The organism is Mesorhizobium sp. M1217, assembly GCF_040318275.1.
Taxonomy (GTDB): domain Bacteria; phylum Pseudomonadota; class Alphaproteobacteria; order Rhizobiales; family Rhizobiaceae; genus Mesorhizobium.
This window is the reverse complement of record NZ_JAMYMA010000003.1, coordinates 1-113258: the sequence shown is the minus strand read 5'-3', so window position 1 is coordinate 113258 and position 113258 is coordinate 1. Positions and strand designations below refer to the sequence as shown.

103 protein-coding genes, 2 tRNA genes and 1 pseudogene (1 of these 106 running past the window's edge) are annotated in these 113258 nt (G+C 62.9%); 54 read left to right on the top strand and 52 right to left on the bottom strand.

Translation table 11 applies throughout. The features are described from left to right. Positions 1–448, bottom strand: partial view of an SDR family oxidoreductase gene (locus NKH37_RS05740; protein ID WP_023720201.1) — the 5' portion only. Its footprint begins 308 nt before the window's first position; only the first 448 of its 756 coding nucleotides appear in the window; it begins with the start codon at positions 446–448; its stop codon lies off the left edge, out of view. A 224-nt stretch (positions 449–672) separates the two neighbouring features. Continuing rightward, on the bottom strand, positions 673–1419 hold the full coding sequence (locus NKH37_RS05735; RefSeq protein WP_353004742.1) for a tellurite resistance TerB family protein: 747 nt from the start codon (positions 1417–1419) through the stop codon (positions 673–675). A gap of 273 nt (positions 1420–1692) precedes the next feature. Between NKH37_RS05735 and NKH37_RS05730 the strand changes: the two genes are divergently transcribed. Continuing rightward, complete coding sequence (locus NKH37_RS05730) at positions 1693–2052, top strand: YybH family protein (protein ID WP_352590586.1); 360 nt, start codon at positions 1693–1695, stop codon at positions 2050–2052. 22 nt (positions 2053–2074) lie between these two features. Here NKH37_RS05730 and trhO read toward each other — a convergent pair whose 3' ends face one another. Beyond that, complete coding sequence (trhO, locus tag NKH37_RS05725) at positions 2075–2995, bottom strand: oxygen-dependent tRNA uridine(34) hydroxylase TrhO (RefSeq protein ID WP_352590583.1); 921 nt, start codon at positions 2993–2995, stop codon at positions 2075–2077. 169 nt (positions 2996–3164) lie between these two features. On the opposite strand from trhO, the gene NKH37_RS05720 reads away from it, so the two are divergent. Further along, on the top strand, positions 3165–3803 hold the full coding sequence (locus tag NKH37_RS05720) for a 2-dehydro-3-deoxy-phosphogluconate aldolase (protein WP_352481952.1): 639 nt from the start codon (positions 3165–3167) through the stop codon (positions 3801–3803). A gap of 42 nt (positions 3804–3845) precedes the next feature. On the opposite strand, the gene NKH37_RS05715 is transcribed toward NKH37_RS05720, so the two are convergent. The 3 genes from NKH37_RS05715 to NKH37_RS05705 all read right to left on the bottom strand — a co-directional run bounded on the left by NKH37_RS05715 (position 3846) and on the right by NKH37_RS05705 (position 7796). Beyond that, positions 3846–3919: transfer RNA gene (locus NKH37_RS05715), tRNA-Gln, on the bottom strand. Positions 3920–4023: 104 nt separating this feature from the next. Further along, entirely contained in the window at positions 4024–5874 is a 1851-nt protein-coding gene (locus NKH37_RS05710; protein ID WP_352494716.1) for a peptidoglycan L,D-endopeptidase MepK, read from the bottom strand. Positions 5875–6233: 359 nt separating this feature from the next. Continuing rightward, entirely contained in the window at positions 6234–7796 is a 1563-nt protein-coding gene (locus NKH37_RS05705; RefSeq protein WP_353004739.1) for a sigma-54-dependent transcriptional regulator, read from the bottom strand. A 152-nt stretch (positions 7797–7948) separates the two neighbouring features. Between NKH37_RS05705 and NKH37_RS05700 the strand changes: the two genes are divergently transcribed. The 6 genes from NKH37_RS05700 (at position 7949) to NKH37_RS05675 (ending at position 14104) form a co-directional block, all read left to right on the top strand. Beyond that, positions 7949–9784 carry a M3 family oligoendopeptidase gene (locus NKH37_RS05700; protein WP_353004737.1) on the top strand — a complete coding sequence of 612 codons (1836 nt, stop codon included), beginning with the start codon at positions 7949–7951 and terminating at the stop codon, positions 9782–9784. 391 nt (positions 9785–10175) lie between these two features. Further along, positions 10176–10943, top strand: a complete 768-nt coding sequence (locus NKH37_RS05695; RefSeq protein WP_353004735.1) for a helix-hairpin-helix domain-containing protein — start codon at positions 10176–10178, stop codon at positions 10941–10943. A 158-nt stretch (positions 10944–11101) separates the two neighbouring features. After that, a complete protein-coding gene (locus tag NKH37_RS05690; protein WP_353004733.1) occupies positions 11102–12253 on the top strand; it encodes an aminodeoxychorismate synthase component I in 1152 nt (383 codons plus the stop codon). Then, positions 12202–12864, top strand: a complete 663-nt coding sequence (locus NKH37_RS05685; RefSeq protein WP_353004731.1) for an aminotransferase class IV family protein — start codon at positions 12202–12204, stop codon at positions 12862–12864. Before NKH37_RS05690 ends, NKH37_RS05685 begins: the two co-directional genes overlap by 52 nt. A 17-nt stretch (positions 12865–12881) precedes the next feature. Continuing rightward, positions 12882–13169, top strand: coding sequence for a YciI family protein (locus NKH37_RS05680; RefSeq protein ID WP_023720190.1), 288 nt, complete (start codon positions 12882–12884; stop codon positions 13167–13169). Further along, the gene (locus tag NKH37_RS05675; RefSeq protein ID WP_352481946.1) at positions 13166–14104 is read left to right on the top strand and encodes a heme-dependent oxidative N-demethylase family protein; all 939 of its coding nucleotides are present in this window, start codon (positions 13166–13168) and stop codon (positions 14102–14104) included. Before NKH37_RS05680 ends, NKH37_RS05675 begins: the two co-directional genes overlap by 4 nt. A 98-nt stretch (positions 14105–14202) precedes the next feature. Here NKH37_RS05675 and NKH37_RS05670 read toward each other — a convergent pair whose 3' ends face one another. Together NKH37_RS05670 and NKH37_RS05665 are read right to left on the bottom strand one after the other, a co-directional pair. Then, entirely contained in the window at positions 14203–14646 is a 444-nt protein-coding gene (locus NKH37_RS05670) for a DUF6640 family protein (protein ID WP_031194347.1), read from the bottom strand. A gap of 15 nt (positions 14647–14661) precedes the next feature. Next, positions 14662–14988, bottom strand: a complete 327-nt coding sequence (locus NKH37_RS05665) for a MoaF-related domain-containing protein (RefSeq protein ID WP_156948115.1) — start codon at positions 14986–14988, stop codon at positions 14662–14664. Positions 14989–15183: 195 nt separating this feature from the next. Between NKH37_RS05665 and NKH37_RS05660 the strand changes: the two genes are divergently transcribed. The 8 genes from NKH37_RS05660 to NKH37_RS05625 all read left to right on the top strand — a co-directional run bounded on the left by NKH37_RS05660 (position 15184) and on the right by NKH37_RS05625 (position 24977). Beyond that, complete coding sequence (locus NKH37_RS05660) at positions 15184–16233, top strand: LacI family DNA-binding transcriptional regulator (protein ID WP_352494711.1); 1050 nt, start codon at positions 15184–15186, stop codon at positions 16231–16233. A gap of 158 nt (positions 16234–16391) precedes the next feature. Continuing rightward, positions 16392–17630: a hypothetical protein gene (locus NKH37_RS05655; RefSeq protein ID WP_352918319.1), complete on the top strand. Its 1239-nt coding sequence runs from the start codon at positions 16392–16394 to the stop codon at positions 17628–17630. A 122-nt stretch (positions 17631–17752) separates the two neighbouring features. Next, positions 17753–19198: a homospermidine synthase gene (locus NKH37_RS05650; protein ID WP_023720184.1), complete on the top strand. Its 1446-nt coding sequence runs from the start codon at positions 17753–17755 to the stop codon at positions 19196–19198. A 187-nt stretch (positions 19199–19385) separates the two neighbouring features. Next, positions 19386–19760 (top strand): outer membrane lipoprotein Omp10, encoded by a 375-nt coding sequence (omp10, locus tag NKH37_RS05645; protein ID WP_023720183.1) that lies wholly within the window; start codon positions 19386–19388, stop codon positions 19758–19760. A gap of 304 nt (positions 19761–20064) precedes the next feature. Further along, complete coding sequence (locus NKH37_RS05640) at positions 20065–22215, top strand: 5'-nucleotidase C-terminal domain-containing protein (RefSeq protein ID WP_353004729.1); 2151 nt, start codon at positions 20065–20067, stop codon at positions 22213–22215. A gap of 151 nt (positions 22216–22366) precedes the next feature. Continuing rightward, positions 22367–23431, top strand: a complete 1065-nt coding sequence (hemH, locus tag NKH37_RS05635) for a ferrochelatase (RefSeq protein ID WP_352845582.1) — start codon at positions 22367–22369, stop codon at positions 23429–23431. Between the two features lie 129 nt (positions 23432–23560). Further along, a complete protein-coding gene (locus NKH37_RS05630) occupies positions 23561–24508 on the top strand; it encodes an SPFH domain-containing protein (RefSeq protein WP_023719098.1) in 948 nt (315 codons plus the stop codon). Positions 24509–24512: 4 nt separating this feature from the next. Further along, a complete protein-coding gene (locus tag NKH37_RS05625; RefSeq protein WP_353004727.1) occupies positions 24513–24977 on the top strand; it encodes an NfeD family protein in 465 nt (154 codons plus the stop codon). A gap of 7 nt (positions 24978–24984) precedes the next feature. On the opposite strand, the gene NKH37_RS05620 is transcribed toward NKH37_RS05625, so the two are convergent. Further along, positions 24985–25986: a KpsF/GutQ family sugar-phosphate isomerase gene (locus tag NKH37_RS05620; RefSeq protein ID WP_023719096.1), complete on the bottom strand. Its 1002-nt coding sequence runs from the start codon at positions 25984–25986 to the stop codon at positions 24985–24987. A gap of 150 nt (positions 25987–26136) precedes the next feature. Here NKH37_RS05620 and NKH37_RS05615 point away from each other — a divergent pair, with 150 nt between their 5' ends. Then, positions 26137–27888: an outer membrane beta-barrel protein gene (locus tag NKH37_RS05615; protein ID WP_353004726.1), complete on the top strand. Its 1752-nt coding sequence runs from the start codon at positions 26137–26139 to the stop codon at positions 27886–27888. Between the two features lie 129 nt (positions 27889–28017). Here NKH37_RS05615 and galU read toward each other — a convergent pair whose 3' ends face one another. Then, positions 28018–28923 carry a UTP--glucose-1-phosphate uridylyltransferase GalU gene (galU, locus tag NKH37_RS05610; protein WP_023719094.1) on the bottom strand — a complete coding sequence of 302 codons (906 nt, stop codon included), beginning with the start codon at positions 28921–28923 and terminating at the stop codon, positions 28018–28020. Between the two features lie 207 nt (positions 28924–29130). Between galU and NKH37_RS05605 the strand changes: the two genes are divergently transcribed. Beyond that, positions 29131–30357, top strand: a complete 1227-nt coding sequence (locus NKH37_RS05605) for a lytic murein transglycosylase (protein WP_353040845.1) — start codon at positions 29131–29133, stop codon at positions 30355–30357. A 26-nt stretch (positions 30358–30383) separates the two neighbouring features. Beyond that, positions 30384–31634 (top strand): SGNH/GDSL hydrolase family protein, encoded by a 1251-nt coding sequence (locus NKH37_RS05600; protein ID WP_352590572.1) that lies wholly within the window; start codon positions 30384–30386, stop codon positions 31632–31634. Positions 31635–31670: 36 nt separating this feature from the next. On the opposite strand, the gene NKH37_RS05595 is transcribed toward NKH37_RS05600, so the two are convergent. Both NKH37_RS05595 and gltB read right to left on the bottom strand, forming a co-directional pair. Continuing rightward, a complete protein-coding gene (locus NKH37_RS05595) occupies positions 31671–33125 on the bottom strand; it encodes a glutamate synthase subunit beta (RefSeq protein WP_352465855.1) in 1455 nt (484 codons plus the stop codon). Positions 33126–33268: 143 nt separating this feature from the next. Next, positions 33269–37999 (bottom strand): glutamate synthase large subunit, encoded by a 4731-nt coding sequence (gltB, locus tag NKH37_RS05590; protein WP_353040843.1) that lies wholly within the window; start codon positions 37997–37999, stop codon positions 33269–33271. A 475-nt stretch (positions 38000–38474) separates the two neighbouring features. Between gltB and NKH37_RS05585 the strand changes: the two are divergent. After that, positions 38475–39526: pseudogene (locus tag NKH37_RS05585) on the top strand (threonine aldolase family protein). A gap of 93 nt (positions 39527–39619) precedes the next feature. On the opposite strand, the gene NKH37_RS05580 reads toward NKH37_RS05585, so the two are convergent. Next, the gene (locus NKH37_RS05580) at positions 39620–40084 is read right to left on the bottom strand and encodes an Hsp20 family protein (RefSeq protein WP_023675381.1); all 465 of its coding nucleotides are present in this window, start codon (positions 40082–40084) and stop codon (positions 39620–39622) included. Positions 40085–40560: 476 nt separating this feature from the next. Between NKH37_RS05580 and NKH37_RS05575 the strand changes: the two genes are divergently transcribed. Next, positions 40561–41535, top strand: coding sequence for an alpha/beta fold hydrolase (locus tag NKH37_RS05575; protein ID WP_352494701.1), 975 nt, complete (start codon positions 40561–40563; stop codon positions 41533–41535). Positions 41536–41679: 144 nt separating this feature from the next. After that, a complete protein-coding gene (locus NKH37_RS05570) occupies positions 41680–42138 on the top strand; it encodes a styrene oxide isomerase (RefSeq protein ID WP_353004723.1) in 459 nt (152 codons plus the stop codon). Positions 42139–42289: 151 nt separating this feature from the next. Here NKH37_RS05570 and hisN read toward each other — a convergent pair whose 3' ends face one another. Further along, the gene (gene hisN / locus NKH37_RS05565; protein WP_353004721.1) at positions 42290–43063 is read right to left on the bottom strand and encodes a histidinol-phosphatase; all 774 of its coding nucleotides are present in this window, start codon (positions 43061–43063) and stop codon (positions 42290–42292) included. 347 nt (positions 43064–43410) lie between these two features. Further along, complete coding sequence (locus NKH37_RS05560) at positions 43411–44352, bottom strand: N-formylglutamate amidohydrolase (RefSeq protein ID WP_352665531.1); 942 nt, start codon at positions 44350–44352, stop codon at positions 43411–43413. A 153-nt stretch (positions 44353–44505) separates the two neighbouring features. Between NKH37_RS05560 and cpdR the strand changes: the two genes are divergently transcribed. Together cpdR and NKH37_RS05550 are read left to right on the top strand one after the other, a co-directional pair. Next, positions 44506–44868: a cell cycle two-component system response regulator CpdR gene (cpdR, locus tag NKH37_RS05555; protein ID WP_006199474.1), complete on the top strand. Its 363-nt coding sequence runs from the start codon at positions 44506–44508 to the stop codon at positions 44866–44868. Positions 44869–44972: 104 nt separating this feature from the next. After that, a tRNA-Val gene (locus NKH37_RS05550) sits at positions 44973–45047 on the top strand. A gap of 90 nt (positions 45048–45137) precedes the next feature. Here NKH37_RS05550 and fcl read toward each other — a convergent pair. Both fcl and NKH37_RS05540 read right to left on the bottom strand, forming a co-directional pair. After that, positions 45138–46100 (bottom strand): GDP-L-fucose synthase, encoded by a 963-nt coding sequence (gene fcl, locus NKH37_RS05545; protein WP_023719065.1) that lies wholly within the window; start codon positions 46098–46100, stop codon positions 45138–45140. Between the two features lie 163 nt (positions 46101–46263). Further along, a complete protein-coding gene (locus NKH37_RS05540; RefSeq protein WP_353004718.1) occupies positions 46264–47418 on the bottom strand; it encodes a dihydrodipicolinate synthase family protein in 1155 nt (384 codons plus the stop codon). Positions 47419–47661: 243 nt separating this feature from the next. On the opposite strand from NKH37_RS05540, the gene NKH37_RS05535 reads away from it, so the two are divergent. From NKH37_RS05535 to NKH37_RS05475, 13 genes are all read left to right on the top strand, one after another. Next, the gene (locus NKH37_RS05535) at positions 47662–48717 is read left to right on the top strand and encodes a LacI family DNA-binding transcriptional regulator (RefSeq protein WP_353040841.1); all 1056 of its coding nucleotides are present in this window, start codon (positions 47662–47664) and stop codon (positions 48715–48717) included. Then, positions 48714–49730 (top strand): Gfo/Idh/MocA family protein, encoded by a 1017-nt coding sequence (locus NKH37_RS05530; RefSeq protein ID WP_023719062.1) that lies wholly within the window; start codon positions 48714–48716, stop codon positions 49728–49730. The genes NKH37_RS05535 and NKH37_RS05530 overlap by 4 nt, the downstream gene beginning before the upstream one ends. Next, on the top strand, positions 49727–51328 hold the full coding sequence (locus NKH37_RS05525; protein WP_023719061.1) for an acyl CoA:acetate/3-ketoacid CoA transferase: 1602 nt from the start codon (positions 49727–49729) through the stop codon (positions 51326–51328). The genes NKH37_RS05530 and NKH37_RS05525 overlap by 4 nt, the downstream gene beginning before the upstream one ends. After that, positions 51321–52097 carry an enoyl-CoA hydratase/isomerase family protein gene (locus NKH37_RS05520; RefSeq protein ID WP_023719060.1) on the top strand — a complete coding sequence of 259 codons (777 nt, stop codon included), beginning with the start codon at positions 51321–51323 and terminating at the stop codon, positions 52095–52097. The genes NKH37_RS05525 and NKH37_RS05520 overlap by 8 nt, the downstream gene beginning before the upstream one ends. A gap of 15 nt (positions 52098–52112) precedes the next feature. Continuing rightward, positions 52113–53624, top strand: a complete 1512-nt coding sequence (locus NKH37_RS05515; protein WP_353004716.1) for an aldehyde dehydrogenase family protein — start codon at positions 52113–52115, stop codon at positions 53622–53624. Positions 53625–53684: 60 nt separating this feature from the next. Continuing rightward, positions 53685–54938 (top strand): ABC transporter substrate-binding protein, encoded by a 1254-nt coding sequence (locus tag NKH37_RS05510; RefSeq protein WP_031194023.1) that lies wholly within the window; start codon positions 53685–53687, stop codon positions 54936–54938. 144 nt (positions 54939–55082) lie between these two features. Further along, positions 55083–56042 carry a carbohydrate ABC transporter permease gene (locus NKH37_RS05505; RefSeq protein WP_023719058.1) on the top strand — a complete coding sequence of 320 codons (960 nt, stop codon included), beginning with the start codon at positions 55083–55085 and terminating at the stop codon, positions 56040–56042. Then, the gene (locus tag NKH37_RS05500; RefSeq protein WP_023719057.1) at positions 56039–56983 is read left to right on the top strand and encodes a carbohydrate ABC transporter permease; all 945 of its coding nucleotides are present in this window, start codon (positions 56039–56041) and stop codon (positions 56981–56983) included. The genes NKH37_RS05505 and NKH37_RS05500 overlap by 4 nt, the downstream gene beginning before the upstream one ends. Before the next feature lie 4 nt (positions 56984–56987). Then, positions 56988–58103, top strand: a complete 1116-nt coding sequence (locus NKH37_RS05495) for an ABC transporter ATP-binding protein (RefSeq protein WP_353004714.1) — start codon at positions 56988–56990, stop codon at positions 58101–58103. Positions 58104–58108: 5 nt separating this feature from the next. Continuing rightward, complete coding sequence (locus NKH37_RS05490; RefSeq protein ID WP_353004712.1) at positions 58109–59623, top strand: GMC oxidoreductase; 1515 nt, start codon at positions 58109–58111, stop codon at positions 59621–59623. Then, positions 59620–60381, top strand: a complete 762-nt coding sequence (locus NKH37_RS05485) for a 3-ketoacyl-ACP reductase (RefSeq protein ID WP_353004710.1) — start codon at positions 59620–59622, stop codon at positions 60379–60381. Before NKH37_RS05490 ends, NKH37_RS05485 begins: the two co-directional genes overlap by 4 nt. Positions 60382–60410: 29 nt before the next feature. Continuing rightward, on the top strand, positions 60411–62039 hold the full coding sequence (locus NKH37_RS05480) for a GMC family oxidoreductase (RefSeq protein ID WP_352481919.1): 1629 nt from the start codon (positions 60411–60413) through the stop codon (positions 62037–62039). A 10-nt stretch (positions 62040–62049) separates the two neighbouring features. Next, entirely contained in the window at positions 62050–62361 is a 312-nt protein-coding gene (locus NKH37_RS05475; protein ID WP_353004708.1) for a Dabb family protein, read from the top strand. On the opposite strand, the gene NKH37_RS05470 is transcribed toward NKH37_RS05475, so the two are convergent. From NKH37_RS05470 to NKH37_RS05390, 17 genes are all read right to left on the bottom strand, one after another. Further along, a complete protein-coding gene (locus NKH37_RS05470; protein ID WP_352918344.1) occupies positions 62362–63207 on the bottom strand; it encodes an EamA family transporter in 846 nt (281 codons plus the stop codon). It lies immediately after the preceding gene. Positions 63208–63214: 7 nt separating this feature from the next. Continuing rightward, positions 63215–64129: an endonuclease/exonuclease/phosphatase family protein gene (locus tag NKH37_RS05465; RefSeq protein WP_352918346.1), complete on the bottom strand. Its 915-nt coding sequence runs from the start codon at positions 64127–64129 to the stop codon at positions 63215–63217. A gap of 89 nt (positions 64130–64218) precedes the next feature. After that, positions 64219–65769 carry a cation:proton antiporter gene (locus NKH37_RS05460; RefSeq protein WP_352845555.1) on the bottom strand — a complete coding sequence of 517 codons (1551 nt, stop codon included), beginning with the start codon at positions 65767–65769 and terminating at the stop codon, positions 64219–64221. Positions 65770–65837: 68 nt separating this feature from the next. Continuing rightward, entirely contained in the window at positions 65838–66422 is a 585-nt protein-coding gene (locus tag NKH37_RS05455; protein WP_353004706.1) for a glycosyltransferase, read from the bottom strand. A gap of 31 nt (positions 66423–66453) precedes the next feature. Then, positions 66454–67347: an NAD-dependent epimerase/dehydratase family protein gene (locus tag NKH37_RS05450; protein ID WP_353004704.1), complete on the bottom strand. Its 894-nt coding sequence runs from the start codon at positions 67345–67347 to the stop codon at positions 66454–66456. Between the two features lie 27 nt (positions 67348–67374). Further along, on the bottom strand, positions 67375–68211 hold the full coding sequence (locus NKH37_RS05445; RefSeq protein WP_198030481.1) for a class I SAM-dependent methyltransferase: 837 nt from the start codon (positions 68209–68211) through the stop codon (positions 67375–67377). After that, entirely contained in the window at positions 68147–68533 is a 387-nt protein-coding gene (locus tag NKH37_RS05440) for a class I SAM-dependent methyltransferase (RefSeq protein WP_023719046.1), read from the bottom strand. The genes NKH37_RS05445 and NKH37_RS05440 overlap by 65 nt, the downstream gene beginning before the upstream one ends. Before the next feature lie 341 nt (positions 68534–68874). Continuing rightward, complete coding sequence (locus tag NKH37_RS05435) at positions 68875–69939, bottom strand: ABC transporter ATP-binding protein (RefSeq protein WP_023719045.1); 1065 nt, start codon at positions 69937–69939, stop codon at positions 68875–68877. A 15-nt stretch (positions 69940–69954) separates the two neighbouring features. Beyond that, positions 69955–70749, bottom strand: coding sequence for an ABC transporter permease (locus tag NKH37_RS05430; RefSeq protein WP_352484656.1), 795 nt, complete (start codon positions 70747–70749; stop codon positions 69955–69957). Further along, positions 70746–71639 carry an ABC transporter permease gene (locus NKH37_RS05425; RefSeq protein WP_031194018.1) on the bottom strand — a complete coding sequence of 298 codons (894 nt, stop codon included), beginning with the start codon at positions 71637–71639 and terminating at the stop codon, positions 70746–70748. Before NKH37_RS05425 ends, NKH37_RS05430 begins: the two co-directional genes overlap by 4 nt. 72 nt (positions 71640–71711) lie before the next feature. Then, on the bottom strand, positions 71712–72818 hold the full coding sequence (locus NKH37_RS05420; protein WP_023719042.1) for an ABC transporter substrate-binding protein: 1107 nt from the start codon (positions 72816–72818) through the stop codon (positions 71712–71714). A 244-nt stretch (positions 72819–73062) separates the two neighbouring features. Further along, on the bottom strand, positions 73063–74235 hold the full coding sequence (locus NKH37_RS05415; protein WP_023719041.1) for an iron-containing alcohol dehydrogenase: 1173 nt from the start codon (positions 74233–74235) through the stop codon (positions 73063–73065). A gap of 37 nt (positions 74236–74272) precedes the next feature. Further along, a complete protein-coding gene (locus tag NKH37_RS05410; RefSeq protein WP_352590545.1) occupies positions 74273–74764 on the bottom strand; it encodes a DUF2569 domain-containing protein in 492 nt (163 codons plus the stop codon). 42 nt (positions 74765–74806) lie between these two features. Beyond that, positions 74807–76195 (bottom strand): aldehyde dehydrogenase family protein, encoded by a 1389-nt coding sequence (locus NKH37_RS05405; RefSeq protein WP_352642886.1) that lies wholly within the window; start codon positions 76193–76195, stop codon positions 74807–74809. 137 nt (positions 76196–76332) lie between these two features. After that, a complete protein-coding gene (locus NKH37_RS05400) occupies positions 76333–77703 on the bottom strand; it encodes a glutamine synthetase family protein (protein ID WP_352815552.1) in 1371 nt (456 codons plus the stop codon). Positions 77704–77787: 84 nt separating this feature from the next. Beyond that, a complete protein-coding gene (locus NKH37_RS05395) occupies positions 77788–79356 on the bottom strand; it encodes an amino acid permease (protein ID WP_353040839.1) in 1569 nt (522 codons plus the stop codon). Positions 79357–79378: 22 nt separating this feature from the next. After that, positions 79379–80203, bottom strand: a complete 825-nt coding sequence (locus NKH37_RS05390) for an N-formylglutamate amidohydrolase (protein ID WP_023719036.1) — start codon at positions 80201–80203, stop codon at positions 79379–79381. A 145-nt stretch (positions 80204–80348) separates the two neighbouring features. Here NKH37_RS05390 and NKH37_RS05385 point away from each other — a divergent pair, with 145 nt between their 5' ends. From NKH37_RS05385 to NKH37_RS05375, 3 genes are all read left to right on the top strand, one after another. Continuing rightward, positions 80349–81176: a MurR/RpiR family transcriptional regulator gene (locus NKH37_RS05385; RefSeq protein WP_023719035.1), complete on the top strand. Its 828-nt coding sequence runs from the start codon at positions 80349–80351 to the stop codon at positions 81174–81176. Positions 81177–81692: 516 nt separating this feature from the next. Then, complete coding sequence (locus NKH37_RS05380; protein WP_352494684.1) at positions 81693–82508, top strand: SDR family oxidoreductase; 816 nt, start codon at positions 81693–81695, stop codon at positions 82506–82508. Positions 82509–82547: 39 nt separating this feature from the next. Beyond that, on the top strand, positions 82548–83042 hold the full coding sequence (locus NKH37_RS05375) for a MaoC family dehydratase (protein WP_031194015.1): 495 nt from the start codon (positions 82548–82550) through the stop codon (positions 83040–83042). Positions 83043–83069: 27 nt separating this feature from the next. Here NKH37_RS05375 and NKH37_RS05370 read toward each other — a convergent pair whose 3' ends face one another. Further along, a complete protein-coding gene (locus tag NKH37_RS05370; protein ID WP_352791359.1) occupies positions 83070–83771 on the bottom strand; it encodes a hypothetical protein in 702 nt (233 codons plus the stop codon). Positions 83772–83964: 193 nt separating this feature from the next. Between NKH37_RS05370 and NKH37_RS05365 the strand changes: the two genes are divergently transcribed. Both NKH37_RS05365 and NKH37_RS05360 read left to right on the top strand, forming a co-directional pair. Then, entirely contained in the window at positions 83965–84606 is a 642-nt protein-coding gene (locus NKH37_RS05365; RefSeq protein ID WP_352590534.1) for a TetR/AcrR family transcriptional regulator, read from the top strand. A gap of 191 nt (positions 84607–84797) precedes the next feature. Beyond that, positions 84798–85037: a DUF680 domain-containing protein gene (locus NKH37_RS05360; protein WP_352791357.1), complete on the top strand. Its 240-nt coding sequence runs from the start codon at positions 84798–84800 to the stop codon at positions 85035–85037. 100 nt (positions 85038–85137) lie between these two features. Here NKH37_RS05360 and NKH37_RS05355 read toward each other — a convergent pair whose 3' ends face one another. The 6 genes from NKH37_RS05355 to NKH37_RS05330 are packed head-to-tail and all read right to left on the bottom strand — an operon-like array spanning position 85138 to position 90948. Next, on the bottom strand, positions 85138–85362 hold the full coding sequence (locus tag NKH37_RS05355) for a hypothetical protein (RefSeq protein ID WP_352791355.1): 225 nt from the start codon (positions 85360–85362) through the stop codon (positions 85138–85140). Positions 85363–85415: 53 nt separating this feature from the next. Continuing rightward, entirely contained in the window at positions 85416–85994 is a 579-nt protein-coding gene (locus tag NKH37_RS05350) for a sarcosine oxidase subunit gamma (RefSeq protein WP_023719027.1), read from the bottom strand. Continuing rightward, a complete protein-coding gene (locus tag NKH37_RS05345; protein ID WP_352791353.1) occupies positions 85987–88971 on the bottom strand; it encodes a sarcosine oxidase subunit alpha in 2985 nt (994 codons plus the stop codon). The genes NKH37_RS05350 and NKH37_RS05345 overlap by 8 nt, the downstream gene beginning before the upstream one ends. Next, complete coding sequence (locus NKH37_RS05340) at positions 88968–89264, bottom strand: sarcosine oxidase subunit delta (protein ID WP_023719025.1); 297 nt, start codon at positions 89262–89264, stop codon at positions 88968–88970. Before NKH37_RS05340 ends, NKH37_RS05345 begins: the two co-directional genes overlap by 4 nt. An 8-nt stretch (positions 89265–89272) precedes the next feature. Continuing rightward, positions 89273–89695 carry a hypothetical protein gene (locus NKH37_RS05335; protein WP_352484640.1) on the bottom strand — a complete coding sequence of 141 codons (423 nt, stop codon included), beginning with the start codon at positions 89693–89695 and terminating at the stop codon, positions 89273–89275. Continuing rightward, entirely contained in the window at positions 89695–90948 is a 1254-nt protein-coding gene (locus tag NKH37_RS05330) for a sarcosine oxidase subunit beta (RefSeq protein ID WP_352791351.1), read from the bottom strand. Before NKH37_RS05330 ends, NKH37_RS05335 begins: the two co-directional genes overlap by 1 nt. Positions 90949–91216: 268 nt before the next feature. Here NKH37_RS05330 and NKH37_RS05325 point away from each other — a divergent pair, with 268 nt between their 5' ends. From NKH37_RS05325 to NKH37_RS05300, 6 genes are all read left to right on the top strand, one after another. Beyond that, complete coding sequence (locus NKH37_RS05325) at positions 91217–91975, top strand: SDR family oxidoreductase (RefSeq protein ID WP_352484642.1); 759 nt, start codon at positions 91217–91219, stop codon at positions 91973–91975. 109 nt (positions 91976–92084) lie between these two features. Further along, entirely contained in the window at positions 92085–92483 is a 399-nt protein-coding gene (locus NKH37_RS05320) for an SET domain-containing protein (protein WP_352909119.1), read from the top strand. A 265-nt stretch (positions 92484–92748) separates the two neighbouring features. Continuing rightward, the gene (rpsU, locus tag NKH37_RS05315) at positions 92749–93021 is read left to right on the top strand and encodes a 30S ribosomal protein S21 (RefSeq protein ID WP_023675331.1); all 273 of its coding nucleotides are present in this window, start codon (positions 92749–92751) and stop codon (positions 93019–93021) included. A 161-nt stretch (positions 93022–93182) separates the two neighbouring features. Further along, the gene (locus NKH37_RS05310) at positions 93183–94028 is read left to right on the top strand and encodes a tetratricopeptide repeat protein (RefSeq protein ID WP_352791346.1); all 846 of its coding nucleotides are present in this window, start codon (positions 93183–93185) and stop codon (positions 94026–94028) included. A gap of 136 nt (positions 94029–94164) precedes the next feature. Continuing rightward, complete coding sequence (locus NKH37_RS05305) at positions 94165–94638, top strand: DUF992 domain-containing protein (RefSeq protein ID WP_023719019.1); 474 nt, start codon at positions 94165–94167, stop codon at positions 94636–94638. 693 nt (positions 94639–95331) lie between these two features. Continuing rightward, a complete protein-coding gene (locus NKH37_RS05300; RefSeq protein ID WP_353040837.1) occupies positions 95332–96264 on the top strand; it encodes a M23 family metallopeptidase in 933 nt (310 codons plus the stop codon). A 655-nt stretch (positions 96265–96919) separates the two neighbouring features. On the opposite strand, the gene NKH37_RS05295 is transcribed toward NKH37_RS05300, so the two are convergent. Beyond that, positions 96920–97132, bottom strand: coding sequence for a hypothetical protein (locus tag NKH37_RS05295; RefSeq protein ID WP_353004696.1), 213 nt, complete (start codon positions 97130–97132; stop codon positions 96920–96922). A 14-nt stretch (positions 97133–97146) separates the two neighbouring features. On the opposite strand from NKH37_RS05295, the gene NKH37_RS05290 reads away from it, so the two are divergent. Then, positions 97147–97374: a transposase gene (locus NKH37_RS05290; protein ID WP_353004926.1), complete on the top strand. Its 228-nt coding sequence runs from the start codon at positions 97147–97149 to the stop codon at positions 97372–97374. A 691-nt stretch (positions 97375–98065) separates the two neighbouring features. Further along, a complete protein-coding gene (locus tag NKH37_RS05285; protein ID WP_353004694.1) occupies positions 98066–98611 on the top strand; it encodes a hypothetical protein in 546 nt (181 codons plus the stop codon). 226 nt (positions 98612–98837) lie between these two features. On the opposite strand, the gene coaBC is transcribed toward NKH37_RS05285, so the two are convergent. The 3 genes from coaBC to ubiE form a co-directional block, all read right to left on the bottom strand. Continuing rightward, positions 98838–100301: a bifunctional phosphopantothenoylcysteine decarboxylase/phosphopantothenate--cysteine ligase CoaBC gene (coaBC, locus tag NKH37_RS05280; RefSeq protein WP_353004692.1), complete on the bottom strand. Its 1464-nt coding sequence runs from the start codon at positions 100299–100301 to the stop codon at positions 98838–98840. Positions 100302–100367: 66 nt separating this feature from the next. Next, positions 100368–101942 (bottom strand): 2-polyprenylphenol 6-hydroxylase, encoded by a 1575-nt coding sequence (gene ubiB / locus NKH37_RS05275; protein WP_023719014.1) that lies wholly within the window; start codon positions 101940–101942, stop codon positions 100368–100370. A 70-nt stretch (positions 101943–102012) separates the two neighbouring features. Beyond that, positions 102013–102789 carry a bifunctional demethylmenaquinone methyltransferase/2-methoxy-6-polyprenyl-1,4-benzoquinol methylase UbiE gene (gene ubiE / locus NKH37_RS05270; protein WP_352857410.1) on the bottom strand — a complete coding sequence of 259 codons (777 nt, stop codon included), beginning with the start codon at positions 102787–102789 and terminating at the stop codon, positions 102013–102015. Between the two features lie 167 nt (positions 102790–102956). On the opposite strand from ubiE, the gene NKH37_RS05265 reads away from it, so the two are divergent. The 3 genes from NKH37_RS05265 (at position 102957) to NKH37_RS05255 (ending at position 105358) form a co-directional block, all read left to right on the top strand. Continuing rightward, entirely contained in the window at positions 102957–103931 is a 975-nt protein-coding gene (locus NKH37_RS05265; RefSeq protein ID WP_353004688.1) for an adenosine deaminase, read from the top strand. 136 nt (positions 103932–104067) lie between these two features. Next, a complete protein-coding gene (upp, locus tag NKH37_RS05260) occupies positions 104068–104697 on the top strand; it encodes a uracil phosphoribosyltransferase (protein ID WP_023675320.1) in 630 nt (209 codons plus the stop codon). A 100-nt stretch (positions 104698–104797) separates the two neighbouring features. Next, the gene (locus tag NKH37_RS05255; RefSeq protein ID WP_353004686.1) at positions 104798–105358 is read left to right on the top strand and encodes a TIGR02281 family clan AA aspartic protease; all 561 of its coding nucleotides are present in this window, start codon (positions 104798–104800) and stop codon (positions 105356–105358) included. A 3-nt stretch (positions 105359–105361) separates the two neighbouring features. Here NKH37_RS05255 and deoA read toward each other — a convergent pair whose 3' ends face one another. The 6 genes from deoA to NKH37_RS05225 are packed head-to-tail and all read right to left on the bottom strand — an operon-like array spanning position 105362 to position 111533. Further along, positions 105362–106678 carry a thymidine phosphorylase gene (gene deoA / locus NKH37_RS05250; protein ID WP_353004683.1) on the bottom strand — a complete coding sequence of 439 codons (1317 nt, stop codon included), beginning with the start codon at positions 106676–106678 and terminating at the stop codon, positions 105362–105364. Continuing rightward, positions 106678–107496, bottom strand: coding sequence for a purine-nucleoside phosphorylase (locus NKH37_RS05245; RefSeq protein WP_353004681.1), 819 nt, complete (start codon positions 107494–107496; stop codon positions 106678–106680). Before NKH37_RS05245 ends, deoA begins: the two co-directional genes overlap by 1 nt. Next, positions 107493–107885: a cytidine deaminase gene (cdd, locus tag NKH37_RS05240; protein ID WP_023719008.1), complete on the bottom strand. Its 393-nt coding sequence runs from the start codon at positions 107883–107885 to the stop codon at positions 107493–107495. Before cdd ends, NKH37_RS05245 begins: the two co-directional genes overlap by 4 nt. Positions 107886–107891: 6 nt before the next feature. Next, positions 107892–108863, bottom strand: a complete 972-nt coding sequence (locus NKH37_RS05235; protein ID WP_023719007.1) for an ABC transporter permease — start codon at positions 108861–108863, stop codon at positions 107892–107894. A 1-nt stretch (position 108864) separates the two neighbouring features. After that, positions 108865–110004 carry an ABC transporter permease gene (locus NKH37_RS05230; RefSeq protein WP_352484653.1) on the bottom strand — a complete coding sequence of 380 codons (1140 nt, stop codon included), beginning with the start codon at positions 110002–110004 and terminating at the stop codon, positions 108865–108867. After that, the gene (locus NKH37_RS05225) at positions 110001–111533 is read right to left on the bottom strand and encodes an ABC transporter ATP-binding protein (RefSeq protein WP_353004679.1); all 1533 of its coding nucleotides are present in this window, start codon (positions 111531–111533) and stop codon (positions 110001–110003) included. The genes NKH37_RS05230 and NKH37_RS05225 overlap by 4 nt, the downstream gene beginning before the upstream one ends. Positions 111534–111714: 181 nt before the next feature. Here NKH37_RS05225 and NKH37_RS05220 point away from each other — a divergent pair, with 181 nt between their 5' ends. Continuing rightward, positions 111715–111924 carry a SlyX family protein gene (locus NKH37_RS05220; RefSeq protein WP_031194007.1) on the top strand — a complete coding sequence of 70 codons (210 nt, stop codon included), beginning with the start codon at positions 111715–111717 and terminating at the stop codon, positions 111922–111924. 67 nt (positions 111925–111991) lie between these two features. Here NKH37_RS05220 and NKH37_RS05215 read toward each other — a convergent pair whose 3' ends face one another. Further along, the gene (locus NKH37_RS05215) at positions 111992–112981 is read right to left on the bottom strand and encodes a BMP family lipoprotein (protein WP_353004677.1); all 990 of its coding nucleotides are present in this window, start codon (positions 112979–112981) and stop codon (positions 111992–111994) included. Between the last annotated feature and the right edge of the window lie 277 nt (positions 112982–113258).

Genomic DNA, 113258 nt, shown 5'->3' with positions numbered 1-113258 from the left:
GTGGCGCATAGGCCGATACCGAGCCGTTGTTGATGATGCGGCCGCCCATCGGCTGCTGCCTGCGCATGGCGCCGAACGCGCCGCGAGCACACAGGAACGAGCCGGTGAGATTGACTCCGACAACGTCGTTCCACACTTCGACCGGGATGCCGTCGATCAATGTCGATTTGTAACTCGTGCCGGCATTGTTGAAGAGCAGGTCGACGCGCCCGAAGGCCGCAGCCACCGTCTCGAACAGATCGTCGACCTGATCGGCCTTGCTGATGTCGCAGGCGACCGCCAATGCCTTGGCCTGTGTCGGCCCGGCCGCGGCGATCGCATCCTCCAGCACCGGCTTGCGGCGACCGCAGAAGACCGTATTCCAGCCGGCCTTGAGCAGCGCCGTGGCGACGCTTTTGCCGATGCCCGTACCGGCGCCGGTGACGATGGCGGTTTTATAGTCGGTCATGGCTGTACTCCCTGAAAGGGATGAGGCATCGCAAATGACGGGAACCATGGCAAGCCGGCCCAAAGCCTGTGCTCGCAAAAAGGGCGGCCATTGGCGACCGCCCCTGATTCGAACCGGGCTTGGGAGGAGGAAAGCCGATCCGACTGCCTGAAATCATGCGCTCACCGGATTAACGAGAAGCTAACGCCAACGGCGCACCGGGTCTCCGCCGCCCTACCTTCAACCTACCAGCGCGAACCGGTCACCGGCTTGGCCGTGCTGCCCGCTGCCGGCACCTTCGCCGCCGTCACTGTCGCCTCGACATGATCGACCAGCGCGTCCGGCAGGCCGAGACGGCCGGCAAGCAGGTCGAGATAGCCGCGTTCGGCCCGCGTGTCCGGATCGATGGCAAGACGCGAGGCGGTGTAGAGTTCCAGCTTTTGCGCATCGGTCTTGGCGCCGGCGATCAGCACATCCAGATCGAGCGGTGCCTCCAGTTCCGATATCAGGAATTTCTCCGCTTCGGCGCCGACGCCGGCGAGGCTGAGCTTGCCGGCGATCTTCTGCCGCTCTTCGTCATCGACGTGGCCGTCGGCCTTCGCCGCCGAGATCATCGCCCTGACCAGCGTCAGCGTGAATTCGTCTTCGCCCTGCGGCGCTTGCGACGGATGGAAGGCGGTATCGGCCGGCGGCGGCAGCAATTCCGGTTCGCCGGCAGCTTGAGTCTCGGCCGGCGCGTTGCCGTTCTTGTAGTTCTGGTAGGCCTTGTAGGCGAGGCCGCCGATCGCAGCCAACCCACCAAGCTTCACCGCCGCACCGGTGACCTGACGGCCTGGGCCGGTTCCGAGCAGCACCGCCGCCAGCGCGCCGGCAGCAAGCGGATTGTCCTTGGCCATCTGCACCGCCTGCCCCGCCTTGTCGCGGACGGTCGATCCGGTGCCGGGAACTTGCGAGCCGAGCAGATCGTCGAGGAGCTTCTTGGGATCGAACATCTATGCCTCCAGAATTGGCCCGGCCAAAGGCGCGCGGGCAGGTTTGCACGTCGAAGACCTAGGTCCCGCAGTTTGACATTACAATGACGCGGTGCATCCTTTGCCCGCTGCCACGCATGACCTCGCACCGACATCTGCTGGGATTTCACACGGAAATCAAAGTGCTGCAGCCTCCTTCCACCCAAAAACACTCGTCGCTCTGGACATTGGACGTGTCGAAACCGCCCTCGACTTCGAGTAATGTCGCAGCATGTCGCTTGCGAGGAGCCTGGCATGACCGATGAGACTGACCGCGAACCCGCACGCGATCCCCAGGAACTGGAGCGCCTGCTGATTTCACGGCAATGGCTCGGAGACATTGACGGCATGGCCGCGCTTTTTGAGCCGCATGCAATCATCGACAGCGGTGGCGGACAACTGACGTTCGGCCGCGAAGCCATCCAAACGCTGTTCGCGGAGATCACCGCAACCGGCCGCAAATTTCAGTCCGGAGATCAGCGTCCGGCTGTCATCAATGGCGACCTGGCGCTCACCTCGACCCGGCTTCCCGACGGCACGATCACCACCGAGGTCGCGCGTCGGCAGAACGACGGGACATGGCTGTGGGTCATCGATCGCTTCTCTGTTGCTTAACGTGAAGTTGCTTGACGTGCAGCTAACTTCCGATGTGACGATCGCCGCGCGCTTGCGCCAGCTCGACCTGGCGCTGGCGCTCAGCATAGCGGGCGCGATCCTCGTCCGAGCGGGCATCGAAGCAATGCGGGCATGAAACGCCGGTGGCGTATTCCGGCGATAGCCGGTCTTCTGCGGCCAGCGGATGCCGGCAGGCGCGGCAGAGTTCGGCCTCGCCTTCGACCAACCCGTGCGATACCGAAACGCGCTCGTCGAAAACGAAGCATTCGCCCTGCCAGAGGCTCTGTTCGGCGGGCACGTCTTCGAGATACTTCAGAATGCCGCCCTTGAGGTGGAAAACGTCCTCGAAGCCAAGCGACTTCACATAGGCCGTCGCCTTCTCGCAGCGTATGCCGCCGGTGCAGAACATGGCGACCTTGCGCCCCTCGAGCGCATGCCGATGCCGCTCGACCCAGGCTGGGAATTCGCGGAAGCTGGTGGTGGCGGGATCGACAGCGCCCTTGAAGGTGCCGAGCGACACCTCGTAGGCGTTGCGCGTATCGATGACGATGGTGCCTGCATCCGAGATCAATGCGTTCCAGTCGGCCGGCGCAACATAGCTGCCTGCACCTGCCGCCGGATCGATATTGTCCACGCCCATGGTGACGATCTCGCGCTTCAGCCGCACCTTCATGCGGTGGAACGGCATCGCTGCGGCGCTGCTGTATTTAATCTCGAGGCCGGCGAGACCTTCGATGGATTCGAGATGATGGATGAGCGCGGCGATTGCCGCTTCACTGCCGGCGACCGTGCCGTTGATGCCCTCACGCGCCAAAAGCAGCGTGCCTTTGATGCCGCATGCGCGGCAGAAGGCGGCGAGCGGCGCGCGCAGCGCCTCGAAGGTGTCGAGCCGGGCGAAGCGGTAAAGCGCGGCAACACGGAAGGCTTGGCTGGACAGTGTCATCTCCAAGCCACTAAACGCTCACGACAGCCGGATCAAGGCAGAGCCGGGAGCGGTCTGCCCGCGACGGGTTTCGAACACCACGCGTGACATCGCGACACGCCGCGTTTCGTGGACAGAAAAACCGCCTTCTGCTAACCGGTCGACTTGATCAACAGAGGAGAGACGACGAATGCCCAGCACGACCGAAAAGCTCCTGTCGCTCCTCAACGGCCAGCCGGTCATACCGGTGCTGAAGATCGCCAATCCCGCCGACGCGGTGCCGCTGGCCCGGGCGTTGGCCCGCGGCGGCCTGCCGGCGATCGAGATTACGCTGCGCACCGCCGACGCGCTGGAGGCGATCCGCCGGGTGGCGGGCGAGGTCGAAGACGCCGTCGTCGGCGCCGGCACCATCCTGGACGCCCGCCAGTTCGGCGAGGCGGCGGCCGCCGGTTCGAAGTTCATCGTCAGCCCCGGCATCACCCGCGAGCTTCTCGCGGCAGCCAAGGACAGCGAAGTGCCGTTGCTGCCCGGTGCCATCACGCCGGGAGAGGTCATGGCCGCGCGCGAAGCCGGCCTGCGCTTTCTGAAATTCTTCCCGGCCGAACAGTCGGGCGGCATCGCCTCGCTCAAGGCCTTCGCCTCGCCGCTCGCCGACGTGAAATTCTGCCCGACCGGCGGTATCACCGGCCAGAATGCCGCCGACTATCTCAGCCTGCCCAACGTCATCTGCGTCGGCGGTTCCTGGGTGGCGCCGGACGATCTGGTCAAGGCCGGCAAATGGGACGAGATCGAAGCCTTGGCGCGCGCCGCGAGCAAGCTCGGGCGCTAGCATCGCCGCCGATCTGGCCTGCTGCCGATCTGGTTCGCCGGCTGGTTCCCGCTCATGGGCTCGAACCACGATTCACGCCTTCAAAGGGCGCTGTCCTACCATTAGACGAAGCGGGAGAATGCTGACCTTGGTTAGCATCCCGGCACGAAGGAAGCCAGTGCCGGCGGTGGCGGCAGCCGCGCCGGTTGCCAGCGCGGCCTCTACGATATTTGCCCAGCTGTTATTCGGTCTGGAAGCGGGCCACCGACATGAACTTGACGGCCTTGCCGGTGAACCGGTTGGCGTCGGCCATCTCGTTGCCCGGCTGGAAGCCGACGGTATAGACCTCGCTCGGTGCCGTACGGACGAAGTCGTAAGCGTAGCGCGGCGCCGTTGTCGCGTCTGAAACGGTCGCGACATACTCGCCGCTGTGCAGCGCCCAACGGGCAGCCTGCGGCGCGGCAGCGACCACCACCGGCTTGGGGCCTGGTTTCAGGTCGCGGGCGGTGGCCCTGGGTTCCTTGCGTGTGGTCTTCACGCCCGCGCCGATGACGGCCGTCGGATCGGAGCCGGCCGGGCGGGCAACGATGGCCTTGCGCGGCGACGCCCCGTCGCTCGATGCGTCGTCGCTCGCCGGTTCCTCGAACACCGATGCTTGCTCGGAAAGCGAAGCGACCTTGTATTCGTCGGTCGCGCTGACCCGTTCCAGAACGGCCTTGACCTCGTCGGGCTGCGAACTGTCGGGCCGCGCCGACGGCAATACCGAGAATGCATCGGTGGCGGTGTTGCTCCGCTCGGCCGCACTCGCGAGCGCCAGCAACACTTGCTTGTCCTGCGGCGCAAGACCAGCCGACGAAAGATCGGCCGGCAGCGAATGATCGGGCCGCCAGCTCGGCACGGGAATGTTGTTTGCCGCGACCTGCACCGGGCCGGCCGTAGCCGACGCGTCTGCCATGCCGAACGGAACACTTGCCGACGCCACACTTGCCGGCGCTTGCGCGGTTGCCACCGCCTGTTCGGTGGATGCAGTCGCATCCGCCACGCCGAACGGAACGTTTTCAGGCGGCTGGGCACCGATGTCGGCCTTCGGGCGCGGAGCAAAATCGGGCAGCGGAATGCTGCGCGCCGGCAATGCCGCGATGATCGTCTCCGGCGTGTCGTTCTCCGGTTCCGGCGCAGGCGCCGGAGCATCGGCGACTTCCGGAATCTCGGCACGCTTGGCATCCCGAGGCGCCACGATGGCGATGCCAGGCAGATTGCTGCTCTTGGCCGACGGCGCCGGCTTCACGTTACGGGGCTTTGGCGCTGGCTCGGCCATCGCCACATCGGCGCTGTCGTCCGCCTCGTCGTCGCCGCCGCCGAAGAAGGCTGCCAGGAAGCCGCGGGATTTTTTGCCACCGCCGCTTGCGCTGGCCAGTTCGATGGCCGGCGCGCCGGCGCCCTTGCGGGCTTTGTAGGAGGCGAGCGCCTGTTGATAACCAGGCAGCGGCTTGCCGTCGCTCGGCACATGCAGCGTCTTGCCATTGGGGAACACGCGCGCCAATTCCTGGCGGCTGATGCCGGGCCAGTGGCGCACATTGCCGACGTCCATGTGCACGAAGGGCGAGCCGGAGCTGGGATAATACCCGACGCCGCCGCCCTGCATCCTGAGGCCGATGTCGCGCAGCTTCTTCAGCGGCACGCCGGGAATGTAGAAATCCATCGCCCTGCCGAGCATGTGCTGGCTCTTCTCGGCGACGCCCCTGCTGCGGCTGCGCAGCATCGAATTCGTCGACGGCGAACGATAACCACAGACGACCTGGATATAGTCGGTGGCGCCGCTCTCACGATAGGCTTCCCAGACCAGGTCCAGCAGGCGCGGATCCATCTTGGTCGGCTCGTTGCGACGCCAGTCGCGCAGGATGATGTTGATCTTTCGCAAGCCCGCTTGATCGTAGCGGCCGTTGCGCTTGTAGACGATCTCCGCCTTTTCATGCGTGTGGAGATGATAGAGCTTCAGCGAACGTGTCTCGGCGCCGGCGCCGGTTGCCGCCGCTGCAAGGAACCCGACGGCAACAATCACCGCTGCCAGCCATCTCGGCCAGACGCTCATGTGATAATGCCGCCCGTTTTTGTGTCGTTCGATTCTGTTCAAATCAAAAGGCCTTGCAGGCTGCCGTTTTGTCCCCGGATTTGACCAAACGGATGCGTTAGATGTGCATCCGAATATCGATCCTAATGGTTAATCATCGCTTATTGAAGCCGAAATGCGGTAACACCGTGGCGATATACCGCCAAAAATATTGCGCAGGAGATCTTGGTAAACCGCTGGTTTAGATCATGTTTTGGCGCCAGCTCGAAACACGATCTGTTACCGTCCGCCTTAATACGTGAACATTGCGGCGAACACGTCATTACGAGACTCAGTTGCCTGGAATGATGTCCGGATGAGAACCGGCTTGGCCCTGTGACTCAGGAAGCGAGCCTCTCGACACGGCCGGTCTCCGGGTCGATGCCGTATTCCTTGAGCTTGCGGTAGAGCGTCGACCGGCCGATGCCGAGGCGGCGGGCGACCTCGCTCATCTGGCCGTTGTAGTGGTCGATGGCGAGCTTGATCATTTCGAGCTCGACATCGGCCAGCGCACGCACATTGCCGCGCTCGTCGAGCGCCCGCAGCGTGCCGAAGCGGGGTCTGGCCGGCGCGTCGGGCTCGGCCGCGGCGGCGCCGACGGCGGCCGGGACGTTATCACGCGGCAGGCTGCCCGAAGCCAATCCGGAAGCTGGCCACCCTGAAGCTGGCCCCCCTGAAGCTGGCGAGGCGATATCCGCATCGAGATTGACCGTGCCCTCGACCTGCGCCCGGATCTGCGGGAACTCTTCTTCGGTCAGCATGTCGCCCTCGGCGAGCACCGAAGCCCGGAAGACGGCATTTTCGAGCTGCCTTATATTGCCCGGCCAGTCATAGGCCTGCAGCATGGCGAGCGCCGCAGCCGAGATGCCTCGCAGACGGTGGCGCGGATCGGCGGGCGCCACCTTCTCCATGAAGTGCTCGACCAGATGGGGAATGTCGTCGCGACGGTCGCGCAATGGCGGCACGAAGATCGGATAGACGTTCAGACGATAGAACAGATCCTCGCGGAACTTGCCGTCCTTGACCTGCTGCAGCAGGTTGCGATGGGTTGCCGAGATCAGCCTGATGTCGACCCTGACGGTCGAGCGCCCGCCAACCGGATCGACTTCGCCGTCCTGTACGGCGCGCAACAGCTTGACCTGCACGTCGAGCGGCAGGTCGCCGATTTCGTCGAGGAACAGCGTGCCCGAATGCGCTTCGACGAACTTGCCGGTGTGTTTTTCGGTGGCGCCGGTGAACGAGCCCTTTTCGTGACCGAACAGGATCGATTCGACCAGATTGTCGGGGATGGCGCCGCAATTGACGGTGACGAAGGGTTTCGAGCGGCGGTCGCCGCTGCCCTGGATGGCGCGCGCCACCAGTTCCTTGCCGACGCCAGATTCACCCTCGATCAGGATCGGGATGTTGGACGCCGCCGCCTTGCGGCCGAGCCGGATCACCCGATCCATCGCCGGACTGTGAGTGATCATGTCCTTGAACGTCAGATGGCCGCCGCGCTGCCGTGACGAGCGCTTCACTTCGCCTTCGAGCGCTTCGACCTTGAGGGCATTGCCGATCGACGCCTGCAGCCTGTCGGGAGAGGCCGGCTTGACGACGAAGTCGAAGGCGCCGTGACGCATTGCCGAAACGACGGTTTCGATACCGCCCTGGGCGGTCTGCACGATGACGGGAATGTGGATGCCGCGCTCGCGCATTGCCTTCAGCACGCCGATGCCATCGAGGCCCGGCATCATCAGGTCGAGGATGACCACCGAGACGTCGCGCGCATTAGGCCCGTCGACAACATCGAGACCGGCCTCGCCGCCATCGGCGACGATCGCGGTGTGGCCGAATTTCGTCACCGCCGCCTCGAGCAGCCTGCGCTGCACCAGATCGTCATCGACTATGAGTATGGAAGCTGCCATGACTGATCCGACCGTGCCCGCCCAAGAATGCGCCCTATGGATCATCTTGGCACAGGGTTCTAAATAAGCTTTCAAAAAACCCGGTGAATGAATTCCTTAGGATTTGACCGGCTTCTCGTTTCCTCGAATTTTCGTGTCTGGAAGGATCGGCAATGCGCATGGTTTTTGCTCGAAAGCTGGCGGCGGCGTCCGGTCAGGGCGTGGCGGAGCTTGGCGACCTGCCGGAATGGAATCTGGCCGATCTCTATTCGGGCATGGAAGCGCCCGAGTTGAAGCGCGACATCGCCAAGGCCGCCGCCGATGCCATCGCCTTCGAGAGCCGTTGGAAAGGCACGCTCGCCGCCGAGGCCGGGCGTGGCAGCGCCGGCAGGCTGGGCGAGGCGCTCCAGGCCTATGAAGCGCTGGAGGAGCTGATCGGCCGGATCGTCTCCTATGCCGGGCTTGTCTATGCCGGCAACACGTCGGATCCGCAGCGCGCCAAGCTCTATGGCGACATCCAGGAAAAGATGACCGATGCCAGCGCGCACCTGCTGTTTTTCGCGCTCGAGCTGAACCTCATCGACGATGGCGCGATCGAAAACGCACTCGCCGCCGATCCGGCCTTCGCCCACTACCGGCCCTGGGTGCTCGATCTGCGCAAGGACAAACCCTATCAGCTCGAAGACCGCATCGAGCAACTCTTCCACGAAAAGTCGATCACCGGGCGTGGGGCCTGGAACCGCCTGTTCGACGAGACGATGACCGATTTGCGCTTCGACGTCGACGGCGAGGAGTTGACGCTTGAGCCGGCGCTCAATCGCCTGCAGGACGCCGACGGCGAGGTGCGCCGCCGGGCGTCCGAAGCGCTGGCCGCAACTTTCCGCAAGAATTTGCGCGTCTTCACGCTGATTACCAATACGCTGGCCAAGGACAAGGAGATCTCCGACCGCTGGCGCGGCTTCGAGGACATTGCCGATTCCCGCCATCTCGCCAACCGCGTCGAACGCAGCGTGGTGGACGCACTCGCCGCGGCGGTTCGCGACGCCTATCCGCGCCTGTCGCATCGCTATTATGCGATGAAGGCGCGCTGGCTCGGCATGGACGTGATGAACCATTGGGACCGAAACGCGCCCCTGCCGGAGACCCCGCAGGCGGTCATCGGCTGGGACGAGGCCAAGAACACCGTGCTTTCCGCCTATCAGCGCTTTTCACCCGACATGGCGGAGATCGCCAGAACTTTCTTCGACCGCAACTGGATCGATGCACCGGTGAGACCCGGCAAGTCGCCTGGTGCCTTCGCCCATCCGACGGTGCCTTCGGCGCATCCTTATGTGTTGCTCAACTACATGGGCAAGCCGCGCGACGTGATGACGCTGGCGCACGAGCTCGGCCACGGCGTGCACCAGGTGCTGGCCGGCGGCCAGGGCGCCTTGATGGCGTCGACGCCGCTGACGCTGGCCGAAACCGCATCGGTGTTCGGCGAGATGCTGACCTTCCGCTCGCTGCTCGAGCAGACCACCGACAAGCGCGAACGCAAGGCCATGCTCGCCCAGAAGGTCGAGGACATGATCAACACGGTCGTGCGCCAGGTCGCCTTCTACGAGTTCGAGCGCAAGGTGCATGCCGAGCGCAAGAGCGGCGAATTGACCTCCGACAAGCTCGGCCAATTCTGGCTGGAAGTGCAGGCGGAAAGCCTCGGGCCGGCGATCAAGCTACGCGAGGGGTACGAGGTTTTCTGGACCTATATCCCGCACTTCATCCACTCGCCTTTCTACGTCTATGCCTATGCATTCGGCGATTGCCTGGTGAACTCGCTCTACGCGGTCTACCAGAACGCCGAGCGCGGCTTTCAGGAGAAATATTTTGCCATGCTGCGCGCCGGCGGCACCAAGCATCATTCCGAGCTTCTGGCGCCGTTCGGCCTTGACGCGACGGACCCTGCCTTCTGGCAGATCGGGCTTGGTGTGATCAGCGGACTGATCGACGAGCTGGAAGCACTGGACAAGTGATGCGCAACACTGGGTGATGCGCAACACCGGGTGACCGGGTTTTCCAGAACAGTTTAGCTGCAATGCATATTGACGATGGTTCTATTCTTGTCTTGGATATTTGTTCTTAAATAACTTTCCATGGAAGTTTTCCGTTAGATTCCCGTAAGCTGTATGATAGCGTCCGCCCTCAAGCTCAGCCGGGCACGAATGGATCCGGTCGGAAAGTCCCGACCGGTCATGGCGCGTCGGCGGATGCGACAACGGTTGTTGGCCAGGGGCAAACCGGTCGCCGACAGCTCGATCGAAGCCGGCTGTTCTGCAAATTGCGGAACCACCATCGAATGGTCCTTCGCCGAGGTCATGGCTCCACAGGCCAGGGCGGACGGATCGGACTGGAGAGAGAAAGACAATGGGCACTTTTTTCTACATGCTCCTGGCGTTCCTGGTAGGTGTGTTGGTTGGCTGGTTCATTTGGGGACGCCTGCGTGGCGAACTCGACAGTTTGCGCGGCGATCTCGACCGCACGCGCAGCGAACGTGACAGATTGCGGGCCGATAGCGACCGCCTGACCGGTGAGTTGGATGAATGCGGCCGCGCCCGCGCCGACCTCGAGCGGCGGCTGGGCGAGGCGCCGGCCGCCAAGGCGCCAACCGCGAAGGCGGCAACAGCCAAGGCGCCAGCCGCCAAGGCCGGCGCAACCAAGGCGGCGATGCAGGCACCGTCAACCCTGATGTCGACATCCGCGCCGGCCAAACCGGCGCCGAAGAAATCTGCAACGGCCAAGGCTGCGACCGCGCCACGCGCAAGTGCGGCGAAAACGGCGACGCCGAAGCCGGCTGCATCGAAAGCGAGCGCCGCACCCAAGACTGCGCCAGCGGCAAAGAAAGCCGCGACCGGCAACGCAACGACCGCAGCGGCGGGCAAAGCCAACGATCTGCGTCGCCTGATCGGCATCGGCCCGACCAACGAGCGGCTGCTCAAAGGGCTTGGGGTCACGACCTATGCCCAGATCGCCGCCTGGACGCCCGACGATGTCAGGCGGATCGAGGCGACGTTGAATTTCGACGGCCGCATCGAACGTGAACGCTGGATCGAGCAGGCGAAACTGCTTGCCGCCGGCGACGAAAAGGAATTTGCGCGCCGCTTCCCGACCGCGGGGGAAGCCAGCAACACCTGATCCATCGCAAGGCGGCATTTGGAACAAGGCGGCGCTCTCGGGCGCCGCTTTTGTTTTTGCCCCGCCGCGCCTTTGCGTCTTGAGACGCCGTTCCCTCGATTGCGCACGGTCGAGCCCCCATATAGATCGATCGCTGGTGACCGCAGCATCCGAGCCTTATGTCCCTGCCCCTGCCCTTTGCAATTTTCCGGAACGACGAGACCGCGCGTCAGCTCGTTTTCGACCGGCCGGCCGAGATCATCTCGGCGCATGGCGAGGCGGACTTCCTGCCGGCGCTTGAAGCCGCGCAGGCTGCACATGATGGCGGCAAATGGCTGGCCGGCTATTTCTCCTACGAGGCCGGCTACCTGCTCGAGCCCAAGCTCGTTCCGCTGCTGCCAGCCGGCCGCCTCGCCCCGCTTTTCTGCCTCGGCGTGTTCGACCCGCCGGTCGAAGAGACCGTCGCGCCAGGCGATCTGCCGGCTAGCAACGGCCCAATCTTCGACCCCAAGGCAGGCTGGTCCTCGGACGACTACGCCAAACGCTTTGCCAGGCTGCATGACCACATCCGCAAGGGCGACTGCTACCAGGGCAATCTGACCTTTCCGGTCCACGCGCAATGGTCGGGCGATCCGCTGGACGCCTTCAACGCGCTGACCGAACGCCAGCCGGTGAAGTATGGGGCGCTGGTCGCGCTTGGCGATCCGATCGTCTTGTCGCGTTCGCCGGAACTGTTCTTCGAGGTCGACGCGGAAGGCATGATCGAGACGCATCCGATGAAAGGCACTGCGCCGCGCGGCGCCACCAAGGCGGAGGACGATCGCCTGAAAGCGTTCTTGCGCAACGACGAGAAGAACCAGGCCGAGAACCGGATGATCGTCGATCTCCTGCGCAACGACATCTCACTGATCAGCGAGGTTGGCACGCTCGATGTGCCGGAGCTTTTCCGCATCGAGAGCTACCCGACGGTCCACCAGATGGTGAGCCGCGTGCGGGCGAAACTTTTGCCCGGCCTCGCCATCCGCCAGATTTTCGCCGCGCTGTTCCCCTGCGGTTCGATCACCGGCGCGCCGAAGATCCGTGCCATGGAGATCCTGCGCGAGCTGGAAGGTGGCCCGCGCGATGTCTATTGCGGCGCCATAGGCTGGATCGCCCCCGGCGGCCGGATGCGCTTTTCGGTGGCGATCCGCACCATCTCGCTCTTTGCCAATGGCGAGGCAGTCTACAATGTCGGCGGTGGCGTCGTCTTCGATTCGACAGCCGAAGAGGAGTACCAGGAGTGTCTGCTGAAAGCCCGTTTCGCGACGGGAACACTGCCGATTTCGAACTGATCGAAACAATGCGCTGGGAACCCGGCTCGGGTTTCCTCCGTTTCGACCGCCATCTCGCGCGGCTTTACGGCTCGGCAGACGAACTCGGCTTCGGCTGCGACCCGCAACGGGTCGGTGAAGCGCTGATGAATGCGGTCGGCCGCCAGCACATTGCGTTGCGCACTCGCCTCGTCCTGTCGCGCAAGGGCGATGTAGCGGTTTCGGTGCAGCCCTACGCGCCGCTCGCCGCAGACAAGGTCTGGACCGTGCAGCTGGCGCGCGTGCGGCTTGATTCGAGCGATATGCTGCTGCGCCACAAGACCAGCCGCCGACAACTCCATACGCGCGCCCGCGCCGAATATCTCGCCGGCCGGGCCGACGAGGTGCTGCTCGCCAATGAGCGCGGCGAAATCTGCGAGGGCACGATCACCAATGTCTTTGCCGAATTCGGCGATGGCGTGCTGGCCACGCCGCGGCTCGATTGCGGCCTGCTGCCTGGCGTCCTGCGTGGCGAACTGCTGGATCAAGGCCGCGCCCGCGAAGCAATCTACACATGGAGCGAACTGAAATCGGCCAAGGCGCTGTTCGTCGGCAACTCGCTGCGCGGATTGATCCCGGCGCGGCTGGGCTGAAGCATCGGGAGACAACAATGTTCGTGGTTTCGCTGAAGTATACGGTGCCGCTGACCGAGATCGACAGCCTGCAGCAAGCGCATGTCGAGTGGCTGAAGGCCTGTTATGCGGAAGGCATTTTTGTCGCCTCCGGGCCGAAGCGGCCGAGGACCGGCGGCATCATCATCGCGCGCGGTCCACGCGACGTGCTCGATGCCAGACTGGCGGACGATCCCTTCGCCAAGGCAGGCGCCGCCGATTACGAAATCACCGAATTCACGGCGAGAATGGCCGCCGCCGCACTGGAAGCCTACAAAGAAGCATGAGTTTCCGCCCACCGACCCACACACCCTATGACGGCTCGTCGAAACTGTTCACCATCGGGCTGAAGCCGCTCAATCTCGATAGATGGATCGAGATCGACGAATATCTGCTGCCCTATCTTGCCGAGAAACGCCGGCTTTATGCCGAAATTCCAGACAAGGTTTTTGTCGAGGAGCAAGCCACACGCGACGCCCAACGCGAAGTGCTCGATCTGCTCGGTGCGCATCTGGCGGCGAACTTTCCTGGGACCCACAGGCGTACCGACAACGGGATCGTGGTGATCGGCGGCACCGACAGTCTTGTAGGCTCAGGCACCGCAGCTTCTTTCAGCGATGCGCCGCTTGTCGCGGCCTCGTTGCTCGTCCAGGAGGATTTGATCCTGATGCGCCGCGACGAGAGCGGCTGGCGTCTGGCGGCCGGCTCGCTCTGCTTCCCCTCGTCATGGTCGCTGACCGAAAAATTCGGCAAGCCGCTGCAGCAGATCCACGCGCCGGTACCGGGTTTCGGTCCAGGCACACGCCCGGCCGATCTCATCAACCGCATGTTCGACGGCCTCCAGGGCCAAGCCGTCGAGCGCTACAACTGGTCGATCCAGGCGGGCGACGCGCTCTACCATCCGCTCTCCAATGTCGAACGCATCGACCGCGCCAGCAGTCGCCCGTCGAGATTCCCGGACGGTGACATCGACGCCCATGCCTTTATCCGCGTCGAGCGGCAGACGCTGAGAAAGCTCCCCGTTTCGGGCGACGTACTCTTCACCATCCGCATCCATCTCGACCCGCTCGCCGTGCTGGAGCGCCACCGCGACCGTGCGGCGCTCGCAGCGTCCTTGGCCGAACAACTTCTCGCGCTGGACGAGGCCCAGCTCGACTACAAGGGGATGACCGCCGATCGTGACCGGCTGGTCGCGTGGCTTAGGGCGCTGGCGCTGTCCTAGAGCAGTTCATCGTTTCACGGAAACGCCGAACCGCTCCACCTCTTTGTTCTTGCGCAATTCCGGACGGAAAACCGTCTCACACTTTTCCCGGAATTGCTCTAAATCGCAGCCAGGCCCAGCAGCAGGATCGCCGACATCGCGGTAAAGACGGTGACGTTGACATCCCACCGCCAGCCCGCCGGTCCAAACGGCGGCCGGAACGGCGGGTAGCCGTTCTCGTCATACAGCACGCCACCATAGATCGGCCGCGAGAGCATGGCCGCGAAGAATGCCCCATACATGGCCGCGGCCAATCCGCCGGCGAGATAGAGCCGCTCGGCTTCGAGTTGCCCCTTGATCCAGATGAGTCCGAGGGCAATCAGCGCCACCCCGGTATAGCTCAGCACCTGCCAGACGACGTGAAACCGGGCATGGGGAGTCCACAGTGGATTGGTGGCGTGGGTGGCGTTCAAGTCGGCTTTGATCGTCGCTACACCGTAACCCACGGTCGCGACGCTCAGCAGAATTCGAGCAAGCAGATGACTGTCATAAGCGAGTTCCATCGCATTTTCCTCCCCTCACGCCGGAACGGCTTGAATGGCGCCCTGAGCACAGAAGAGCTGCCCATCGGCCAGCCGCGCATAATTATGGACGATCCGGTTCTCGTGATCCTGCAACTGCACAATGAAGTTGCCGCTCTGCTCCGTCCAACTCGCGAGCACGAGATTCGGACGCACGCTGGTCAGGCCGACCTTGACCACCTCGTCGATTTCAGTGGTCCCGATCGACGCCTGGATATGCAATTCCTGCGGCGAAAGAAACGTCAGCCGCGGTACGAAGGGGCCGAAAACGCAGTCGAAAGTCTTGCCTACGAGCGAGGCTGGAAAAGCATCGGTTTCTGCCATCATCCTCTCCTTGGGCATTGGCCGCTGCGACCATGCCATGTGACGATTCTCGGTGTCTCAGTCGCAGAAACACCCTCAGTATATGCTCTTGGAGCGCTCCAAGGAGCACGATCCCCCTATTTTGGTTTTGAGTCAATAAAATTCTTGGAGCGCTCCAAAAAATGGTCTACCTCAGGGAAAACGAGTGGATCGCCAATGCCCACCCTAGCCGATGTCGGCAAGGCTGCCGGAGTTTCCCGGGGGACTGTCTCCAACGTCTTCAACCGGCCGGAGCTGGTCAGGCCCGAATTGCGCGAGCGCGTCGAAGCGGCCGCGCGAGCGCTCGGGTTTGGCGGCCCCGATCCGAAAGGACGATTGCTGCGGGACGGCAAGTTCAATGCCATCGGGTTCATGCCGCCTGGCGCCTACGCCATCTCCGAAGTGATGAGAAGCCCATACGGCCGCGAGCTGGTGCTCGGCGTTTCGCTCGCCTGCGACGAGGCTGGAACGACGCTCAGCCTTGTAAACGGCACCGACAACACGCGCTTCGCCAGCATCCGCGATGCCCTGGTTGACGGCTTTATCCTTGGTCACAGCGCCGACATTGGTCTCATAATTTCGGTCCAGAGACGCCGTCTGCCCTTCGTCATTCTCGAAAGCGACGCAGGTCCCGACATCAATTCGATAAAGATCGACGGCAGGAGTGGCGCGGTTGCTGCCGTCCGGCACTTGACCGGGCTGGGGCACCGGCATTTTGCCATCCTTTCGGTGCGCCGGTCTCCCGGCCCGCCGATTGTCCACATGCCCGGAAAGGCAACGCGCCCGCTTCTGGCCGGCTTCCCGCTCGACGATGAAAGGCTCGACGGTTTCAAACAGGGTTTGGCGGAGGCGAATTTGTCGATCGACGATGTCCCGATCATCGAGACGATCCCGGGCGAGCCATCTGCCGGAGCAGTGGTGTTCGACAGGGCGCCTGAAGCAACCGCGATCCTGACCATGTCGGACTGGCAGGCGATCACGATCCTGGACGAGGCGGTTCGCCGCGGCATAGACGTGCCGGGCCACGTGTCGGTCGTCGGCTTCGATGGCACCGCTGAATCCGCACGCACCACGCCTCCGATGACCACTGTCGCACAAGACGTGATCGGAAAAGGCCGGCTTGCCGCCCGAATGGTCCTTGACAATGAAGCCCCCCGCCAAGTCGTTCTGCCGGTAGAACTGGTGGTTCGAGCCTCCACAGCCGCGCCGAGGACAAAAACCCGCTGAAACGGGCGGATGCGCCATCCGCACCAGGGGTGGCGCTCGCCGCGTCTTTTCGCTGAGCAGCCTCAGGTGCGGGACGAGGCACAACTTGACTATAAGGGCCTGACAGCCGACCGTGACTGCTGGCGCAAGACAGCTGTAACTTGCGGCTTGGGGGAAAAATGATCCAGCATCTTAGCAGGCCGGTCACGTTTATGGCCGCGATCCTGGTACTGTCGACAGCAGCCGAGGCGGAGCCGGTGACTTATGCCGGCAAGCTTGGAAAGAGCGATATCGTCGTCGAATTCACCGGCGACCCCGCCGCGCCCGGCGGCCCGCTAGCCGGCCGCTATTTCTACCGCTCGAAGGGCGTCGACATCCCGCTGCAGGCCCGGTCTCAAAAGGGCAGCAAGTTCGAACTGGCCGAGGAGGAGGCATGCGGCGCCGACAATTGCGATGACGGAAAGGCTGCGCCGATTGCCGCCGTCTGGCGCCTGGCCTCATCCAGTAACGGCAAAACCCTTGAAGGCAGCTGGAACGGAAAGAGCGCGCTGCCGCTCAGATTGGAACGGGTCGCAAGTCGGCAGGTGACCGAGAACGAGCCCAGCAGCCCGCTCGATCTCTACGATTTCAGCTTCATGAAGTTCTTCGGCAATGACACGCCGCTCACCATGGAAACGTCCCCTTATGACTATCTGCGGGTGGACACTCAGCTCGATAACGGCAAGACGACTGGTTGGCCGGACGCAACTTACCGCTATGTCGTCGACCCCCGCACCAAATTTGCCACGCCGCGCATTGTCGAACTGTCCGGCGACGTTCCAATCGAGGCCGCGAACGCTCTGCTGCAAGACAGGCACTGGCGCGCCAACATCGGCGCACTGGGCTGCGTGGCGGCGCAATATGCCGGTTTCAACGAAGGCGGGCCGATTGACGGTGTGAACGGCGGCACACTCGGCGGCTATGAGGACAGCACATTCGAAGTGACCTCGCTGACTCCGCGGCTGATGAGCTGGCGGGAGTCCGGCAGCATCTTCTGCGGCGGAGCGCATCCGACCAACTATTCGGACGCCTACATCATGGATGTGCGGCGCGGCGTCCTGCTCGGCCTTCAGGACATTTTCTTGGATACGATAGATGGCAAGCCCGGTCCTTCCCTCGCCTCCTTCGTCAAGCAGCGGCGCAAGAAACCGAGCGATCAGACCGATATTGATCACGAAGCCGAATGCGGCATCGACGATCTGATCGACGAAAATTTGGCTGCCAGCCTCTGGCGCGAGGGCGACAAGCAGGTTCTGGTGTTCGGGCTCCAGACCCTGCCGCATGCCATCCAGGCCTGCGCCGACGATCTGCTGGAACTGCCGGTCTCCGAGGCACGTGCCCTCTTCAAGCCGGAGTTTGCAAGTCTGGTCGAGCCGTAGCCGGGATGGCGCGGCGTAACGCCGGCCGTCCGATTTTCGCTTTATTGTGACAATGATCTATGGTTTGTCGCGCCGCGGCCAAGCCGCTGTTCCGAAGCGTTTTTTGAGGGAGTAATCGATAAATGGTGAATGAAAACTGGCCCGTTTACGGTGAGATCACCGGCCCTGTGGTGATGATCGGCTTCGGCTCGATCGGACGGGGAACGCTGCCGCTGATCGAGCGCCATTTCAAATTCGACAAGTCGCGCATGACGGTCATCGACCCGCGCGACACCGACCGCAAATTGCTCGACGAGCGCGGCATCACCTTCATGCAGGACGCGGTGACCAAGAAGAACTACAAGAAGCTGCTGACACCGCTTTTGACCAATGGCGGCGGCCAGGGCTTTTGCGTCAACCTGTCGGTCGACACTTCCTCGCTCGAACTCATGAAGCTCTGCCGCAAGCTTGGCGTCCTCTATATCGACACGGTGGTCGAGCCCTGGCTCGGCTTTTATTTCGACGAAAAGGCCGACAATGCCTCACGCACCAACTATGCGCTGCGCGAGACGGTGCGTACTGAAATCGCGAAGAACCCAGGCGGCACCACGGCGATCTCGTGCTGCGGCGCCAATCCGGGCATGGTCTCGTGGTTCGTCAAGCAGGCGCTGGTCAACCTCGCCACAGATCTTGGCCTCGATTTCTCGGAGCCCGCGCAGCACGATCGCGAAGGCTGGGCCAGGCTGATGAAGAAAGCCGGCGTCAAGGGCATCCATATCGCCGAGCGCGACACCCAGCGCACCAAGAAACCCAAGCCGATGAACGTGTTCTGGAACACCTGGTCGGTCGAAGGCTTCATTTCGGAAGGCCTGCAGCCGGCCGAGCTCGGTTGGGGCACGCATGAGACGTGGATGCCGAAGAACGCCAAAAAACACAAGAACGGCTCGAAGGCCGCGATCTTTCTGGAGCAGCCCGGCGCCAACACGCGCGTGCGCACATGGTGCCCGACGCCCGGTCAGCAATACGGCTTCCTGGTGACGCATAACGAGGCGATTTCAATTGCCGATTTCTTCACCTTGCGCGGCAAGAAGGGCAAGGTGCAGTACCGGCCGACCTGCCATTACGCCTATCATCCCTGCAACGACGCCGTGCTGTCACTGCACGAGATGTTCGGTGCCGCCGGCGAGGCTCAGCCCGTGCATCACGTGCTCGACGAAAACGAACTGGTCGATGGCATCGACGAACTCGGCGTGCTGCTCTACGGTCACGCCAAGAACGCCTACTGGTACGGCTCGCAGTTGTCGCTGGCCGAGGCGCGCAAGCTGGCGCCCTACCAGAACGCCACCGGCATGCAGGTCACGTCGGCGGTGCTGGCCGGCATGGTTTGGGCGCTGGAAAATCCCGAGGCCGGCATCGTCGAAGCCGACGAGATGGATTACAAGCGCTGCCTCGACGTGCAGAACCCATATCTCGGGCCGGTCAGGAGCTATTATACCGACTGGACACCGCTCGACAATCGACCTGGTCTGTTTTCCGAGGACCTCGACACCAAAGACCCGTGGCAATTCCGCAACATCCTCGTTCGATAGCAGCGTTGCGTCGACACTCCGCCAGCTTGCAATCGCCCGGAAATCGGGCGATTGAAGAGGAGCGGCCTAGAGCGACGTGCGTCCATTTGGACGCACAAAGTACGCTCTAGCACTTTGAATGTGAGCATCGTGCTTTCCGAAAATCGGATCGATTTTCGGGCCGATGCGAGAGGAGAGGATTTTGAAGATGACGATCGCGCAAAGACTGCTTTCGGCTGGCATTGCCGCGGCCGCTACGGTCGCGTTGGCGGCCTGCACCACAACCGGCCCAGGCGAGCCGCCGGTGATCACGGCCAAAGGGGTTGAAGGCTCCTGGATCGACGCGCAGGGCACGGGCTTGTCCACCTTCAAGGGCGGCAGCTTCGCGACCGTCGCAACCGACACCGGCCAGAAGCTTGCCGATGGCAGCTACACCATGACCGGCGGCACCTCGGTCGAGATCCATGGCACTTCGCTGATCCGCCAGACGCCGATCAGCTTCAACTGCCTGATGGTCTCCACAAGCCAGCTCAATTGCACCAGCGCGAGCGGGCAGAATTTTGTGCTGACCAGGCGCACCTGAAATCCGATTCCGAATTGACTTTGCAAAAGGGCGGCGGCTTCAAGCCGCCGCTTTTTACGCCGGCAAAGCCTTTTTACGCCGGCAAAGCTGATGCCGATTTCCGCTTGCATCGACTGAAACGCGATGTGAACATGGCCCGAGAGGGCTGTTACATCCCAGTCAAACAAGAGCTTTAAACGCGTCTGCGCATGACCCCGAAAATCGGAGTCGATTTTCGGAAAGGATCATGCGCAAAATAAAATTGGTACTTTGCGCGTCCCAAATGACGCGCGGCGCTGTACCTCAAGTTATCCGGGAGACGAGAATGAAGAAGATCGCTGCCATCGCCGCGCTGTCGGCATCGGCGCTTGGCCTGTCGGCAGGCGTATCCTTTGCCGACTACACGCTGAACATCCTGCACATCAACGACTGGCACAGCCGCATCGAGAGCAACAACAAGTATGAATCGACCTGCTCGGCCGAGGAGGAGACCAAGGGCGAATGCGTCGGCGGCGCCGGCCGCCTGGTCACCGCGATCGCGCAGGAGCGCAAGAAGCTGCAAGGCCAGAACGTGCTGCTGCTCAGCGCCGGCGACAATTTCCAGGGCTCGCTCTTCTACACGACCTACAAGGGCAAGACCGAAGGCGAATTCCTCAACCAGATGAAATTCGATGCCGAGGTGGTCGGCAACCATGAGTTCGACGATGGCGAGTCGGCGCTGGCGCCGTTCCTCGACATGATCCAGTTTCCGGTGCTCGGCGCCAATGTGAAGGCCAATGCGCAATCCAAGCTCGGCGACCGCGTCAAGCCGTCGATCGTGGTCGAGGTCGGCGGCCAGAAGATCGGCATCGTCGGCGCGGTCACCAACGACACGCCGGAGCTTGCCACGCCTGGCCCGAACATCGCCATCGAGGACGACGTCAAGTCGATCACCGCCGAGGTCGAGAAACTGAAGCGAGAGGGCGTCAACAAGATCATCGCGGTCACCCATATCGGCTACAAGCGAGAACGCGACGTGATCGCCAAGATCCCGGGCGTCGACGTGGTGGTCGGCGGCCACAGCCACTCGCTGCTGTCCAACACCGACCCCAAGGCGGAAGGCCCTTATCCGACGATGGTCGACAATCCGGACGGCCACAAAGTGCCGGTCGTGCAGGCGGCGTCCTATTCGAAATATCTCGGCGAGTTCAAGGTCGTCTTCGACGACAATGGCGTCGTCAAAGAGGCAAGCGGCGATCCCATTCATCTCGACAAATCGATCACGCCCGACCCCGCCGTGCTTGCCCGCATCAAGGAACTCGGCGCCCCGATCGAGGCTTTGAAGAACAAGGAAGTCGCCGAGACCACCAAGGCGATCGACGGCAGCCGCGAAAACTGCCGCGCCCGCGAATGCGAGATGGGCAATCTGGTCTCCGACGCCGTCCTCGACCGGGTCAAGGGCCAAGGTGTCGAGATCGTCATCTCGAATGGCGGCGGCTTGCGCGCCTCGATCGACCAAGGCACCGTCACCATGGGCGAGGTTCTCACTGTGCTGCCGTTTCAGAACACGCTGGCGACCTTCCAGATCACCGGCAAGGATCTGGTTGCCGGCCTCGAAAGCGGCCTCAGCCAGGTCGAGGACGGCGCCGGGCGCTTCCCGCAGGTTGCCGGCCTGAAATATGCGTTCGACAAATCGGCGCCGCCTAATGGACGCGTCAAATCGGTCGAGGTCATGGAAGGCGGCGCCTGGACGCCGATCAAACCGGACAAGGACTATCTGGTCGCCACCAACAACTATGTCCGCCAGGGCGGTGACGGCTACAAGGTATTCGCCGAGAAGGCCAAGAACGCCTATGATTACGGCCCGGGGCTGGAACAGGTCGTCGCCGATTACCTCGGCGCGCACCGGCCCTATACGCCGAAGCTCGACGGCCGCATCACCGAGATCGCCGCGACCGGAGCCCCGGCCGCGGAACCAGCCAACCCGGCCGAACCGCCAAAACCTGCTGAGGCAGCGCCGATAAAGCCTGCTGAGCCGGCAATGCCCGAAATGCCGGCCGGCTCCGGCGACATTTCCAAAACACCACCGGCCGTCCCGGCTGAAACCGCGCCGGCGGCCCCCGCACCCGCCGAGCCGGCCCAGCCGGCGGCACCTGCGGCTCCGGCCACACCGGCTCCGGCCACCCCTGCTCCGGCTGTACCGGCCAAACCGGCCGAGACGGCGCCTGCCCCGAGTCAGCCGGCCCCGAGTCAGCCGGCCCCGAGTGAACCGGCCCCAAGTGAGCCGGCAAAACCTGCCGAGCCCGCCAAGCCGGCTGAGCCGGCACCGGCCGAAAGCAGCCATGTAATCGTCGCCGGCGATACCTATTGGGATCTCGCGGTGAAGGCCTATGGCGACGGCACCAAATGGAAAATGATCTTCGATGCCAACAAAGCCTACGAGCCACGCCGGCTGCCGGTCGGCGCAACCTTGACTATCCCGGCGGCCTCGAAGTAATCCGGCCGCAGGAACGCAATGCACCCGCCCGGCAAACCGGGCGGGTGCCGCATTTCTGGGATAAGGTGCGGCCAGACGCTGCATTTGAAAACCGGCGCGGCATCGCTACCTTCGCCGCGGCACCGCTGGTTTCGCGGTGTTGGAGAACCCCATGACGCTTGCCAACCCTGCTGAAAGCAAAGCCGAAACGACCGCCGGCGCGCTCCCGGCAGGACACCCTCCGGTCGGGACAGGCAAGGTCGGTGTCATGCTGATCAATCTCGGCACCCCGGACGGCACCGACTTCAAGCCGATGTGGCGCTATCTCAGGGAATTCCTGTCCGATCCGCGCGTCATCGAACTCAACAAGGCGGTCTGGTATCCGATCCTCTACGGCCTGGTCCTCACCACCCGGCCGAAGAAGTCGGGCGCCAACTATGCCAGGATATGGAACCGGGAGCGCAACGAGTCGCCGCTGCGCACCTATACCCGTGCCCAGTCCGAGAAACTCGGGCTTGCGCTCGGCGATTTATCCCATGTGATCGTCGATTGGGCGATGCGCTACGGCAACCCTTCGACCGAGAGCGTGGCCAACAGACTGGTCGAGCAAGGCTGCGACCGCATCCTGTCTTTCCCGCTCTATCCGCAATATTCGGCGACGACGACTGCGACCGCCAACGACCAGTTGTTTCGCGCGCTGATGAAGATGCGCCGCGCCCCGGCCATTCGCAGCGTGCCCCCCTATTACAACGAGCCGGCCTATATCGAGGGGCTCGCCCGTTCGATCGAAGGGCATCTGGCGAGCCTCGACTTCGATCCGGAAATCGTCATCGCCTCCTATCACGGTATTCCGAAATCCTACTCCGACAAGGGCGATCCCTACCAGGCGCATTGCCTGGAGACGACGCGGCTGCTGCGCGAAAAGCTCGGCTGGGATGAGAACAAGCTGATTACCACCTTCCAGTCGCGCTTCGGCGCGCAGGAATGGCTGCAGCCCTACACCGACAAGACGGTCGAAAGACTGGGACGCGAAGGCGTGAAATCGATCGCCATCGTCAATCCGGGCTTTTCCGTCGACTGCATCGAGACGCTGGACGAGATCGGCAGGGAAGCGGCCGAGACCTTCCACCATGCCGGCGGCGAAAAGTTCGCACACATCCCTTGCCTCAACGACAGTGCAGAGGGCATGGCGGTGATCGAGGCAATGGTGCGGCGCGAGCTGTCCGGCTGGGCCTGAATGGATCCCGCAGTCCATGCACCCGCAATCCGAGATCACCTGATTGTAACATTGCTGAAACACACTTAAGTGTTTGGTGGAATCGGCCGCGTGGCAATGTCCAACATGGCCTTTGAGGGGAGAGCCAAAATGGGTTTCAGTGGTTTCGATATCGCGCTTCTTGTTCTTGTCGCCCTTGTCGTGCTGGTGCTTTTCAAGGGCATCCGGACAATTCCGCAAGGCTATAATTATACCGTCGAACGCTTTGGCCGTTACACCAAGACATTGAGCCCGGGCCTCAACCTCATCGTGCCCTTCGTCGACCGTATCGGCGCCAAGATGAACATGATGGAGCAGGTGCTCGACGTTCCGACCCAGGAGATCATCACCCGCGACAACGCCACCGTGGCCGTCGACGGCGTTGCCTTCTATCAGGTGCTCAACGCGGCGCAGGCCGCCTACCAGGTCGCCGGCCTGCAGAACGCTATCCTCAATTTGACGATGACCAACATCCGCACCGTGATGGGCTCGATGGACCTCGACGAGCTGTTGTCGAACCGCGACGCCATCAACGAGCGCCTGCTGCGCGTCGTTGATGAGGCCGCGCACCCCTGGGGTATCAAGATCACCCGCGTCGAGATCAAGGACATCAACCCGCCGGCCAATCTCGTCGAATCGATGGGCCGCCAGATGATGGCCGAGCGCAACAAGCGCGCCCAGATCCTCGCTGCCGAAGGCCTCAAACAATCGCAGATCCTGGAGGCCGAGGGCCGCAAGGAAGCCGCCTTCCGCGATGCCGAGGCGCGCGAGCGCTCGGCCGAGGCTGAAGCACGCGCCACACAGGTAGTGTCGGAGGCGATTTCCAAGGGTGACGTGCAGGCGCTCAACTACTTTGTCGCGCTGAAATACACCGAAGCGCTGACCAGGATCGGTGCAGCGACAAACAGCAAACTCGTGCTGATGCCGATAGAGGCTTCCTCACTGATCGGCACGCTCGGCGGCATTGGTGAAATCGCCAGGGAAGTTTTCAAGGGCGAAGGCACCGCCAGTCCAGCACGACAGGCCCGCCCGCCCGTGGTTCGTCCCAGCGAGACCTGAGGCCATGTTCGATCGCATCATTTCCGAACTCGGTCCGTGGAGCTGGATGGTCCTCGGCTTCGCCCTGCTGGTGATGGAGGTCGTCGCGCCGGGCATTTTCATGCTGTGGATCGGCATTGCCGCGCTGTTGATCGGCGTCGTCTCGCTGCTCATCTGGGACGCCGGTTTCTGGAGCTGGCAGGTCCAGGTCCTCGCCTTCCTCGCGCTGTCGCTGGTCTCGGCCTATGTCGGCAAGCGGCTGGTGGGCGGGCGGCATGAGGAAACCGACCAGCCGCTGCTCAACCGGCGCGGCGCGCAGATGGTCGGCCGGACGGCGACCCTTGCCGAGCCGATCAAGGATGGGCGCGGCCGCATCAAGCTCGGCGACACGTTGTGGCGCGTCTCCGGCCCTGACCTGCCGGCCGGCACGCAGGTGCGCGTGACCGGTGCCGCCGACACCGACCTGGAACTGACGGTCGAGGCAGTCTAGAAGCCCGCTAGGCAGCACCGATGCGCAGCAGGTCGTGCAGATGGACGAGCCCGATCGGCCGTCTGCCTTCGACCACCATCAGGCTGGTAATGGCAGAATCGTTGATCGTCTGCAGCGCCGTCGCAACCAGTGTGTCGGGCGCCGCCATTTTTGGCTCTCTGGTCATCACCTGATCGACGCTCATGGCCAGAAGATCGCTGCCGATATGGCGCCTGATGTCGCCATCGGTGATGATGCCGATCAGCTTGCCGTCCGCCGAAGTGACCGCCACGCAGCCAAACCCCTTGCGCGACAATTCGAGGATCGCCTCGCGCATGCCGGTGCCGGACGACACCAGAGGCAGCCTGTCGCCGACATGCATGATCTCGCGGATCTGCGTCAGGTTGGCTCCGAGCTGGCCGCCGGGATGGAACGTGCGGAAATGGTCCGGGGTGAAGCCGCGCGCCTCGAGCAACGCGATGGCCAGCGCATCGCCCATCACCATTTGCAGCAGCGTCGAGGTCGTCGGCGCAAGGCCGTGCGGACAGGCTTCCGGGGCTCGCGGCAGCAGAAGCACCACGTCGGCCGCACGCGCCAGAGCCGATTTTTCGCCGGCGGTGACCGCGACCAGCGGGATCGAGAAGCGCCTGGAATAGGCGATGATGCCCTTGAGCTCGAGGCTTTCCCCCGACCACGACAGGGCGATGATGGCGTCGTTCCGAGCGATCATGCCGAGGTCGCCGTGATTGGCTTCGGCAGGGTGGACGAAGAAGGCCGGCGTGCCGGTCGAAGCGAGCGTTGCGGCGATCTTCGAGCCGATATGGCCGCTTTTGCCGACCCCGGTGACGATGACGCGGCCATCGATCTGCGACACCATGTCGACCGCCCGTGCGAACGGCTCGGCCAGCCCGTTTTCGAGCGCGTCTGCCAGTGCCGCGACGCCGGCCTGCTCTGTCGCCACCGTTCTCAGCGCCGAGGCAATCGCGGCCTGCTCGTCGAGCGGCTTCCTGTCTGGGGATTTCACGTCCATGGACGATGCGATTAGCGCTTCGGCGCGCGCCTGTCCAACGGAATTGCCGCCCAGAACACCTTGGCGGGCGATCCCTCAACGCTCCGTTAACCATCCCCATTTACGGTTTCGTAAGTATGGCGCGCGTGCGCCGCGCAAGCAGTGGTGCCGATGTCCGGGTTTCAGCCTCAAAACAAAATAGGACGAAAGGGCAACGCGGTTTGCGCTTTGCTGCTGGCAACCAGTGTCCTTGCGTTGTCGCGTCCGGCACTGCTTTGCGCCCAGGAAATCGAGCTGCGCGGTGAGGTTTCGGAATCGACAATCCTGGACGACCAGCAGTACAGGATCAGGCAGTTGGGCATGGCTGCTGCAACCGCCAACGACGATACGCCGCTGCCTACCTATCGTCCGGCCAGCCCGGGGGCCTTGCCTGACGACGGCACGGGCGAGGCGGCGGCCACAACCGGCGGCACTTTCGATCCACCAGCGGCCAGCGACGACCCGTTTGCCGACCCTGCTCCGCCGCCACGACGGCGGCCGAGCGCAACGCAACGCGCCGTCGAAGAAGGCAAGGCCAAAGATGAGGCCGTGGACAACAAGAAGCGCAAGAGAGGCGCCACTGCGACTGCAGCGACGCCGACGACCGACGACACCGACACCGCCGCCATAGACGAGCAGGATACGGCCAACCGCCGTGCGGTGACCATCGATTCCGCCGAAAGGCTCAAGCTCGACCCCGGCGCCGAGCGCACCGAAGCCATCGAAGGCCAGGACAAGAAGAACGAGGACGACCCGTTCGCCGCCACCGGCATCCAGCTCGGCTCCTTCGTGATCCGGCCGACGCTCGAGCAAGGCCTGACGTATTCAACAAACGCCGATTCGAGCAGCCTCGGCAAGCCGGCATTGCTGTCGGAAACGACGCTGCGCTTCAACGCCGTCTCCGACTGGCGGGAGAATTCGGCGACGATTGAGGGCTATGGCATCTTCCGCGAGACGTTGTCCGGCTATGACGTTCACGAGGCGCAAGGCCGCGTCGACGGCACGCTCAACATCGATCTCGACAATGATCTGCGCGCCATCGCCAAACTTGGCTACGAGGCCGTGCCCGAATCGGCCTCGGCGCCGGACGCCATCGTCGGCGCCGTTGGGCAGCCGGTGCGCCAGACCGTGAGCGGCAGCCTCGCCGTCGAGAAGGATGCGGGAAAGATGCGCTTCGCGCTGACCGGCGCGGTCGAGCACGACATCTTTGGTGACGCCAAGCTTTCGTCGGGGGGATCGCTGTCGCAGAAGGGCCGCGACTCGACGCTCTATACGGCCATTTTGCGCACCGGCTACGAGATCTCGCCTGCCATCACTCCGTTCACCGAAATCGAGGTCGGCCGGCGCGCTTATGATTTGCGCGTCGATCCAAACGGCTTCCAGCGCTCCTCGACGCGGCTTGGCGCACGGGCCGGCGTCGAGCTCGATCTCCGCGAGAAGCTTACCGGCGAGTTCTCGGTCGGCTGGTTGCGCGAAGCTATCGACGACAACGCCCTGCCGGCGATTTCGGGCGGGACGGTTAATGCCGATCTCAAATGGTCGCCGGAACGCGGCACCACGATCGGCCTCACCGCACAGACGACCGCCGAGAACACGACGAACGCGGGCGAAAGCGGCGACATGCTCTATTCCAGCAGCCTCACCGGCGAGCGGCAAATCCGCGCCAACCTGACCGGAAATGCCGCTCTCGGCGTTGAATGGCGCGACTATACCGGCTCCGACGATCATGATTTGACGCTGAGCGCCGAGGCTGGGCTGACATGGTGGCTGAACCGCTATGCCGGGCTCACCACCCGCGTCAGGACTGAAAAACTGACCAGCAACCTGGTTGGACGCGACTACACGGCCAACAGTATCTTCGTCGGCTTGAAGTTGCAGCGCTAATGCATGTCGCGCAAAAGTGTGCAGCGGTTTTGCGATAACGACATGCATAAAACAAGAACCTAAAGCGCATCGCATAAGGCTGGTCGAATGCGGCGCACTTTAGCCAGTCAGCGCGAACCGGTGTTGAAGCTAGAAGGCTACGCCGCGGCGTTCTGACGGCGCGAGTTCGTCGAGAAGCGTGCGAATGACACCGGCCATGCTTGCATTCATGTCGCTGCGCCACAGTGCGAAGGCAACGTTGGCCTCGACGAAGCCTTCGGGCGAGCCGCAGTCGAACGTCCGCCCGCGGTAGTGGTAGCCGTAGAAGGGCTGTTGCTTCTGCAGCTTCAGCATTGCATCGGTGAGCTGGATCTCGTTGCCGGCGCCTTTTTCCTGGCCTTCGAGTATCTTGAATATCTCCGGCTGCAGGATATAGCGCCCGTTGATGAAGAGGTTCGACGGCGCGGTGCCGGTCTTCGGCTTTTCCACCATGCCGGTGATGCTGAAACCGTGATGGGCGTCCTCGCCGCGGCCGACAATGCCGTATTTGTGCGCCTCGGCGGGATCGCATTCCTGCACGGCGACGATGTTGTTGCCGGTCTCGGCGTAAAGCTCGACCATGTCCTTCATGCAGCTTTTTTCCGACTGCATGATCATGTCGGGCAACAGCAGCGCAAAGGGCTCGTCGCCGACAAGCTCGCGCGCGCACCAGACGGCGTGGCCAAGGCCGAGCGGCACCTGCTGGCGGGTGAAGCTGGTCTGCCCCGGCGCCGGCTGCAGCCGCTGCAGGCGGGCGAGCTGATCATCCTTGCCACGCTGCGCAAGCGTGTCGTAGAGCTCGAACTGGACATCGAAGTGATCCTCGATGACCGCCTTGTTGCGGCCGGTCACGAAGATGAAATGCTCGATCCCGGCTTCGCGCGCCTCATCGACCACATACTGGATGACCGGCCTGTCGACGACCGTCAGCATTTCCTTGGGAATGGCCTTGGTGGCGGGGAGAAAGCGCGTGCCGAGACCGGCAACCGGGAATACTGCCTTGCGAACTCTCTTCATGTGCCAATTATCCATTTGCATGCCGGTTCGGCAATCCCGATTCGAGACATTTTCATGCCGAAATCGAGCATTACTGAACGACGGGACAGAAATCTCAGCTGGTAAAGCGTCGACGCATCTTTTCATCCCGGACGGCACCTATGGTAAACCAAATGCTAACCGGGTTCGGCGATGAATAGTCTTCCTGAGATAAAGAAGGAGGAAAAGATGTCCGTTCGCAACGTCGCAAGGCGCTTCACCAGCGTCCTGACGGCCGCCAGCCTCTCGCTTGCCTTGCTCATGCCCAGCGGGCCGGCTTTTGCCGATGCCGGCTTCCGCCAATGGGTCGCCAGCTTCCGTGCTACCGCCGTGGCGAGCGGCGTTTCCGGCTCCGTCTACGACCACGCATTCAAGGGCATCAGCGATGCTGATCCGATGGTGCTGGAAAAGGCCCGTACTCAACCCGAATTCACCGCACCCGCCTGGGATTATTTCGACAACCGCGTCCATGACCAGTCGGTCGCCGTCGGCCAGCAGATGGCAAGGAAATGGAAGCCGTGGCTGGACAGGATCGAGGCAAGATACGGCGTCGACCGCTACATCCTGCTGGCCATCTGGTCGATGGAGTCGAACTACGGCGAAACCCTCAAGCGCGATGACATCATGCGCAATGTCGTGCGCTCGCTGGCGACGCTTGGTTATGCCGACCCGAAGCGCGCGAAATTTGCCCGCACCCAGCTGATCGCGGCGCTGAAGATCCTGCAGACCGGCGACATCGACGAAAGCCATCTCAGCGGCTCTTGGGCCGGCGCGATGGGTCATACCCAGTTCATCCCCACCAGCTACCTGTCCTATGCGGTCGATATGGACGGCAACGGCAAGCGCGACATCTGGAATTCGATTCCCGACGCACTGGCGACAGCCGCCAATTTGCTGAGGAAGAACGGCTGGCAGGCAGGCAAGACCTGGGGTTATGAGGTCAGCCTTCCGGACGGCAAGAAGCTGCCCGGGGGCTCGAAGTCGCTGTCGCAATGGCAGGCGCTTGGCGTCACCCGTGCCAACGGCAAGCCATTCAAGAACGGTGGGGACAAGGCGACGTTGAAGCTGCCCGGTGGCCGGGGCGGGCCGGCTTTCCTGATGATCAAGAATTTCTCGGTCATCAAGCGCTACAACAATGCCGACAAATATGCGCTCGCCGTGGGCCTTCTTGCCGACGAAATCGCCGGCTATGGCGGGCTTGTGCAGGACTGGAAGCGACCGTTTACCAAGCTCTCCTTCGAGGAAAGGCAGGAGCTTCAGAAGCGACTTTCCGAGCACGGCTATTACGACGGCAAGTTCGATGGCAAGATCGGTGACGGATCGAAAACCGCCATCATGGCCTTCCAGGCAAAGGCCGGCTTGACCCAGGACGGGTATCCGAGCAAGGAAGTGCTCAAATGGCTCAGGCAAAACTAGAGCCGGTTACGGGATGGAGAGGGTGATTGGTTTCGGCTGCGCGCATCCGGTTGATCGTTCGTCGCGTGCCGATCCTCGTTCTGGCGATCGTCGTTCTGGCAGTCGGCGCGGCCAGCGCCTTTCATACCTCGGCCATGGCGCAGGAGCCGGAAAGTCGTGGCTGGTCGCTGCGCGACCTGTTGTTTCCGCGCAGAAGCGAGCGGTTTGAGCAGCCGCCGCCCGAATTCCCGAGAGAATTCCAGAGAACAAAGCCCAGACCCAAGCTGAGGAAGCCCCGGTCCGTTCGCCGGCCGGCGCCGGCCGAGCCGACAACCCCGGTGGCCGAGAAGGCGCCCGATGCGCGCGTCGTTCTGGTGGTCGGCGATTTCATGGCGTCTGGACTGGCTGAGGGGCTCGACGCCGCCTTTGCCGAAAACACCGGCGTCAGGATTGTCGTCCGCGCCAACGGCTCGTCCAGCTTCGTGCGCGACGATGTCTACAACTGGCCCGAACAGGTCAAGTCGCTGATCGCTGCCGAAAAACCGGCAGCCGTCGTCGTCATGCTCGGATCGAACGACCGTCAGCAGATGCGCGTCGGCGATGTGCGTGAGCAGCCGCGATCCGAAAACTGGACCAAGGAGTACGAGCGCCGGACCGAAGCGCTCGGCAAAGCCATCGCTTCAGCCAAGGTGCCGTATCTATGGGTTGGCATGCCGGCCTTCCGGGTCTCGAAAATGACCTCCGACATGCTGGCCTTCAACGACATCTACCGCTCGTCCGCCGAAAGCCACGGCGGCGAATTCGTCGATGTCTGGGACGGGTTCGTCGACGAGAACGGCGCCTTTATCACCAGCGGACCGGACATAAACGGCCAATCGGTGCGCCTGCGCTCCGACGACGGCATCAACATGTCGAAGGCCGGCAAGCGCAAGCTCGCCTTCTACACCGAAAAGCCGCTGATGAAGATCCTTGGGCTGGCCGCTCCGGGAAGCGTGGTCACAGCTTCTGCCCCGGCCGGCGCTCCCGTCGAGGCGCCGGCACCTGCTGCCGCACCGATAGCCGCCGATCGCACTGTGCCGATGCTGCTCAGCGATCCGGCGCTGGACGGCGGCTCGGAACTTCTCGGCGCCGCCCCGCCGGCAAAGGCGGACAAGAATTTGCCCGGCGAAAAGCTGATCGTCGAGGGCAAGGCGACCGACGCCTCGCCCGGCCGCGCCGACGATTTCTCGTGGCCGCCCAAGATACAACCTGCGACTGCGGCTGCTGCATCCGACACGACGACGGCGATCCGGCAGTAAAACCGGCGACTCTTTCTGTAGAGTTTCGGAACGGACTCAGCGCGGCAGCACGCTCGATCCCATCAGAGCCTCATCGATGGCGCGCGCCGCCTGGCGGCCCTCGCGGATTGCCCAGACGACCAGCGACTGGCCGCGCCGCACGTCGCCAGCCGCATAGAGCCTTTCGACGCTGGTTCTGTAATCGCGGTCATTGGCCTCGACGTTCTTCGAACGGCGGCTGTCGGTGACGATCGTCATCTGCCCGTCGAGTTCCGACACCGGCCCTCGAGCGGCCGGCCCGGCAAAGCCGATGGCGATGAACGCGAGATCGGCGCGGATGACGAATTCGGTGCCGGCGATCGGCTTGCGCTTTTCGTCGACCTCGCAGCATTTGACCCCGGTCAGCTGGCCGTCTTCGCCGATGAATTCAAGCGTCGCCACCTGGAATTCGCGCTCGGCGCCTTCGGCCTGCGAGGATGAGGTGCGCATCTTGGTCGCCCAGTAGGGCCAGACCGACAGCTTGTCTTCCTTTTCCGGCGGCTGCGGCCGGATGTCGAGCTGGGTGACGCGCACCGCGCCCTGGCGGAAGGCGGTACCGACGCAGTCGGAGGCAGTGTCGCCGCCGCCGACGACGACGACATGCTGGCCGCCGGCGACGATCGGGCGCGACGGCCATGCCACCGACTGGATCGGCTCGCCGCCGATGCGCTTGTTCTGCTGCACCAGATAGGGCATCGCGTCGTGCACGCCGTCGAGATCGTCGCCCGGGATGTTGGCCGGGCGCGGCGTTTCGGAACCGCCGCAATAGAGCACTGCGTCGTATTCGGCGAGCAGTTCGGCGACCGGCTTGTCGACGCCGACATTGACGCCGCAATGGAAGCTGACACCCTCGCCCTGCATCTGCTCGATGCGCCGGTCGATATAATGCTTCTCGATCTTGAAGTCGGGGATGCCGTAGCGCATCAGCCCGCCCGGCCGGCTCTCGCGCTCATAGACGTGAACGTCATGGCCGGCGCGGCCGAGTTGCTGGGCGGCCGCCATGCCGGCCGGCCCCGAGCCGATGATCGCGACGCGCTTGCCGGTCTTCCGTTCCGGCGGATAGGGCCGGATATGGCCGGTTTCATAGGCCTTGTCGGCAATCGCCTGCTCGATCGTCTTGATGGCGACCGGAATGTCCTCGAGGTTCAGCGTGCAGGCTTCCTCGCAAGGTGCCGGACAGATGCGGCCGGTGAATTCCGGAAAATTGTTGGTCGAATGCAGGTTGCGGATCGCGTTGTCCCAGTCGCCATTGTAGACGAGGTCGTTCCAGTCCGGGATCTGGTTGTGGATCGGGCAGCCGGTCGGTCCATGGCAATACGGAATGCCGCAATCCATGCAGCGCGCCGCCTGTTTCTCGACCTCCTTATCCGACATCGGCAGCGTGAACTCGCGGAAATGCCGGATGCGGTCGGAAGCCGGCTGGTACTTGTGCACCTGCCGATCGATCTCGAGAAACCCTGTTACCTTGCCCATAGTCCAGTCCCTGCTGTCCGGAAGGCACGCCTGGCGACGCACCCGTTAACCTCATAAGGCAGCCGTGGCAACCTTCAGTCCGAGGTCAGGATTGTTGATGAAGATGGTTGCCGGGACGCATGGCTTCCCGGCAATTTCCAAATCTATTCCGCCGCCACGTTCATGCGCATACGTTCCATCTCGATCAGCGCGCGGCGGTATTCGACCGGCATGATCTTCCGGAATTTCGGCCGGAAAATCGCCCAATCGTCGAGGATCTCGCGACCTCGTACCGAGCCCGTGTAATGGACGTGGTTGGAGATCAGCTGGTAGAGCCGCTCCTCGTCATGGCTGGTCATATCGCCGGATACGTCGACACGGCCCTTGTGGTCGAGATCGCCGCCATGGTGGAGCAGCTTTTCCATCAGGTCGTCCTCTTCCGGAACCGGCTCCAGCTCGACCATCGCCATGTTGCAGCGTTCGGCGAAATCGCCCGCCTCGTCGAGCACATAGGCGACGCCGCCCGACATGCCGGCGGCGAAGTTGCGACCGGTCTGGCCGATGACGACGACGATACCGCCGGTCATGTATTCGCAACCATGGTCGCCGACGCCTTCAACGACGGCGGCGACGCCCGAATTGCGCACGGCAAAACGCTCGCCGGCGACGCCGCAGAAATAGGCCTCGCCCTCGGTCGCGCCGTAGAGCACGGTATTGCCGACAATAATGGACTCGGCAGCAACGATCTTCGTATTCTCCGGCGGACGGATGACGATGCGGCCGCCCGACAGGCCCTTGCCGACATAGTCGTTGGCCGCGCCTACCAGTTCGAACGAGACGCCGCGCGCCAGGAAGGCGGCGAAGGACTGGCCGGCCGTGCCGGTGAGCTTGACCGAGATCGTGTCCTCCCGCAGGCCCTTGTGCTTGAAGCGCTTTGCCACTTCACCCGACAGCATGGCGCCGGTCGAACGGTCGACGTTGCGGATCGGCAGTTCGATGCTGACTGGCTGCCTGGCTTCGAGCGCCGGCTTTGCCAGTTCGATCAGCTTGCGGTCGAGCACGTCGTCGATCGGATGCTTCTGCCGCTCGGTCCAGTGCACCGCCTCGTGCGGCGCATCCGGCTTGTAGAACATCTTGCTGAAGTCGAGCCCGCGCGCCTTCCAGTGCTGGATCAGCTCGCGCTTTTCCAGAAGGTCGGTGTCGCCGATGATCTGGTCGAGATGGGTGTAGCCCATCTCGGCGAGCAGCGCCCGCACCTCTTCCGCCACATAGAAGAAGAAGTTGATGACGTGCTCGGGCGTGCCCTTGAAGCGCTTGCGCAGTACCGGGTCCTGCGTCGCGACGCCGACCGGGCAGGTGTTGAGATGGCACTTGCGCATCATGATGCAGCCGGCCGCGATCAACGGCGCGGTCGAGAAACCGAACTCGTCGGCGCCGAGCAGCGCGCCGATGACAACGTCCCGCCCGGTGCGCAGGCCGCCATCGACCTGCAGCGCGACGCGCGACCTGAGGCCGTTGAGCACCAGCGTCTGGTGCGTCTCGGCAAGGCCCATTTCCCACGGACTGCCGGCGTGCTTGAGCGAGGTCAGCGGTGAAGCGCCAGTGCCGCCGTCATAGCCTGATATGGTGATGTGATCGGCACGCGCCTTGGCGACGCCGGCCGCAACCGTGCCGACACCGACTTCCGAGACCAGCTTGACCGATACGTCCGCCGCCGGATTGACGTTCTTTAGGTCGTAGATGAGCTGCGCCAGATCCTCGATCGAATAGATATCGTGATGCGGCGGCGGCGAGATCAGGCCGACGCCCGGCGTCGAATGCCTGACTTTGGCGATGGTCGCGTCGACCTTGTGGCCCGGCAACTGGCCGCCCTCGCCGGGCTTTGCCCCTTGCGCGACCTTGATCTGCATCATGTCGGAATTGACAAGATACTCCGCCGTGACGCCAAAGCGTCCCGAGGCGACCTGCTTGATCGCCGAGCGTTCGGGGTTCTTGCCGCCGCCCGGCAGTGGCAGATAGCGGTCGGCCTCTTCGCCGCCCTCGCCGGTGTTCGACTTGCCGCCGATGGCGTTCATGGCGCGCGCCAGCGTCGTGTGCGCTTCCCTGGAGATCGAGCCGAAGGACATCGCCCCGGTCGAGAACCGCTTGACGATGTCGGCCGCCGGCATGACCTCGTCGAGCGAAACCTTCTTGCGCCCAGTTTCTTCCGCGAGCCTGATCTTGAACAGGCCGCGAATGGTCTGGGCACGGGCCGTCTCGCTGTCGATCTGGGCGGAATAGTCCTTGAACGTTTCCCACGAGCCCTGGCGCACGGCGTGCTGCAAGGTGGCCACCGCATCCGGCGACCAGATGTGTGCTTCACCGCGCATGCGGAACACGTATTCGCCGCCCACCTCGAGGCTGTTGCGCAGCACCGGGTCGTTGCCGAAACCATCGGTATGGCGGCTGAGCGTCTCGGCCGCGATCTCGTCCAGTCCGACGCCCTCGATCAGTGTCGCGGTGCCGGTGAAGTATTTTTGCACGAAATCGGTCTTCAGCCCGATGGCGTCGAAGATCTGCGCGCCGCAATAGGACTGGTAGGTCGAGATGCCCATCTTGGACATCACCTTGAGGATGCCCTTGCCGATCGACTTGATGTAGCGGGAGACCACTTCGTAGGCGTCCACCTCTTTCGGCAGTTCGCCACGCTTGTGCATATCGAGCAGCGTGTCGAAGGCAAGATAAGGGTTGATCGCCTCGGCGCCATAGCCGGCAAGGCAGCAGAAATGATGCACTTCGCGCGGCTCGCCGGATTCCACGACCAGCCCGACCGAAGTGCGCAATCCCTTGCGGATCAGGTGGTGGTGCACCGCGGCTGTCGCCAGAAGCGCCGGGATGGCGATCCGGTCCGGCCCGACCTGGCGGTCGGACAGGATGATGATGTTGTAGCCGCCGGCGACCGCCGCCTCCGCCCGCTCACACAAGCGGTCGATGGCACCCTGCATGCCCGCTGCGCCCTCGTTCGAGCCATAGGTAATGTCGATCGTCTTGGTGTCGAACCGGTCCTCGGTGTGGCCGATGGAGCGGATCTTTTCGAGATCGCCATTGGTCAGGATCGGCTGGCGCACCTCGAGCCGCTTGCGGCGCGAATTGCCAACCAGGTCGAAGATGTTGGGCCGCGGCCCGATGAAGGACACCAGGCTCATCACCAACTCCTCGCGGATTGGGTCGATCGGCGGGTTGGTGACCTGAGCAAAGTTCTGCTTGAAATAGGTGTAGAGCAGCTTCGACTTGTCCGACATCGCCGAGATCGGCGTGTCGGTGCCCATCGATCCCACGGCTTCCTGGCCGGTGGTCGCCATCGGCGACATCAACAGCTTGGTGTCTTCCTGGCTGTAGCCGAACGCCTGCTGGCGATCGAGCAGGCTGACATCCCTGCGCAATTCGCGCGGCTCGACCGGCTTCAGGTCTTCGAGGATGAGCTGCGTGTTGGCGAGCCAGCTCTTGTACGGATGCCTGGTCGCAATCTCCGACTTGAGCTCCTCGTCAGAGACGATGCGGCCCTTCTCGAGGTCGATCAGAAGCATACGGCCGGGCTGCAGCCGCCACTTCTTGACAATCCTCTCCTCCGGCACCGGCAGCACGCCGGCTTCCGAGGCCATGATGACGCGGTCATCGTCGGTGACGATGTAGCGTGCCGGGCGCAGACCGTTGCGGTCGAGCGTGGCGCCGATCTGGCGGCCATCGGTAAAGACCACCGCCGCCGGTCCGTCCCACGGCTCCATCAGCGCGGCATGGTATTCATAGAAAGCCTTGCGGTCGGCATCCATGAGCTTGTTGCCGGCCCAGGCTTCCGGGATCAGCATCATCATGGCGTGGCTGAGGCTGTACCCGCCCTGGAACAGGAACTCGAGCGCATTGTCGAAGCAGGCGGTGTCTGACTGGCCGTCGTAGGAGATTGGCCAAAGCTTCGAGATGTTGTTGCCGAACAGTTCGGAATCGACGGACGCCTGTCGCGCCGCCATCCAGTTGTTGTTGCCGCGCACGGTGTTGATCTCGCCATTGTGTGCGACCATGCGGTAGGGATGCGCCAGCTTCCACGACGGGAACGTGTTGGTCGAGAAGCGCTGGTGGACCAGGATCAGCGCGGTTTCGAAGCGCGGATCGGTGAGGTCCTTGTAATAGGCGCCGACCTGGTAGGCCAGGAACATGCCCTTGTAGACGATGGTGCGCGCCGACAGCGACACGCAGTAGGAACCGATGTCCTTGTTGTCGTTCTCGGCGTAGATGCGGCCCGATATCACCTTGCGCAACAGATAGAGCCTGGCCTCGTACTCCTCGTCGTCAAGAATGTCGGCTGTACGGCCGATGAATATCTGACGATGGAACGGCTCGGACGCCACGATATCAGGCGCCGTCGACAAGGACGAATTGTCGACGGGCACATCACGGAAACCGATGAGCGGAAGCCCCTCGGACTGCGCCGATTCGGCAATGATGTCCTCGATGTGAGCACGAAGTGCTGCATCCTGCGGCATGAACCAGTGTCCGACACCGTACTGACCGGCCGGCGGCAGTTCGATGCCCTGGGCTGCCATCTCTTCGCGGAAGAAACGGTCTGGAAGCTGCACCAGCACGCCGGCGCCATCGCCGGCCAGCGGATCGGCGCCGACGGCCCCGCGATGCGTCAGGTTTTCGAGCACGGCAAGACCGTCCTCGACGATCTGATGCGACTTCACGCCCTTCATGTTGACGATGAAGCCGACGCCGCAGGCATCATGCTCGTTGCGCGGATCGTAGAGGCCGTGCGCGGCATAGCCGGTGCTGGTTCGCCCAATATTGGTCAGGGACGGATTTTTGACGACTGCCGCTTTCGTCTGCGCGGCCTTCGTCGCAGATGGCGTCATGTCCGTCATCGTCCTGTCCTCCGTTCCGTCCCTTTCGGGCGCTGGTTTCCGTCGGGAAGCGCGTGGCTCCCCTTTCAATCTTGCGGCACGTCTGGCGAAATTCTTGCCGACCGTGCGGCTTTCCGCATGGTTCGCATATGATATTCGTACAGGCCAGAGCCAGGCTGTCTAGCTGTCGCTCGCGGCAATGGCCGTAGAGGCGCAATCATATGCCAATGCGGCCAGTTTTGTGCGACAAAATAAGACAGCACTACTGTCCTAAATTTTTATGACAGAAATCTTAAGCGCATACAAGACCGATTCACAAAATTATTGGAGCGTTGGCGACAGAAAATTGCGCGGAACGCGGCGACAGCGTAACCTTCAGTCGCTGCATCTACGGTCTGGCTTTCGCTGGCTTTAGCGGATTTTCGGCATCTGCCACTTGCGGCCGGCATGCGAAAGCGGCCAAGCTCGCACCAATTTTCCCAGCATAGGCAGACGCATGATTTTCGCTTCCGACAATTGGGCAGGCGCCCATCCCCGTATCGCTGCCGGCCTGTCGGCCCATACCGACGGCTTCTCCACCGCCTATGGCGACGGCGTCCTCGACAAGGCCGTTTACCAGCGCTTCAGTGAAATCTTCGAATGCGAGGTCGCGGTGTTTTTCGTGGCCACCGGCACCGCTGCCAATTCGCTGTCGCTGACTACCTACAACAAGCCAGGCGGCATTTCCTTCTGCCATCGCGAATCGCATGTCATCGAGGACGAATGCGGTGCACCGGAATATTTCACCGGCGGTTCGCGGCTTTATACAATCGACGGCGCACTCGGCAAGATCGATGCCGGCGATCTGGAACGGGCAGTGGACCGTTTCGCACCCGAAAACGTCCATTCCGGGCGGCCGATGGCCGTTTCGATCACCCAATCGACCGAGGTCGGCACCGTGTACACGCTGAACGAAATCGCCAGGATTTCGGCGATTGCAAAGCAGCACGGATTGCCGCTGCACATGGACGGGGCCCGCTTTGCCAATGCGCTCGTCGCGCTGGGAACGACGCCGGCGGAAATGACCTGGAAGCACGGCGTCGACATCCTTTCCTTCGGCGGCACCAAGAATGGCTGCTGGTGCGCCGAGGCGATCGTGCTGTTCGACCTCGAGCGAGCCAAGGAATTGGCGTTTTTGCGCAAGCGCGCCGCCCAACTGTTCTCGAAATCGCGCTTCATCGCCGCGCAATTCGATGCTTATTCAGGGGTGGGCTATGGCTCGACACGGCACGGCACGCCAATGCGATGGCGGCACGCCTAGCCGCGGCGATCGAAGATTCCCCTTCAGCCCGGCTGGCCTGGCTACCGCAGGCGAACGAGGTCTTCGCGGTCATGAAAAAGGCCGAGGCCGAAAGAGTGCAAGCAGCAGGCGCCGTGTTCCACGACTGGCATAGGCCGCTCGGCTACGACAACCATGTCGGCGAGGACGAAGCTCTCTATCGCTTCGTCACCAGCTTCGCGACCACGGCCGACGAGGTCGACCGTTTCGGCTACCTGCTCGCCGGATAGCAAGTCTTACCACCAGCAAAAAGGGGCGGCGCATTTGCTGCACCGCCACTTTTTCCCGGGGAGTTGGCGTCCCGGGGAGTTTAGCTGCCCGATTTAGGCGGCGGTCTTGGCCTCGATCTGCTTGGCCTTGGCCGGAGCCGAGGTGATCGCGATCTTGCGCGGCTTCAGCTCTTCGGGGATGTTGCGCTTGAGGTCGACAAAAAGCAGGCCGTTCTTCAGCGCGGCGCCGACAACCTCGACGTGATCGGCAAGCTGGAAGCGGCGCTCGAAGGCTCGGCTGGCGATACCGCGATAGAGCAGTTCGGAGCCTTCGCCATTGCCTTCCTCCTTGCGCTCACCCTTGACGGTCAGCACATTGCGGTGAGCTTCGATCGAAATCTCATCTTCCGAGAAGCCGGCCACAGCCATCGAGATGCGATAGGCGTCCTCGCCGGTGCGCTCGATGTTGTAAGGCGGATAGGTTTGGCCTTCCGGCTGCGCAAGCGAATCGAGCATGGTGAACAGCCGGTCAAAACCGACGGTCGAACGGTAGAGCGGGGAAAAATCAACGTGACGCATGGTGTGTTCTCCTGTTGAGCAACAAGGTTTGCGTATGGCCAGTGCGAAACCCGTGACGGCGTTCCGGATGGGCCAGCGGCCCCGACATTGGCGGCCGCATAACAAATTTGGGAAGCGGGCGACGGCATTTCAAGATTTGCCCGCGTCCGAACCGCATCGGCCCCTGATCACGTCCCGATGCCGATGAACGGCGGATGAACCGTGGCTTCGGCGAGCGTTCAGCCAGACGGCATTAAAACTGTTCTCGAGATCAGAAACAGGTCGCCTGAGAAGGCGACACGACGAGGCCGAACCGGGTGTAACGTCCCTTCCTCCCGGGTCGACAGAGGCCGGAAGCACGCCCTAGGTTGCTTCCGGCCTTACTTGTTCGCTGCCTGGGTCAACGTCCCCGGCGTCCCGAATTCCTTTGCTTTTGGCGCATGGGCGTTTATGCCTGACTTGCGCCCACGCCGTCACCGACGCCAAGCAAACACCGTATGACCGATCTGTTCCCCCAGCCCTCCCTGTTCTACGAAACTCCAGGCAATCCGCTGCCGGAAAACGCGGCCGGCGGCTTCTTCACCACGCGCGACGGCAAGAAGATCCGCTATGGGCTGTTTGCCGCGGTTGCCCGCCCGATGAAGGGCACCGTCGTCGTCCTGACCGGCCGCAACGAGTGCATCGAGAAGTATTTCGAGACCATTCGCAACCTTGCCGACCGGGGTTTTGGCGTGGCGACCCTCGACTGGCGCGGCCAAGGCGCTTCCGACCGGATGATCGGCGATCGCCAGCGCGGCTACGTCCGAAGCTTTTTCGACTATACCGGCGATCTCGAGCAGTTCTTCGAAGAGATCGTGCTGCCCGATTGCCGGGGACCCTACTACATACTGGCCCATTCGGCCGGGGCGGTGATTGCGCTGCTCGCCGCACCCTCAATGGCGAACCGCGTACGTCGCATGGTGCTGATCGCACCATTCTTCACCGTGCCTGACCTTCCGGTTTCGGTAAAAACCGTTCGCGGCATCTGTTCGCTGTTCTGCCTTCTCGGCCTTGGCCGGCTCTATGCCGCATGGGGGCCGCGGCCGAAGGAATCGGTGCCCTTCGCCATAAACAAGCTGACCAGCGACCCGGAACGCTATCGGCGCAACACGCTGATCTACGAAACCTATCCGCAGCTGGCGCTCGGCGGACCGACGATCTGCTGGCTGAAGGCGGCCACGGAGGCGTCCTTGATCGTCAGCGACCCGGATTTCATGGCCAAGATCCAGGTGCCCTTGCTGATGATCGCCGCCGGCGCCGACCAGGTCGTCTCGACCAGGGCAGTCGAAGCCTATGCAAGACGTCTGCGCGTCGGCTCGCTAGTGATGATCGACGGCGCTCGCCACGAGATCCTGCAGGAGGCCGACCTTTATCGCGAGCAACTGCTTGCGGCATTCGATGCTTTCATCCCAGGAACCGGCGACGCTGTTTAACCGCTTCGCCAGCGCCCGGCAACAAAGCCTGCGCGGGTTGCTTGCCCGGCGCAGCTTGCCCCTTATTCCCGTTCAGGCATCGAGCGCTAGGTAGCGGCCAAAGAGATTGGAGGCAATTCGGCAGAGACCGGGAGAAAAACGACCATGAACGCATCGAACACGCTGTCACGTCAGGGGCATCGGCTACTGCAGATTGGCGTCGCGCTGCTGCTGTCTTCGTCATTCGAAGGGTTTGCAATACCGTACCTCGCCGCACCGCGGCTTGGACTGTCCGCGCACACGCTCAGCGCCCTGGAGGGCGTTCTCTTGCTGGCGCTAGGCCTCACATGGTCTAGGCTCAATCTCGGCGCGGCGATGTCGCGGATTGCGTTCTGGCTCCTGATCTATTCGGCTTTGGCGATCCTGGCCGCCTACGTGATCGCCAGCGCCTGGGGGGCCGGCAACGAGACAATGCCGTTGGCGGCCGGAGCCTTCCACGGAAGTGCCTTTCAGGAAACCGTCATCAAAGGCGTGGCGTATTCGTCTGCGCCGACCGGCCTCATCTCTTTCGTGCTCATTTTGTGGGGCCTGCGTCTCTCGGACGCTTGGCCTGCCGATAGCTAATGCATGTCCCGCAAAAGTGCGCAGCGGTTTTGCGATAACGACATCCAAACGAGCGCGTCTCCCATGAGTCGATTCAAACCCGACGCGCTTTAGAACCGTACCACGGTTTCCGTCGGATTTGCGCAAAACAAACGCTTGGGTATACGGATCCTCAGCCGCGCAGCGCCGCCATCGCTGCTGCGTGCAGCTCCGGCGTCGCCGCCGCCAGGATGTCGCCGCCCTTTTCCGCCGGTCCGCCCTCGAAAGTGGTGACGACGCCGCCTGCCTTCTCGATGATCGGGATAAGCGCAACGATGTCGTAGGGCTTCAATCCCGGATCGGCAACGATATCGACGCTGCCCGCCGCCACCATGGCGAAGGCATAGCAGTCGGTGCCGTAGCGGGCGAGTTGGACCTGTTGCTCGAACAAGTCGTAGCGCAGGCGCGCGTCTCCCTTGAACAGCGCCGGCGTGGTGGTGAACAGCGTCGCGTCGGCGAGATTTGTGGTCTTGCGCGTCGTGAGTTTTCGCGGGCCACCAGGACCTTCATAATGCGAGCCGGAAGCGTTGGCGTAGAACAGCTCGCCGGTGAAGGGCTGCGACATCATGCCGGCGACGGCATCGCCGTCGACCGTCAGCCCGACCAGCGTGCCCCATACCGGCAGGCCGGAAATGAAGGCGCGCGTGCCGTCGATCGGATCGATCACCCAGACATGCCGGCTGGAGATGTTTTCGCTGCCATGCTCCTCGCCGAGGATGCCGTGATCGGGGTATTGCGCTGATATCAGCGCCCGGATGGCGCGCTCGGCCTCGCGGTCGGCCTCGGTGACCGGGTCGAAGCTGCCGTGCTCCTTGTTGGCGACCGCGCCCTGATTGCGGAAGCGCGGCAAGGTCTCGGCTGCGGCGGCACGCGCAATGCGCCGCATGAAATCGATGCTGATGTCCAACTGATTCTCCCGCTCCAGCATGTTTGAGATGCTCGTTTGCCTACGGTATTGTGCCGAAACAAGGGCTTTCGTGCCGAAACAAGGGCATTCGGAGCCTTTCGCACGACGCCAACTGTTGCTCGAATGCAACGCAGTCATCGTGGAAATACAATTTCCACTTCACAGTGAATTAAAAAAGCCGGAACGCGCCTTGACATTTGTGCAGCGCACAATACGTTTGTTCTCGGACAGGGGTTCCTGTCCATGCCCTCCTTGGGCGTTTCCTCCCTAGACTTCGACCGTGTCGTGCAAACGATGCGGTCTTTTTTTACGCTGCCGCATGAGCGGCGAGTACCGCGATTCCGGCGCTATTCGGCGGCTAGCGGCAGATCCATGAAATTGTGATCGGGCATCGCCATCAGTTCGGCCGAAAACCGCGCCAGATCGCCGGCCAGGGCGTCGAAACCAGCTGATCTCTGAAACGTCCGCTCATTCATGTAGAGCCCGCGATTGACCTCGATCTGCAGCGCATGCAGATGGCGCACCGGGCGGCCATAGTGCTCCGTGATGAAGCCTCCGGCATAGGGCTTGTTGTGGGCGACGCTGTAGCCCATGCCGGTGAGCAGGCCGATCGCCGTCTCGGTCAACGCCGCCGCGGCGGAGATGCCGAACCGGTCGCCGACGATGAAATCCGGCCGCAATCCGCTGTCGCCAACTCTTATGCTTGCCGGCATCGAGTGGCAGTCTATCAGCACGGCATAACCGAAGCGCGCATGGGTTCTGGTCAAAAGCCGTTTCAGCGTCTCGTGATAGGGCTTGTAGACCGCTTCGATGCGGGCAACGGCTTCCGCCAGTGGCAAGCGGCCGGAATAGATGTCGAGCCCCTCTCCCACCAGCTTGGGCACGGTGCCGAGCCCGCCGGCCACCCGCGCCGAGCGGATGTTGCAGAAGGATGGCACCGGTTCGGCGAACATGCGCGGGTCGAGTTCCCACGGCTCCCGGTTGACGTCGAGATAGGCGCGCGGGAAGTTTGCCGCCAGCATCGGCGCCCCGAGCGCGACGGCACCGCCGAATAATTCCTCGACATAGCAGTCCTCGGAGCGGCGGATGGCGTTGCGGTCCAGCTTGGCCATCGCCATGAACCGGTCCGGATAGTAGCGGCCGCTATGCGGCGAGTTGAAGAGGAAGGGAACGCGCTGTTCGGCGCCCGATCGGATTTCGAAGGGTGGAACGACCGAAAAATCCTCGGCTGCCGTTTTCAATTTGAACGAACCCGGAAATACCAATGCATCATGATAGGAAAGTGCCACCTCGCCGCCCGCATGTCCAGCCGCCGAAGCGCAAGCCAAAACAGGATTGTGCGCCCAACGTTCACTTGATGTTTACCGTCGCCTCCTCATATACAGCATGGTTAACGGGCTTGCCGAACGGCATTGTCGGTTGGGTGATTCGGACGGGACAAGATGGCACGCATTCTGCTGGCGGAAGACGACGACGACATGCGCCGGTTCCTCGTCAAGGCGCTGGAGCGCGCCGGTTATCAGGTCAGCGATTTCGACAATGGCGCCAGCGCCTATGAGCGGCTGCGCGAGGAACCCTTTTCGTTGCTTCTGACCGACATCGTCATGCCGGAGATGGATGGCATCGAGCTCGCCCGCCGCGCCACCGAGATCGATCCCGACCTCAAGGTGATGTTCATCACCGGCTTTGCCGCCGTTGCGCTGAACCCCGATTCCAAGGCGCCGAAAGACGCCAAGGTACTATCGAAGCCGTTCCATCTGCGCGACCTCGTCAACGAAGTCGAAAAGATGCTGCAGGCCGCCTGACGCGCTTTTGTCGCGTCTTTAACCGACGCGACAAGCCGGTCATTCTTTCCCTTTTCCCGCTATTGACGCGCTGAACCAAAAATGGTGTATGCGCGGCTTCGGATGGGCGTGTAGCTCAGCGGGAGAGCACTGCATTGACATTGCAGGGGTCACAGGTTCAATCCCTGTCACGCCCACCATCCAGATAATCCGTCAATTGGCCGTCAGTATTCTCATCGGCGGGCGTTTCCGGCTCATCAGTCCTGATGCCGAGCTCGCCAATACCGGCCTCAGGCCGCGCCGAGGCGGAGATCGCCGGTCTCGACGTGCTGGAGAAACCACGCATAGGTCTGTTCCAATCCGCTGCGCAGCGAGTAGCGCGGGCGCCAGCCGGTGGCGAACAGGCGCGATACGTCCATCAGCTTGCGCGGCGTGCCGTCCGGCTTTGTCGGATCGAATGTGATCGTGGCATCGGCGCCGGCGACCGACACGATGGTGCGGGCAAGGTCGGCAATGGTGATGTCTTCCCCAGAGCCGACATTGATGTGGCTGTCGCCGGCATAATTCTTCAACAGCCAGACCAGGGCGTCGGCGGCGTCGTCGACATGCAGGAATTCGCGCATCGGCGTGCCCGATCCCCACACCTCCAGGCTCTTGCGGCCGGCGCGCCTGGCCTCGTGCGCCTTGCGCATCAGAGCGGGCACGACATGGCTGGAATTGAGGTCGAAATTGTCGCCCGGGCCGTAGAGATTGGTCGGCATCGCCGAGATGTAGTCGACACCGTATTGGCGCCGGTAGGCCTGGCACAGTTTCAGTCCGGCGATCTTGGCGATCGCATACCATTCGTTGGTGGGTTCGAGCGGGCCGCTCAGCAAGGCGTCCTCGGAGATCGGCTGCGCCGCGAATTTGGGATAGATGCAGGATGAACCGAGAAACAGCAGCTTCTGCACCTCGTTACGGAAGGCGCTGTCGATGACATTGTTCTGCATGACGAGGTTGTCCTGCAGAAAATCGACCGGAAGCCTGTCGTTGGCCAGGATACCGCCGACCTTGGCCGCTGCCATCACCACTGCATCCGGCTTGCGGTCGGCCATCCAGCGCCGCACCCCGGCCTGGTCGAGAAGATCGAGCTCGGCGCGCGAGGCGGTCAGGACCTCGCAATCCTCGTCGGCCAATCTGCGCAGGATGGCCGAGCCGACCATGCCGCGATGCCCGGCGACAAAAACGCGCTTGCCCTGAAGGTCGAAGGTCATCAACTCACCCCAATGCAGAACGGCAGCTTTGCCAGTGGCCGGCGGAGCACCGGATCGGCTTCTCTGTTGCCGGACGCATACCGCATACAGATTTATCCAGACAAGCCAAATCGCAAAACCACCCAAACCAGGCGTTTGGATCAGACGCTGTAACGTCTAGCGATCAGACACCCGCTACTGCGCAGAGGCTTGTCATTCTGGCGATGGCGAGTTCCGGCTCGGCCAGCAACCCCGCCTGATCGGCAAGGCGAAAGACATCGGCATAGTGACGGATGCCGCGCGCCGATTGCATGCCGCCGATCATCGAAAAGTGCTCCTGATGGCCGTTAAGCCATGCCATGAAAACGATGCCGGCCTTGTAATATTCGGTCGGCGCCTCGAAGATCTTGCGCGACAGCGGCACTGTCGGGACCATCAGCGCGTCATAGCCGGCGCGGTCGCCGTCGGCCAGCTTTGCCAGCGCCGCATTGGCGACGGGCGCGATGGCATCGAAAATGCCGAGCAGCGCGTGCGAATGCCTGTCGCCGTCGCCGGCGATCAGCTCGGGGTAGTTGAAGTCGTCGCCAGTGAACATCACCACGCCCTCGGGCAGCCGGTCCCTGAGCGCGATCTCCTTGCCGGCATCGAGCAGCGATATCTTTATGCCTTCGACCTTGCCGGCATGGCGTTCGATGATCGCGACCACCGTGTCGAGCGCGGTTTCGAAATCCTTACTGCCCCAATAGCCTTTCAGCGCCGGATCGAACATGTCGCCCAGCCAGTGCAGGATGACCTTGCCGGACGCCTGGGACAGGATTCGGTCGTAGACGCCGATATAGTCGTCGGGGCCTTTGGCGATCGCCGCCAGCGCGCGGCTGGCCATCATGATCGCTTTGCCGCCAAGCCCTTCGATGAAGTCGAACTGCTCTTCATAGGCCGCGATGACATCGGCGAGCGTGCTCGCGGCGCCCGGCGCCAGATGGTCGGTGCCGGCGCCCGACGCGAGATCGGCGCCGTCGACGCTGCGCGCCTCGGCGATCGAGCGGCGGATTAATTCCCTGGCATTTGCCCAGTCGAAACCCATGCCGCGCTGCGAGGTGTCCATCGCTTCGGCGACGCGGAAGCCGAGCCGCCAAAGGTGACGGCGAAACGCCATCGTCTTGTCCCAGTCGACTGCCGGCCGGGACCACGGATCGGTCATCGCCACAGGATCGGCGACCACATGGGCGGCGGCATAGGCGATGCGCGAGAACCGCGCGCCGGCCGCAGGCTGCACCGGCTGGCCGACAAGCCGGTAGCGGATGCGGCCGCCGCCTTCCCCTGGCAAGGTGATGTCCATGGCTCTCTCCCTTCCCAGCGCCTATTAAATGGAACGTTCCAATAAATCAAGATGCTTTGCCGCTCCGCCGTGCGCCGGTCGAATTGCGGCAGCGCAACAGCAGAAAGCCATACACTCCTTCGCAATTGGGCGCCATGAGCCGCATTTTCACGGATTCGCAAAAACGCGATTGACTCAAATCCATAGGAGGGATTAGATCGTTCCAATAAATCGCATAAGAAACCATCGGGAGGATAGATCTGGATGGCCAGCCGGGCCAAGGCAACGATACTCGACATAGCCCGTGAGGCGGGCGTGTCCAAATCGACGGTTTCGCTGGTGCTGCAAGGCAGCGGGCTGATCCGGCCTGAAACTGCGCTCAAGGTGCGCAAGGCGATCGAGGATGTCGGCTATGTCTACAACCGCGGCGCCGCCAATCTGCGCAAGGCCCATTCCAACGTCATCGGCATGGTCATCAACGATCTTACCAATCCGTTTTTCGCCGAGATGGCGGTCGGCATGGAGCGCGTCTTCCAGTCGGCCGGCATCGTGCCTTTCATCGCCAACACGGCGGAGAGCCCGGTGCGCCAGGAAGAGGTGCTGAAATCGCTGATGGAGCAAGGGGTCGCCGGGCTCGTCGTGTCGCCGGCGCGCGGCACCGCGCCTGGCGCCTTCCGCCGGCTTGAGACCGCGGGCGTTCCGGTCGTCTTCGTCATGCGCCGGCTTCCTGAAAGCCGCATTCCGGTGATCGCGCCCGACAACCATCGCGGCGCCTATCTTGCCACCGCCCATCTGATCGGCAAGGGGCATCGCCGGCTGGCCTTCTTCGGCGGCTCGCCCGATCTTGCCGTCTATCACGAGCGGCTGGGCGGCTTTCGCGAGGCCTGTGAAGCGCTCGGCATCGCACCGGCCGACAGGCTGGTCTTCGAGGGCGAAACCAGCCGCAAGGGCGGCATTGCCTGCCTGGAAACCGCGCTCGCCATGGCCGCGCCGCCGACCGCGGCGCTTTGCTTCAACGATGCGGTCGCCTTCGGCGTCTTGCTGGCCCTGCGCAAGCGCGGCCTGGAACCCGGCGCGGATTTTGCCGTCGTCGGTTTCGACGACGTGGCCGAGGCCGAACACTACATGCCGGCGCTGACCAGCGTCTCGGTGAACACCGCCGGTCTCGGCGAGCGCGCCGCCCATGTCGTGCTGAAGATGATCCAATCGCGCACCACGCGCGCCGAGGATCATATCGGCGCCGTCAACCTCGTGGTCAGGGAAAGCTGCGGCCCCGATCGCAAGGGACATAGCTGCGCAGGAATGGGAGACGCGGCATGACCGTCAGTTGGGGGCTGATCGGCGCCAGCACGATCGCAAGACAGTTCATGATCGGCGCCATCCGCGCGCAGCCGGACGGCGAGATCGCCGCAGTGATGAGCTCCAGCCCGGGGCGCGCCGCCACCTATGCCAGCGAAAACCGCATTCCGGCGGCGGTCTCGGCGCTTGATGAATTGCTCAGCTCCGACATCGACGCCGTCTACATCTCGACCACCAACGAATTGCATCTCGAACAGACACTCGCCGCCATCGAGGCGGGAAAGCATGTGCTTTGCGAAAAACCACTGGCGCTGACCAGCGCCGACGCCCGCAAGATGGTCGCGGCGGCCAGGGCCGCCGGCGTCGTGCTCGGCACCAATCACCATCTGCGCAATGCGGGCTCGCATCGGGCGATGCGCGAAGCGATCGCTGCCGGCCGCATCGGCAGACCGATCGCCGCGCGCGTCTTCCACTCCGTCTATCTGCCGGAAAACCTGCAGGGCTGGCGCATCACCAGGCCGGACGCCGGCGGCGGCGTGGTGCTCGACATCACCGTCCACGATGCCGACACCCTGCGCTTCGTGCTCGGCGACGATCCCCTCGAGATCTCGGCGTTCACGCAATCGGCCGGCATGGCCGCCGGCGGGCTGGAAGACGGCGCCATGTGCCTCTGGCGCTTCGCATCGGGCGTCATCGCCCAGTCGCATGAGGGCTTCACCACCAAATTCGCCGGCACCGGCTTCGAGGTGCATGGCACCGAAGGCTCGCTGATCGCCAGGGATGTGATGACGCAGAAGCCAATCGGCTCGGTGTTGCTGCGCACGGCACAGGGCGAGGAGGAATTGAGCTTCGACCGCGAAGACCTCTATGCCCGTTCGCTGCGCCAATTCCACGCGGCGATCCGTGGCGAGAGCCAGCCTTCCGCCACCGGTGAGGACGGCGTCTGGTCGCTGACATCAGCCGAAGCGGCATTGCAGTCGGCCAGGTCCGGCAAGGCCGTTGCCATCGACCCGAAGCTCGGGAGTGCTGGATGAGCAAGCTCGTTTCCGCGGCTGAGGCTGCCGGCCTGATCAGGGATGGCGTGGTCGTTTCCGTTTCGTCGTCGAGCGGCCTCGGCTGCCCGGATGCGGTGCTTGCCGCGATCGGCGAGCGCTTCGACGCCGAAGGCCATCCCAAGGACATCACGACGCTGCACCCGATCGCCGCCGGCGATATGTACGGCATCAAGGGCATCGATCACTTAGCCAAGCCCGGCCTGTTGAAGCGCACTTTGTGCGGTTCCTATCCATCCGGGCCGTCATCTTGCGAACCGCCGCAGATCTGGAAGATGATCGGCGACAATTCGGTCGCTGCTTACAACGTGCCGTCCGGCATCCTGTTCGACATGCATCGCGAAGCCGCCGCCAAGCGTCCCGGCGTGCTGACCAAGGTCGGGCTCGACACCTTCGCCGACCCGCGCCACCAGGGCTGCGCCATGAATGCTGCCGCCAGCGAGCCGATCGTTTCGGTGCAGCAGTTCGATGGCGAGGAGTGGCTCTATTTCCGCTCGATCGTGCCGCAGGTGGCGCTCATCCGCGCCACCACCGCCGATGAGCGCGGCAACCTCACCTATGAGCATGAAGGTGCCTATCTCGGCGGCCTTGAACAGGCGCTGGCCGCCCGCAACAATGGCGGCATCGTCATCGCGCAGGTCAAGCGCGTCGTCGAGAACGGCACGCTGAAGCCACACAATGTGCGAGTGCCCGGCGTGCTGGTCGATCATATCGTCGTGGCGCCCGACCAGTTGCAGACGACGCTGACGCCCTACGATCCGGCCATCTCCGGCGAGATTTTCCGGCCGCTGTCGAGCTTCCGCAACGCCGAGATGAACGTCCAGAAGGTCATTGCCCGGCGCGTCGCAATGGAGCTTGCCGACGGCATGGCGGTCAATATCGGCTTCGGCATCTCGGCCAATGTGCCGCGTATCCTGATCGAGGAAGGCCAGCACGGCAAGGTCACCTGGGTCATCGAACAGGGTGCGGTCGGCGGCGTGCCGCTGCTCGACTTCAAGTTCGGCTGCTCGTCGAATGCCGACGCCTTCATGCCCTCTCCGCACCAGTTCATCTATTTCCAGGCCGGCGGCTTCGACGCCTCGCTGCTGTCCTTCCTGCAGATCGACCGCCACGGCTCTGTCAACGTCTCGAAGCTTTCGGCGCGGCCCCACGTCACCGCCGGCGCCGGCGGCTTCGTCGACATCACCGCGCGAGCGAAGAAGATCGTCTTTTCCGGTTTCTTCAACGCCGGCGCCAAGCTGTCGCTTGCCGGTGGCAGCATCCGCATCGACCAGGAGGGCAAGGTCAAAAAAGTCGTCGACGAGGTCGAGCATATCTCCTTCTCGGGCAAGCGTGCCGTCGCGCAGGGACAGGATATCACCTATGTCACCGAGCGTTGCGTGATGAAGCTGACGCCGGCGGGGCTGATGGTGACCGAGTTGGCGCCGGGCATCGACCTCGAGCGCGATGTGCTGGCGCAGGCCGAGATCCCGCTCGCCGTCGCCAACGACCTGAAAATCACACCGGATGCGCTCTACCGGGACCGGCCGATCGGCCTGTCGCTCAATGGCGGCGCGTCGCTTGGGGGCGCACATGGCTGAGCGTCTGGTAACCTTTGAAACCGACGGCGCCATAGGCATTGCCACGCTGCGCCGGCCGGAGAAATTCAACGCGCTCGATATTCCGATGCTGCGGGCGCTGGAAGCAGCGCTCGACGAAGCCGAGGCGGCGCAGACCGTCCGCATCGTGCTGATCTGCGGCGAAGGCAAGGGCTTTTGCGCCGGCGGCGATGTCGAGGCTTGGGCAGAAATGAGCGCCGCCGATTTCCAGGTGCAATGGGTGCGCTACGGCCACCGCGTCTTTGATCGGCTGGCGCGGCTGCGGCAGCCGACGATCGCCGTGCTTGCCGGCCATGCGCTGGGCGGCGGGCTGGAACTGGCGGCGGCTGCAGACTTCCGCGTGGCGGAAACACAGGTGAAGCTGGGGTTCCCCGAAACCTCGATCGGCGTCGTTCCCGGCTGGTCCGGCACCCAGCGCGCCGTGCGCCGCTTCGGTGCGCAGGCAGTGCGGCGGATGGCGCTCGGCGGCGAAGTGTTTCTGGCTACCGAGGCTCTTGTTCTGGGGATTGTCGACCGGGTGGTCGAGACCGGTAAGGCGTTCGCCGAAGCCAAGGCCTGGGCCGGCAAGATCGCCGAGCGCGGGCCGCTGGCGGCCGAGGCTGCCAAGCTGATGATTGCCATTGCCGAAGGCGAGGAGAGTGCCGCCGCGACCGAAGCGCTCGCCAGCGGCTTCATTGCGCTGACAAGCGATCTCAGGGCTGGCGTCGAGGCTTTCAAAGCCAAGCAGAAGCCGGCGTTCTCAAGATCTTAGGAACCTGAAACTCACATGAACGCGCCTCTTAACATCACTATGCCCACCGAGGCAGCCGCAGCGCCGAAAAGCTACCGGCTGCTGATCGACGGCAAGTTCGTCGATGCCCAGGACGGCCGCACGCTGGAGCGCAGCAGCCCCGGCCACGGCTTCACCGTTTCGCGCTATGCGCAAGCCGGCGCGGCGGACGTCGAGGCGGCGGTACAGGCCGCGCACAAGGCCTTCGAGACCGGCCCGTGGCCGCGCATGAAAGCCGCCGAGCGCGCCGCGATCCTGCTCAAGACGGCTGGCCTGATCGAGGCGCGACTGGACGAGATTGCCCGGCTCGACGCGCTGGAATCCGGCAAGCCGATTGCCCAGGCGCGCGGCGAGATCGGCGGCGCCATCGACATCTGGCGCTATGCTGCGGCACTCGCCCGCACGCTTCACGGCGAAAGCTACGCCAATCTCGGCGATGCCATGCTCGGTGTCGTGCTGCGCGAACCGATCGGCGTCGTCTCGATCATCACGCCGTGGAATTTCCCGTTCCTTATCGTCAGCCAGAAACTGCCCTTCGCGCTCGCCGCCGGCTGCACGGCGGTGGTCAAGCCGAGCGAGATGACCTCGGCCTCGACCTTCGTGCTCGGCGAGATCCTGATGCAGGCCGGCTTGCCCGATGGCGTCGTCAACATCCTTGCCGGGCTGGGCGCCGATGTCGGCGCACCGATGGTCAGCCATCCGCTGGTCGAAATGGTGTCGTTCACCGGCTCCACCCGCGTCGGCAAGATGACCATGGCGTCTGCCGCCAACTCGCTGAAGAAAGTCTCGATGGAGCTCGGCGGCAAGAACGGCCAGATCGTCTTTCCCGACGCCGACCTCGAGGCCGCCGCCGACGCGGCGGTATTCGGCGGCTTCTTCAATGCCGGCGAATGTTGCAATGCCGGCAGCCGGCTGATCGTCCATGAGGCGATCGCCGACGAGTTCCTCGGCGCCGTCAAAGCCCTCACCGCCAAGGTGGTTGTCGGCGACCCGCTCGACGACCGCACCAAGGTTGGCGCGATGATCTCCGCCGACCATGTGGCCAAGGTCACCGGCTACGTGACGGCAGCGGAAAACGACGGCAGCCGGATTTATACTGGCGGCAAGCAACTTGCTTCCAGCGCCGGCCAGTATCTCGACCCGACCATCATTCGCGACGTCACCGAAGACATGGCCATTGCGCGCGAGGAAGTGTTCGGTCCGGTGCTCTCGGTGCTGACTTTTGAATCGATTGAAAGGGCGTTGCACATCGCCAACAACACGCCCTATGGTCTGTCGGCGGGCGTGTGGAGCGCCAGCATCGATACCTGCATGTCGGTGGCGCGGAATGTGCGTTCGGGAACCGTTTGGGTGAACACGTTCATGGAGGGTTACCCCGAACTGCCTTTCGGCGGCTACAAGCAGTCCGGTTTGGGACGCGAACTCGGCAAGCGCGCCGTCGAGGATTATACCGAGGAAAAGACAATCCAGTTTCATCGCGGCCAGCGCACCGGATGGTGGGTCGGCTGAGTTGGGAAGAACCCGGTGGCCATCCGCCGGTCGTTGTAAGTTCAACAAGGGAGGAAGTACATGTTGCGCAAACTGCTTATCGGGACGGCACTCGCGTCGGGCGTTGCGTTCGCGGCCCATGCCGAGGACGTCAAGGAAGTCCAGATGCTGCATTGGTGGACGTCGGGCGGCGAAGCTGCCGCTCTGAACGTGCTCAAGCAGGATCTGGCCAAGGAAGGCTTTGCCTGGAAGGACGTGCCGGTGGCCGGCGGCGGCGGCGACGCCGCCATGACCGCGCTGAAGGCGATGGTGGCGGCCGGCAACTACCCGACCGCCTCGCAGATGCTTGGCTATACCGTGCTCGACTACGCCGCAGCCGGCGTCATGGGCGACCTGACCGAGACGGCGATAAAGGAAGGCTGGGACAAGTCCGTTCCCGCGGCCCTGCAGAAATTCTCGGTCTATGACGGCAAGTGGGTCGCGGCCCCGGTCAACGTCCACTCGGTCAACTGGCTGTGGATCAACAAGGCGGTGATGGACAAGATCGGCGGCACCGAGCCCAAGACCTTCGACGACTTCATCGCGCTGCTCGACAAAGCCAAGGCGGCGGGCGTCATCCCGCTCGCGCTGGGCGGCCAGAATTGGCAGGAAGCCACCATGTTCGACTCGGTCGTGCTGTCGACCGGCGGGCCCGAGTTCTACAAGAAGGCCTTCAACGACCTCGACGAGGAGTCGCTGAAGTCCGACACGATGAAGAAGTCGTTCGACAATCTCGCCAAGCTCGTCACCTATGTCGACCCGAACTTCTCAGGCCGGGACTGGAACCTCGCCACCGCCATGGTCATCAAGGGCGATGCGTTGGTGCAGGTGATGGGTGACTGGGCCAAGGGCGAATTCAACGCCGCCAAGAAGGTCCCCGGCACCGACTTCCTGTGCTACCGCTTCCCCGGCACCGATGGCAGCGTCGTCTACAACTCCGACATGTTCGGCATGTTCAACGTTCCGGAGGACCGCAAGGCCGCCCAGATCGCCTTGGCCACCGCCACTCTGTCGAAGAGCTTCCAGTCGGCCTTCAACGTCGTCAAGGGCTCTGTTCCGGCCCGCACCGACGTGCCGGACACCGATTTCGACGCTTGCGGCAAGAAGGGCATGGCCGATTTGAAGGCCGCCAATGAAGGCGGCACGCTGTTCGGTTCGCTGGCGCAAGGCTATGGCGCGCCTCCGGCGGTTGCCAACGCCTACAAGGATGTCGTCTCGAAGTTCGTGCACGGCCAGATCAAGACCTCGGACGAGGCCGTGACCCAACTGGTCAGCGCGATCGAAGACGCCAAGTAAGGCACCGCCGATGTGAATGATCTCCCCGGCGCAAGCCGGGGAGATTTCCCTGCGGCGAGGTTTTGGGGTTGCGCCGACCGGCACGCTTTCGTGCCGCAGAGCCCGCGACAGCCGAATTCCGGACCCGCCATACGGAATGGACAGATGAGTACAGTTGCTGAAACCAGTATCACGCTGACGCCGGAGCACGATGCCCGTCCGGGCGCCTCTGTGCGCTCGCGCCTTCAGGACGCGCTGCCGAAGCTCGTGCTAGCGCCAAGCTTTGCCGCCTCCGTCGTCTTCGTCTACGGCTTCATCCTGTGGACGATCTATCTGTCCTTCACCAACTCCAAGACCTTTCCCTCCTACGCCATCACCGGGCCACGCGCCTATCAGCGGCTATGGCGCTGGACCTTCGAAAGCGATCCGCCGTCCAGCTGGTACACGTCGATCACCAATATGGGGATTTTCGGCTTCCTCTATATTTCCATCTGCCTGGCACTCGGCCTGTTCCTGGCGATCCTGCTTGATCAGAAGATCCGCGGCGAAGGCATGTTGCGGCCGATCTATCTCTACCCCATGGCACTGTCCTTCATCGTCACCGGCGTTGCCTGGAAATGGTTTCTCGACCCCGGCCTCGGCCTCGAGCAGACGTTGCACCAGTGGGGCTGGACGAGCTTCCATTTCGACTGGATCAAGAACAAGGATTTCGTCATCTACACGGTGGTCATCGCCGGCGTCTGGCAGGCTTCGGGCTTTATCATGGCGATGTTCCTGGCCGGCCTGCGCGGGATCGACGGCGAGATCATGAAGGCGGCGCAGATCGACGGCGCCACCACCTTCCAGCTCTACCGCCGCATCGTCATTCCGCTGCTGCGGCCGATCTTCCTTTCGGCGTTGATCGTGCTCGCGCATCTCGCCATCAAGTCCTACGATCTGGTCGTCGCGCTGACCAGCGGCGGGCCGGGCGGCTCGGCCTGGCTGCCGTCGAACTTCATGTATGAGTACACCTTCAAGCGCAACGAAATGGCCGTCGGCTCGGCCAGCGCCGTGATCATGCTGATGACCATCACCGCGATCATCGTTCCCTATCTCTATTCCGAGCTCCGGGAGAAGCCGCGATGAGCGCCGTGGCCACTCCTGCTCGCCAGAACACTGGCGGTATCCGCGCCAGGACGGTCAACCGCATCGTCATCTACGGGCTGCTGGCGCTGTTCGCGCTGTTCTACCTGATGCCGCTATTCGTCATGCTGGTGACCTCGTTCAAGACCATGGACGAAATCCAGAACGGCAACATGCTGGCGCTGCCGCAAGCGCCGACTTTCGCACCCTGGATAAGGGCGTGGAGCGAGGTCTGCTCGGGTCTCACCTGCGTCGGCATGAAGGGTTATTTCTGGAACTCGATCAAGATGGTGGTTCCAGCGGTCGTCATCTCGACCCTGCTCGGCGCGCTCAACGGCTATGTGCTGACGAAGTGGCGCTTTCGCGGGGCGACGCTGGTGTTCGGGCTGATGCTGTTTGCCTGCTTCATCCCGTTCCAATCGGTTCTCTTGCCGATGGCAACGATCCTCGGCAGCTTCGGCCGGTTCGGCGTCAAGCTGCAGAACGCGACCGGCCTCACCTTCGGCTTCGGCAATCCGACGGTGAACCTGGTGTTCGTCCACGTCGTCTACGGCATCGGCTTCACCACCCTGTTCTTCCGCAATTACTACGAAGCGTTTCCGAATGAATTGGTGAAGGCGGCGCAGATCGACGGCGCCAGCTTCTTCCAGATCTTCCGGCGCATCATGCTGCCCAACTCGCTGCCGATCATCGTGGTGACGGTGATCTACCAGTTCACCAATATCTGGAACGACTTCCTCTTTGCCTCCGCCTATGCCGGCTCCGGCGACGTGATGCCGATGACCGTGGCGCTGAACAACGTCGTCAACACCTCGACCGGCGTCGTCGAATACAACGTCAACATGGCGGCGGCGATGATCGCCGCGCTGCCGACGCTCCTCGTCTATGTGCTCGCCGGCCGCTATTTCGTGCGCGGCCTGATGGCCGGCGCCGTCAAAGGATAATCGCATGGCTTTTCTGGAAATTGACGGGTTGAAGAAGCGTTTCGGAGCGGTCGAGATCCTGAAAGGCATCGATCTCGACCTCGAAAAGGGCGGCTTCCTCGTGCTGGTCGGGCCCTCCGGTTGCGGCAAGTCCACGCTGCTCAACACCATTGCCGGCCTGGAGACCATCACCGAAGGCGAAATCCGCGTCGACGGACGCACGATCAACGATCTCCACCCCTCCAAGCGCGACATCGCGATGGTCTTCCAGAGCTACGCGCTCTATCCGAACATGACGGTCGCCGGCAATATCGCCTTCGGCATGGAGATGCGCGGCGTGCCGGCCGACGAGCGCCAGAAGGCCATCGACAAGGTGGCGAAGGTCCTGCAGATCGGCCATTTGCTGAAGCGCAAGCCAAGCCAGCTTTCCGGCGGCCAGCGCCAGCGCGTCGCCATGGGCCGGGCACTGGTGCGCGATCCAAAGCTGTTCCTGTTCGACGAGCCTTTGTCCAACCTCGACGCCAAGCTGCGCGTCGACATGCGCATCGAGATCAAGCGCCTGCACGCCACCACCGGCACCACCATCGTCTACGTCACGCACGACCAGATCGAGGCGATGACGCTGGCCACCAAGATCGCGGTGATGCGCGACGGCGAGGTGCAGCAGTTCGGTACGCCGGCCGAAATCTATAACAATCCGGTCAACCTGTTTGTTGCTGACTTCATGGGCTCGCCGGCGATGAACCTGATCCCGGCGACGATCGGCAGCAACGGCAGCGGCTACTCCGTCGTCATGGAGCGCGAGGCGCGCCAGCCGATCTCGCTGCCGCTGGCCAATGCGCCGGCCGGCCTGTCGGCGTTCCAGGGAAAACCGATCATCTTCGGCGTCCGCCCGGAAGCACTGACCGATCCCGAAGGGGCCGAACGCAACGCCTCGAACATCGCCCGCGCCGACTGTCACATCGAGGTCATCGAGCCGGCCGGCTCGGATACGTTCGCGGTCACCAATCTCGGCGGCAAGGCGGTGGTGGCGCGGCTGCGCGCCGACGCCAACATCCAGCCCGGCACGGTCACGCCGCTCGCCTTCAACCTGACCAAGGCGGTGTTCTTCGATCCGGCGACCGAGAGACGCATCGTCTGACGGCCATGACAAATCCAGATATCGTCATCATCGGCTCCGGCATAGGCGGCGCCACGATCGCTTCCGGCCTTGCCGGCGGTGGCGCCTCGATCCTGATGCTGGAGCGCGGCGAACCGCTGCCGGCGACGCCGCATACACGCGACACCCGCGCCATCTTCGTCGATGGCCACTACCGGCCGAAGGAGATGTGGCTCGAGGCCGGGGGTGCCGCGTTCAACCCTGGCAATTACTACTATGTCGGCGGCAATTCGAAATTCTACGGCGCTGTGCTGATCCGCTACCGCAGGCAAGACTTTTCGGAGATGGAGCACTATGGCGGCATCTCGCCGGCCTGGCCGTTTTCCTATGAGGAATTCGAACCCTGGTATTCCAGGGCCGAGCAGCTTTTTCGCGTGCGTGGTGCGCTCGGCGAAGACCCGACCGAGCCGTTCCACTCGACGCCCTACCCTTTCGGCCCGGTACCCGACGAGCCGCCTATCGCGCGTGCGCGCGCCGAGTTGAAGAGCCTGGGCCTGCATCCGGCATCGCTGCCGCTCGGCGTCGACATCGAAGCCTGGCTGAAAGACGGCAGCACGCCGTGGGATGCGTTTCCCAACACCGGCGCCGGCAAGGTCGACGCGCAAACGGGGCCGCTGGCGTCGGCCCTTGCCGACCAGAACATCAAGCTCGAGACCGGCGCGCATGTCGAACATCTCGAAGCATCGCCGGACGCCAGGACGATCGCCGCCGTCCATTATCGACAGAACGGTACGCTGAAGAGCGTCGCGCCGAAGCTGGTCATCCTGTCGGCCGGCGCGGTCAATTCCGCCGCCATCCTGCTGCGTTCGCCTTCCCCCAACGGCAAAGGCGGCGGCAAAGGCCTGGCCAACCGCTCCGACCAGGTCGGCCGCAACTTCATGAACCACAATTCGAGCGCCATGCTGGCGATCGATCCACGCCGCCGGAACAAATCCGTCTACCAGAAAACGCTGATGCTGAACGACTATTATCTGTCCGACGGCAAGGGCGGCAAGCCGCTCGGCAATGTCCAGCTCCTCGGCAAGATCGACGGCAACATCCTCAAGGCCAATGTCAGGCGCGCGCCCAAATTCGCGCTCGATTTCATGGCCGGCCACGCCGTCGACTGGTATCTGATGTGCGAGGACCTGCCCGATCCCGAGAGCCGCATCATGGTCGACGGCAAGGACATCGTCATGCAATGGCGGCGCTCCAACATGCAGTCGCTCGACGGGCTGACCAAGGTGATGCGCGAGAATTTCCGCGCCTGCGGCTATCCGATCGTCCTGTCGCGGCCGTTCGACAAGCGCACGCCCTCGCACCAATGCGGCACGGTGAAGATGGGCAATGACCCGGCGACCTCGCCGCTCGACCCGTTCTGCCGCTCCTTCGACCACAGCAATTTGTTCGTCGTCGATGCCGGCTTCCTGCCGAATTCGGCCGCCGTCAATCCGGCGCTGTCGATCGCCGCACAGGCGCTGCGCGTCGCCGACCACATCCGCAAGACGGAGCTCGCAACATGAGGCGCCCGGCAGCGATCGTCACCGGCGGTGCGCGCGGCATCGGCCTTGCCTGCGCCGAGGCGCTGGCCAGCGCCGGCTTCGATATTCTGGTCGCCGACCTTGCCAACGAAGCCGCCGACGGGCTCGCCGCCGACATCACCGGGCGCGGCGCGAAGTTCGCCTATGTCAGCGGCGACATCGCCGACCTCGACGGCCATGCAGCGCTGATCGATGCCGCGACAAGCGCCTTCGGCCGCATCGACTGCCTGGTCAACAATGCTGGCATCGGCACCGTCCTGCGCGGCGACCTGCTTGAACTCAAGCCGGAAAATTTCGACCGGGTGCTCAGCATCAATCTGCGCGGCACCGTATTCCTCAGCCAGGCCGTTGCCAAAGCGATGCTCGACCTGCCGAGCGATGGTGCGAGGTCGATCATCACCATCACTTCGGTCAGTGCCGCCATGGCCTCGCCGGAACGCTCCGATTACTGCATTTCCAAGGCCGGGCTTTCGATGTGGGTGAAGAACCTGGCGCTGCGGCTTGCCGCCGAAAACATCGCCGTGTTCGAAGTGCGGCCGGGCATCATCCGCACCGACATGACCGCGGGTGTCACCGCCAAATATGACGGATTGATCGACGGAGGCCTGGTGCCGGCAATGCGCTGGGGCGAGAGCAAGGATATCGGTGCCGCCGTGGCGGCGCTCGCCGGGGGCAAGCTCGGCTTTTCGACCGGCTCGGTCATCAATGTCGACGGCGCGCTGTCCGTGCCGAGGCTATGAACAGGTGACGCCATGATCGACTACATCCCATGACTGACTACATAATTGTCGGCGCCGGCCCGGCCGGCTGCGTACTCGCCAATCGGCTGAGCGAAGATCCGTCGCATCAGGTGCTGCTGCTCGAAGCCGGCGGCAAGGACTGGCATCCCTTGATCCACATGCCGGCCGGTTTTGCCAAGATGACCAAGGGCATCGCCGCCTGGGGCTGGTCGACGGTGCCGCAAAAGTACATGAACGATCGCGTCTTCCGGTACACGCAGGCCAAGGTGATCGGCGGCGGCTCTTCGATCAACGCCCAGATCTACACGCGCGGCAACGCCCGCGACTACGATGCCTGGGAGAAGGAAGAAGGCCTTGCCGGTTGGGGCTATCGCGACGTGCTGCCCTATTTCAAGCGCGCCGAGAACAACCAGCGCTATGCCAACGATTTTCACGGCGACCAGGGCCCGCTCGGCGTATCGAACCCGATCGCGCCGCTGCCGATCTGCGAGGCCTATTTCCGTGCCGGACAAGAGATGGGCATTCCCTTTAATCCCGACTTCAACGGCGCCAGCCAGGAGGGCGTCGGCTACTACCAATTGACGCAGAAGGACGCAAAACGCTCCTCCGCCTCGGTCGCCTATCTCAGGCCGATCCGCGAGCGCAAGAATCTCACCATCAGGACCGGCGTTCTGGTGACACGCATCGTCGTCGACAAAGGCCGCGCTGTCGGCGTCGAGATCGTCGACAAGCCGGGCGGCCAGCCAACGATCCTGCACGCCGAACGCGAGGTGATCGTCTCGTCCGGCGCCATCGGCTCGCCGAAGCTTCTGATGCAGTCGGGCATCGGCCCGGCCGACCATCTGAAGGCGGTCGGCGTGACGCCGGTGCACGATTTGCCCGGCGTCGGCTCCAATCTGCAGGATCATCTCGACCTGTTCGTCATCGCCGAATGCACCGGCAACCACACCTATGACAACTACGCCAAGCTGCACTGGACGGCGTGGGCCGGCCTGCAGTATCTTCTCCTGAAGAAGGGCCCCGTGGCCTCCAGCCTGTTCGAGACCGGCGGCTTCTGGTACGCCGATCCGACCGCCGCCTCTCCCGATATCCAGCTGCATCTCGGCCTCGGCTCCGGCATCGAGGCCGGCGTCGAGAAGCTGAACAATCCGGGCGTGACACTGAACTCGGCCTTCCTGCGCCCGCGCTCGCGCGGCACGGTGCGGCTGAACAGTGCCGACCCGGCCGACCGCCCGCTGATCGATCCGAACTATTGGTCCGATCCCTATGACCGCGACATGTCGATCAAGGGGCTGAGGCTGGCGCGCGAGATCATGCGGCAGAAGGCGCTGCAGCCCTACGTGCTGCGCGAGGTACTACCGGGACCCGACCTGCAGACCGGCGACGAACTGTTCGACTACGCCTGCCGCAGTTCCAAGACCGACCACCACCCGGTCGGCACCTGCCGCATGGGCCACGATGCGATGAGCGTGGTAACGCCCGATCTCAAGCTGCGCGGCATCGAGGGCCTGCGCGTCTGCGACGCCTCGGTGATGCCGCGCATCCCCTCCTCCAACACCAACGCGCCGACGATCATGGTAGGCGAAAAGGGCGCCGATCTGATCCTTGGCCGGGAGCCGCTGCCGCCGGCGGTGTTTTCCACCAACCGAGCGGCATGAGGGACAAAGAATGATCAGGCACTGTGTTTTCGTCAGATTCCGCAACGATGTCGCCATCGCCGAGCGCGCGGCAATCCATGGCGATCTCGAAGCGTTGCGGCCGGTGATCGACGGCATGGGCAAGGTCGAGTTCAGCGCCAACACCAGCCCAGAACCCTTCGCCCGCGGCTTCACGCACGGCTTCACCATCGACTTTCGCGATGCGGCGGCACGCGATGCCTATCTGGAGCATGAAGCGCACCAGCGAGCCGGCGCGAGACTGGTCGCGGCGCTCGAAGGTGGCACGGACGGGCTGATGGTATTCGACCTGGAGATCGCGTGACTATCCCAGTCTCAGCGCAACGACGCCGGCGACGATGCTAAGCACCGCAGCACCTCGCCATGCCGTCATCTTCTCGCCGAGCGCGAACACCGAGATCATCATGGCGAACAGGATCGATGTTTCGCGCAGCGACGCCACCGAGGCGATCGGCGCCTTGGTCATCGCCCACATCACGATCCAGTAGGCGCCGCCGCTGAGCACGCCGGTATAGATTCCCGCCTTCCAGTCGCGCGCCAGCACCGGCAGCGCCCGTGGGCCGCGAAAGACGACGCACAGCACCAGCGCCCACAGCGCGTCGCAGACGAACAGCCAGGCCGCATAACTCGACGCGGTGGCGGCGAGCCGCGCGCCGCTGCCGTCCGACAGCGTATAGCTGGCGATGAAGATCGATGTGCCCAGCGCGAAGCCGACGGCGCGCAGGTTCAACTTCTCCAGATGCGCGCCGCCGCGAAACGACAGCACCAGCGTGCCCGCCGACAACAAGACGATGCCGACGATAGCGAGCGGCGCCGGCATCTCGGCCACAACCACAATGCCCCCCAAAGCAGCCAATAGCGGCGCGGCGCCGCGCGCCAGCGGATAGGTCTGGGCGAAATCGCCGGCCTTGTAGGCACCGATCAGGAACGTCCTGTAGCCCATGTGGAAGACAACCGAGGCGAGGATGTATGGCCACACTTCCGGCTTCGGCACCTCGACGAAAGGCAACGTCACCAGCGCGGCGGCACCCATGCCGGCCGTCATCAGCGTAATCGACAGGAAACGGTCGAGATGGACCTTGACCAGCGCATTCCAGATCGCATGCATGGCCGCAGCGGCAAGCACCGCGAAAAAGACAAACAGGCTCATCGGCGGCTCATCCGCCGCCGATCCCGGTGGCTACCGGCGTTTCCATGTCGATATCGACCCAGAGCGGAAAATGGTCGGAGGCGATTTGGCCGATATCGGCACTGACCGAACGCACGCGCCCGGCAAACATGCCGCCGACGAAGCAATGGTCGAGCCGGCGCTTTGCCACTCTGCCGTCGATGGTCTTCACATGGGTGTGGAAATCCGCCGTCGGTTCCATGGCGACGGCGGCAGCATCGACAAAACCGTCGAGATAGGCGGCACCGCGATGATAGGGCGCGCTGCCGGCGATGCGGCGGTACTCGGCGCTGCCCGGCTCCATGTTGAAGTCGCCCATCCAGATCGCCGCCAGCGGGTTTTCCGGCTCCTGTTCGCCATTGCTCCAGTTGCGCGCCGGCTCATCGTCGGCGCCGCTCCATGGTCCGCCCTCGGACGGCGCCCGGTCATGCTCGGCGAGCAGGTATTCGATCTGCTCCAGCCGCTCCTCGGCCGCGATATGCGCCAGATGCAGCGAGAAGAACCGCACCGGGCCGGTGGGGGTGCGGATCATGCACTCAAGTGCGGCATTCCGGGTGTTGAGCGGCCGCAGCGTGCGCCTGAGCGGCAGCGTGTGCAGCCGCGACCAGACGATCGGCAGCTTCGACAAAAGCATGGTGCCGAATTGCCGCCGGCGGTTGACGACGCGGCCTTCACGCCGTTGGCTGGCATCCATGTCGAAGGCCGGGCCATAGGCCCAATGATAGTCGGGCAGCAATTGCGAAAGAAGTTCCGGCTGGTCGTCCTCGTTGCTGCGCAACCAGTGCCGCTCCACTTCCTGCAAGGCGATGATGTCGGCGCCGGCAACGACCTTGGCGCAGCGCGCCAGATCGTAGCGGCCATCGCTGCCGAAGCCGTACTGGATGTTGTAGCTGACCAGCTTCATTGCTTATCCGGCTCAGTTTCCTGCTGGCAGTAGCCGTTCGCTGACAGCCTTGCAATGTGCAGCCGGGCGGAGGGAGCTTGGGCCAGATGCTAAGTGGTCAGCGGCTGGAACCGACCGGGCGGGGATGCTGCCAGTTCCGACCAGTCGATTTCTTCCTCGAGGCGGTGGTAGGCTTCGTCGCCGATCGTTCCGTCGATGCGCAAACGCTCCAGCGCATCGCGCTGGCTCTTGATGGCATAAAGACGCAATCTGTCATACTCGGTCGCGGCCTGGGCATCCTCCGGGTTTTCGGCGATGGCGCGCTGCGCCGCATATTGCTCGCGCACCGCCCCTGCCGCACTCGATGTCTTGCCGCTGAGCACGTCCAGCGCCGCCTGCATGATGGCGACGCGCGCCTGCGCGACCTCCCGGTCGACGGTCTGGTCGGGGTCGAAATTGAGCAGAAGCAGCAACGGCTTCAGGCTGACGCCTTGCAGCACCAGCGTGCCGAGCACGACAGTGAAAGCGGCGAGCACGATCGGGTCGCGGCCGGGAAAATCGGCCGGCAAGGCGAAGGCTGCCGCAAGCGTCACCAGGCCGCGCATGCCGCACCAGCCGATGAGCACGCCGCCGCGAAATGTCGGAGCGTCTCTCCGCCTGTCCTCATCGCCCAGACGTGCCAGCCTTCTGAGGATCGCGCCACAGCCCAGCACCCAGACCAGCCGCGAGACGATGACGACAGCCAGCACGGCTGCGGCGAAGATGAATGCTTCGACCTGCCCCTGCTCAGCAAGGCGGCCGACGATCAACCGTGCCTGAAGTCCCATCAGAACGAAGGCCAAGACATTGAGCACGAACACCGCCGTCTCCCAGACCGAGTAGGAACTGACACGATTCCTTGCCGGCATGCGGCGCGGCGACGTACGTGCGATCGTCATGGCATAGACGACGATCGTGATGATGGCGGAAAGCCCTATCCTGTCGGCCAGGATCCAGACGCCGAACGTTGAGGCGAATTGCACCACGGTGCCGCTCGCCGGGTCGTCGATGCGGCCGAGTATCGCGAGAGACAACCGGCCGAGCACATAGCCTGCGGCAAGGCTGCCGACCGTCGACAGCAGGATCATTGGTACGGCACTGCTCAACAGGATGGAGCCGGCGGCTGCGGAAACCGACATCCTGTAGATCAACAGCGCCGTGGCGTCGTTGAGCAGGCTCTCGCCTTCCAGGATGGCGGTGATGCGGTGCGGCACCTTGAACTGTCCGAGCACGGCCGCGGCTGCGACGGCATCGGGCGGCGCCACGATCGCCCCAAGTGCTATGGCCGCGGCAATGGGCAGGCCTGCCATCGTCCAACCGACAAATGCCACGGTCACGGTGGTAAAGATGACGGCGCCGAGCGCCAGCAGGATGAGCGAAACCTTGTAGCGGTTGAGATCGCGCAGCGACGTGTCATAGGCCGCGTCGAGCAGCACCGGCGCGATGAACAGAGCGAGCGCCAGCTCCGGGTCGATCTCGATGGTCGGTGCAAACGGCAGGAAGGCTATGCCGGCGCCGGCCAGCGCCAGCAACGAAGGATAGGGAATCTGCAGACGCCGTGACAACGCCGTCAGGGCGACCGCGGCCAGGAGAAGAACAAGGGTCAGTTCAAAAAGCGCCATGCCCAGTTATAACCGTGAAAAGCGACCGACGGCAGGGGCCTGGACGGTTCGATCATGACTGAGGGCGGTCAGCGAACTGCGGCGGCGCGCTGGAATGCTCCAAGAAGCGCGTCCGCATACATCTGGCGACGCGCCGCATGATCGGCACGCAGCTTTTCGGCCTTTTCATGCGTTCGCGCCGGTCCCTGAGACATGGTGACCATGGCGGACGCTAACGCCACGGCATCGTCGACCGGAAAGAACGTCGCGTTTGGCGCCTGCTCCCGATGAAGGCTGATATCCGAGAGGAGCATCCGTGTGCCGAGCGCCTTGGCTTCCTCGACCGTGGTTGACCAGCCCTCGAACAGCGAAGGATTGATGAGAGCATCGGAAGCAGCGTTGAGGCCGAACACATCCTCGTAAGGCACAAGGCCCAGATGACGGAAATGACCCGACACGCCGGCCTCCCTGGCGCTAGCCAGCAACTGGTCGAAATGTCGGGGATTGCGCGGGTCTTCGGTTCGCCCGGTCAAGATCACGGGGGCAACCTTATCAAGCCCGCCATTTGCCGATATGTGCGCCAATGCTTTGATCACAAGCCCATGGTTCTTGTGCGACCAGAACTGGTTCGGTAGGTAGAAATAACGCTGCGGCAGTTCATACCGTGCGATCACTTCCGCCTGCCTTGCTATATGCGGGGCCGGATCAAGATCTGGCGGACCAGCCAACTCGATTTCCGATCTTGTCCACCTTGGCCAGTTGCGTTGCGCGGTCGACCCTGCGTAAGCGCGCCTTGTCCTCGACGATCTCGATATCGACCTTCATCGCCGCTCCGATCAGGCGAACAAGCTCCTCCACCGATGCGTCCCTGCCGGAACCGATATTCATGACATCGAAACTCGCCTCACCAGTGTCGCCGGCCAAAGCCGCCACCCCGGCAGCGGTATCCTCCGCATGGATGTAGTCGCGCCGCGGTTTCAGATTGCCCAATGCGATCCTGGCCTGGCCCTTGGCATTGTAGAGCTGGTTGAGAATATCGGGAATGAGATGCGCATTGGGGTCGTCATGGCCGATAGTGTTGAAGATGCGCGCCACACGCCCCCTCCCGCCGGTCCTGTCGGCCCAGAAACGAAGCTGGCTTTCATTGGTCAGCTTGGACAGAGCATAGTTGTCGCAAGGCCAGGTCCTGGTCGCATCCTCGTCGAGCGGGGCATCGACCCAGTCGTACACCGCGCCGCTGGACGCCAGCACGACCGTTCCGACACCAGCCTTTTCAGCAGCATCGAGGACGATTTCGGTGCCGACCACGTTCACGTCCAACGCATAGGCGCGCTGTCGCTCGCATGTCGGAATGTGGTGAATAGCCGCCAGGTGGATAATGGTGTCGGGCTTGAAACCCTCAGCCAACTCTACCATCCCACTCTTGTCGCGGATGTCGATCTCCCGCGTCTCGCATCCGTCCATGTCAGGCATCGGCATGCCGACCGAAAGATTATCGGCGATCAACACCCGAGCGCCGTCCTTGGCGAGATTTCGCGCGCACCGCCAGCCTATGAAACCAGCTCCGCCCGTAACGAGGACGCGTTGGGGATTCGTCATCAGGATTTCTCTCCGGCTATCTGAAGTTCACAAGGGCATGGCAGCCGGGGCGGACGGATCATCGCGCGGCCGGCAGAGCACCATGAGGGAAAAGCCGCCCAGCAGCAGCGCGCTGGTAGCGGGGGCAACGCTGCCTATCAGTTTGCGCACTGGATTGAGCAATTTGGTGCGCAGAGGCCTCGTGGAAACGTTGGCTTCGCCCGCCACGTCGGTAAAGTGCCAATCGACCACCGTGTAACCCGTGTCCTCAAGCGTCGCAAGCGCGGTCTCGCGCGTGAAATAATGGAGATGCCCCACCTTCTGACGTGCGTGCATGTAAGCTCGCCGAACCAGTCCCTGGACGTGAAGGTCCAAAGGAATATGAAAAACGTGATAGCGGCCGTGCGGGCGCAGTGCCCGCAAAAAGCCCATATAGTCTTCGACATGTTCGAAGACGTCGATCAGCATGACAAGGTCATGCACTGACTTGGTCGCCAGAAAATCCTCGTGGTGGAAGATCGCGCCAGACGCCTTTTGCAGCGGCCAGAGTTTTGCTGCGTCTTCGGAAATATCGTATCCATGAATAGGTCTGCCCGGATATTGCGCGGCCAATTTGCCGACGATGCCGCCGCTGCCGCAGCCGACCTCGACGGCGTCGCGCCAGACAACATTGTTGCGCTCCAGGATGTTTGCGATCTCGCGCGCCTTCCAGGCTGTATCGGCCAGATGCCAGTCAGGATTGTTGGCAAGGTACTGACTGTCCGAGTAGATGTCAGCCGCGGTATCAGTGACTGTTATCGGCCGCGCTTCTTCGACCCCTTTAGCCGACATCACGATCTTCCTTTTCACAAATGAACGATACCAGGTGACCGGCTTCGACGACATCAATGCGCGTACCGGTGTTTCTGGCGGGCGCCCGAATCGCATCAGTTCCGGTCAACGCGCTAGGGTCCGGCTCAACCGCCGTGACCTGCCATCCATCGGCCGCCGACGCAAGAGACAGGGTTCCATTGCCCACCCCGAGATCAAAGGCTCGCCCAAGCTGCTTCGGCAAATTGCGGCGCAACTCGGCACTTCCATGATAGCGGCGCGCCGGCATCGATTTCAGTTGATGGAAATACGCTGCGCGCGCCAAGTCGGCCTGTTCCGGATGACCAGGCAACCTGCGCACAGCGTCTTCAGAGTCCAGGAAATTGCTGGAGCCCATCAGCCAAAATGTCCCAAACTGCAGGTCACAAAACCGGCTGCAGACAATTCCAATTCAAGGATCAATCTTCACTCCCCAGCGGGTTTCCCTTGGCGGTCTGCTTGTCTCTTTGACGCATGAGATTGACCGCGATTGCAACATTCCCTGACTAAATGTGGAGCACAGGAAATCACACCGTCGCGACCTCCGTATATTCGTCCGATCGACAATTGTCACGCTACCAAGCTTGGGTCTGAGCAGATCCGGTTCTTTTGCTCGCGCCGAGGCAAATCCGCCTGTCTATTGGCGGATCGCCTGAAGGCGATCCCAGGAAAATGTGGAACAGTTTTTCCAGAACTGCCTCAATGCAGCACAAGCATGTCGCCGGACGAGAACGAAATCTCGGCCTTTTCGCCGACGGCAGGCGGCGGCGTTGCCGGGCTGTTGAATGTGTCTAGCGAGACCGTGCTGCCGCCGATGCCGACGCGCACCCGGATCACCGAACCGAGGAAATGCACCTCGGCGATTTCGCCCGAAAGGCTGGAGTCGCGGCCGGGGTGGCGGCCGAGCGAGATCGCCTCGGGCCGCAACGCCAGTGACAGCGTGTCCCCGGACTTCGAGCCGTTGAGCTTGCCCTTGAGCGAGACCTCTTGCGAGTTGACGCGCACCTTGCCCGAAGCCGCGTCGGTGACCGTGCCTTCCAGCACGTTCAGCGTGCCGACGAAATTGGCGACGAATTTGGTTGCCGGCCGGTTGTAGATCTCGAACGGCGTGCCGACTTGCTCGGCCTTGCCGCCATACATCACAGCGATGCGGTCGGAAATCGACAGCGCCTCTTCCTGGTCGTGGGTGACGAAGATGGTGGTGATGCCGAGCTTCTTCTGGATCGAGCGGATTTCCTCGCGCAGCGACACGCGCACCTTGGCATCGAGCGCCGACAACGGCTCGTCGAGCAGCAGGAGCTTCGGCTTCGGCGCGATGGCCCGCGCCAGCGCGATACGCTGCTGCTGGCCACCGGAGAGCTGATAGGGATAGCGATCGCCCATCTGCGGCAGCTTGATGAGGTCGAGCATCTCGGCAACGCGCCTGTCGGCATCGGGCTTGGGCATGCCCGCGACCTTCAGCCCGAAGCCGATGTTCTGCGCCACGGTCAGATTCGGAAACAGCGCGTAAGCCTGGAACACCATGCCGACATTGCGCTGGTTGGGCTTGAGCCGGGTGATGTCCTTGCCGGCCACCACGATCTTGCCGGCGCTCGGCTCCTCGAAGCCGGCGACCATGCGCAGCACCGTCGTCTTGCCGCAGCCCGATGGCCCGAGGAAGGAGACGAATTCGCCCGGCTCGACGTCGAGGTTGAAATCCTGCACCACGGTGGTGGCGCCGAAGGATTTTTGCACCTGCTGTATTGAGAGGAATGGCTCGGCCATGACTTTTTCTTTCGATCAGTTCGGGCGGTTTGCCGATTTCGGCGCGAAGCGCGACAGGATCTGGATCAGCGACATGCAGCCCCAGGTGATGGCGAACGAAATGATCGCCAGTGCCGACGGCTCATAGGCACTGTTGGCGCCGATGTTCTGCAGATAGGGGCCGAAGGCTGGGCGATTCAACAGCGAGGCCATGGTGAACTCGCCGATGACGATGGCAAAACTCAGGAACGCGCCGGATAAGACGGCGATCAGTACGTTCGGCAGGATGATGCGGGCGATGATGGTGGTCCAGCCGGCGCCGAGGATTTGTGCGGCTTCGGTGAGCGTTCTGACGTCGATGGTCCTGAGACCGGTATCGACCGCCCGGTACATATAAGGCAGCGCCAGCACTGCATAGCCGATGACCAGCAGAACATCGGTGCCGCGCGCTGTCGCCAGGAAAGGCAGCGTTGAATTCGAACCGAACATTCTGATGTAGCCGAAGACGATGACGATAGCGGGAATAACCAGCGGCAGCAGAGTGATGAACTCTACGAGCGGCCGCAGATTCGGTAGCCGCAGCCGAATCCAGTAGGCCGTCGGGACAACGAGGAGCACGCCTAAAAGAATGGTGAAAACCGCCACAACGACGGAGTAGGTAAATGTCGTCTGGAAATTCGGATCTTCGAAGACTGAGCGGTAGGCGTCAAAGGAGTATTCCCCGCGCCGCTTACGCAAGGAGAATTCAAAGGTCGCCAAAAGCGGCAGGACAAAATAGGCGGTTCCCACGCCAAAAACGAGCCAAGCCCAAAAGCGGCTGCCTTGCTTCATTTCAGCCACCGCTCGGCTCGCCGTTGGAACAAGATATAGAAGAGGTTGGCCAAGCCGGTGATGACTATCATGCCGAATGCAAGCGCGTAGCCTAGATTCGGATTGTAAAGCACGTCGCCGCGAATCTGCGCGAACAGCTGGATGGGCACGATGTTGAGTGACGGCCCCGTCAGTGCATAGGCTGTTGCGACCGCCCCGAACGCGTTGGCAAAGAGGAGGACCGTCGTACCGAGAAAACTCGGCCATAAGACCGGGATGACCACCATGCGCCAATATTGCCAATTGCTTGCGCCGAGCGTGGCGGCAGCTTCACCCCATTCCTTCTTCAGCCCATCGACCGCCGGCGTGATGATGACAATCATCAATGGAATCTGGAAATAAAGGTAGGTGAGGATTAGGCCCCAAAACGAAAAGATACTGAAGCCGAGCGAATAGATGTTGATGCCGAAAATGTCTCGCAACAGGATTGTCGCCACTCCGAGCCGACCTAGCGTCGCGATGAACGAGAATGCCAGCGGCACGCCGGCGAAATTCGAGGCGACGCCCGAGAAGGTCAAGGTCGCCGAGCGTAACCACGACGGCAAACCTCCGCGAACGACTGCCACGGCCATTGCCAGGCCGATCAAGGCGCCAAGGATCGCAGAAACAAAGCTGATCTGAATGGATACCCAATAGGCCGCCGCGAGCTTGGGTTGCGACAACGCTATGATGTTATCGAGCGTATAGTCGCCAGCTGCATTTTTGAACGCGCCCGCGATCAGCCCTACCGTGGGCAAGATCAGAAAGAGCAGCGCGAAAATGAAGAACGGAGTTACGCCTAACCAATGCAGTGGCAGCCGAAGGCGGCTGATCTCCGGCGCGCCAGGACTGACGCTGGCTGTCTGGGACATTGTGGAATCTGCCATGGAGTTCCCGAAGTTGGCATAGGGCGCCGGGCGGCGAACCGCCCAGCGCCCTATGAATTACTTCACGACGGCGCCAACGATGGCATCCCAGTTCGTGCTGATTTCCTTCTTGGCAGCATTCTGTTCCTCCAAAGTAGGGAAGACCGCTTTTTCATAGTTCTCGGCGGCCGGCAGCTTGTCCAGCATCTCCTTCGGGATCACGCCCTTCTTGGCGAGATCGTTGAAGCGGATCGGGTGGCAGTAGCCCTTCAGCCAACCGAGCTGGCCTTCGTCCGAATAGAGATACTCCATCCACAACTTGGCGGCATTCGGGTGCGGCGCATAGGCACTGATCGCCTGAACGTAGACGCCTGCGACCACCGCTCCCTTTGGCACGACGATTTCGATTTCCGGATTGCCGGCCATCTTGTCGCGCATGGCAAGCAGGTTGTAGTCCCAGTTCATCACGATCGGCGTCGTGCCCTGGGCGACAGCTGCCGCTTCAGCGTCGACCGGCACGAAGTTGCCGGCATCGTTGAGCTGCTTGAAGAATTGCAGACCCTTGGCGGCGGCGTCCTGGCCGCCGGTACCGCCAGCCGCGAGGCCCGAAGCGTAGACCGACATGACGGCGTTGTTCGACGTGCGCGGGTCACCGGCGAGCGCCACCGAGTTGGCATATTCCGGCTTCTGCAGGTCAGCCCAGTCCTGTGGCGCGTTCTGCACGACGGCTTTGTTCACGCCGAAGGCGAGCACGCCGTAGTAGTCGCCGGTCCAGAAGCCATCGGCATCCTTGGCGCTGTCAGGGATCGTATCCCAGGTCGACACCTTGTAGGGTTGGATCAGGTTATCTGCCTTGGCGGACGGGCCGAAAGACAGGCCGACGTCGATGACATCAGGCGCCTGCGGGCCTTTATTGTCCTTGTTGGCCTTGATCGCCTCGATCTCGTCGCCGGAGCCGGCATCGGGATTGAGTTCGTTGACGGTGATCCCCGGATATTTTGCCTTGAAGCCGGCGATGACGTCGCCATAGCCGCACCAGCTGTGCGGCAGCGCGATCGTGGTGAGCTGGCCTTCCGCCTTGGCTGCGGCGACCAGTTCATCCATGGACTGGGCCGACGAGATGGCAGAGGTCGCCATCAGGGCGACGGCCGAAAGGGAAAGCAGTTTTCCCGTGAATTTGAACATGTGTTCTCTCCGTTGAACTGACGCCGTTGGACGCCTGCGATGCGGTATCGTTTTCGTGTGACAGCCAGATGAAAGCTTTGTGAAAGCGATGCCCTGCAGTACGAAAAAGTAAACTCTTTTTAACCGGCTGTAGCAATCGCTACGCCGTTATTTTTCCGGCTAACTAGTTTCGGCCTTGCCTTTCATCCTTTCCCCCTTTCTTCGCCTCTTTTTTCCCAAATGGATTTGCAATGCTGAAGTTGCCTCAGACGGCGCCGGCGATGGCGTTTTCCAGCAGCGTCAGCGCCGCCTTCTTGGTCAGCTTGACCGGGTTGCCGCCGGCGGTCGGATCGACCACCGCCATGTCGGCGATCAGGCCCTTGCGCTTCTTGTCCATGTCGAGCCCCTTGATCAGGCCGGGCAGCGCGTGCGGCACCTTGAGCTCCTTGCGCAGCTTGACGATCGCCTTGGCAAAGCCGTCGAAACCGCCCTTGATGCCGCAATAGGCGGCGAGCCGGGCGATGCGCGGCTCGATCGCCTCGCGATTGAAGGCCAGCACATAGGGCATGAACACTGCGTTGGTCATGCCGTGGTGGGTGTCGTAAAGCGCGCCGATCGGATGCGACAGCGAATGAATGGCGCCAAGGCCCTTTTGGAAGGCGGCGGCCCCCATCGCAGCGGCGCTCATCATATTGGCGCGGGCGACCAGATCCTTGCCGTTGGCATAGGCTTTCGGCAGGTTTTCGAAGACCAGCCTGATGCCTTCCACGGCGATGCCGTCGGCCATCGGGTGATAGCCCGGCGCGCAATAGGCTTCGAGGCAGTGGGCGAGCGCATCCATACCGGTGCCGGCGGTGATGAAACCGGGCATGCCGACCGACAGTTCCGGATCGGCAATGACGATCGCCGGCAAAAGTTTCGGATGGAAGATGACCTTCTTTGTGTGGGTCGCTTCATTGGTGATGACGCCGGCGCGGCCGACCTCCGAGCCGGTGCCGGCCGTGGTCGGCACCGCGATGATCGGCGCGATCGCATCGGCATCGGCGCGCGTCCACCAGTCGCCGACATCCTCGAAATCCCAGACCGGTCGCGTCTGCCCTGCCTGGAAGGCGATCAGCTTGCCGAGGTCGAGCGCCGAGCCGCCGCCAAAGGCGATGACGCCGTCATGCTTGCCCTTCTTGAACACGGCGATGCCGGCGGTCAGGTTGGAATCGACCGGGTTCGGCTTGACCTCGGAAAACACGCCATACGGCACCTTGGCGTCGTCGAGGATCTTCAGCGTCGAGGCCACCACCGGCAGCTTGGCCAGTCCCGGGTCGGTGACGAACAGCGGCCGCTTGATGCCGGTCGCCGCCAGCACCTCCGGCAGTTCCTTGATGCGTCCGGCGCCGAAGCGGACGGTCGTAGGGTAATTCCATTTGGAAACGAGTTTTGTCATTTCGACCTTCTGACTGCTTTCATGCTCTCGGATGTCGTTAATTCACAAAGGTATTGGCCACACGGTCTGACCGCATCATGTACGGAATCCAGATGGCTGCGGCCCAGACCGAACGGTAAATGTCGCGCATCGTTTCTTTATCGAACGCATCATCCAGCGTTGGAAAGCTGTCGGGAAAAGCCAGATACCCGGCCCATGAATCGACAACGGAATATATCGGCATCGCGAATGCCCAAATCATGTACCAGCCGGGGAATATCTGCCAGCGCTTGAACATGAAGAACAATAATAGGGCCGGGGCTGTAAGGTTTAGTATGCCGGATATCACCAATTCGGCAACAATCAGCACACCTTGGGACAAACTGAAGGCCTGCCAGTTCTGTAACATGCCGAGATAGTCGGTATTGTGCAATTGTACCAACCCTAGTATCGGGGTGAGCATCAACCCGAGCATCGGCAGGACAAGCCAGCCGCCGATACCCTCGGGACCTTCACGATCCGGCAGCGCCGATTGTTGCGTATCCGCCATTACTCCCTCTCAACAGCGATCGTTGGCTTGCCGATCGCCACCTTAGATCACCTCGCGCAGATGGTATGATTTCGGCCTGGTCAGATTGTCGTAGCCGATGGCCGACAGTGCCGCACCCTTGCCGGTGTCCTTGACGCCGGTCCAGACCAGCGCCGGATCGAGATAGTCGCAGCGGTTCATGAACACGGTGCCGGTCTCGACGCGGTCGCCGATCGCCGCCGCATGGTCCGTGTCGCGCGTCCAGATCGAGGCCGTCAGCCCATAGGGGCTGTCGTTCATCAGCGCGATCGCCTCCTCATCGTTGCGCACCTTCATGATACCGACGATCGGGCCAAAGCTTTCCTCGCGCATCACGCTCATCTGGTGGTCGACCTGGGTAAGCACTTCCGGCGCCAGATAGGGCGAGCCTTGCCTGTCGTTAGCCACCTTCATGTCGATGTGCGCCTTGGCGCCCTTGCGTAGCGCCTCCGCCTTTTGCTCGCGGATCAGGTCGGCGAAGCGCGCCTGCGCCATCGGCCCCATGGTGGTCGCCTGGTCGAGTGGATTGCCGACGACGTAGTTCCTGGTCTCGGCGATGAAGCCTTCGACGAATTCGTCGTAGACCTTCTCGTGGACATAGACGCGCTCGATGCCGCAGCAGCACTGGCCGGAATTGAAGAAGGCGCCGTCGACCAGATTGGCAACGGCATGGTCCATCTTGGCGTCCGGCAGCACATAGGCCGGATCCTTGCCGCCAAGCTCGAGGCCGAGCGTCATGAAGGTGCCCGCCGCCGCCTTTTCGATGGCGCGGCCGCCGGCGACCGAGCCGGTAAAGTTGACATGGTCGATCTTGCCGGAGCCGAGCAGCCTTTCGGTCTGCGCATGGTTCAGAACGAGGTTCTGGAACAGGCCCTTGGGCAGGCCGGCTCTGTCGAACGCCTGCTGAAACCGTTCGCCGACCAACAATGTCTGTGCCGCGTGCTTGAGGATGACGGCGCTGCCCGCCATCAGCGCCGGCACGATCGTGTTGACGGCAGTGAGATAGGGATAGTTCCACGGCGCGATCACCATGACCACGCCGAGCGGCACCTTCTTCACATAGCGGCGAAAGCCGTCCTTCGGGTTGGAGGCCATGACCGGCTTCAGTGCCGCCTCGGCGATCTCGACCATGTAGCTGACGCGTTCCCTGACGCCGCCGAACTCACCGCCATAGCGCACCGGCCGGCCCATCTGCCAGGCGATCTCCGGCACGATCTCGTCGCTCATGGCGACCAGCGCTTCCAGCATGGCAAGCATGTACTTGCCGCGCTCGACGACCGGCGTCTGCGCCCACTTCTCCTGCGCCGCCTTGGCGCGCTCGACCGCGGCACCGATCGCCTGGTCCGTGGCCAGAGGCCGTTCGGCATAGATCGAACCGTCGATGGGGGATTTTATCTTGACCGTTTCGGTCATGCCTTGGGTCCTCGCATTCTACAATAATTCTCGTTGGTCACGCCGCTCTGGAAGGGACGAAACACCGGCGTTGGTCCCGTTCTTCACAGCGAGCGGGTAAAGGTGAGGGACGGGCGGCGCCGACATTGCCAGGTCATTTAATACCGCTCGAACCCCCTGTGCAGTTCCCAGTCCGTAATCCGGCGGTCGTATTCGAACTGTTCCCAGTGTGCCGTGTGGACGTAGTGTTCCAGCACATCGTCGCCGAGTGCCTGCCTCAGCATCTTCGATTCCACCAGCGTCGCGGTAGCGTCGCGCAATGTCTTTGGAATTTCAGGCAACTGCGAGGCCTGGTAGGCGTCGCCGACGAAGGGCTTCTGCAGTTCAAGCTTTTCATCGATGCCGGCAAGCCCGGCCGCGATCAGCGCGGCGAAAGCCAGATAGGGGTTCAAATCGGCACCGCCGATGCGGCATTCCATGCGGATGCCCTTGGTGCCCTCGCCGCAAAGACGGAAACCGGCGGTGCGGTTGTCCTCGCTCCACATGATCTTGGTCGGCGCAAAGGTGCCGGCCTGGAAGCGCTTGTAGGAGTTGATGTAGGGCGCCAGGAACCAGGTGAATTCCTTGGCATATTTGAGCTGGCCGGCTGCCCATTGCTGGCCGAGCGTCGACAGCGTCCACTCGGCATTTTTGTCGTAGAACAACGGCGTCTTGCCGTCGGCGCTCCACAGCGAATTGTGGATGTGGCTGGAATTGCCGGCGAGCCCGTAATTGTACTTGGCCATGAACGAGATCGCCTTGCCTTCGGACTCGGCGATTTCCTTGGCGCCGTTCTTCAGGATGACGTGGCGGTCGGCCATGTCGAGCGCTTCAGCATAGCGAACATTGATCTCTTCCTGGCCGGGACCCCACTCGCCCTTGGAATTCTCGATCGGAATGCCGGCCGCCTCCATTTCGTTGCGCAGCCGGCGCATGACGCCTTCTTCCTTGGTGGTGATGCCGATCTGGTAGTCGCCGATATAGGGCGATGCCGTCTCGAGGCCCTGCCAGTGCTTCCTGCGGGCGGAATCGTAGGTCTCGCTGAACAGGTAGAATTCGAGCTCGGACGCGAAATAGCCGATATAGCCGCGCTCCTGCAGCCGCTTGACCTGCTTCTTCAGCATGGCGCGCGGCGAATGCGCCAGGTCGTCATGGGTGTGGTGGTCGAGCACGTCGCAGATCACCAGCGCCGTCTTCTCCAGCCACGGAATGCGCCGCAGCGTCGCAAGGTCCGGCTTCATGACGAAATCGCCATAACCCTTCGACCAGCTCGCCGCCTTGTAGCCGGGCACCGGTTCCATATCGATATCGGCGGCCAGCAGGTAGTTGCAACCATGCGTCTCGTCATGCGCGGAATCGACGAAGTACCGGGCCAGGAACCGCTTTCCCACAAGCCGCCCCTGCATGTCGACGATGCAGGCCAGCACGGTGTCGACCTCACCGCTGGAAACCGCTTGCTTCAACTGATCGAACGAGAAATTTCCGGCCATTCTTACGGCACTCCAGCGCTTGTCGTTTTGAAAAGGGAATGAAACCATGGCCGGCGCGATGCCGGCCATGGTCATGAGAGAGCGTCAGGCGCCGGCTTCGCCGACAGCTATCTCGGCTGCCTTGATCGCCGCCTGGCGCTTCGCGATCTGGTCGCCGATGGGCGGACCCTGGAAGCGGCGGTTCTCGAAACCGAACCAAAGCACCGCAGTCAGTACAATGAAGCCCAGGGTGATATAGAGCACTTTGTCGTTCGGCGGCTGGATGGCGATGTAGAAGATGATCGCCATGCCGATGACCGACAGGATGCAAAACAGCTTGAACAGGCCGGCACCGAGATTCCATGGGCCGGGATTCGGCCATTTCGCCGTTCCGAAAGCCATCATGCCGAGCGCGATCGGAATGGTGAAGGACAGGAACAGGAACACCAGCGTCGAATTGACGACGATGGTGTAGATGTTGGTGCCGCCGATCGAAATGAACTGGGCAAGAAAGACATAGATGATCTCGAGGATCGCAGCTGTCCAGATGGCATTGACCGGCGTGCGCCAGGTTGGGCTGACTTTGGCGAGCCCGGCCGAACCGACCGGCATGCCGCCGTCGCGAGAGAAGGCAAACAGCATGCGCGAGGCCGAGGTCACCGTAGCGAGGCCGCAGAGGAACTGCGAGATCAGGATGGCCAGATAGAGCAGTGTCTTTAACCATCCTGGCAAGATCGCGTTCATGGTTTCGAAGAACACGGCCCACCCTTGCTTGGCGCCTGCCGCCATATCCGGAATTGCCAGCACGATCGCGCACAGCATCACCCAGCCGATCAGCGACGACCAGAGCACGGATGAAACGATTGCCCGCGGAACCGAGTGCGCCGCCCTCAACGTTTCTTCCGAGGTATGCGCCGACGCATCATAGCCAGTAATGGTGTAAACCGGCAGCAGCAGGCAGAGCAGGAAGAGATACGTCATGGAATCGGACTGCGGGAAAACACCGCCGCCCGCATCGCCCGAATAGTTCGTGAACGTCCACAACCGGGTGATGTCGATCGCTGGAGCAAACACCAGGCAGGCGACGATCAGCACCGCCGTCGCTCCGAGAATCAGGAAGCCGGACGCATCCGTCAGCATGGCGGTCAGCTTGATGCCGAAATGGTTGAACAGCGCCTGAAGGACCGTGATAATGGCAACAAAACCAACGACTTGAGCCGGAGACGCAACACCGTCGGTGGTAAGCCCTGCGCCGAAGGTCCCGTAGAAAAACAAAGACGTTCCGATGTTGATCGCGCCGAGCACGGTGATCAGGCCGAGCAAATTGAGCCATGCGGTAAGCCAGCCAGTGAAACGGTTCCCCAGAATGGATGCCCAGTGATAGAGGCCGCCGGCGGTCGGAAATGCCGAGGCGATCTGGGCCATGGCGAGCGCGAAAAATCCCGAAACCATGCACCCGACGATCCAGCCGATACCAGCGCCGGCGCCACCGATGGACGATGTCGCCTGCGCGAAGGAATTGATGCCGCCTGAGAGGATGCAGATGATCGAGAACGAGATCGCGAAATTCGAGAAGCGGCTCATGCTTCGCGACAGTTCCTGAGCATAGCCCATTCCGTGGAGAACTTTCAGGTCCTCCTTCTTGTCACCTTCGCTGTAACCCGGTGCTGCCATTTTGAAGTCCCCTTTTGGTTTCTTAGCTGGCCGATTGAACTGACTTTCCGACTGCGCTTGGTCTGGAGGCCTTGGCCGCTTCGGGCTCCAGATTGAGAAAAATACCCGTGAGCAGATCCGCCCATTTCCGCTGCCCGGCTGCGCCGGAGATCTCGTCGTTGCGGATTTCGATCATTGCGCAGGGCAGCCCGCGCGAGCGGGCATGGCGTTCCAGCGTGAAATAGACGCGGTCGGCCGGCGAATAGGGTTCGTTGACGCCGACGGTGACGCCGGCGACCCGCTGCAGCGCCGCGATCAGCGGCGCCGCCAGCCGGCGGTCCTCGTCGTGGATAACGCCGATATGCCAGGGCCGGCTGCCGCCCTTGTAGACCGGGGTGAAAGAATGGACCGAGACCAGCCGCGTCTCCCGTCCGGCCGCCAGGCGCTCGTCGATGATCGTCGCGATCCGGTCGTGGAACGGCCGCCAAGCGAGCGCGATGCGCGCCTCCCGCTGATCGGCCGAAAGCCCCTGATTGGCCGGGACCACGGTTTTTTCGCTGGCGCTGACCGTCACTATCAGGTCCGGTGCATCGAGCGGGCGGTTGCAGTCGATGACGAGCCGCGAAATGCAGGTCTCGACCAGCGTCGCATCGAGTGCCTCGGCCATGCGGCGCGCCACCGGCAAGGCGCCGGGATCCCAGGCGATGTGGCGGGAAAGCTCCTCGGCGGCAAGTCCGAGCGTTCCGAATTCCGGCGGCAGGAAATTGGAGGCGTGGTCGCAGGTTAGCACGAAAGGGCTCAATCCGCCGGGGTTCGTCACCCTTACGGTTTCAGGCGATGCAAGGCTGGCGGGCCGTGCTGTCTCCATTGTCTGCCGTCCCCGGGGAGCGCTGTACCGTATGTTACGTATTTTGCCTCATTGCGTCCCTGCGGATGATTTCATACAGTTTGGCCGCCTTTGTCAAACGCGATTTCGATAATGCGGTAACGGCCCGGCCAGGGTGGGGAAAAACATGGTTTCCAGCATTGCCGAACTGATCTCCGACCGCATCGGCACCATGCCGGCCGGCGAGCGGCGCGCAGCGCAAACGCTGATCGCCAGCTATCCGCTGATCGGGCTGAAGACGGTCGCCGAATTCTCGGCTGCCGCCGGCGTATCGTCGCCGACGATCCTGCGTTTCGTCGCCCGGCTCGGCTTCCAGAACTATCCGGAATTCCAGTCGGCGCTGCAAGACGAACTGGCGGCGCAATTGCAGTCGCCGGCCTCGCGCACGCTCAATCCGCCATCGCCGGGCAGCAGCGCCGTGTCGCCGATGCTGGAAGCGACGCTCGACAATATGCGCGAGACCTTCCGGCACCTTTCGGATAAGCAGCTTGCCGACATCGTCGCCAAGCTGGCCGACCGGCGCGGCAAGACATTCCTGATCGGTGGCCGCTTCACCGACCCGCTGGCGCGCTACATGGCCGCCCACCTCGCCATCATCCAGCCCAACGTTTTTCACCTCGGCGGGCAGGAAAGCGTCTGGCGCGACCGGCTGATCGACATGGGTAAACGCGACGTGCTGGTGATCTTCGACATCAGGCGCTACCAGGACAGCCTTGTCCGCTTCGCCGAGACGGCCAACCAGCGTGGCGTGCAGATCGTGCTGTTTACCGACCAGTGGCTGTCGCCGATCGCCCGCTTCGCCCGCCACGTCATCGCCGGGCGCACCGCCGTGCCTTCGGCCTGGGACTCATCCGCCGCACTTTTCGTCGTCGTCGAAACGCTGATCGGCGCCGTCACAAGGCAGCTCGAGGCCGACGGCACCAAACGCATCCGCGAGTTGGAAAGCCTACGGTAGAGCGGCCCTTCGGGCGAACGGTCTTCGTTGGGGTCTAGTCAACCAAAAGGCTGACCATCTGCAGGATCAGGATCAGCAAAAAGACGCCAAAGACAGACGCAAAGACCGCTGCCAATAGGACGATGCGTTGTTTCTTACCCACAGCTCCCTCGGGAAGGCATAGCTCCCCCACGATCACGAACGTCAGTCCTGCCTATCGCTCGGCTACCGTCCCAAGTCCTCAAGATCCGCCTGCGGCTTGGGCGGAGGAGTAATGACGACTTGCTTCACGCGCGAAATGAACCGCTGGCCAAGGTGCTCGCTTAGGGAGACGGCTGCATCATTCATCCGACCCATGTCACGGCCGAATGACCACCTTGCCGCTGGGGCTTAACCATTTCAGCCGCAAAGCGTGCCATCGCCCCAGTCCAGATACTTTACCCGTGGCAAGGGTGATCGAAGTTCGGCTAGCCTTGGCGACGCGAAGCCGCTCCTTGACCCACCATCAAACAGCGGTGAACTGCGCGGAGGAATTCGATGAGCTATCTGGACGAGCTGTTCTCAGTCGCCGGCAAGACGGCGCTGGTCACCGGCGCCGCGACCGGCATCGGCCGCATGGCGGCGACCGCTCTGGTCAGGGCCGGCGCCACTGTGATGATCGCCTCGCGCAAGGGCGAGGATTGCGCCAAGGTAGCGGGCGAGTTGAACGGGCTTGGCGCATCCGGCCGGGCCGAGGGTTTCGCCGGCGACGTCGCGAGCGAGGCCGGCATTGCAGCGCTTGTCGCCGAGGTCAGGGCGCGGACCGAACGGCTGCACATACTGGTCAACAATGCCGGCATCTCCTGGGGCGCGCCGCTGGAAAGCTTTCCCTATCATGCCTGGGCCAAGGTGTTCGGCGTCAACGTCACTGCGGTCTTCCATCTGACGCGCGAATTGCTGCCTCTGCTCGAGGCCGCTGCCAGCGAGGCCGACCCGGCCCGGGTGATCAATCTGGGATCGGTGATGGGCACGCAGCCTTTGGCCGAAGACGCTTACTCCTACTCGGCCTCGAAGGCTGCGGTTCACCATCTGACGCGTATCCTGGCGATCGAGTTCGCCGCCCGCCGCATCACCGTCAACGCCTTTGCGCCCGGCCCTTTCCAGAGCCGGATGACGGCCTTCGCCACCGGCACCGAAGACCAGGCAAGACATGTCGGCAATCACGTTCCGATCGGCCGCATCGGCGCACCGGATGACATTGCCGGCGCAACGCTCTATTTGTGCAGCCGTGCCGGCAGCTATGTCACCGGCGCCATCCTGCCGATCGATGGCGGGCAGTCGGTGCAACACGGGCTGACATTGTTCAAGGAATGAGACGCACGCCATCCGGCGAGTGAAATGCCGGGGGTGAAGATGGAGGACATCAGCGTGGAACCGATCAGTCTCGATGTGCTTCTGGCCAACGTCGGCAAGGAAGTCGGCGTGTCGCCATGGCGGGTGGTCACGCAGCGCATGATCGACCAGTTCGCCGATGCCACCGACGACCATCAGTTCATCCATTGCGATCCGGAGCGCGCCAGGCGCGAGACGCCGTTCGGCGGCACCATCGCGCACGGCTTCCTGTCGCTTTCGCTGTTGTCGGCAATGACCTTCGAAACCATGCCGCCGCTGGAAAACAGCAAGATGGGCGTCAATCACGGCTTCGATTCGCTGCGCTTCCTGGCGCCGGTGAAGACCGGCTCGCGCATCCGCACCCGCTTCGTGCTGGCCGACGTCAAGGTCAGGCCGTCGGGCTGGGTGCAGACTGCGCACGACGTGACGATCGAGATCGAGGGCTCGAAAAAGCCGGCGCTGACTGCGCGCTGGCTGACGCTGACGCTGATCGAACGCCAACCGGAGGCGGTCTGACTGGCATCCAAGCCTGGGAACCTAAATCTATTTGGCTTCGGCCGCGACGTACTTCATGTGGCGGCTGACCTGCAGCGCAATGTAGACGACCAGTGAGCAACCGATTGGGAACACGATCTCGTTGAGGCCGGTTGCGATAGCCTGTGGCAGTGCCAGAGCAGCGTCGTTCGCCGCGGCCGTCTCAATCGTCAGCACCGTGATGCCGCCACCGAATACCGCGCCTATCAGGGCGCCTGCCAGCGCGAAATGGAGCGGACGGGGTTCTTCCTTCGACGCCAGCGATGCCAGTATCCAGCCGAGCAGCCCGTATTCGATGGCGCGCAGGACACCCAGCGTCGTGAGCGAGAGAACGGCCGGCTTTGCCGCCGCGTCGAGCGCGCTGACCATGACCTTTTGCGTCCCCTTGGCGATGCCCATGGCCAGCGGTGCCGAGATCGCGCTGATTAAGCCGCCGAGCGAGGCTCGCACTTTAGCGAGCGCCGTGCCGAGGCTGACGCCGGCGCAGACGAAGAACGACCAGGTCACGCCTTGCGCCAGTTCGATCAGGATCAGCGTCGTCGCCGGGTAGGAACCTGCCGCAAATCTGACGGTCAGAATGAGAGCCTCCATGGCGAAGCCGAGCGCGATCGCCAGCCATGCGACCATGACGACGCGCCTGAGCGCCATCCTGGCGCGATGGGAAAGCGGGTTCACGTCCGGCACGCCGGACGAAAGCTCAGTCAGGGCCATGTTGGCCTCCCAGATCACAATTCTTGCAGAGCCGCGAATTAGCGTTTGTCTGTAACAGTCCGATGTTGCCGGCTTTATTGCCGGGTTACATCGTTTTGTGACGTCAAGCTTCTGCTTCGTGCCACCCTTGCCCGACGTCGTACAGCGTATATATGCTGCATCCAGCCATCAGTTATTAAAGGCAGTCGAACAATTGCAGCTAAGCGTCCAGGAGCGCCGCGAAAAACAAAAGGCCGAACTGCGTTCCGAACTTGTCGACGCCGCGCACAAGCTTGTCCAGGAAGAAGGCTATGACGGCCTCACCATCCGCAAGCTCGCCAAGCGCGTCGGCTATGCGCCGATGTCGGTCTATTCCTATTTCGCCGACAAGCAGGACATCCTGTTCGCGTTGGCCGAAAACGCCTTCGAGACCCTGGCCAGGCACATCGAAAATCATACGGCCGACGACCCGATCGAGGCGCTCAAGGCGGTGCTGGTCGAATATGCCGCCTTCGGGCTCGAGAATCCCAACGAATACCGCACCGTCTTCATGACCGAAAAAGTCAGGCCGCCGGCCGGCAAGACGTTCGCCGAAATGCAGAGCGGCAACCCGGCGATGAAAGTGCTGATCGAGAGGGTCGAGGCCTGCGTTGCCGCCGGCAGGCTCAAGGGCGATCCGCGCGCCATCGCCACCATGCTGTGGGCGGTCGGCCACGGCGCCATCTCGCTGCTGATCACCTTCCCGTTCTACCCGTTCGGCGACCAGACGACGTTCATCACACGGATCGGCAACATCATGCTCGAAGCGATCGCCGCGCACGAGATTGCGCCCCTCGGCCCGCCGGTCAACTGCTGAGGAGCGGCGCTCCTCCCGATCTGTAAAATCTTTCTCCGAACGATCCGCGCTCCGGTGCCGAGCGTCCGGCAATTCCTGCGCCTAATTTCTCCGTACGTGTACGATTTTTGCTTGAACTCCCTCAGCCTTGGGCGTATCTGTACGCAATACCGTACATGTACGAATTCACTAGCTGGAACCGGAGACCGATCATGAAGAAGGCAATTCTCACGCTCGCCGCCCTGCTGGCGCTCTCTGGCGCCGCAATTGCCGGCAGCAATCAGACAGGCAAGCAAGAAGCGGCCTGCATCGACACCAAGACCGATGTGAAGCTCGATTGGGCGCCGACCGGATCGCTTGAAAATGCCGATACCGAGACCCACAAGGCCGGCAGCAAGGGCCCGAGGCTCGGCATCGGCATCGACCCGTGGATCGTGCCCAGCAGCTTCTGAGCCGACCGGCGATAATATGCGGCGATGAACCGAAAGGGCGGCAGCAATTTCCGGCCGCCTATCTTGCCGGCCTCAGCCCTGCTTTATCGCGCCGTGCAGATCACTTCTTACGCTTCTGTCCCGCCACCCTCTTCGCCTTGCCGGGTCTTGCCGGCGCGCCGGGAATGGCCGTTCCGGTGATCGACACCGGATCGCTGGCCGGAAACGTATCCTCGAGGCCTTCCTCGAGTTCCTCTTCGACATCCCCCTCAGTGCGCTGCTCGTGTTCGAAAGAGCGCACGGCCGGCGTCTTGGCCGGCAACTTCGGCGCGGAGTTCGACGGCATTTGCATTCTCCCTCGGCTCGCTGTCGCAGAACTGCTGGGCGCGGCGAACATTGCTATGCTGCCGCGTCGCGCGCTGCCTCCGACAGAAAAGTAAAGACATAGTCGGAGAAGGAACGCCAGCATTCGACGCGGAACGCGTCGGCCGCCGTGCGCAACAGCACGATTTCGACCTTGCCGAGAATGGTGCGCGATGCCGCCCCGATCGGAAAGGCGTCGAGCGACAAATCCTGCGGGCAGCCGGCATTGATCGTCGTCGCGGCAGCCGGTCCGGTGACCGATACGGCGACGTTGCGGTGCGAGATGCCGACCGCCGAATGCAGCGCGGAAATCTTGGCGCAATCGGCGAGTGGATCTTTGCCGCTTTCATCGATGACCAGCCATTCGTCCGGCCCGAGCCACAAGGCGGTCCGTCCAGCCTTTGCCGCCGAGGTTTTCGGCCTTAGCGGCAGGGCGATGCCAAGTGCTTTCGAAAGTGCCGCGATCGAGGCGTCCGGCGCGCGCAGCGATATGCGTTCGGCCGGCGGCAGCACGACAAGTGTGACGCCGGTGGCGGAAAGCGACTGGCCGGCGACAGCCGGACGGCGTTCGACCGACGGCCCGGCGACGGCGGTTTTCACTGCGGCCTTAGCCATTGAGGCGCTCCCCCTTCTCGTCGAAGAACACCATACCGGTAACCTCCACCTCAATCACCCCGTTCGGCATCGGTACATAGAGCGTCTTGCCTATGCAATCGCGGCCGCCGGCAACCAGCCCCAGTGCGATCGAGCGGCCGCAATTTTGCGACCAATAGCTCGACGTGACATGGCCGATCATCTTCATAGGGATTGCCTGCTTCGGGTCCGCGACGATCTGCGCGCCCTCCTCCAGCACCACCTTGGCATCCCTGGTCTTCAGGCCGACAAGCTGCTTGCGGCCCTTGGCGACCAGATCCGGCCGCTCCATGCCGCGAATGCCGACGAAGTCGGCCTTCTTCTTGCCGACCGCCCAGTCGAGGCCGGCGTCGTTCGGCGTCACCGTGCCGTCGGTATCCTGGCCGACGATGATGTAGCCCTTTTCGGCGCGCAGCACATGCATGGACTCGGTGCCATAGGCACAGGCGCCGTGCTTCTGGCCCTCGGCCCATAGCGCTTCCCAGACCGCCTCGCCGTAATCGGCCGGCACGTTGACTTCGAAGCCGCGCTCGCCGCTGAACGACATGCGAAACAGCCTGGTCGGTACGCCGCAGATCCGGCCTTCGCGCACCGACATATGCGGCAGCGCCTCGTCCGACATCTCGATGCCTTCGACCAGCGGTGCGATGATGTCGCGAGACTTCGGCCCCTGCACGGCAATCACCGCCCACTGCTCGGTGATCGAGGTCAGCCAGACGTTGAGATGCGGGAACTCGGTCTGGAGATAGTCCTCCATATGGTTCATGACGCGCGGCGCGCCGCCGGTCGTCGTCGTCACATGGAAACGGTCGGGTGCAAGCCTGCCAACGACACCGTCGTCATATATGAAACCGTCCTCGCGCAGCATGATGCCGTAGCGGCAGCGGCCGGGCTCGAGCTTCTCCCATGGATTGGTGTAGAGCAGTTCCATGAATTTGGCCGCATCCGGCCCGACCACCTCGATCTTGCCCAGCGTCGAGGCGTCGAACAGGCCGGCCGTCTTGCGCACCGTGACGCATTCGCGGTCGACGGCCGCATGTATGTCCTCGCCCGGCTTCGGGAAATACCAGGCGCGCTTCCACTGGCCGACATCCTCGAACATCGCGCCTTGACGCTCTGCCCAGGGATGGATCGCCGTCTTGCGGGTCGGGTCGAACAGGGGACCCCGCGCATGCCCGACGATCGAGCCGAACGTCACCGGCGTATAGGGCGCACGGAACGTCGTCAGCCCGACCTGCGGGATCGGCTTGCCCAACGTCTCGGCGGCAATCGCCAGGCCGTGCATGTTGGAGGTCTTGCCCTGGTCGGTCGCCATGCCGTTGGTGGTGAAGCGCTTGACGTGCTCGATCGAGCGCATGCCCTCATGCACCGCCTGGCGGATGTCCTTGGCGGTGACGTCGTTCTGGAAGTCGACGAACGCCTTTACCGTCGTTTCTGCCCCGGCGCCGGGCGCCGCACCCAGCATGCCGCGCGACCAGCTCTCGCTGGCATCGACTTTCGGCTTGGTTCCCTTGGCTGGCTTGCTGCCGGCGTCCTTGGCGCCCGCTGCATAAGCCTCGTCGATCGTCGCCGACAGCCCGTCGGTGCCGTTGCAGGCGCCGACCGATACGCAGTCCTGCGCATAAATTCCGGGCACGAAGCGCTTGGTCTCGTCGTTGAAGGCGACCTTGCCGCGCGATTGCGAGAACAGATGCACCGATGGCGTCCAGCCGGCCGACATCAGAATCGCGTCAACCGGGATGGTGCGTTCGCCGCCGCCATTCTTCGGCTGCACAGTCATTGACGACACCCGCAGCTTGCCGCCGGCGCGGATCACCGCGCGACCGAAATTAACCTCGATGCCAAGCGCCCTCGCCTCGTCGATCGCCGGCCCGGTCGGATTGTCGCGCAGATCGACGATCGCCGCCACGTTGATGCCGGCCTTCTTCAGGTCGATCGCCGCCGCATAGGCGGAATCGTTCGCCGTATAGACGCCGATATTCCTGCCGACCGCGACGCCGTAATGGTTGAGATAGGTGCGCGCCGCCGACGCCAGCATGACGCCGGGACGGTCGTTGTCGGCAAACACCATGTGGCGCTCGATGGCGCCGGTCGCCAACACCACGCGTTTGGCGCGAACCTGCCACAGCCGCTCGCGCGGCAGGTCGCGGCCGGGGCTCTGCAGATGGTCGCTGACGCGCTCAACCAGTCCGACGAAATTCTGCGCGTAATAGCCGAAGGCCGTGGTGCGCGGCAGTACGCGGACATTGTCCATCGCGCTCAACTTGGCGAGAGCGGATTGCGCCCAGGAAAAGCCGTCCTGGCCTTCGATCTTCGCCCCGCTCTCGAAGCGAAGGCTGCCGCCGAATTCCGCCTGCTCGTCGGCAAGGATGACGCGCACGCCGGTTTCGGCGGCAGCCAATGCCGCGGCAATACCCGCCGCACCACCGCCAAGCACCAGCACCTCGCAATGGGCGAAGCGCGCCGAATAATGGTCGGGATCCGGCTGGTCGGGGGCGACGCCGAGACCGGCCGCGGCCCGGATCTTAGGCTCGTAGAGGTTCTTCCACGCAGCCTTCGGCCACATGAAGGTCTTGTAGTAGAAGCCGGCCGAAAGCATCGGCGAGGCGATGCTGCTGACCGCACCGATGTCGAAGGCGAGCGACGGCCAGCGGTTCTGCGACTGTGCCGTCAGCCCGTCATAGAGTTCCTGTACCGTGGCGCGGACGTTCGGCGTCTTGCGTGCCGCGTCGCGCTTGATCTCGACCAGCGCGTTCGGCTCTTCGGCGCCGGCCGACAGGAAGCCGCGCGGCCGGTGGTATTTGAACGAGCGGCCGACGAGATGGACGCCATTGGCAAGCAGCGCCGAGGCCAGCGTGTCGCCCTCGATGCCGGTATAGGGGCGGCCGTCGAAGCTGAAGCCAGCTATCTTTGCCTGCTTGAGCCGCCCGGCGCCGGCAATGCGGAACGTCGCGCTCATTTGGCGGCTCCCGGCAGCTTCGCCGGCTTTGGCTCGCCGGCCTTGTAGGTCATCAGGAACCTGTCGCTGACGGTGTCGCGCACGGCGTTGAAGAACCGCGCGCAGCCATGCATGTGCCGCCACCGCTCATAGATGATCCCCTTGGGATTGGAGCGGATGAAGAAGAACTTTTCGAAGTCGTCGTCGCTCTCGCCGGCGATGTTTGGGGAACGCGCAATATGCGCCTCACCGGCGTTGCGGAATTCGAGCTCGGGACGCTCTTCCTCGCAATAGGGGCAGCGGATGAGAAGCATGGTTGGTCCTACAGTTCGCCGTGGCCGACGCGAGCGCCGGCAGGTTGGTCGCAAAGCCTCTGACCCATCGTGACGAAAGGCGCGACGAGCCGGATGCGCTCCTCGATGCTTGCCGCAGGGCGAAACAGAGCGCGATTGGCCATGTTGCCGATGGTCAGTTGGATTGGATCGGTGGTGACGATGACGCCGCGCGGCTGGAAAGGCTCGTCCGGATCCAGATCGGAAGGACGGGCCTCGAAGAAGAGGACGATCTTTCGCCCGCCGCTCCAGACGCAGGTCAGCATGCCGTCATCGATGGAAAACGGCCAGTCGGCCTCGTTCCCGGCGCGACTGATCGGCTGCGTGCGCACCTCGTCCGGTGACGGAAAATGAAACAGGCCTTGCTCGCCGGCGAGCATCAGCGGCATGGCGACGGCCATCTCGGTCATCATCAGTGCGCCACCGCCGCCGCCGCCGCCTCGTCGATGAGGCGGCCGGTGCGGAAGCGCTCGATGGTGAAGGGTGCGTTGATCGGGTGCGGATCGTCCCTGGCGATCGTATGGGCAAAGACGTGGCCCGAACCCGGCGTCGCCTTGAAGCCGCCCGTGCCCCAGCCGCAATTGACGTAGAGGCCGGGCACCGGCGTCTTGGCCAGGATCGGCGAACGGTCCGGCGTCACGTCGACAATGCCGCCCCATGAGCGCAGCATCTTCATGCGGGTGAAGATCGGGAACATCTCGCAGATCGCGTCGAGCGTGTGCTGCAGGATGTGCAGCCCGCCGGTCTGCGAATAGGAGACATATTGGTCGGTGCCGGCGCCGATGACCAGCTCGCCCTTGTCGGATTGCGAGATATAGGCATGCACCGTGTTCGACATCACCACGCAAGGCACCACCGGCTTGACCGGCTCCGACACCAGCGCCTGCAGCGGATAGCTTTCCAGCGGCATGCGCACGCCGGCCATGTTCATGATCACCGAGGAGTGGCCGGCGGCGACCACGCCGACCTTCCTGGCGCCAATGAAGCCGCGCGTCGTCTCGACACCGGTAACCGCGCCGTTCGGCGCCCGTTTGACGCCGGTGACCTCGCAATTCTGGATGATGTGGACGCCGCGCGCCGAGGCGCCGCGCGCATAGCCCCAGGCGACAGCATCGTGCCGCGCCGTGCCGCCACGGCGCTGCAGCGCGGCACCCATCACGGGATAACGGGCATCGCGCGAAATGTTGAGCGGCGGGCAGAATTCCTTGGCCTGTTCCGGCGTCAGCCATTCATTGTCGATGCCGTTCAGCCGGTTAGCATGGACGTGGCGCTTCAGCACCTGAATGTCGTGGATGTTGTGGGCGAGCATCATGACGCCGCGCGGCGAATACATGACGTTGTAGTTGAGCTCCTGGCTGAGCCCGTCCCACAGCATCAGCGCATGGTCGTAGATGCCGGCGCTCTCGTCATAGAGATAGTTCGAGCGGATGATGGTGGTATTGCGGCCGGTATTGCCGCCGCCGAGCCAGCCTTTTTCCAATACCGCGACGTTGGTGATGCCATGCACGGTGGCGAGGTAATAGGCTGTGGCCAGGCCGTGGCCGCCGGCGCCGACGATGACGACGTCATACTCCTTCTTCGGCTCCGGCGAGGACCACTGTTCCTCCCAGCCCTTGTGGCCGCGCATGGCCTCGCGGGCGATAGCGAATACCGAGTATTTCTTCAACGTTGCAGGCCTCGCAAATGGCGGCCGGGCAGATCAGCCAACCCCGGCGCGCGAGCTGTATCACTAGCGAAACCGCACTGCCAGCCTTGCACTGTTTGCGACGGCGCTTGCCGTTTTGCGCCGTGACGAAAAAGAGGTATGCGACGTGACGGGCGATCAAACCAAATCCGAAGCACCTCGCGGGTATCGGGTGGCCCGCGCCGCCTCGATCTGCGACCAAGCATCCCGATTGCCGGCAAGGGCTGGCGCGAAGAAAAGGATGCAGAAAATGTTCGCACTTACCGACAAAGTCGCCATCGTCACCGGCGCCAGCTCCGGCATCGGCCGCGCCACGGCCAAGGTGTTTGCGGAGGAAGGCGCCAAGGTGGTCGTCGCAGCCCGCCGCCAGGCGGAGCTCGATGCGCTGGTTGCCGAAATCGAAGACGCCGACGGCACCGCCGTCGCTCTTGCCGGCGATGTCCGCGACGAAGCCTACGCAAAAGCCCTCGTCGACCTGGCGGTCGGGAAATTCGGCGGGCTCGACATCGCCTTCAACAATGCCGGCTCGGTCGGTAGGATGGGGCCGGTTTCGGAGCTGTCGCTGGAGGGCTGGCGCGAGACGCTCGATACCAATCTGACCAGCGCCTTTCTCGGCGCGAAATACCAGGTGCCGGCGATGATCGATCGCGGCGGCGGCTCGCTGATCTTCACCTCCACCTTCGTCGGCCACACCGTCGGCATGCCGGGCATGACCAGCTATGCCGCAAGCAAGGCCGGACTGATCGGGTTGACGCAGGTGCTGGCCGCCGAATATGGCGCCAAGGGCATTCGAGTCAACGCGCTGCTGCCGGGCGGCACCGACACGCCTTCGGCGACGTTCAAGACACCTGAATCGCGAGCCTTCGTCGAAAACCTGCATGCCTTGAAGCGCGTCGCCGAGCCTGAGGAGATCGCCCGCTCGGCGCTCTACCTGGCGTCCGACGCATCGAGCTTCACCACCGGCGCGGCGCTGTTCGCCGACGGCGGCGTCTCGATCACCCGGACGTGAGGGTTCGGAGGGCGCAACGCATGCCCGCCAGCCGAAATGTCGCGAACCGGCCCTTGATTTTTTCGGCGATTTGACGATTCCGTCTTCTCCTCGAAGACGGGTTGGAAACATGTTGCTGATCAGGACCTATATCGCTGCAAGCGCAATCGAAGGCGTCGGTGTGTTTGCCGCCGAGCCGATCCGGAAAGGCGCGCAGATCTGGCGGCTCGATCCGGACTTCGACCGGCTGATCCCGAGAGAAAAATACGAGACGGCGCCGCCGCACCTCAAGGAATTGCTCGACAGATATGCCTATCCCAGCCCGGACCGGCCGGGCTTCATGGTCTATGAGGTCGACAATGGCCGCTTCATGAACCATGCCGACAAGCCGAACACCGATTTTTCGCAATATGGCGGGGCCACCGCGATCCGCGATATCGCCGCCGGCGAGGAGATAACCTGCGACTACGGCGAGTTCTTCGAGGGTTTCGAGCAGCTCCACCTGGCCACGGCCCTGGCCACGGCATAGCGGCGTCTATCTGACCCAAGGCGAATTTTGTTCTTGCTTTGTGCCGGCAGCTATGCTACTAAATTGCGCATGGTGCTGATTCACACCAGAGACCCGCCGCCGAGGCGGGTTTTTCGTTTCGGGATCGGCACCGCCTCTCAATCGGCTGTGGACAGCACCCCTTGATTCTGCTATCAGCCGCCCCAATTCGTGGTGTAACGCGCCGCGGAGGCTTGTGGCTATGGCCGCTTGCCTGTTGATTTCAAACCGAAAGACAGGATTGCACGTGCAGGTACTCGTCCGCGACAACAATGTTGATCAGGCGCTTCGCGCGCTCAAGAAAAAGATGCAGCGTGAAGGCATCTTCCGCGAAATGAAGATGCGCGGACATTACGAGAAGCCTTCCGAGAAGCGCGCCCGTGAAAAGGCGGAAGCCGTGCGCCGCGCCCGCAAGCTGGCCCGCAAGCGCGCCCAGCGCGAAGGCCTTCTGCCGATGACGCCACGTCCGGTCGCGGCCGGTGCTGCCGGCGCCGGTGCTCCGCGTCCGCCGCGGTTCTGACGTCAATTTTTCGTCCTTTTCCAAGGATATCCAAGGTGGCGCGATGCGGAATCGCCGCCACCTTTTTGTTGTGATTTCGACCCGGTCCGAGAGGACTGGTTGGGAGAGATGCCGGTTCGGAGGGGGAACGGACCAGACGGCGCAGTAAGGACAGGGCAGACATGGACGCAATCACCGTAGAGCGCAGAACCGCGTGGCGCGGCCTCGCCCTGACGGCAGCCCTGCTCTCCGGGTTGACGCTTGCCGGCTGCCAGAGCGTTCCGACCGGCGAGTTCAACAACATCGACAAGGCGCAAGCCTCGACCGAGAACATTTCCTCGCTGTCGGCGGTGATCCAGCGCAACCCGCAGGATCCGGAAGCCTACAATGTGCGCGGCTCGGCCTATGGCCGCGGCGGCCAGTACCAGGCAGCGCTGAAGGACTTCAACACTGCCATCCAGCTCAATCCGAATTTCTACCAGGCCTATTCCAACCGGGCGCTCATCCAGCGCTTCCTCGGTGATCAGGCAAGCGCGCTGGCCGACTACAACCGCTCGATCCAGATCAATTCCAACTACGACGCCGCCTATATCGGCCGCGGCAATCTCTACCGCAAGGCAGGCCGGGTCCAGGAGGCGTTCAACGATTTCCAGAAAGCGATCCAGCTCGACACGACCGACGCGCGCGCCTATCACAATCGCGGCCTGATCTACCAGAGCCAGGGCCAGCACGCCTTTGCCATCGAGGATTTCTCGACCGCCATTTCGCTGGCGCCGGATGCTTCCGAGCCTTACAACGGACGCGGCCTCTCCTACCTTGCCATGAACGACGAGGACAATGCCTTCGCCGACTTCAACATGGCCATCAAGCTCGACGGCAAGAACGCCGAGGCCTGGTCCAACCAGGCGCTGATCTACGAGCGGCGCGGCGACAAGGTCAGGGCCGCGAAGTCCTACCGCGAGGCAGTGCACCTCAATCCGAACTACCAACCGGCCAAGGACGGTCTGGCCCGCACCAGCGCCGGCTGACCGGGCCGGTTTATCGGGCCTCCGTTTCCGCACTCCGACAACCCTGCGTTTAGCCTTGCCTTGCTGGCGCCAAGTTTTCGGCGGAACGCTCGGCGTGGTCAGCCGTTGTTCAAAGCCATTTGGAAAGGACCCTCCCATGATCAAGCAACTTGCCTGTGCCGCCGCACTCGCCACGACCGTCGTTGCCGCTCCCGCCAGCGCCGGCAAGCTCCAGCTCGGCGTGCTCGACTGCACCATCGACGGTGGCACGGCCTATCTGGTCACCTCCAACAAGGGTGTTTCCTGTGTCTTTCGTCCGCATCGTGGCGGCCCACCCGAAGTCTATACCGGGGTAATTTCCAAGCTCGGCGTCGACGTCGGCCGGACGCATCAGGGCCAACTGGCATGGGCGGTTCTGGCGGCAACCCGCAACCACGATGAAGGCGATCTTGCCGGCAGCTACTATGGCGTGAATGCCGAGGCGAGCGTGGTCACCGGTGGCGGCGCCAACCTTTTGGTCGGCGGCCTCGGCAGCGCCTTTTCGCTGCAGCCGCTCAGTGTCCAGGCGCAGACCGGCGTCAATCTGGCGGTCGCCGTCACTTCGCTGGACTTGATCCATTCGTTCAAATAACGGCCCAGTGCGGCGTCGCGGGCGGCGCGGAGCGAGAACGCTATGGGATGGATTCTGGGATCCATTGCCGTGACATCCGAACGTCGTGGCAATGCGGACTTTCCGCTCGCACCGCTGGCGTAGACCGTGGCAGTGAAGAAGGCCGACAACCCAGCTCTCTCGCCGCCCTGTAGGGCCTGCTGATCTTGTGCGAGTGCGCCGTGACGAAGGCGCGACTGGAACCGCGGACTCCCGCCCGTACGCCGAACAGTTAAGCCGTGCCACGAAGTGTCTTCGGCTTGAACGCATAGTTCGGGCTCACAGCCATTGCGTGACAGACCCATAACAATGAGGATTGCACCGCTTAGAGCGTTCCCCACAGACAACGCGTGCAAGGCGGTTTTGTGACCAAGCTAACTCGAACCGAGAGGTTCGAAACGTCTTTCCATTCGGCGTTCGGTGCGCGACCGTGATAGGCATTCGGGCGCGTTGACTCAGAATGGAGGTCGGCGCAACATCTATGTTCACTCCTATTGGCGGGGAACCGAGATGGTTGGACATTTTGTTCGCGTTGAGTCGAGGGGAACATATTTAAGACGTTCTGCGCTTGATTCGAAATCTCCTGCATCTGAAATACCTTTCTCGGCCTACAAAGTTCGGCCCGGCGACTACATTGGACTTCAGTGTACAGGCAGGTTTCGCTGGGGTACTGGCTTGGAATATGGATCAACAATGGTCGGTTGCTTTTTTGCAGCTGACGATTCGCCAGTTTACTGTGCCAGGTCGGGTCAAGAACAAAATGTCAAAACCAGCAAGAGCTATGAAGATGGTGTTCCGACAGATATCCCGCAGGATTTTTCCATTCCGTCTGATAAGAAGGTTGTTGTTCGTGTGCCCCTTGCAGCAACTAAGTTGCTAATTGGACCAGACGACTCGTTTTTTGGTGACAACACAAATGATGGCTATGGAGTGCTGATCACATTTCCGAATAGGCATTTGGCGACGCCAGACACTCTTATCGAGGAGGGCGACCCTGATAAGGCCGATGTTCAAGAGGGCGAACCGGACGCTCCGAACATACTTGATGCAAACCCGGTGTGTTATCCGACAGCCACCACTTTTCTCGCATCGCCATTCGACGATGGAGCAGTGGCGCCTTTGGCGCCGCAATTGCGAGGTTGGTATTATAAAAAGAGATCGGTTCCTATCGACGGATCTTGGCTGCCGGGGTGGAGTGGTTGGGGGCACGTCAGAAAAAATGGCCAATATCATGCAGGCTGGGACGTTTTCTCTCCTCGGGGCAGTAAGCTTTTTGCATGTGTAGGCCCGGCAAAACTCACTTTTTCTCCTGATGTTCCTGGTTATGGAAAAACAGCAAATCTTTCATTTCTGCACGGTAAGGTTTTGCACACCGTCACCTATAGCCATTGCGGCAATTTTGTTGGTAATGCCCGAACTGTGGCTGCAGGTGAATTGATCGCAATATCCGGGTGTTCGGGAAACGCGAAAGACGAACACTGTGGTGAAGACTTTGCCGGCGGGGATCGCACCGATCACGTCCATGTTGGCGTCTATCTAGCAAATGCAGCGAAGAAGGGAAAAGATATTGACCCGGCTCGGGTCCTTCATTGGATACTTGCCGCGTAGGCTGTTTCGTGAGATCGATCCTGTGGACGATGCCGCTGGTCGCTGAACCCGCCGCCCGACGCCGAGACCTTTACCAGCAGCGCGCGCACGGTTGGCCCAATAGACATTCGGGGAGCCAACTCGTATGGGCAACGGGACATGCCCCCCGTTCTGCTGGACATCTCCCCCCACTTGGGGAGATCGGTTGCCACGCCGGCCTTCGCCAATCGCCAACGTCGCAATAGCGCGCGGAGTGCCTAAGTTGCCAATCTCCCTCCTCGTGGGGGAGATGTCCGGCAGGGGCAGAGGGGGGCGCGAAGGATCGCCAACCCCGGAGTTAATTTAGGATTTATATACATGCTTGACCCAAACTGAAACCCGACGAACAGGCTTGCGTTGATCAGTTGCGGGCGATCCGCTGGCGGGACGTAATTTCTGCCCATCTGCGGCTATAGCCGCGTCTATCATTTCTGCGACCGCAAGATGTTCAAGTGCGGGCCTGCCGCAAGCGCTTTTCAAGGTCGGGACCATCTTTGAGGACACGAAACTATCACTCCGCAAGTAGTTCATGGCTATTTGGCTGATCACCAACCATCCGAAAGGCGTTGCCAGAGCTACACTCGCCAAGGATCTGAAGATCACGCAAGAAATCGGCTTGGTTAGTCTTTCATCGCCTCTAGCACGCCGCGCGGACGAATTCACTCAACGCCGGCCCAAAGGCACCGTCGAAAGCGATACGACGTTCGTAGGTGCCGCCGACCGCAAGAGTGGAACACAGGGCCGTGCTGACAGGTAAATCGTACTCGGCATTATCAAGCGTGACGGCGAGCTTCGCGCCAAACACGTGCCGAACAGGACGACGCGCACCATTCGGGGTGAGATTCGCCACAACGTCTCGCCGGGATCGTTAATCTGACGGACGAAGATCGCGCATTCATTGGCCTATCCGGCGACCACCTCCACCACACAATTAACCATTCGCAGGGCGAGTATGTGCGGCACCACACTATCCACGCCAATAGCATCGAAGCCGTGTGGGCTCTTTTGAAACGCCAGATCGTTGGCATTCACCATTTGGGTTTCGCCGAAGCACCTGAACAAGGACGTGAAAGAAAAGGCGTCGCGGTATAACCGGCGAGACGTGACAGTCGGCTCGCGCATGAATGACATCTTCGAATGCGTCGAGGGTCGCCTGCAGTACGAGGATTTGATCGCGTGGTCGACAAGAAACAGGAAGCGCTCGACACGGACTTTGCCGAGGCTCTCAAGCGTTTTTGCGCAGACAGGCAGGAAGAAAACCGACGAACTGACCGAGCGGGCAAAGAAAAGAAAGGCCGCCGAAGGACAAGCCGACGGCGGCCGATAAGAAGCGCGCGCCCGATTAGACCCCGCAGCACCTCCAATATCCTTGCACCGCCACGAGGCGGCCATTCTGGATACGGAAGTGGGCGCGCACATAGTGACAGACGCGCAAGGTCCAACGGTTCAACCGCTGTGTCATAGGCTTTCGCCTTTCTAGCCCGCAGGCCATTGAAGCGTGCCTTTGCCGCCCATAAGGCGGTTGCATCCTCTAGCAAATCAGTGTACTAAATACTGAACCAAACATCACTGCTGCCTTCGCTCTCGGTCACGCTATAGCCATTCCCCGAGAGACGCTGGCAACCCAAGAAAAGTCCGGTCGCGAGCCGGACTTTTTTGCGTTTACCAGGCGACGCAACAAACCTTTTATCCCGAATCCGCGTCGCTGTATAGCCCCATGAATGTCACTTGAATGTGCACGGCCGGCGGCGTATGTGTGTGGCGTATGGTCGGGAGAAACGACATGTCGGACAAAGCACTTGATAACGCGAAGGCTTTGAAAATAAAGGCCTTATCCGAAATTGAGCGACTAGAGGACGAGGCGCGTGTTTGGCGCGATCGTATTGCTATGGCTGACCAGTTCATTGATCAGTGGAATGCTTTTGCATCTGGAGAGGCCGTGAATCCTGTGGGTAGCGTATCCGTCGAACAGAACAAACAGGCACCATCAACGGCAAAGCGGAATGTGATTCGAAATAGCAAAAAGGAAGATGTTGCTGCTGCCGCTCTTGAAGTGATCCGTGACCGTGGGGAGCCTGTATCTCGCACGGACTTGTTCAAGGCCTTGATCGATCGTGGGCTGACGATCGAGGGGTCGGACCCTGAGATGGTCCTGTCAACCATGCTCTGGCGGATGAGGGAAAAGATAGTCCGCTTCAAGAATGGGGGATATTGGGACGCTCGCAGCGATTGGGAGCCCGCTGGATACAAGTCGGAATGGCTTGACGAAATTGAAGGGCGCGAACGCGATTACAGCGGCGTCGATCTGGCCGGCAACTTAATAGAGTGAGGAGCCAGGCGGGCCGTTCGATGGTTGTCCGCTCGTCAATGGGCCGAACATGCATATAGGTCCCTTAATTTGCCGATACGAGAGAGCGCGGATTCTCGATCCGATTTGTTTCGACACCGTGGCGGCAGGCGATCTTTCGAAACGTCCGCGGGACAGCGCCCCCTCTGGCCTGCCGGCCATCTCCCCCACGAGGGGGGAGATCGGCTAAACACCCGAGGGGAGATCGCTAAACCACAACCGTCTTCAGCCGCTCGGCGATCAGTGCCGCGAGGCGGGTTGCCACCTCGTCCTTGCTCATCTCCGGCCATTCCTCGACGCCGGATTTCGAGACGATCCGCACCTTGTTGCGGTCGCCGCCCATCACGCCCGGGGAACCACCTTGATGCGAGACGTCGTTGGCGACGATGAGATCGGCACCCTTTTTCGCCAGCTTGGCCTCGGCATTTTTGACAAGATCCCGCGTCTCCGCGGCGAAACCGATCACCAGCATCGGCCGCTTTTTGTGATGCCCGACGCCGGCAAGAACATCGGGATTTTCGACCATCTGCAGCGCCGGCGGCCCCTCGCCCGCCACCTTCTTGATCTTTTCCCCGGCCGAACTTTGAGTGCGCCAGTCGGCGACAGCCGCGACGAACACCGCCGCGTCGGCCGGCAGCAGCTGTTCGACCGCATCCCTCATCTCGACGGCCGTTTCGACATGCAGCGTGGCGACGCCGGCCGGATCGGCAATGCCGACCGGGCCGGAGACGAGACGCACGTCGGCACCGAGCCTGGCCAGCGCCGCCGCGATGGCATGGCCCTGCTTTCCCGACGAACGGTTGGCGATGTAGCGGACCGGATCGATCGGTTCATGCGTCGGCCCGGAAGTGACAATGATCTTTCTGCCTGCCAGCGGCTTTGGCCGGCTGTCGAGCAGCGCCTCGATCGCGGTGACGATCTCCAGCGGCTCGGCCATGCGGCCCTCGCCCGCTTCGTTGCTTTCGGCCATCTCACCCTTCGCCGGGCCGACGAATGCGATGCCGTCCTTGCCCAGCATCGCACGGTTGCGCCGGGTCGCCGGATGCGCCCACATTTTCGGGTTCATCGCCGGCGCCATCAAAACCTGCTTGTCGGTGGCGATGAGCACCGTCGAAGCAAGGTCGTTGGCATGGCCGTTTGCGAGCTTTGCCATCAGGTCGGCGGTGGCTGGCGCCACGACCACAAGGTCGGCCTCGCGCGACAGCCGGATGTGGCCGATGTCGTGCTCGTCCTGCCGGTCGAACAGCTCGGTGAAGACATGATCGGCGGACAGCGCTCCGGCCGACAGCGTGGTGACGAATTCCTGCGCCGCGGCGGTCATCACCACGCGCACCGAAGCACCGCGCTCGCGCAGCCGACGGATCAGGTCGAGCGCCTTGTAGGCGGCGATGCCGCCGCCGATGATGAGCAGGATGCGCTTGCCGGAGAGGACACCTCGCGCGACTTGGCTGGGGACCGCGACCACCGGAGCTGCAGGATTCTGCAAGCTTGTCAGTTCGCGCAACGTTTTCTCGATCTGGTCGATGCGGCCGGACGAACCGAGTTGACCTTCGACCGCTGCGCGGATCATGACCCGCGCCTGGTCTTCCATTGACCGGCCATTCTCCGCAGCCAATCGGCGCAGCATATCCTTGACCTCGTCATCAAGGTTGCGGATCGTGATGCTGGCCATGTGATTGCACTTTATCCAAAATCGCCGAAGGCAATGATAGCAATGCAATCAATCGACAACAAGGCGTTAGAGCAGCTTCCAGGCGATGTACACCAGCGTCAATGCGATTACCCACAGCGCCAGCCGGCCGGAGCGGGTGTAGCGCGCCTCGGCCTTGCCGATCGCGTGCGCGGTCCTTTCGTCGAAGCGCAGGCCGTGTTCGGCCATCAGGTCGATCTCACGCGACAGCCGCTCGGTGCGGGCGGCGAGGTCCGGCGCCTGGCGGGCCAGCGCCAGCAGCGCGTTGGCGCCGTCGCGCGCATCGGCCAGCAAAGCGCGCGGGCCGAGATTGCGCGCAATCCAGCCGCTGACCACAGGTTCCGACGTCTTCCACATGTTGAAGGCCGGGTCGAGGGTGCGGGCGACGCCCTCGACAACGACCATGGTCTTCTGCAGCAGCACCAACTCGGATCGCGTCGCCATGTCGAAGAGCTCGGTCACCTCGAACAGCAGCGTCAGCAGCTTGGCCATCGAGATGGTCTCGGCCGGCTGGCCGTGGATCGGTTCGCCGATCGCCCGGATCGCCTGGGCGAAAGCTGCGACATTGTGCTGGCGCGGCACGTAGCCAGCCTCGAAATGCACCTCGGCGACGCGCTGGTAATCGCGCGTGATGAAGCCGTAGAGGATTTCGGCGAGGAAGCGGCGCTCCTTCCTGCCGAGCCGGCCGGCAATGCCGAGATCGACGGCGACGATGGTGCCATCGGCCTCGACGAAGAGGTTGCCCGGATGCATGTCGGCATGGAAGAAACCGTCACGCAGCGTATGGCGCAGGAACGACTGGACCAGGTTGGCGGCAATCGCCTTCAGGTCGTGGCCGGCGGCGGCGAGGCCGGCAATATCGTTCAACTTGATGCCGTCGACCCATTCCATGGTCAGCACGTCGCGGCCGGTGCGCTCCCAGTCGACCGACGGCACGCGAAAGCCGGGATCGTCCTTGGTGTTCTCGCCGAGTTCCGAAAAAGCCGCCGCCTCCAGCCTCAAATCCATTTCGATCTTGGTGGTCTGGGCCAGCGTCTCCGTCACCTCGACCGGCCGCAGCCGGCGCGACGACGGGATATATTTTTCCTGCAGCCGGGCGGCGAGGAAATAGCTCTCGAGATCGCGAAAGAAGCGGCGGCGCACGCCCGGCCGGATGACCTTCACCGCCACCCGGGTAACGACGCCGTCCTGCAGGGTTTCGGCGGTATGGACCTGGGCGATCGAGGCGGCGGCGACGGCCTCGCCAAAACTGGCATAGAGCTCGCCGACCTTGCGTCCGAGCGAGGCCTCTATTGCCGCTATGGCTTCGGCCTTCGGAAATGTCTGCATCTTGTCCTGCAGCATGGCGAGATCGAGCGCTATGTCGTTGCCGACGACGTCCGGCCGCGTCGCCAGGAACTGGCCGAGCTTGACGTAGGATGGGCCGAGCCGCACGACCGCCTTGGCCAGCCGGTCGCCGCGCTCGTAGGCAAGCGCGCGGCGACGGGTGAACAGCCGGGCCATGCGCCAGCCGAATTTCGGCAGGCCGAAGAGTTCGTCGCCGGGCAACGCCGCGATGACACCCTCGCGGACCAGCACCCAGCCGGCCCGCACGAGCCTGAAACCAGCGCCTATGCTGCTCATGGCTGGCTTTGCCTTGCCGGTTTCCTGAACTGGCGAAAGGCACGTCGGGCTATGAAAATGCGGGCCAGCCTCAAAGCTTCCAGCCCGAATGAAGCGCGGCGATGCCGCCGGAATAGTTGCGGAATGAGGCGCGCTCGAAGCCCGCGCGCGAGATCATCGCCGCGAAATTCTGCTGATTGGGAAATTTGCGGATCGATTCGACCAGATAGGAGTAGGGCTCGCCGTCGCCGGTCACCGCCTTGCCGATCCGCGGGATGGCGTTGAACGACCATGCCTCATAGACCTTGTCGAGCAGCGGCATCTCGACCTCGGAAAATTCAAGGCAGAGAAAGCGCCCGCCAGGCTTCAGCACGCGATAGGCTTCGGCAAGCGCCACATCGATACGCGGCACGTTGCGGATGCCGAAAGCAATGGTGTAGGCATCGAAAGTAGCGTCGGCAAAAGGCAGTTCCTCGGCATTGGCCTCGACGAAATCGGTATTTGCCGACAGGCCCTTTTTCTCGGCTCGGTCGCGGCCGACGGCGAGCATCGAGCCGTTGATGTCGAGAACCGTCGCATGGGCATGCCTGCCGCTCGCCTCGACGATGCGGAAGGCGACGTCGCCGGTGCCGCCGGCAACGTCGAGAACGCGCCAGCCCGGCCGCTTCGGTGGATTGAGCCAGGCGACCATGGCGTCCTTCCACAACCGATGCAACCCGGCCGACATCAGGTCGTTCATCAGGTCGTAGCGGTTCGCCACCTTGTGGAAAACATCATTGACCAGGGGCTGCTTGTCGCCTGGCCCTACCCGCTTGAAACCATAGGAGGTTTCCATGCCGCCCGCAGCCGTGGTTCTTTCAACCGACATCGTTTTGATCCGCCATAAAATCGGCGGGACCATAGCCGATCGATGGTGCGGGCGCTATTGTTTAAGGCGCGGTGTTCGGCCGCGCTTCGAAGCAGGTTCCGGAAAAGCGTCGCACGGTTTTCCGACAAGAACCTGCGTCATAAGAAAAAGCCTGACGGGATAATTGAATGCCTTTGAAAGCAGAACTGCACTGCCACATCGAAGGGGCAGCGGCGCCTGAACTCGTCCTCCGCCAGGCCGAGAAATACGGCAGGGATGCCTCGCCCTACATCCGGGACGGCTCCTTCGCCTGGCACGATTTCACCTCCTTCCTCGCCGCCTACGACTTCTCCTCCGACCTGTTCCGCACCGAAGAAGATTATGCGCGGCTGGCCGATCACTACCTGACCAGCCTCGCCCGCGACGGCGCCATCTATTCCGAGGTTTTCACCTCGCCGGACCATGCCAGCAAGGCCGGGCTGTCGCCGAAGGCCTATACCGACGCGCTCGGCGAAGGCATAGCCCGCGCCAAGGCGAAGACCGGCATCGAAGGCCGCATGATCGTCACCGGCGTGCGCAATTTCGGTGTCGAATCGATCGAGCGGGCTGCGCGTTTCGCCGCCCGCAGCGGGCATCCGCTGGTCACCGGCTTCGGCGTCGCCGGCGACGAGCGGATTGGCGATTTGGAAGATTATGTCAGGGCCTTCGAGATCGCCCGCGAGGCCGGCCTCGGCATCACCGTGCACGCAGGCGAATTGATGGGCTGGGAGAGCGTCGAGGCGGCACTCGACCACATCCGCCCGTCTCGCATCGGCCACGGCGTGCGCGCCATCGAGAACCCCGATCTCGTGCGGCGCATCGCCGACGAAGGCGTCGTGCTCGAATGCTGCCCTGGCTCCAACATCGCGCTCAAGGTCTTCGACAGTTTCGCCGACCACCCATTTCCCGCATTAAGGGCAGCGGGCTGCAAGGTGACGCTCAACTCCGACGACCCACCCTATTTCTGGACCTCGCTGAAGCGCGAATACGACATCGCCGCCGAGCATTTTGCGATGGACGACAAGGCGCTCACCGCCGTCACTAGGACGGCCATCGAGGCAGCTTTCGTCGACAGGAAGACCAGGGCGGCGCTGCTGGGCAGGCTCGGCGCCAAGGGCAGGTGAATGCTGAATTGCGAACCTGGCGCTTCGGTCGGTCAACCGCGAGTTCTTCCGCGCAACCAAGGACTCGCAAACCAGTTCACTATTCACTATTCACCATTCACCATTCACTATTCACCTGCGCAGTTCGGAGAACACCATGAAGGGCGTCACCGTCGTCGACCATCCGCTTGTCCAGCACAAGCTGACCATCATGCGCAAGAAGGAAACCTCGACGGCCGGCTTCCGGCGGCTGTTGCGCGAGATCTCGCTGCTGCTCGGCTACGAGGTCACCCGCAACCTGGAACTGACCACGACGACGATCGAGACGCCGATCGAGACGATGGAGGCGCCGACGCTGGAGGGCAAGAAACTGGTCTTCGCCTCGGTGCTGCGCGCCGGCAACGGCTTGCTCGAAGGCCTGCTCGATCTGGTGCCGGCGGCGCGTGTCGCCCATATCGGCCTCTATCGCGACCATGAGACGCTGGAAGCGGTCGAATATTTCTTCAAGGCGCCGGGCGACCTCGCCGACCGGCTGGTGATCGTCGTCGACCCGATGCTGGCGACCGCTAATTCGGCGATCGCGGCGATCGACAAGCTGAAAGGCCGCGGCGCCACCAACATCCGCTTCCTCTGCCTGTTGGCGGCACCAGAGGGCCTCGAGCGTTTTACCCAGGCGCATCCCGATGTTCCGGTCTTCACCGCTTCCATCGACCGCCAACTCAACGAGAAGGGCTACATCATGCCCGGCCTCGGCGATGCCGGCGACCGTATGTACGGCACCAAATAGGTCCGTTTACCGATTGTTTACGCAAACGGCTGGTTTCCGCATTCGTTAAAGCGGCAAACACCATGTCGGACTAAGGATCGGCAACCACAAAGGCCGGTCCATGCTGCGCAAGCTCCTCATCCTTGGCGTGTTTGCCGGAACGTCGGCATCGCTGCCGATCGTCTATCAGTCGAATCCACAGACGATCGAGCGGCTGTTGAAATCAGCCATCGGAGCCAAGCCGGCCGACACCCAAACCGACCTGAACCTCGCCGCCGTTCCGGACAGGCCGGCAACGCCGCAGCCGCTCGGCCGCAAGGTCGTCGTCACCGCGGACGCGCGCGGCCATTTCGTGTCGGTCTTCAAGTTGAACGGCCGCCAGATCGACGGCATGATCGATACCGGTGCGACGCTCGTCGCCATCAACAGCTCGACTGCGCGCAGGATCGGCATCTCGCTCAATTCGACGGATTTCAGCCATCAGGTCAACACCGCCAATGGTGCGATCAAGGCCGCCGTGGTGACGATCGACCGCCTGCAGATCGGCAGGATCACCGTTGAGGGCGTCGAGGCCGTCGTGCTCGACGACAGGGCGCTGCACACCAACCTGATCGGCATGAGCTTTCTGCAGCGGCTCGAAAAATACCAGGTCGAAGACGGCACGCTGCTGCTGGTTCAGTGACTATCAGCGCGGCAGGATCCGCCGGATGACGGTTTTCTCCGCGGCCGGTTTGGAAGTCCCGATCGTATAGGCCGAAAGCACGGCGGCCGCGGCCGCCTCGGCATCCCCGGCATTGCGGGCATGGACCAGCGCCAGCGCCTCGCCGGTCCGCACTTCAGCGCCGACCGGCAGCAGCCTGGTGATGCCGACGGCGTGATCGATCCTGTCGTCCGGCCGCGTCCGCCCGCCGCCAAGCCCGACCACCGCAAGCCCGATCTCGCGGGTTGCGATGCCGGTGACGAAGCCGTTCGCGCTCGCCTTGACGGCAAATTCCGTTGCCGCTTTCGGCAGATATTTTTCCGGATTGTCGACAAAGTCGGCGGGACCGCCAAGTGCCGCCACCATGCGCGCGAAGATGGCAGCGGCGCGACCGCCGGCCAGCGTCTCGGCGGCGCGGCGCAGGCCGTCCTGGTTGGACGACACCAGGCCTGCCGATTGCAGCATCTCGGCGGCCAGCGCCAGCGTCACTTCCTCCAGCCGCCGGTCGCGGAAGCGGCCGGTGAGGAAGTCGACGGCGTTGCGCACCTCGACCGCATTGCCGGCAGCGGACGCCAGCGGCTCGTTCATGCCGGTGACCAGCGCCGAGGCCTTCAGGCCGGCGCCATTGGCGACGTCGACCAGGCTGTTGGCCAGGGTGGTTGCGTCGCGCGATTTCTCCATGAACGCGCCGTTGCCGACCTTGACGTCGAGCACCAGCGAATTGAGGCCGGCCGCCAGCTTCTTCGACAGGATAGAGGCGGTGATCAGCGGCACCGATTCCACCGTTCCCGTCACATCGCGGATGGCGTAGAGCCTGGCGTCGGCGGATGCGAGATCGGCGGTCTGGCCGATGATGGCGCAGCCGGTTTCGAGCACGGTCTTGCGGAAGCGCGCAACATCCGGCTGGCTGATATAGCCGGGGATGGCATCCATCTTGTCCAGCGTGCCGCCGGTATGGCCGAGGCCCCTGCCGGAAATCATCGGCACATAGGCGCCGCAGGCAGCGACGATCGGTGCCAGCATCAAGGAGACATTGTCGCCGACGCCGCCCGTCGAATGCTTGTCGGTGACCGGGCCGGGCAGATCCGACCAGTCGAGCACATCGCCGGAATCGCGCATCGCCATAGTCAGCGCCACCACCTCGTCGCGGCTCATGCCGTTGAAGAACACCGCCATGGCGAAGGCGCCGACCTGCGCGTCGGTAACGGTGCGGGCGGTCAGGCCCTCGATGAAAGCCGATATCTCCTCAGCCGAGAGTTTTTGACCGTCGCGCTTGCGGCGGATGATTTCCTGGGGAAGCATCAGGCGTCTACCCTGTGCTCCGGAAGCCCGTCCTGAAAAACACGCTGCAGAATGGTCGCCAGCCGCGCGCCGCCGACCGGCGCCATGTCCTTGGTCTCCTGGTGCGACAGCTCGGCTCCGGTCATGCCGGCGGCAAGGTTGGTGACGACCGAACAGGCTGCGACGCGCAGCCCGAGGAAGCGGGCGAGAATGACCTCCGGCACCGTCGACATGCCGACCGCGTTGGCGCCCATGATGCGAGCCATGCGGATCTCGGCCGGCGTCTCGAAGCATGGGCCGGAGAACCACATGTAGACGCCCTTGTGCAGCCTGGTACCGGTGGCCTTCGCGGCTTGCTCGATGGCGGAGCGGAGACGGGCGTCGTATGCTTCGGTCAGGCCGACGAAGCGGCGGTCGCTCGGCTCGCCGATCAGCGGGTTGGAGCCTGAGAAATTGATGTGGTCGGTGATCAGCATCACCGAGCCCGGGCCCATCCCGGGATCGACCGAACCGGCGGCGTTGGTGAGGATCAGCCTGGAGATGCCGAGGCCGGCGAGCACCTCGAGTGCCGGCCGCATCGCCGCCGCGTTGCCGTGCTCGTAATAGTGTGCGCGACCGGACAGCATCAGCACCGGCGTGCCGGCAAAGAGCCCCGCCACCACCTCGCCGGCATGGCCGCTGACGCCGCTTCTGGGGAAGCCCTGCAAGTCGGCATAGGAAATGCGCACCGCATCCTCGACCTTGTCGACAAGCCCGCCAAGCCCCGATCCCAGCACCAGCGCAGTGGTCGGCGCCAGCCCGTCCAGCCTTTCGACGAGGTGATCGAGTGCTTCCTTCATTTCAACACATCGCCCTGGAAGCCGTATGGCAGCAACTCGCCCATGGTCACGGTCTCGACCACGCCGCTATCATCGCAGAGATAGAACTTCGTTTCCGGCCGGCAGAATTCGGCCAGCCGCTGCCGGCAGCCACCGCAGGGCGAGCATTTTGCCACGCGTTCGGCGATCACGGCGATTTCCGTGATCTTGCCGCCGCCACCCATGATGTAGTGGCCGAGCGCGGTGGTTTCGGCGCACCAGCCCTCCGGATAGGACGCGATCTCGACATTGGCGCCGGTGAAGACACGGCCGTCCTCGGTGCGCAGCGCCGCGCCGACCGGAAATTTCGAATAGGGCGCATAGGCCTTGGCCATGGCGGCTTTCGCCGCTTCGAACAGATCACGAGCCATGATAAATCAGCGTTCCTTGACATAAGGCACGCCGCCGGCACGCGGCGGGATTGCCTTGCCGATGAAGCCTGCAAGCAGGATGACGGTCAGCACATAGGGCAGCGCCTGCATGAATTGCACCGGCACCTTGCCGATCAGCGGCAGCGGCGTGCCTTGCAGGCGGATCGACGCCGCGTCGAGGAAGCCGAACAGCAGGCAGGCGAACATGGCGTTGACCGGTTTCCATTTGGCGAAGATCAGCGCGGCCAGCGCGATGTAGCCCTTGCCGGCGGTCATGTCCTTCACGAAGCCGCCATTCTGCACCATCGACAGGTAGGCACCTGCAATGCCGGTGAGCACGCCGGTGCAGATCAGCGCCCGGTAGCGCAGCCAGGCGACCGATATGCCGGCGGTATCGACCGCGGCCGGGTTCTCGCCGACGGCGCGCAGGCGCAAGCCGAAGCGGGTGCGGAACAGCACCCACCAGGTGAACGGCACGGCCAGGAAGGCGAGATAGACCAGCACTGAGTGGCCGGAGATGAGTTCCGAATAGATCGGCCCGAGGATCGGCACGCTCCTGAGCGCATCCGCGCCCGGCCAGATGATTGTCTCGAAGCGCTCGCCGGCGGCCAGCGCCGGCGTGCGCCCGCCTTGCTGGAACCAGGCCTGGCCGAGCATGATCGTCGATCCGGCGGCGATGAAATTGATCGCGACGCCGGAAACGATCTGGTTGCCACGATGGGTGATCGAGGCAAAGCCATGGATCAGCGCGAAGGCGACCGAGATGAGTATGGCCATGCCGAGGCCGACATAAGCCGAGTGGAAGACCGAGGCGGCGGCGGCACCGGCGAAGGCGCCAACCAGCATCTTGCCTTCGAGCCCGATGTCGAAGACGCCGGCCCGCTCTGAATAGAGGCCGGCGAGGCAGGCGAGCAGCAAGGGGACCGACAGACGGATGGTCGAGTCCAGGACCTGTACGATGGCGTTGAAGAAATCCATCTCAGGCGCCCTTCCCCTTGACCGCTTCCATGCCGACCGATCTCGGGCTGAGCGAGGCGAACAGCGCCTGGACATAGGGCCGGAACATATGCTCGAGCGCGCCGGCGAACAGGATGACCAGGCCCTGGATGATGACGATCATGTCGCGGCTGATCGCCGGCATCTCGAAGGCGAGCTCGGCGCCGCCCTGGTAGAGCATGCCGAACAGGATTGCGGCAAGCACGATGCCGACCGGGTGCAGTCGCCCCATCAGCGCCACCGCGATGCCGACGAAACCGGCGCCCGAAACGAATTCGAGCGCGACATTGTGCTGGTCGCCCATCGTCGGGTTGAGCGCCATCATGCCGGCCAGCGCGCCCGAGATCATCATCGCAATGATGATGATGCGGATTTCCGAAATCCCGGCATAGCGCGCCGCTTTCGGGCTGTGGCCGTAGGTACGCATCTCGTAGCCGAGCTTGGTGCGCCAGATCAGGACCCACACCAGAAAGGCCATGGCCAGCGCCAGCAGCGAGCTGACATTGAACGGCGCCGAACGGATTTTGGCGCCGAACAATTCGATGATCCAGTTGAGCTTCGGCAATTGTGCGCCTTCGAGGAAGGTGCGCGTCTGCGGCGCCATCGAGCCGGGCGGCTTCAGCATGCCCACCAGCGCATAGACCATGACGCTGGCGGCGATGAAATTGAACATGATGGTGGTGATGACGATGTGCGAGCCGCGCTTGGCCTGCAGATAGGCCGGGATCAGCGCCCACAGCGCGCCCATCGCCGCGGCGGCGATAATGGCGATCGGGAAGGTCAGCCACCAAGGCAGCACGCTGTCGAAGGCCAGGCAAACGATGCCGATGCCGAGACCGGCGATATAGCCCTGGCCCTCGCCACCGATGTTGAACAGGCCGCAATGCGCCGCAACCGCCACCGACAGCCCGCTGAAGATGAAGGTGGTGGCATAGAAAAGCGTGAACGCGATGCCTTGGCCGCGACCGAAGGCACCCTCGACCAGGATGACCGCAGCACGCAGCGGGTTCTCGCCGACCAATATGACGACGAAACCGGCAACGACGAAGGCGACGAACAGATTGATCAGCGGGATCAGCACATAATCGGCCCAGGCCGGCAGCTTGGCATAGGGAGTGCTCATTCCGCGGCCTCCCGGTGCTCGACGCCGGCCATCAGCAGGCCGAGTTCGCCCTCGGTCGCGTCGGGGCCGCGCTCGCCGACGATGCGGCCGGCAAACATCACCAGAATGCGGTCGGAAAGCGAGCGGATCTCGTCGAGCTCGACCGAAACCACCAGCACCGCCTTGCCCTGGTCGCGCATCGCGATTAGGCGCTTGTGGATGAATTCGATGGCGCCGACATCGACGCCGCGCGTCGGCTGGCCGACGATCAGCACGCCGGGATCCTGCTCCATTTCCCGCGCCAGCACGATCTTCTGCTGGTTGCCGCCGGAGAAATTGGCGGTCTTGAGGCGGCAGTCCGCCGGTCGGATGTCGTATTTAACGATCTTGTCCCTGGCATCGTTACGGATGGCGTCGATGTCGAGAAACGGCCCCTTCAGATAGCGCTCGTCGTCCTGGTAGCCGAGGATCGAATTCTCGTTCTCCTCGAAGGCCAGCACCAGGCCGACATGATGGCGGTCCTCCGGCACATGGGCAAGGCCGCGCTCGCGCAGTTCACCGGGATCGGCGGCGCCGGTGAGGTCGATCGGCTTGCCGTCCAACGTCACCGAACCCGAAACGGCGCGCCTGATGCCGGAAATCGCCTCGAGCAGTTCGGATTGTCCGTTGCCGGCGACGCCGGCAATGCCGACGATCTCGCCGGCATGGATATCGAAGGAGACGTCGTCGACCATGGTGACGTCGCGGGAATCCTTGACCGTCAGGTTCTTGACCGCGAGCTTGACGCCGCCGGCCTTCGCCTCGCCTTTCTCGACGCGCAGCAGCACGCGCCGGCCGACCATCAGCTCGGCCAGCTCCTCGACCGTGGTCTTCCTGGTTTCGCGTGTCGCCACCATGGTGCCCTGGCGCATCACCGAGACCGTGTCGGTGATCGCCATGATCTCGCGCAGCTTGTGGGTGATCAGCACGATCGTCTTGCCCTGCTCCTTCAACTGCCTGAGGATGCGGAACAGATGGTCGGCTTCGGCCGGCGTCAGCACGCCGGTCGGCTCGTCGAGGATCAGGATCTCGGCGCCGCGATAGAGCGCCTTGAGGATTTCGACGCGCTGCTGCAGGCCGACCGGCAACTCCTCGATGATCGCGTCCGGATCGACTTCGAGCCCGTATTCGCGCTCGAGCCGCTCCAACTCGGAACGCGCCTTGGCGATGCTTTTCTTCAGCAGCGCATCGCTTTCGGCGCCGAGAATGACATTTTCCAGCACCGAGAAATTGTCGACCAGCATGAAGTGCTGATGCACCATGCCGATGCCGAGCGCGATCGCATCGTTCGGTGTCTTGATCGATGCCGGCTGGCCGCCGACACGGATTTCGCCGCTGTCGGCCTGGTAGAAGCCGTAAAGGATCGACATCAGCGTCGACTTGCCGGCGCCGTTTTCGCCGACGATGCCATGGATGGTGCCGCGCGTAATTTCCAGATTGATGTCGCGGTTGGCGCGCACGGCGCCAAAGCTCTTGTCGATGCCGATCAGCTCGATTGCGGCTTGCGCCATGCAGCCTGTTCCCACTGTTATTTTTTTACCGCTTGGTCAAACGCCTAGCATGACGCCCAGTCTGTGCCAATTGGGTCTGTGCCAATTGGCCGGAGCACGGTTCACTCTCGACAAATCCCGTCATGCTTGTCAATTTCCAACGTGGCCGCACCCTGCACAATCGCCTGATCGAGGATTTCAAATGACCATGCCCGACGATCGGCTGACGACGCTGGAAATCCGCGCCGCCGAGCAGGAGAAGACCATCGAGGAACTGTCCGGCCAGATCGCCGAGCAGTGGAAGGTGATCGAGCGCATGCAGCGCAAGCTCGACGCGCTGGCCGAGCGCTTCCTGGCGCTGGAGGAACAGGCCGCACCCGACGTGCCGGTGACCAAGCCGCCGCACTGGTGAGCGGCCTGACAATGCAAAACCGCCGGGCTTTCACCCGGCGGCTCGTCAGCTCAGCAATGTCTGTCGATCAATACGGGCAGGCATTGTCCGACATGTAGTCGTGCACCTTGATGGTGCCGGCGATGATGTCGGCCTTGGCCTTTTCGACCGCTGCCTTCATCGCATCGTCGACAAGCGCCTTGTTGTTGTCGTCCATGGCGTAGTCGACGCCGCCTTCCTTGAGGCCGAGATCGTTGACGCCGGCCGTGAACTTGCCGTCCTTGGCATCCATGAAGGTGTTGTAGACGGCAACGTCGACACGCTTGACCATGGAGGTCAGCACCTTGCCGGGCTGCAAGCCGTTCTGGTTGGAATCCACACCGATGCCGAGCTTGCCCGCGTCGGCCGCCGCCTGCAGCACACCGACACCGGTGCCGCCAGCCGCAGCATAGATCACGTCGGCGCCCTGGTCGATCTGCGTCTTGGCGATCTCGCCGCCCTTGGCGGGATCGTTCCAGGCTGCGGGCGTATCGCCGGTCATGTTCTGGATGACGTCGGTGGCGCCGGCCGCTTTGGCGCCGCCGACAAAGCCGCAGCCGAATCTGCGGATCAGCGGAATATCCATGCCGCCGATAAAGCCGACCTTCTTCGACTTCGAAGCCATCGCCGCCATCACGCCGACGAGATAGGAGCCTTCCTGCTCTTTGTAGACGAGGGAGCGGACATTGGGCTTGTCGACGACCATGTCGATGATGGCGAATTTGGTCTCGGGGAATTCCGTGGCAATCTTGTCAAGCGCATCCGACCAGGAGAAGCCCGCCATGACGATCGGATTGCGGCCGTCCTCGGCGAAACGGCGCAGCGCCTGCTCGCGCTGGGTGGCGTTGCTGACCTCGAATTCCACATAGGGGATGCCGGTCTCGGTCTTGAACTTTTCGGCGCCGTGGAACGACGCCTCGTTGAACGACTTGTCGAACTTGCCGCCGAGATCATAGAGAAGCGCGGGTTGAATGTCCGCGGCGAAGGCCGGAAGAACCATTGCAGCTGCGGCCATGAGGCCGAGTACGATACGTTTCATGTGATCCACACCCCTGTCGGTTATTTGTCCATTATGCACCGCATGCCGGCCCGGTTCTCCGGCAGGCATTCGGCGTCAGGCAGGAGTGTCTTCCTCCCGCTTCGGGCCAATCTGGCACGGCCCGAAACAAAATTCACGTGGAATTTTGACCCTTTGGAAAAGCGTGGGGCCCCCGAGGCGCGGCCCCCCCAAATTCATTGGGGCGGGGGGGCCAATAAAGGGGGGGCGGGCGCCCGGAAGGGGCCGGGGGCCGCGGGGGGCGGGGGGGCCCCAAATC

What these genes read in the sequence shown, in the direction of transcription:
- NKH37_RS05720 (WP_352481952.1), top strand. Translation starts at nt 3,165, where the DNA reads ATGCCCAGCACGACCGAAAAGCTCCTGTCGCTCCTCAACGGCCAGCCG.
- NKH37_RS05415 (WP_023719041.1), bottom strand. Translation starts at nt 74,235, where the DNA reads ATGACAAAACTCGTTTCCAAATGGAATTACCCTACGACCGTCCGCTTC.
- NKH37_RS05505 (WP_023719058.1), top strand. Translation starts at nt 55,083, where the DNA reads ATGAGTACAGTTGCTGAAACCAGTATCACGCTGACGCCGGAGCACGAT.
- cpdR (WP_006199474.1), top strand. Translation starts at nt 44,506, where the DNA reads ATGGCACGCATTCTGCTGGCGGAAGACGACGACGACATGCGCCGGTTC.
- NKH37_RS05695 (WP_353004735.1), top strand. Translation starts at nt 10,176, where the DNA reads ATGGGCACTTTTTTCTACATGCTCCTGGCGTTCCTGGTAGGTGTGTTG.
- NKH37_RS05520 (WP_023719060.1), top strand. Translation starts at nt 51,321, where the DNA reads ATGGCTGAGCGTCTGGTAACCTTTGAAACCGACGGCGCCATAGGCATT.
- NKH37_RS05615 (WP_353004726.1), top strand. Translation starts at nt 26,137, where the DNA reads ATGTCCGGGTTTCAGCCTCAAAACAAAATAGGACGAAAGGGCAACGCG.
- NKH37_RS05475 (WP_353004708.1), top strand. Translation starts at nt 62,050, where the DNA reads ATGATCAGGCACTGTGTTTTCGTCAGATTCCGCAACGATGTCGCCATC.
- NKH37_RS05625 (WP_353004727.1), top strand. Translation starts at nt 24,513, where the DNA reads ATGTTCGATCGCATCATTTCCGAACTCGGTCCGTGGAGCTGGATGGTC.
- NKH37_RS05215 (WP_353004677.1), bottom strand. Translation starts at nt 112,981, where the DNA reads ATGAAACGTATCGTACTCGGCCTCATGGCCGCAGCTGCAATGGTTCTT.
- NKH37_RS05650 (WP_023720184.1), top strand. Translation starts at nt 17,753, where the DNA reads ATGGTGAATGAAAACTGGCCCGTTTACGGTGAGATCACCGGCCCTGTG.
- NKH37_RS05360 (WP_352791357.1), top strand. Translation starts at nt 84,798, where the DNA reads ATGAAGAAGGCAATTCTCACGCTCGCCGCCCTGCTGGCGCTCTCTGGC.
- NKH37_RS05320 (WP_352909119.1), top strand. Translation starts at nt 92,085, where the DNA reads ATGTTGCTGATCAGGACCTATATCGCTGCAAGCGCAATCGAAGGCGTC.
- NKH37_RS05665 (WP_156948115.1), bottom strand. Translation starts at nt 14,988, where the DNA reads ATGGCAGAAACCGATGCTTTTCCAGCCTCGCTCGTAGGCAAGACTTTC.
- NKH37_RS05485 (WP_353004710.1), top strand. Translation starts at nt 59,620, where the DNA reads ATGAGGCGCCCGGCAGCGATCGTCACCGGCGGTGCGCGCGGCATCGGC.
- NKH37_RS05385 (WP_023719035.1), top strand. Translation starts at nt 80,349, where the DNA reads ATGGTTTCCAGCATTGCCGAACTGATCTCCGACCGCATCGGCACCATG.
- deoA (WP_353004683.1), bottom strand. Translation starts at nt 106,678, where the DNA reads ATGCTTCCCCAGGAAATCATCCGCCGCAAGCGCGACGGTCAAAAACTC.
- NKH37_RS05325 (WP_352484642.1), top strand. Translation starts at nt 91,217, where the DNA reads ATGTTCGCACTTACCGACAAAGTCGCCATCGTCACCGGCGCCAGCTCC.
- NKH37_RS05655 (WP_352918319.1), top strand. Translation starts at nt 16,392, where the DNA reads ATGATCCAGCATCTTAGCAGGCCGGTCACGTTTATGGCCGCGATCCTG.
- NKH37_RS05245 (WP_353004681.1), bottom strand. Translation starts at nt 107,496, where the DNA reads ATGAAGGAAGCACTCGATCACCTCGTCGAAAGGCTGGACGGGCTGGCG.
- NKH37_RS05620 (WP_023719096.1), bottom strand. Translation starts at nt 25,986, where the DNA reads ATGGACGTGAAATCCCCAGACAGGAAGCCGCTCGACGAGCAGGCCGCG.
- gltB (WP_353040843.1), bottom strand. Translation starts at nt 37,999, where the DNA reads ATGACGGACATGACGCCATCTGCGACGAAGGCCGCGCAGACGAAAGCG.
- NKH37_RS05235 (WP_023719007.1), bottom strand. Translation starts at nt 108,863, where the DNA reads ATGGATTTCTTCAACGCCATCGTACAGGTCCTGGACTCGACCATCCGT.
- NKH37_RS05710 (WP_352494716.1), bottom strand. Translation starts at nt 5,874, where the DNA reads ATGAGCGTCTGGCCGAGATGGCTGGCAGCGGTGATTGTTGCCGTCGGG.
- NKH37_RS05440 (WP_023719046.1), bottom strand. Translation starts at nt 68,533, where the DNA reads ATGGGCTCCAGCAATTTCCTGGACTCTGAAGACGCTGTGCGCAGGTTG.
- omp10 (WP_023720183.1), top strand. Translation starts at nt 19,386, where the DNA reads ATGACGATCGCGCAAAGACTGCTTTCGGCTGGCATTGCCGCGGCCGCT.
- NKH37_RS05355 (WP_352791355.1), bottom strand. Translation starts at nt 85,362, where the DNA reads ATGCCGTCGAACTCCGCGCCGAAGTTGCCGGCCAAGACGCCGGCCGTG.
- NKH37_RS05500 (WP_023719057.1), top strand. Translation starts at nt 56,039, where the DNA reads ATGAGCGCCGTGGCCACTCCTGCTCGCCAGAACACTGGCGGTATCCGC.
- NKH37_RS05305 (WP_023719019.1), top strand. Translation starts at nt 94,165, where the DNA reads ATGATCAAGCAACTTGCCTGTGCCGCCGCACTCGCCACGACCGTCGTT.
- fcl (WP_023719065.1), bottom strand. Translation starts at nt 46,100, where the DNA reads ATGACCTTCGACCTTCAGGGCAAGCGCGTTTTTGTCGCCGGGCATCGC.
- NKH37_RS05630 (WP_023719098.1), top strand. Translation starts at nt 23,561, where the DNA reads ATGGGTTTCAGTGGTTTCGATATCGCGCTTCTTGTTCTTGTCGCCCTT.
- NKH37_RS05340 (WP_023719025.1), bottom strand. Translation starts at nt 89,264, where the DNA reads ATGCTTCTCATCCGCTGCCCCTATTGCGAGGAAGAGCGTCCCGAGCTC.
- NKH37_RS05265 (WP_353004688.1), top strand. Translation starts at nt 102,957, where the DNA reads ATGCCTTTGAAAGCAGAACTGCACTGCCACATCGAAGGGGCAGCGGCG.
- trhO (WP_352590583.1), bottom strand. Translation starts at nt 2,995, where the DNA reads ATGACACTGTCCAGCCAAGCCTTCCGTGTTGCCGCGCTTTACCGCTTC.
- ubiE (WP_352857410.1), bottom strand. Translation starts at nt 102,789, where the DNA reads ATGTCGGTTGAAAGAACCACGGCTGCGGGCGGCATGGAAACCTCCTAT.
- NKH37_RS05595 (WP_352465855.1), bottom strand. Translation starts at nt 33,125, where the DNA reads ATGGGCAAGGTAACAGGGTTTCTCGAGATCGATCGGCAGGTGCACAAG.
- hemH (WP_352845582.1), top strand. Translation starts at nt 22,367, where the DNA reads ATGACGCTTGCCAACCCTGCTGAAAGCAAAGCCGAAACGACCGCCGGC.
- NKH37_RS05570 (WP_353004723.1), top strand. Translation starts at nt 41,680, where the DNA reads ATGAACGCATCGAACACGCTGTCACGTCAGGGGCATCGGCTACTGCAG.
- NKH37_RS05660 (WP_352494711.1), top strand. Translation starts at nt 15,184, where the DNA reads ATGCCCACCCTAGCCGATGTCGGCAAGGCTGCCGGAGTTTCCCGGGGG.
- upp (WP_023675320.1), top strand. Translation starts at nt 104,068, where the DNA reads ATGAAGGGCGTCACCGTCGTCGACCATCCGCTTGTCCAGCACAAGCTG.
- NKH37_RS05380 (WP_352494684.1), top strand. Translation starts at nt 81,693, where the DNA reads ATGAGCTATCTGGACGAGCTGTTCTCAGTCGCCGGCAAGACGGCGCTG.
- NKH37_RS05530 (WP_023719062.1), top strand. Translation starts at nt 48,714, where the DNA reads ATGACCGTCAGTTGGGGGCTGATCGGCGCCAGCACGATCGCAAGACAG.
- NKH37_RS05730 (WP_352590586.1), top strand. Translation starts at nt 1,693, where the DNA reads ATGACCGATGAGACTGACCGCGAACCCGCACGCGATCCCCAGGAACTG.
- NKH37_RS05335 (WP_352484640.1), bottom strand. Translation starts at nt 89,695, where the DNA reads ATGATGACCGAGATGGCCGTCGCCATGCCGCTGATGCTCGCCGGCGAG.
- NKH37_RS05430 (WP_352484656.1), bottom strand. Translation starts at nt 70,749, where the DNA reads ATGAAGCAAGGCAGCCGCTTTTGGGCTTGGCTCGTTTTTGGCGTGGGA.
- NKH37_RS05285 (WP_353004694.1), top strand. Translation starts at nt 98,066, where the DNA reads ATGTCGGACAAAGCACTTGATAACGCGAAGGCTTTGAAAATAAAGGCC.
- NKH37_RS05640 (WP_353004729.1), top strand. Translation starts at nt 20,065, where the DNA reads ATGAAGAAGATCGCTGCCATCGCCGCGCTGTCGGCATCGGCGCTTGGC.
- NKH37_RS05690 (WP_353004733.1), top strand. Translation starts at nt 11,102, where the DNA reads ATGTCCCTGCCCCTGCCCTTTGCAATTTTCCGGAACGACGAGACCGCG.
- NKH37_RS05470 (WP_352918344.1), bottom strand. Translation starts at nt 63,207, where the DNA reads ATGAGCCTGTTTGTCTTTTTCGCGGTGCTTGCCGCTGCGGCCATGCAT.
- NKH37_RS05675 (WP_352481946.1), top strand. Translation starts at nt 13,166, where the DNA reads ATGAGTTTCCGCCCACCGACCCACACACCCTATGACGGCTCGTCGAAA.
- galU (WP_023719094.1), bottom strand. Translation starts at nt 28,923, where the DNA reads ATGAAGAGAGTTCGCAAGGCAGTATTCCCGGTTGCCGGTCTCGGCACG.
- NKH37_RS05220 (WP_031194007.1), top strand. Translation starts at nt 111,715, where the DNA reads ATGACCATGCCCGACGATCGGCTGACGACGCTGGAAATCCGCGCCGCC.
- NKH37_RS05680 (WP_023720190.1), top strand. Translation starts at nt 12,882, where the DNA reads ATGTTCGTGGTTTCGCTGAAGTATACGGTGCCGCTGACCGAGATCGAC.
- NKH37_RS05225 (WP_353004679.1), bottom strand. Translation starts at nt 111,533, where the DNA reads ATGGCGCAAGCCGCAATCGAGCTGATCGGCATCGACAAGAGCTTTGGC.
- coaBC (WP_353004692.1), bottom strand. Translation starts at nt 100,301, where the DNA reads ATGGCCAGCATCACGATCCGCAACCTTGATGACGAGGTCAAGGATATG.
- NKH37_RS05700 (WP_353004737.1), top strand. Translation starts at nt 7,949, where the DNA reads ATGCGCATGGTTTTTGCTCGAAAGCTGGCGGCGGCGTCCGGTCAGGGC.
- NKH37_RS05255 (WP_353004686.1), top strand. Translation starts at nt 104,798, where the DNA reads ATGCTGCGCAAGCTCCTCATCCTTGGCGTGTTTGCCGGAACGTCGGCA.
- NKH37_RS05490 (WP_353004712.1), top strand. Translation starts at nt 58,109, where the DNA reads ATGACAAATCCAGATATCGTCATCATCGGCTCCGGCATAGGCGGCGCC.
- NKH37_RS05230 (WP_352484653.1), bottom strand. Translation starts at nt 110,004, where the DNA reads ATGAGCACTCCCTATGCCAAGCTGCCGGCCTGGGCCGATTATGTGCTG.
- NKH37_RS05515 (WP_353004716.1), top strand. Translation starts at nt 52,113, where the DNA reads ATGAACGCGCCTCTTAACATCACTATGCCCACCGAGGCAGCCGCAGCG.
- NKH37_RS05420 (WP_023719042.1), bottom strand. Translation starts at nt 72,818, where the DNA reads ATGTTCAAATTCACGGGAAAACTGCTTTCCCTTTCGGCCGTCGCCCTG.
- NKH37_RS05370 (WP_352791359.1), bottom strand. Translation starts at nt 83,771, where the DNA reads ATGGCCCTGACTGAGCTTTCGTCCGGCGTGCCGGACGTGAACCCGCTT.
- NKH37_RS05350 (WP_023719027.1), bottom strand. Translation starts at nt 85,994, where the DNA reads ATGGCTAAGGCCGCAGTGAAAACCGCCGTCGCCGGGCCGTCGGTCGAA.
- NKH37_RS05345 (WP_352791353.1), bottom strand. Translation starts at nt 88,971, where the DNA reads ATGAGCGCGACGTTCCGCATTGCCGGCGCCGGGCGGCTCAAGCAGGCA.
- NKH37_RS05400 (WP_352815552.1), bottom strand. Translation starts at nt 77,703, where the DNA reads ATGGCCGGAAATTTCTCGTTCGATCAGTTGAAGCAAGCGGTTTCCAGC.
- NKH37_RS05460 (WP_352845555.1), bottom strand. Translation starts at nt 65,769, where the DNA reads ATGGCGCTTTTTGAACTGACCCTTGTTCTTCTCCTGGCCGCGGTCGCC.
- NKH37_RS05575 (WP_352494701.1), top strand. Translation starts at nt 40,561, where the DNA reads ATGACCGATCTGTTCCCCCAGCCCTCCCTGTTCTACGAAACTCCAGGC.
- NKH37_RS05395 (WP_353040839.1), bottom strand. Translation starts at nt 79,356, where the DNA reads ATGGCAGCACCGGGTTACAGCGAAGGTGACAAGAAGGAGGACCTGAAA.
- NKH37_RS05465 (WP_352918346.1), bottom strand. Translation starts at nt 64,129, where the DNA reads ATGAAGCTGGTCAGCTACAACATCCAGTACGGCTTCGGCAGCGATGGC.
- NKH37_RS05375 (WP_031194015.1), top strand. Translation starts at nt 82,548, where the DNA reads ATGGAGGACATCAGCGTGGAACCGATCAGTCTCGATGTGCTTCTGGCC.
- NKH37_RS05435 (WP_023719045.1), bottom strand. Translation starts at nt 69,939, where the DNA reads ATGGCCGAGCCATTCCTCTCAATACAGCAGGTGCAAAAATCCTTCGGC.
- NKH37_RS05580 (WP_023675381.1), bottom strand. Translation starts at nt 40,084, where the DNA reads ATGCGTCACGTTGATTTTTCCCCGCTCTACCGTTCGACCGTCGGTTTT.
- NKH37_RS05480 (WP_352481919.1), top strand. Translation starts at nt 60,411, where the DNA reads ATGACTGACTACATAATTGTCGGCGCCGGCCCGGCCGGCTGCGTACTC.
- NKH37_RS05525 (WP_023719061.1), top strand. Translation starts at nt 49,727, where the DNA reads ATGAGCAAGCTCGTTTCCGCGGCTGAGGCTGCCGGCCTGATCAGGGAT.
- NKH37_RS05535 (WP_353040841.1), top strand. Translation starts at nt 47,662, where the DNA reads ATGGCCAGCCGGGCCAAGGCAACGATACTCGACATAGCCCGTGAGGCG.
- NKH37_RS05510 (WP_031194023.1), top strand. Translation starts at nt 53,685, where the DNA reads ATGTTGCGCAAACTGCTTATCGGGACGGCACTCGCGTCGGGCGTTGCG.
- NKH37_RS05605 (WP_353040845.1), top strand. Translation starts at nt 29,131, where the DNA reads ATGTCCGTTCGCAACGTCGCAAGGCGCTTCACCAGCGTCCTGACGGCC.
- NKH37_RS05410 (WP_352590545.1), bottom strand. Translation starts at nt 74,764, where the DNA reads ATGGCGGATACGCAACAATCGGCGCTGCCGGATCGTGAAGGTCCCGAG.
- NKH37_RS05495 (WP_353004714.1), top strand. Translation starts at nt 56,988, where the DNA reads ATGGCTTTTCTGGAAATTGACGGGTTGAAGAAGCGTTTCGGAGCGGTC.
- NKH37_RS05310 (WP_352791346.1), top strand. Translation starts at nt 93,183, where the DNA reads ATGGACGCAATCACCGTAGAGCGCAGAACCGCGTGGCGCGGCCTCGCC.
- NKH37_RS05540 (WP_353004718.1), bottom strand. Translation starts at nt 47,418, where the DNA reads ATGGACATCACCTTGCCAGGGGAAGGCGGCGGCCGCATCCGCTACCGG.
- NKH37_RS05450 (WP_353004704.1), bottom strand. Translation starts at nt 67,347, where the DNA reads ATGACGAATCCCCAACGCGTCCTCGTTACGGGCGGAGCTGGTTTCATA.
- NKH37_RS05390 (WP_023719036.1), bottom strand. Translation starts at nt 80,203, where the DNA reads ATGGAGACAGCACGGCCCGCCAGCCTTGCATCGCCTGAAACCGTAAGG.
- NKH37_RS05425 (WP_031194018.1), bottom strand. Translation starts at nt 71,639, where the DNA reads ATGTCCCAGACAGCCAGCGTCAGTCCTGGCGCGCCGGAGATCAGCCGC.
- cdd (WP_023719008.1), bottom strand. Translation starts at nt 107,885, where the DNA reads ATGGCTCGTGATCTGTTCGAAGCGGCGAAAGCCGCCATGGCCAAGGCC.
- NKH37_RS05705 (WP_353004739.1), bottom strand. Translation starts at nt 7,796, where the DNA reads ATGGCAGCTTCCATACTCATAGTCGATGACGATCTGGTGCAGCGCAGG.
- NKH37_RS05405 (WP_352642886.1), bottom strand. Translation starts at nt 76,195, where the DNA reads ATGACCGAAACGGTCAAGATAAAATCCCCCATCGACGGTTCGATCTAT.
- NKH37_RS05735 (WP_353004742.1), bottom strand. Translation starts at nt 1,419, where the DNA reads ATGTTCGATCCCAAGAAGCTCCTCGACGATCTGCTCGGCTCGCAAGTT.
- ubiB (WP_023719014.1), bottom strand. Translation starts at nt 101,942, where the DNA reads ATGAGCAGCATAGGCGCTGGTTTCAGGCTCGTGCGGGCCGGCTGGGTG.
- NKH37_RS05670 (WP_031194347.1), bottom strand. Translation starts at nt 14,646, where the DNA reads ATGGAACTCGCTTATGACAGTCATCTGCTTGCTCGAATTCTGCTGAGC.
- NKH37_RS05445 (WP_198030481.1), bottom strand. Translation starts at nt 68,211, where the DNA reads ATGTCGTCGAAGCCGGTCACCTGGTATCGTTCATTTGTGAAAAGGAAG.